This window comes from Flavobacterium sp. HJSW_4, assembly GCF_042436695.1.
In the GTDB taxonomy this organism is placed as follows: Bacteria; Bacteroidota; Bacteroidia; order Flavobacteriales; family Flavobacteriaceae; genus Flavobacterium.
Genome location: NZ_JBHNPP010000010.1, coordinates 57,672 through 173,014, shown reverse-complemented (window position 1 = coordinate 173,014; position 115,343 = coordinate 57,672). Strand labels below are relative to the sequence as shown.

Genomic DNA, 115,343 nt, shown 5'->3' with positions numbered 1-115,343 from the left:
TTCTTTAATCAAAGGAGTATTAATCAGATAGTAAGGCTGTCCTGCATTTGGATACAATCCCATCATGTGGAAAGCAAGCCAAGAAGACATAGCACCTGAATCGTCATTTCCTGGAAGCCCTTTTCTAGAAGTATTAAAACTGCTTTTGATGATCTCTCTAATTCTGTCGCTACTTAAATACGGCTTTCCTATCCAGTGATACAGACATGGTGTTAAAAAAGAGGGCTCATTGGCTACATTATACAATTTGGAATCAAATAAAGTATTCAGTCTGCTCTCAAAGGCTTTTTCTCCACCAGATTTTTTAACTAATTCTGGAACATCATGAGGAATACTTAATGAATATTCCCATGAATTTCCTTCATAAAAGAAAACGCACCAATGACATACATACCAAGGCGATTCGATAATTACTGGCGTATATTTAAATGTCGGTTTCTGAATTTTAGATTCGCCAAAAACAACATCATCCAACCAGTTTCCGTCTTTATCTTTTGGCATGATAAATCCTTTCGCTCCGTTATTTTCATAATCAGAACGCCATAAATTCTGCCAGCTGTCGGCTTGTTTAATATACTGATTGTATAATTCTGTCTTTCCTAAACCTTTTGCAACTGTAGCAATATTATAATCATTGTATGAATAATCGATTGTTCGGTTTCCTGCGCGATCAGTACCGTATGGAACATATCCTAATTTAAGATAATCGATCAAACCGCCTCTTCCTTCTTTTTCCTCATTTCCTCCCGGCGGAACTGTTGCATCTTTCAGCATAGCCTTAAGCGCCAATTCGTAATCTATTCCTTTAAGATTCTTCACAAAAGCGTCGGCCAAAACTACCTCAGCGTTAGAACCTCCTTGAGTTCTTCCGTTATCATTACCGCTTCTTCCCTCTGGCAGATAGCCTTCACGCTTATAAATATTAAGCATGGCATTTATAATTTCTACTTTTCGTTTAGAATCGATTAGTGTGATTAATGGACTTGAAGTTCTAAACGTATCCCAAATAGTATAAAAATCATCGTAATACGGTTCGTCGTTTGTCCATAACGGATTTTCTCCTGTTCGGTCCACCGGCATAATCATGGTATGATACAAACCTGTGTAGAACATTTTTTTATATTCTTCTGAAGTGTCATTAGAAAGCTGGATTCGGTTTAATAAATTTTCCCATTTATTTTCTAATGAAGTCAAAACTTTATTAAAATCCCAATACGGAATTTCTACTTCAATATTATTTTTTGCTTTTAATTCACTTAAAAACGAAATTCCGATTTTTACATTTAGTTCCTCTTTTCCTTTATTTCCAAAAGAAAGCAACGCTGCTGTTTTCTTTCCAGAATCAAACTGCGCTTTTTGATTATTATAAAATTTTCCTTCTTTAAACGTTACATATTTTGCAATTGGCTGATCAAAAACTGCCCAGAAATAAACGGTATAAGCTCGTCCGTTATTCCATCCGCCGCGAATTCTGCTGTAACCTCGAACTTCTGTATCTGAAACAATTTCTATTTGAGAACCCACAAACTGCTGTGCTTCTCTTCCGTCTGGAATTTTTTCTTCGCCCAGAAAAAATCCGGGATCGATTTTTAATTCTTTAGAAGTATTTTTTGGATAAGTAAATCGGTAAAAAGAAACTTTTTCTCCCGTCGTTATTTCAGTTTTGATTTTGTTTTCTTTGAAAACCGTTTCGTAATAACCCAGTTTTACATTTTCTTCTGTTCTGTAAGAAGTCTGATTCATTTTATCCAAAGAACCCGAAAAAGGCATAATCTGAATATTTCCATATTTTGGACCTCCGCCCGTTCCGCTCACATGCACTTGGCTGAAACCTGTAACTTCTTTCGGCATCGGAAGCCAGCCGCTGTTTGGACTTGAAGTACAATCTGGACTAGGTTTTACCATTCCGTAAGGGCATGAAGGACCAATAAAAACCCTTCCCACTCCTTCTGAACCAATCATCGGATCGACGTATTGATGAACCGTTTGCTGGGCACTGGTTTTTATGGAAAATAGAAAACTTACTGCTAAAAAAAGGATCGATTTAACTGGTATTTTCATTCTGTATTATTTTTTTTATTTGGAATTATCCAATTTACTTCAACAACGAAAGTATTTTATTGTACACTTCATTATTCTCATAAACTCCTTGAAAATCTTGCGAATGAGGTCCGTATGAAAATATAGGAACCATTGTTCCGGTGTGGTCGTTGGTTATAAAATCACCTTCAATCTTATGCTTTTTTACATTTCCTTGAGGAATTGCAAATCCTGATGTTTCGTGATCTGCGGTTACAATAACTAGCGTTCCTTCATTTTTATCGGCAAAAATCAGGGCTTGTGTGATTGCGGTATCAAAATCGATTGTTTCCGCTACAATGCCACCCGCATTATTAACGTGTCCAAAACTATCAATCTGTGCTCCTTCGATCATTAAGAAAAAAGGCTTTTTCTTCTTGCTCAAAAATTCAAGACTGTATTTGGTCGCATCTGCTAATGCTTCTTTTCTTCCTTCTAAAACAGAAGGAACTCTTCCTTCAGAAATAAAAACACCCGCTGTGTCTGTCGTTACAGTTTCTAATTCTTTTACAGAATTCAATAATTTGAATTTAGTGTTTAAAGAAGTGTTTTTAAAAGTAGTACCGCCACCGCCAACAAATAAGTTTAATTTACTTTTTACTAAATCTTGGGCAATTTGTGCTGTATTAGATCTTTCAGTCGTATGCGCATAAAAAGAAGCCGGAGTTGCACCTGTAACTTCATCGGTTGTGATGATTCCCGTGCTGTATTTTTTCTTTTGTAAAACTTCCATAATATTTACAATTGGTTTTCCTAAAGTATCTGTTCCAATTGCTCTATTATTTGTTTTTTGTCCGGTTGCCAATGCTGTTCCGGCTGCAGCCGAATCGGTTGTAAAATCATCTGCCGATTGTGTTTTTATAAAACCAATACTTTTTAATTGGGTTACAGACAATGCGCCATTATTGGCCAAAACCGCAGACGAGATTTGCGATAAACCGTTTCCGTCTCCAATTAAAAGAATGACATTTTTAACAGGCTGATTTTTTTGATCTGTTTTAAAAGTAGGCGTATAAACTTTTGAAGAAGTACTTGCTGTTACCAATCTTTTAGGAAGATTTGCAATATATTGAACGCAATTATAAGGAGAGTCTGTATTAATAAGATCTACTCCCATTTCTAAAAATGCTTTCCAAGCGCTTTTGGTATCTGGAGCTCCCCAAAAACGAAAGGGTTTATTGGTTTCTTTTGCTTTAGCAATTATAGCACTTACGTTTTTATAATCTTGTTCGGTCAGTCTTCCTAATCCGTTCCAAACAGAATATTTTTTGAAGTCGGCGCTAACCATAGCAACTTTCGACCAATTTTCTTTTGAAATTGATTTTCCTAATTCTTGAAAATCAAAATAGATGAAACTTGGATATTTTGCATACGTTTCTGGATCTGGTCTATTTCCTGATACGATGATTTTAATATTCTTGTTTGTTGTAATCGATTCATATTTATTTAAAACAGTAATCAATTTAGTAAGAGTGGGTTCGGCTTCGGTTTTAATGTCTATCAGTAAAAACAATTGATTTTCTTTTTTGAAATTCATTTTTAAAGCACTTTCTAAAGGCTTCAAATACAAATCTTCTAAAGTTCTCGAAGCGACAATACCTTGCGGATCGTGAGAAACATATAAATTATTTTCTTTCAAAAAAATATCGGCTTCTATAGATGCTGCGCCATTTGCGAAAGCATTCCAAAAAGGAATTGTTTGATTGTAGTCATTATGCGAATGTATTTTAACCTGCTCCTGCGCATGTAGTAGATTTCCTGTTCCAAAAAAAGATAGGAATAAACTAATGAATAAAATTGATGTTTTCATTTTGAAATAAATTGATGAATTCTGAGTAAAAAAATGCAGTAGGTTTTGGGGGGCAAAAAAGGTGAAATAGTGTAAAAAAGAATTCTTTATTCTGTAGGGCAACAGATTAAATGAAATCTTTTTTTTATGAATCGAAGAATTTAATAAATTAAAAAACAGGGGATTTTATATGTTTTAAAACCTCCCTGTTTTTAACAACTAACTGTTAGAAAACTGCCTTTTAAAAAGGCAGTCTTCTTAAAAAACACAATAAAAACACGTACTTAATATCCTTCGTTTTGAACTAGATATCCTGGTGTATTTGAAGCTCCATCAATTGCTTTTTGAGGAATTGGGAACAATCTTTTTCTTACATCAGTATCTGTTTTTTCTGTCCATTTATCTTCAAAATGGCTGAAACGAATCTGAGTATTTCTTCTCAAACCTTCCCAGTAAAATTCAAAACCATATTCTCTATACAAAATATCTAAGTTGATTGCAGGAAGTGCAGCTGGAATTGGAGCACGAGCCGTTCTTGACGTTCTAACTGTATTCATGTCTGCTAATGCACCTGCGCTATCTCCTTTTCTAAGTTTAGCTTCAGCACGCATCATCAAGATTTCAGCATATCTTAGCAAAACCATATCTACACTACTAAAGTTGTTTCCGTCTGGAGACGTGTGGCTAAATTGGTATTTAGATACTCTATAACCAGAATAGTGCATACTTCCTTCTTTTGTAAAATCTACTTTTAGTGTCAAGTTTACATAACCAACATTTTTGTCAGGTCCGTTTCCTTTAATTTGTTTAACTGGGTAGATTCTGTAACCTGTATCACATTTGTAAAATGCTCCGTTGGCATCTTTTCTAGCAGCCCAAGGAATACCTCTCATAATTCCTCTGTCGATTTCAAAGTCTTCTGCTTTTACACAGTAGTAATGATTTTCATCATTTAAAGGACTGAATCCAGTAAGATCTTTTAAGTTGTCAGGCACTTTTGCATTGTTTTTATAAAATCTAGAATCGGCATCAGCAGGATCTACAGATCCGTAAGCATCAACCCAAGTTTGATAAAAATCAGATGTAATAGCTGGTCCGTCAGTTCCGTCAGCATCAATAGATTCTGGTCTTGGAAACATTGATCCAGGAATTGACCAATAAGCCCAACGGTTATGTTCTTCTTTAATAACACCTCTCTGATCTAATGCGAAAATTACTTCTTTGTTAGAATTGTTATTATCATCAAATAAATCAAAATATTCAGGAGATAAACTGAATTTACCTGAGTTAACAATATTATCTGTGTATTTGATTACTTTATCCATATCTGCTGGAGCAAATGATGGCGTTCCATAAGGATCACGGTAAACTGCTGCATTCAAATACAATCTAGAAAGAAGTCCCCAAACTGCAGCTTGTGTCATTCTTCCTGGTCCTTTATCTTTGTTGATTACATCAGCAACAGCTAATAAATCACTTTCGATATAATCAACGGCATCTGCACCACGAATTATTTCTGAGTTTACTTTAGATGATTCTTTTTTAAATACAATTCCCCAGCTATCCAAGGTCATCATGTTTAAGTAAGCTCTTAAAGCCTTCATTTCATAAAGAGCTCCTTGCGCTTCTGTATTTCCATCTGCAGCTAGAGGAGTTAATACTTCAATTGCTGTTAATGTTCTAGAAAGGTTTATTGTAAGTTCATTCCAAGTACTAGAAACCAAATCATTTGTAGGAGTCGTTGTATGTGCGTGAACTGCTAAATATTTACCACCATCATACCAGTCTGTACCACCTCTGTAAGGTAAAATACCTTCGTCACTAGCAATTAACTGTAAACCAAAATTGTTAGTATGTATCCAAGTTGATTTTAACTGTCCGTAGGCTGGAGCGATTGCTCCGTTAACTGCCTCTGCTTGTCCAATTCCGTTTAAAGATTCATCTAATACTTTTTCTTCTAAGTCTGTACAACTCCAAGTAAATAATAAACTGAATGCAATGGCTCCTACTATTATTTTATTTTTCATGTTATATTATTTTTTTATTAAAATGCCACATTTAAGCCAAATACAATCGTTCTGCTTCTTGGATAACTGAAATAGTCAATACCGAAAGACTGAATTTCTCCAACAGAAGTACCTGTGTTTAATTCTGGATCATAACCGCTGTATCTTGTAATTACAAATAGGTTTTGTCCTGTTACTGAAAGACGAATATTATCCATTACAGGATCTAATCCGATCAATTTAGGGCTTAAGTTATATCCTAGTGTAGCATTGTTTAATCTTAAGAAACTTCCATCTTCTAAATATCTTGTAGAAACAGTATTAGAGTTTGTAGATGCTTCGTTTAAATATTGGGTAGCTCTGTCTGTAGTGTTGAAAGAGTTAGCCAAATTTCCTCTGTTGAATGAACTCATGGCAACGTGGTTGTAAATTTTATTACCTCCTACACCATTAAAATTAGCTCCGAAATCAAAGTTTTTATATCTTAAATTCAAATAGAAAGCATAGATATAATCTGGTAAAGCGCTTCCTGCAACGATACGATCATCATCAAGAATTTGTCCGTCTCCATTTGTATCAGCAAACTGGTTTAAACCGTCAGGACCAATTCCAGTAAAGTCTAGCATATAAAATGAACCAATTGGCTGATTGTTAATAATACCATTAATAGTTGCTCCAGATTGTCCGCCTCCTTGCGCTCCTCCAGTTGTCAATATTTTATAAGCAGAATTTTCTACTCTGTTTTTAGTAAAAGAGATATTTCCTCCAATGCTGTATGAGAAATCACGGCTTCTATCACTGCTGTAATCTAAAGCTACCTCAACACCATTGTTTTTAATTTCCATATTTGGAATATTAGTATAATACATTGGTACAGGCTGAATAGGATCTGTTGGTGCAATTTGAAGCAATAGTTTGCTTGAAACTTTGTTAAAATAATCTACAGTACCTGATAATCTATTATTGAATAAACTAAAATCAAGACCTACGTTTGTTTGTGTTGAAACCTCCCACTGAATATCTGGATTAGCCAAACGTGTAAAGATTGTACCGTATGGATAACTTGCTAAATCTACAGCAGATGGATCAAGAGGATAAGTGTTGTTTCCTGAATTACTTTCTGTATAACTTGCTTTTGTAATCTTAGAAGGAATTTCCTGAGAACCAGTTTGTCCCCAGCTCGCTCTTAACTTAAGATTATTTAATGTTTCAGAATCTTTTAAGAATTCTTCTCTTGTAATATTCCATCCTAAAGCAACAGATGGGAAGTATCCGTATCTGTTGTTTTCTCCAAATTTAGAAGAACCGTCAGCACGCATTGTAGCAGTAAGAAGATATTTATTGTCATATCCGTAGTTTAATCTTCCGAAGAAAGATTGCAACTCATTTTCTACTGCAGAAGAAGATTTGCTCACAAGCTCGCTAGCTGCTCCAATTTGATTTTTTGGCTCAACTCCATTATTAGGGAAACCTCTAAAATTGTAATTCTTTTGGTTTACCTGGATTTTCTGATAAGACTGACCTGCAAGAACTGTAAAGCTGTGCGCTTTTTTATTAAAATTATACGTTAATGTATTTTCGTATAAAACGTTATTGTTATTAGTAGCAATATTATTTACAGTACCCAAAGTTGTATTAGTAGCAGATGCATACGGTAAAACTTGAATATCTCTTTCTGACATTGAGTAATCTACACCAAGATTGAATTTATAAGTTAATCCTTTTACAAATTCGAATGATGGAGAAATATTTGCCAAAATACGATTGTTAGTTGTTTCATCAGAATATAAACTCTGGCTGATCATCGGATTTAAAATGTCATTACTTAAATTAGTATTTGGCTGTCCGTTAACATACACTGCATCCGTAGGATTCATTGTCAACATATTTCCAACAACACTTCTAGCATCTGGTCTTGAATTATCAAGTTTAGTAGCCGTCATGTTAAAAGCAATATTAAATTTATCATTAAGTGCTTTTTGATTTAAGTTTAAACGTCCTGTGTAACGTTTTAAATCACTATTATTCAAAACACCTTGCTGGCTGTCTGTACCTAATGAAGCAGCGTAAGTAGATTTGTCTGTTCCTCCGCTCATAGATAAATTAAGATTTTGAGAAATTCCAGTTCTAGTCAATTGATCTTGCCAGTCTGTATTTGCTCCACCATCAATTAAAGTTCCGTTTACAGCTGCAACGCTTTTTCTAAATTCGTCAGCACTAAAAACATCTACTTTATTTGCTAAAGTCGAAATTCCTGTAGTCATAGAAAGATCAATTTTAGTCTGTCCTTTTGATCCTTTTTTAGTTGTAATTACAATTACCCCATTTGCAGCTCTCGAACCGTAAATTGCAGATGCAGATGCATCTTTAAGAACTTCGATACTTTCGATATCCTGCGGATTAATAAAGTTCATTGGGTTTGAAGCTACACCAGTTCCAGAATTGTCTAAAGCAAATCCGTCAACTACATAAAGAGGTGTTGTTCCTGCACGCAAACTTCCAGCTCCACGAATAATAATATCCTGATTCGCTCCTGGCTCACCACTTGCAGCCACAACGTTAACTCCGGCTACTTTACCCTGAATCAATTGTCCTGCATTGGCAACAACTCCTTTGTTAAAATTTTCGCTTTTAACAGAACCAATAGCTCCAGTTACATCAGATCTTTTTTGAGAACCGTAACCTACAACTACAACTTCATTCAAAGTACTCACCTCTTCTGCAAGACCTACAGTTAATTTTTGAGTACCTGAGAAAGAAACTTCTTTAGTTTTAAATCCAACATAAGAAAAAACCAATGTACCGTTCTCTTGCTGCGCTTTAATTTTAAAATTTCCATCAAAATCTGTTGTTACTGCTCCTTTAGGTTCTCCTTTAATATAAACCGAAACTCCTGGAACAGGCACTTTTTCAACATCAGAAACTACAATTCCTGATACATTGATCTGCCCGTAGGAGTATGACATACATCCAAAGGCAAGAAGTAATAATGCATAAAATTTTTTCATTTAAAATACTTTTTTTGTTTTGTCAAAAGTATTTTAACGATACCTCCAAAGGGAGGATTTTTGTTTTCTAAAAGAGGACTTTTAATTCAATTTAGGACAAAATTAACGACGAAAAAGGGGAATTTCGCACATTAACATTGCCCTAACTTTCTAAAAATACAGGGCTAACAAAAACGCTAAACTGTGTACTCTTTGTGCTCTTTGAATTCTTTAGGAGTTTTCCCATAATACTTTTTAAAGGAACGCCCGAAGTATTTTGGATCATTATAACCGCATTCAAAACTAATTTCTGAAATGTTTAATCTTTTTGTTTTTAATAAAACCTCAGCCTTTTGCAAACGCAGCGACATCAAGATATCTGAAGGAGATTGATGCAAACTTTCCTTAAACAAACGATAACATTTTACTCTAGAGATTCCCAATTCTTCGCCAAGCATTTCTACATTAAAAGACGGATTGTGCAATTGTTCTTTAATAATCTCTAAAGCTCTTTTCAAAAGCCTATCATTTGCAGTAACATGTTCGTTATCCTCTGTCAGTATTTCAAATATTTTTTCCTGAATTTTATGTTCTCTCAAAGGTTCAATATTCTGATTAATCAAACTATTGACTTTTTTTCTGACGAAAGATGCACTGGCTGGAAGCTGTATGTGCGTTTCGATTCCAATTTCTAACAACTGCTCATTCAATTCGTAATTGATATCTTCTGAGATATAAATCATCGGTATTTTGATATTCGAATTTTCATTGGTTTGTTTTAAGAAATCAATCAGCTTTTTAGAAAATTCTGTCTGATACAAAACCAATGCTGAAATATCAATTTGTTTCATAACCGAATTCAAATTGAAAACAGAACTTTCAAAAATCAGATTGAAATTTTCGCTTTCTAAAACCTGACTCGCTGCAGGATTATTGTAAGCATCTCCAAAAACCAACAGACATTTTTTATCCGCAGAAAATTCATCTGAGTAATTAAAATTTTTCCAAGAAATAGTTTCCTTAAAATTACTATCCTGATCGGCTGTTTCTATCGGAATGCGCAATGTGATCTGAAAATCATTTTCTGAAGCTGGTATCAATTCTCCTTGCAAATCGCCCAATAAAACTTGCAACGCTTTAAAATACGGACTGTAATGCGAAATATTATACCAGTTCTCTCTTAAAATATCACTATCAGAAACGGCTTTAATCGTAATAGCATTTTCTTCGTATGCAATCTCAATATCAAGCGTGCTGTCTTTATCTGAATATTTACTCAAATCATTAAAAAAATACTGCATGGCCAGTTTTAAACGTAAAATATCGACGGCAACAAAACATTCTGCAGTATCAATTTCACAATTAAAATTAACTTCATTACGCTGTAAATCCTTTTTAAGTTTTTCTACATTATTTTTAAAAACAGGAAACAAACTTGCAACTGATTTTTTTATTGGGCCAAGATCTTTTACATGTTCCAAATAATTCCACTCTGAAATTAGCGCCACCAGTTTACCCGATTGCGCTATTAAGTCACGATGCGTTTCTGTATCTTTTTTAAACGCTCCCGAAATTTTAATAATTTTTGAAATTGGCTCTTGAAACTCTGCCAGCATAAAACTCTTAAACTTTTCTATTTCAAAATTTTCCTTTTTCAAATTGCTGTGCAGAATAAGCAGTTTTTCTTTTTGTTCTAAAATTTTCTTGTTTTTTTCATCCAATTCTTCATTTACAGCTTCCATTTCTTTTTTCTGGTTTTCAATAACAGCCGTTCGTGCCGCAACCAATTCTTCCATATATTTTTGCTGTACCAGAGACGCTTTATTTTTAACATAAATCACCGCGATACAAATGAGCAGAATAACTCCCGATAAAAGAATATAAAACAAAATTGATTCGTAAAATGCTTTACCAATTTGGAGTGTAAAAAGTGCCGGTTCTGGTTTTCCGTCCTTTCCTTGTTTTATTACGAAATCATATTGGCCAGAAGAAAGGTCGGCATATTCAATTTTATTATTTGAAGGAAGTGGAATCCAATTTTCATCTCGGCCTTCCAACTTATAATAAATGTCATTTTTTTTATTTCGTGGAAAGACAATCGGTATTACTTCAATTTCTAATCCATTTTTACTAAAACTTTTTTCAATTGATGTCAGAGTATTTTCAGTACCATCAATTTTCAGTTTTATTTTTGCTTTCCCTTTTGATGCATTACTGTAAATAGTGCCCGGATTAAAATAATTAAGTCCCTCTACACCTCCAAAAAACAAATTGCCTTTTGAATCCTGATAAAATGCTCCTTCAGAAAACTCGGTAGCCTGCCAACCATGATCTGGATTATAAGCCGTAACAGTATATTTTTTCTTATCAATAGAAGCGATTCCTTTTGTGGTACTGATCCAGACTTTCTCTCCATTATCTATAAGTCCGTAAACCATATGACTTGGCAATCCATCAGACTCCGTAATGTTTTTGACTAAACCCGTTTTTTTATTAAAAACAGAAACCCCGCCAAGAGAAGCAATCCAGTAATTATCTGATTCATTGTCTACAAAAACAGAATAAACGCTATTTCCTAAAATGCCTTCCTTAGTTGTAATTTTTTTTATGGAATGATTCGTTAAGTTAAATACAATTACCCCGCTATGTTCGGTAGAAATAATAAGATTCTGATTGTTTTTTTTGACGTTTCTAATATGATATTTACGCAATAATTCTTGTCCTTCAAAAGCTTCAAATTTTCCAGTTATCAGATTAAATTTAGCCAAACCTCCCCAGCCTCCTATCCAGAGCTGTTTATTATGATCTTCAATTATAGAATAACATCTGTTTATAGCTGCTCCTTCTGTATTATTTGTTTCATAACTGGTGCATGTATTGTTAGCAATGCGAAGAATTCCTTTGTATGTTCCTGCCCAAATACTTCCGTCACTCGAAGTAAACAAACTCCTAATTCGTTCCCAATCTGCATGAGAACCAGCTTTATCAATTTTAAATTTCTCAAAAACATGACTTCTGTCGTTATAATAATAAAGTCCTCTAGTGTAATAGCCCAGCCAGATTCTTCCTTTATTATCTTTAGTAACTGCTCGAATAGTTTCGTCAGGAAGATTAGGTTCTTTTAAAGGATGCGGCACAATCCAATTTATTTTTTCAGAACCTGTAAAAGCCATACTTAAACCACCGTCTTTTTGTCCTAACCAAATATTTCCGAAATCATCAAGGTGAAGGGTTTCTATTTCATTGTTTTTAAAAGAATAAGATGTATATAAATCTGCGGTAAGATGTTCGATTTTATTTTCATTGGTGATAATGAACAATCCATTTTCACGGGTGGCAAACCAAATATTTCCGGCTTTATCTTTCAGAACATCATTAATGGTCAATTTAGGATATTTTTCCAGCAGCATTTTTTTGAGATTGCCGACATCTATTTTCCTTACATTATTTTGAGCCGTTTCTACAAATGATTTGTTTTTGTATTCGTAGTAAGCCGAAGTAGTTTCTACAATAATATTTCCCTTCTGAGATAAATAAATATCTTTTGGCGTAGTTTTAAACTTAAATTCTTTAAACTCTTCATTTCCAAGATAACAGTTCACATGACCTTCTTTTGTCATAATCCAGATTTTCCCAGCAGTATCTTTTTTAAGTTTTGTAACATAATTGCTTGAAATGGTTTTCGGATTATTAAAATCATTTTTAAAAATTTTAAAATTATATCCGTCAAAATAATTTAGTCCGTCCCAAGTAGCAATCCATAAACCTCCATCAGAGTCGCTTTCTATATCGCCAACAGAATTATTAGATAATCCTTGATTTGTGGTGAAATTCTCAAATTTTATATGCTGGCCAAATGAATTTACTGCAAAAAGTAAAAAAATTGTAAGTATTCTATTCATTGTTTGTTTTTTAACTCGCAAGTATACCATCTTGAGTTTATTCAAACATAAACTGTACGTTAACTAAAAAAACAAACTGAAAGCATCTAAACAAAGAATTTTAAAAAATTTCGTCTTTTTCATTAAAAAAAGTGGAAACCAAATCTATTTTTTCACTTTATAAAATGACAATTTCTGCCAAACGAAAACTCCTATTTGACAAAAAATAATATATTCAAAAACCTAATAAAAAAGGCTGTTTCATCATTTATGAAACAGCCTTTCCTATTTTGCAAAAGTCCCTAATTTAGTTTTTAGTATAGATAATTAAGAGCTGTAACATCATTAGCGTTGAAAGCTCCAGTCTCATTAGACCCGAAACATGCCCTCATATATGAGGTGGCATCATATCCTGAAGGCGTTCCCGGAATAAGAATGGCTCCTACACCAGCTGTTCCTTCGTTAGAATTTTGTCCACAGCTTTGACGGCTGAACCAGTCTGTATGACGTAAACCGATACAGTGTCCTATTTCATGTGCCGCCACGTGTGCATTCACATTTGTTGAATAAGAATCCAATCCAGAATATAATGTAACTGAATTATAAGGATTTCCTCCAGAAGGGAAACCTGCTACTCCTCCAGCAGATCCTGTTTGTCTCCGCACCACAATGTTTGCACCTGAAGTACTTGAACTGAAAGTCAGCGTAAAGTTGATAGATAGTCCTAAATTATTGTATCTGTTTATAGCAGCCTGCAATCCATTTCTCATATTTGTAGTCAAGGCTGTAGTACCAGTGCCTGTCAAGCCAACTACTCTAATAGTTCTTGGAGCTGACACTAAATTGGTAGTACGGTATTGTTCTGTAGTAATACCTCCGTGAAGATCCATTTTGTCTAATTGATCTTGCGTAATGATAATATCGCCTTCAACCAAAAATGCATCCTCAGTTACACCCTCTAAATTGGTATTCTGAATCACCTGAACATCTGAAGCGTTTAAAGAAAGTGATCTCAGTTTGTTTAACACTTCTGGTGTTACTTTAAGAGACTCTTGACCAGACGATGCAGCCTGCTCATCTTTACTACAAGAAAACAGCACTAAAGCTGCAAATGGCAAAATCAGAATTGATTTAATTTTTTTCATAATAATTCGATTAATTTGTTAAATAAATTGATAGATAGGGGATCTTTTACAAAAATTTGTAATACTTATTTCCAAATTTATATAAATTTTAATCTTAAAATACTTATAAAAACAATATTTAACAAAATTAACACTTTTTGTTAAATTATTGTAATTTATATTTTTAATCATAATTATCTTATATTACAGGCCAGCCCGCAGATTCAGTAGAAATAAGTAAATCAAAGTATTAAGAATTCGCTAAGTTTTTAAAATCATATTTAGTTCAACAGATTTAAAAAACTGTCTTGTAATTTTCAGTAAGACTTAAAAAGTAATTACAATTACCAAATAGACTTTTACTAAAAACAGATTTGTAAGATTCTGTAGGAAATAAAAAATAATAAAATTTTTACAAATATTTTAATAACTTTGAGTTATTCGCAACGGATGTTATCTGTAAAGCTTCATTTTGTTTGACTAAAACGAAGAGGCGCTAAATGTCTCCAACTGCCTTAAAACCTGCTGTACATGAAGGTAAAAATCACTTTTTTGATTATTATGACGACCACTATCTGCCTATCACAGAGCTCTGATAGATGGAAACATTACATAAAAAAAGAAAATGAAATAAAATCTGAAAAACATTATTTAACCACCTTAGAAAATGCGCAGCGAAGCGGTTACAAAATAGTAAAGAAACTCGACAGTGTTTTTTGCATTATTGAAAACCAAAGCACGGAAACAAGCAGACAAGTACAAAATATGCTTCCTACAAATAACTTATGGAAGCTACCCTCCCATTTTTCAGAGCATAAAGAAAACAGAACGTATATAATTGCCACTGATTCTCTTGAAGTATTAATTGCGGACTTGAAATCACTATACATTTCTGATATCAAAATACTTGATAAAAATCTTGTAATGATAAAGAGTGATTCCAAAAAAATTATGGAACAGGTTATAGTTCTTAACAGTGTAGCCTCGATTTCTCAGGAATCGCTGTTGCCAAAATCGGAATCTAAAATAGTAGACCAAAATTTCAGCATTAATCTTATCAATAAAGCCCATGTAGATTTTCCTTTTTTAAACGGTGAGGATCAGACTGTGGTAATCAAAGATGATTTTTTTGATGTAAATGATATTGATCTTTTAAATAAACACATTCCCTCTGTATTGCAGTCTGCTACGGTATCGAACCATGCAACGGCAATGGCGACTATAGTTGGTGGCTTAGGAAACAGTTCTACTTTAGGAAAAGGTGTCGCTGCAAAAGCGAAACTTCTATCCTCTGATTTTTTGAACATTTTTCCTGATGATATAGCAGCTTTACAAGGAGCCACCACTGTAAATCATTCTTACGGAACAGAAATAGAAAATTTTTACGGTTCACTTGCCAATGCATATGACAATCAATTATTTCTAAATACAGATTTAACTCATTGCTTTTCTTCTGGAAACGTAGGGCTTCAGGGCTTTAAATCTATTACTGGCAATTTCAAACAATCTAAAAATACTATCGCTTTGGGCTGTATTGACCAAAACGAAATCATTATGCCTTTTTCTTCAAAAGGTCCAGCTTATGATGGTCGAATAAAGCCTGAGCTGGTAGCTTTTAGCACGCAAGGAACTTCAAATTCTACAGCAATGGCTACAGGAATTATTACCCTAATGAAACAGCATTATAAAAACATAAACAACAACTCCCTGAGTAATGCCGCAACAAAAGCAATTTTGATTAACAGTGCTAAAGATTTAGGGCTTAAAGGACCAGACTTCACTTATGGTTACGGAAGTATAAATGCAGATAAATGTCTGAAAACCATAAGCGAAAACAGAATCATATCCAGCAGCCTAATCTCTGGCCAAACCCAAATGCATACCATCAGTATTCCTGAAAATGCGAAAAACTTAAAAATTACATTAGTCTGGAACGATCCGCCTGCAGCTATTAATAGCAATATAAGTCTAGTAAACGATTTAGATCTAGAAGTCATTACCGCTGACAGCGTCGCTTTTTTTCCTTGGATTCTTGATTCCAATGCTCCTGAAGAACAAGCACAGAGAGGAAAAGACAAACTTAACAATATAGAGCAGGTTACCGTTGAGAATCCTGTATCTGGAGCTTGTACCATCAATATCAACGGTGCGTACATTTCAAATACTTCCCAGTCGTACAGCATCGCTTATGAATATGAATTGAAAAATCAATTTCAATGGAACTATCCCGTTGCAAATGATAATTTTCCTTTTGATGGCAAAACGGTTTCGCCTTTTAAATGGGATTCTTCTTTTTCCGGCTCATCTGGAAAATTATCGATAAGCTATAATAATGGGCAAACCTGGGAAATTATCACAGATGGCATCAATCTGGATTCTGGGCAATTTACCTATTCTCCTACTGAAAAAAGATTTTCAAAAGCAAAATTAAAAATGACCATCGATGGCACCGATTATATTTCTGATAGTTTTATTATTTCTTATGATTTAAATATCCGCACCAGCTTAGTTTGTGACGGTACAACAGAAATTAATTGGGATAAACCCGAAGGCGTAGCTGCTTTTAATATTTTTCAGCTCACAGGAGATTACTTTGAATTTAAAACACAGATAACAACCTCTGATTATGCTTATACAGATGGAAAGATTTACACGGTTACTCCTATATTTGAAGAAAATGAAGGAATAAAAAGCGAGTCTGCATTGCAGTATCCCCAAAACTCGAATTGTTACTTTGAGTTAGCTTTTGCAGAAGTCTACGAAAGAAATAAAGTAAAAATTGACGCCAGCCTTTTCAGCTTATACAATATCAAGAGCATTGAGCTGGTAAAAATAGTCCACAACACACAAAATGTGATTGGCTCAATAAACAATATCCATTCAAAAACATTCTCTTTTTTAGATATTAAGCCAACTGACGGCAGCAATAAATACAAAATAAATTTAATTTTAGAAAACGATAAGGTAGTCAGTTCTTCTATTTTAGATACTAATTATTTAGGCAGCGACTTGTTCTTTATCTATCCTACGCTGTTAGGCAAAAATGATGAATTGTTTATTGAAGGACAAAAAGAGGAAAAAGCTGTTTTCTATCTTTACGCTATTGGTGGACAAAAGATCATTACATATCCTTTAGTTTCCTCAACTAATAGCGTCAGTCTAAAAAATACTGCCTCAGGAATTTACATCTATAAAATAGTTACGGGTTCAGGCGAAGTTCAAACAGGAAAAATAGCCATTTTTTAAATAGTTTGCCTCAAAATCCGATGTTTAAATATTCAGATTGCTAAAAAGTTTAAAAAATACTGTTAAATTATATAAAACCATTGCTGAATTCTATAATTAAAAAGATTGTTGATCATTATATTTTTGAATAAAGATTATAAATGCAAACTCAGCAAACAAATTAAATTATGAAACCACAGACAGCTACTTACACGACCAATACCAATTTTATTGATGCAGAATTTCATTCTGAAAAAAAATATTCATCTCAATTAGTCAACTTATACCAAAAACAAGAAGATGAACCAGATTTTGACTGTGAATTTTTACAGGGAATAAGTTATGATTATAGCGAAAATACTATTGATCTAGAATTTGAAGAAGAAAACACAGATGATTATAGAGACAATCTGTGGGAAGCAGATATCTACGACCCTTATTCGGAATCAACTTATTATTAAGAAGAAATTTTAATTGACAGCAGCCTTACGTATTCTAATATCCTAAAATGGACAATAGTCTTAGGATTTAAGAGGACTGGATGAAAAATCTGAAAATTTTGTAATCAATGATGAGGGCTCTATATAATGTGGATTTTTGCTGATTTTTCCATCCTTAATGACATAAGGATGTGTAAACAGTATGTCAGTAAGCGTGTTTTGACTGAAGCTATTGATGTCGTACATACAGATAAGTGAAACGGAATGCTTTGGCGTGAGCAGATTAAGGCTGTTCTCATACTCCAAAAGTTCATCAGTTCCTGGCAGATTCTTAAGAGCCCATACCATATCTCCGCAAGCTCTAACACTTTCATATCCAGCCCTTGAAGCTGATATTAAAGTCTGCTCAAGCGTCTTATACATTTTTTCTGCAACAAATTCACCACCGTTAATATAGGTGTTTTCAGAAGCAAGCACTTCCAATTGGCCGCTTGAGAGTTTTTCAGTAATGGAAACTCCATTCTCAGCCAGACATCTGCAATGTTCGCCGTGACGGCTTCCTTCGAGAATATTTATGACTTTTTCATTTGCTTCTAAACCTTCTAATATGTAAGGAATAATTACCTCATACTGCTGCTCTTTGGAATCGAAAAACCCGCAAATATGCATTGGAGAAGACAATGATTCTCCACATACCGAAAAAGACGTTTGTTTGTTCATGTCTCAAATATACGCAATTAATCTCTTGGGCATGATCAATGATCAATTTAAATAATAGAAGCAAAATAAAAAACGAAATATGCCAGTAAATTAGCGTAACTTAGTCGTTCCTTTTTATCTGCTTATCACGACATTGCAAACTATGCATCATCAATTTGCAGATCTGTTAGAAAATCATATCCGCATGAAGAATAACCCTAAATTAATTAGCAATTATGAGTACAAGAAGTTCTTTCTTCCAGATATAACCACTCACAATCTCTTTAATAATTCTAATATTCAACTGTATCGAATTGAAAATTATTTAAAGAAAATTGTAATCCCCGTTAATCCGTATCAAACGACTTTTAACTTTCTAATTTTTGTAACAAAAGGGTATTTAAAACAGCAACTGGAAACAGATGTTTTTAAAATTAACGCCAATCAAGCGTTAAGCATTAAACAAGGAAATTTTACAGCCACATTAGAATTATCAGAAGATGTTGAAGGTTTTTTTGTTATCTACGAAAACGAAGTTATCACTGAAATTGCATTAAGTACAAGCGATTTAAATTTCTTTTACACCTCTCCTTTCTCCATTTTAGATCATAATAAAATCAATTGGCTGATTCGTTTATTTGAATTGTTGGAAGAAGAATTAAACGAAGCCGAACATATTAATGCCATCAGTATTGCACTTCTTCAATCTGCCTTATTAAAAATCATACGAACTGAAAATACCGATAACAAATCGCTCAATCGAACGAGTTTTATTTCTTTTCATTTTAGGGAATTGGTGCAGAAGAATCATATTCAGCATAAAAACATAGATTTTTACTCCAACTTATTAAAAATATCAGATAATTATTTGAACAAATGCGTCAAAGAAACCACTGGAAAAGCGCCAAAACAATGGATAAATGAAATTACGATTCAGCACAGCCAGATTCTTTTGCAGGATAATTCGAAAGAAATAGCAGAAATAGCTTTTGAATTGCATTTTCAATCGCCTTCTTATTTTTCGCGCATGTTTAAAAAAGTGACGGGACAATCTCCTTCTGATTATCGAGCAAAGTTTTTAAAACTGTGATTTTTTAATTTAAACACATAGAAACATAGTTTTTTGTGCTTGTGTTTAAGATTAAAGAAAAAGCTAGCTTTAACACATAGCGCTATGTGTTTTATTCTAAGTGAAACGCCTTTTTTAAAGTTAAAAAAAGCTATGTTTCTATGTGTTTAAATTATATTTCGCCCAGAACGCGGATGAAACGGATTCGCTTTGCGAAAACGCGGATTAATGCAGATTTCTTCCTGTTGAAAATTACTTTTTATTTCTAAAAAACAAAAACGCTTATACAGAATCTTTAAAATCCTGTGATAAGCGCTTTTTGTCTAAAAAGACTCTACTTAAAAAATATTGTTTTCAGTTATAAGTTAAGCTGGTGTACCTTCACTATTTGAAACAACAGCATCAATTTGCACTAAAGCATTCGAAGGAATCGCTGAAACTCCAATTACAGTTCTTGCTGGCAAGTCACCACTGAAAAATGACGTATAGATTTCGTTTACAGCCGTAATATCTGCCACATTTTTAAGCTGAATGTTTATTTTAACAATATCATCCATTTTGTGATCGATGCTTTCTACAATTGCTTTAATATTGTTTAAACACTGTGTCGCTTGCTCTTTAACTCCACCGCTCACTATTTGATTGTTTTCTGCAACTAAAGGCAATTGACCCGAAATATGATTGTAATGAGAATAAGCAACAGTATGCGAATACGGAACTTTTGGTGCGTTTTCTGTATTATTAGCTTCAATTACCAAAAAGCGTGTGTCTTCAGGAAGTTGCGGAGGTGTTCCGTCACCATGAGAAACTGCAACATCAATCTGTACTAAAGCATCTAATGGTAAAGCTGAAGCGCTAACAATTGTTCTCGCCGGAACATAGTTTGGGAAGAATTTTGCTAAAACTTCTCTTACAACATCAGCATCAGCAATATCTTTAAGAAAAATAGTAGTTTTAACCACATCATTCATCACGTGATCAATGCTTTCTAAAATGGCTTGAATGTTTTTTAAACATTGCTCTGCTTGCTCTTTTACTCCACCAGATACAATTTCGCCAGACTTTGGATCAATTGGCAATTGAGCAGAAAGATTGTTATAATGAGAAAATGCCACAGAATGTGCGTGAATGCTTTTTGGAGCATTTTCTGTGTTTCTTGTTACTTTTACAAGATCTAAAGCTTTTTGAGGCGTTGTTCCTTCTCCGTTTGAAATAAGAGCATCAATCTGAATTAAAGCGCCTTCTAATGGTAAAGCTGCTACTTGAACTGTTGTGCGTGTTGGAAGTTCTTTTTTGAAGAATGTTTTGTAAACTTCGTCAACTGCCTCGATGTCTGAAATATTTTTTAGGAAAACAGTCAATTTTACAGCATCATCCATAACGTGACCAATGCTTTCTACAATTGCTTGAATATTTGTCAAACATTGTTTGGCTTGTTCTTTAATTTCGTTGCTTACAATTTCTCCCGTTTTTGGATCTACAGGCAATTGTGCCGAAAAATTGTTGTAGTGAGAAAATGCTACTGTTTGCGTTGAAACTGGGCTCTTTGGCGCGTTTCCTGTGTTCCTCGAATTCTTTTTAATTTCGCTCATAATTTGTTTGTTTTTCTGTTTTAATTATTACTTTTTTATATTCTATGAGTGTATTATTTCCCAAAAGGATTTTTCCAAATTATGTCCACGGCTAAATAATTCACGTCTGAAATATCAGTCCCTTTTCCAATTAAATTATACATATAGCCGACATCGAAAATAAATGGAATTTCATGCGGACTAAGCGAATAGTAAAGCGTTAGCCTGCTTTCTTTGTAATCAAATTTTGACCATTGTTTTTCTGGCTCGTTTTCTTTACTGATGGCAAAAAGCATCTCGGCACCACCTATGATATGATGCGTTTTGGTCGTTCCTAAATCGACACTTAACTGTGTTTTTAATCTTGTTCTCAACTGAAAATTCTCTTCGGCATTGCTAAAATCAGGATTGAAAAATTTCCTAAATTCTTGTCTTACCGTATTTTTCCATTTGAATCCATTGCCTTGCGTGATGTACGAATAACGGCCGTATACTCTAAATTCCTGTTCAATTGCAGGATCTAACGACTCGTATGGAGATGCCGAATCATAATTGTTAGATCGTCTGTAGCTTAGCGCATAGGAGTATTCCCAGTTCTTTTTGTAACGATTTGAAATTTCTTCATTGATTACCAGAATAGCCATTTTTGAAAATGGATTATTCTCATCTGGACTGCTCTTTAGCCCAACGCCTACATAAGTGGTCGATTCTTTTTGTTTAAGTGAATCCAAAGATTGCCTGACTCCAAAGGCAAACCAAGAAGCATTTTTTGCTTCTCCCAAGCCTGGAGGACTTAACTGTGCGTACGAATTACTGATTGTGACCACGAAAATAAGCGCTGACAAGAGCAATTTGCTTCTTGCAGACACTTTTTTCATATTTTCTAAAGTTTAAAATTTATAACTAACTCCTGTTTTTACAGCGAAAGGAGTTCCTGGTGTAAAATTCAATTCTGATACTGATGCTGTCTCATTTCTAAGTCTGCTCTCGGTTTCAAATTGTGCTTCGTTCCATTTGGTGTTAAAGATGTTTTGAAATTGCAGATTTACTTCCCATTTTCTTTTGCCATAAGCCAGCACAAGATCATTAACAAAATAACCTCGTGTTCTTACCGAATTGTCTTCGATGGCAGGACGTGAATCCATGTAGCGATATCTCAGATTTGCTGAGAAACCAGAAGGAAGTTTTACTGCTACACCTCCAGTACTCGTAAATGTTGGAACTAACGGAATATAATCTTGTCCTTTTGGTTCATCAATAAAACGGGCATGAGCGTAATTAAGATCTCCGTCTAGATACAACCATGAAATAGGCTGGTATCTCAAACTCAAATCAAATCCTAAACGGCGTGATTTTCCTGATGGCTCTACAACGGCTTCATCTCCAACATATACAAATTCTTGTTGCAAATACATGTGCCAAATCGCCGGCTGAATAATCATATTGGCTGTTGGACGAAGAATAACTCCGAAATCACTTCCAAAAGAATACGGAAGAATGTCTTTTCCATCTTGTGCCACTACAACTCTGACGTCATTGGAATGAAAACCAAAACCAGATTTAATATACCATTGCACATTGCTGTTCTGCGTATACGAAATATTCAATTTTGGACTTATTCTAGCTGCCGAAGCCTCTTTCGCCGCAGGCAAACTAACAAGACGATCGTGAAGACTAAAAGTAAAATAATCTAACCTCGCAGATGGATTAATAAGCCATTTCCCAACTCTATAATCAAGTGAAGTATAACCGTGAACATTGACTTCTGTCGCAGATCCATCAGACATTCTATCTAATAATAAATCGCGCTGATAAACATGGCTCAATTGTAAATCCTTGATGTCATCAAAACGGAAACCAGCTCCTGAAGTCCATGTTAAGTTGCTATTTTCAAATGCAAATCTTCGGATATATTTGTTTTCTAAACCATAAATAGAACGATTATCAGTTTGTTCAATTTCATCTCCATACACTGGATCATTCAGGAAAAAAGTAAAATTTGAAAACAGATTAAAATTATATTTAGAATAGAATAAATTGCTCGAAAACTCTTCATTCTCATTGGCCAAATATCTATAATTTACGGCAAAATTTGTTCTCGAAGTACTTCCGCCTTCCGTTGGATCTATTGATCCCCATCTGCTTATAATTCCTTGTTCTACTGCTCTTTCTGGAATCTGCCCTGAAGCATTCCAGTTTGAAGAAAAAGTAGATCCTAAAATAGAGATATATTGTTTTTCATCAATCCATTGGCTGTACTTCGCTAAAAAATTAACGCGTGTAAAATCCTGTTTGACATCAAACGGTCCATCTGTATAATTGAATTCACCCGCTACATAGAAACTCTTGTCATTGTTGTTTTTATCTAAAAGATTAAGCATCGTCACTGCTCGCATCGTATTAAAAGAACCTCCTTCGATTTTGAAAAGATTATTATCCAATCTATCAAAAGTGCTAAAATTCACATAGCCTGAAGTATTAAAATCTCCTTTATCGGCGTAATAAGCTCCTTTTCCAAAATCAATATCTTTGATCGTTTCCGGAATCAGAAAATGCAGATCGGCATAGCCTTGTCCGTGCGCATGTGAAACTATATTAACTGGCATTCCATCAGCCATAACGCTGATATCGGTTCCATGATCATTATCAAAACCTCGTAAAAATATTTGCTCTGCTTTACCACCACCAGCATGTTGAGCAATAAAAAGTCCAGGGACTTTACGCAATAAATCTTGCGCAGAATTTACGGGTGACATTTTTAAATCGACCTTCATTATCTTTTTTCTGAAGTCGACGTGATTTATAACTATTTTGCTCAGATGCATGGTATCTGCTTCTGATTTGTTTGTTTCTGGCTTCTTTGCTTCTTGGGCAAATCCATTTTGCACTACTAACAATACTATTACAATCGCTGTAAAAAGTTTGTTTCTCATTTTTTCTTTATTTTATTCTACAATTGCTATTTTATTATCAAAACGGCTCACTAGTTTTTTTATAGACACGATTATCCACATCGATAAAACGAATGGAAAAGTAAGCGTAATCCAACCATTATGCATCATAAAAATATCAAAATATGTTGCTATGACTGCCGACAGCAATACATACAATCCATCTCTTGGTTTCGTTCCGCTACAGGCAATTCCACACAAAACAGCATTGAAACTAAACATTCCATCTTCGATTAATTTTACAGAATCCTGATTGAAATGTGCAATAGCCCCTGCAATTACTGCTGCAACGAATCCATATAATGCTGCTGTTGGATTGTTAAGGAAAACACCAATAAAAAACAGCAAACCTGCGGCAATAGTTCCTTGAAAAATCACTTCGCTATAAGCATGGGCTGCCACCTCAAAAACCTGAAGTTCATCCATTTCTACATTTATTGCAGGTATTCTTGCAACTGCTAATCCAAAATGTTGAATACTTAAAACAGCAGCTACAGTAATTACAATAAAGGGAAAGGTGAAAAAGGGTATTTTTTTTCGAATGGAAAATTCCATTAGCAGCGTGCTCAAAATTGATCCTAAAACAATTAAAAACCAAATTAATGGACTTGTTTCGAAGAAGAAAACCAATCCTACCCCAATTAATGTTGCATTAAATCCGTACAAACCTGCTTTTATGTTTTCGTCACTGAACTTGCAAATTTTCGCTGTTGCTGTTGCCACTATGCAACTGATCAAAGCGCCTGCTCCCATGAGCAGCGAATCGTAGCATATCGCTATTAAAAATAACAAACCTGTCCAAGCGCTTTCTTGAAGCATGATCTGCCCGATTCCTTTAAGCACCGTTTCTACTGTTGTTTTTATTTCTTTCATTTATATTTTTCTAAAAGTGAAAATTTATTTGATTTACCAGCCTAAAAAGACCATTCCGAATCCACAAGCTAGAACTACTGCTCCACTAATTGCGGGAGTATAACGCTCCAGTTTTTCTGTTTTGAAAAATGAATATCCAAAAACTCCCAAAAGCACCATTCCAAGCATTGTTAAAACTGTACTTAATGTGAAAACGCCAATGATTGTGGAAATTTCAACAACAGAACGATTCAAACCTGAATAGAACAGTAACGGAATTAACGGTTCGCTTGGTCCCATCACAAAAATGGCAAATAAAACCAAAGGCGTTACTTTTACTCGATTGGTTGGCATAACCACTTCACCATGCCTGTGAGAATACACAAATACATCTTCTCCCATTACATCAAAGTGTTTGTGCGCTTTGTTCTTGTACGCAGCCCAAAGTCCGTAAATAAGGTAAATTGCACCAAACAACAGCAAAGCCCAACTTGCAATATTACCTCGAAAATCTTGGAAAAAAGTTATTTTATTAATCTGCCATCCTAAGAAAACACCAATAATTCCTAAAATCACAGAACTTAAAATATGTCCTAAACCGCAAACTATCGTTAGCATAATAGTTTTAGACAGACTCCATTTGCGAGATCTGGACAAAACTATAAACGGCAGATAATGATCTGGTCCAGAAGCCGTATGAAAAAAGCTAATGCTAATTGCTGTTATTGATAATGCTATTAAATTTGAATCCATAAACTGTTTAAATTTGTAATGCTACTTTTTGTTCCCAAAGCGCGTCCTGTACTTTTCTAAAGAAATCAAACATTTGCTCTCCTCCATTTCCTAGAATTCTAATGACAAAACCATCAGATTCTAGTTCACTAATTCCAAATGCTACATTTTCTAATTCTTCCAATTCTTTAAAAAAGAATTCGATTTGCTCTTTCACGTCCTCATTTCTTGTGTTGAGATACACAAAAGTTCCTTGATGTGTAAAGCCTTCCAATAAACCCATAGCCGATAATGGCATAATATCGGGTCTCAACAGAACATTGTCCTTCAAAATAAGCCTATCATGATGATAAACTTCCAAAAGATTCTGAAAATGAGCATATTTGAAAGTTTCTCCGTGGTGTTTACGACCACAAGTAATAATTTCGCTTATCGTTAAATCACAATCATCCTCGAGGTTAATCTTATTATGACTTTTAAAAGTAGAATCTTCATGAGGCACCACGGGATGAGGCACATACGAGAACGAAGTCCCTTTTTCCATTTTTACATTCATGATCTGCGAAGCGCTCCCATCCATATTAAACAATCGCTGGTAAGATTGTGACTGCAATTGCAAACGAGCATTTTCTTTTACATTCACCTGAATATCGTAAATGTCGCCACTTAAAATTCCAGGTGATGAACTCATGATCATTAAATAGGAAGCTCCATCGGATTTGTATTGCCCGACAGGCATAATCCTAAAGGGCTGTGTTACGTATGCATCTCTTAAAAATGATTCCCCTTCCCTTTCTTCTATTTCTATTTTTAGGGTACTTACCATTTGATTAACGAACTAAATTTGGTTCTTCGATATCTTCTAGCAATGCATATTTCTTGATCCAACCTATAACTTCGTCAATTCCTTCTGTAGATCTAAGGTTTGAAAACACAAATGGAGCACCTTTTCTCATTCTTCTTGCGTCATTTTCCATCACTTCTAAACTTGCTCCAACATAAGGCGCTAAGTCAATTTTATTAATCAAAAGCAAATCTGATCTTGTGATTCCAGGTCCACCTTTACGAGGGATTTTCTCTCCTTCGGCAACGTCAATTACGAAAATAGTTACATCGGCTAAGTCTGGCGAAAAAGTTGCAGAAAGATTATCTCCACCGCTTTCAATTAGAATTAATTCGATATCTGGAAAACGTGAAACCAATTCGTCAACGGCTTCCAAATTCATACTTGCATCTTCACGAATTGCAGTGTGAGGACATCCTCCAGTTTCTACTCCAATGATTTTTTCTTTTGGTAAAAGACTGTTTTTTACCATAAATTCGGCATCTTCTTTTGTATAAATATCATTGGTGATTACGCCTAAATTATAATCGTTTAGCATTTTTCTGCTCAAACGTTCTAACAATGCAGTTTTTCCTGATCCTACAGGACCTGCAACTCCTACTTTTACATATTTTCTAGTTTCCATTTCTTTATCTTTTTTCTTTCTTCTTTGTTCTTTTTACGACATATATAATCTTGAATAAAGTCTCTCATGCTGCATGCATCGAATATCAAAAGCGATGCTGCAAAGACCAACCAATTCTCTGTCTATTGTTAAAGTTTCTTTTGCTAATTTTTTAATCAGCGGTTGTAATTCGAATAAAACATCTTGCCCATCTAATTGTCCGAGAGGCACAAGCTTAACCGAATTGGTAATCATTCCGATTGTGGCATTGTAATAGAATGCAAACAAAGCTTCGTCTAGCGGAATTTCCAATAATTGCGCATACAATCCGAAAGCGATGCAATAGTGTGCAGTTGCTTCTTTATTGGAAATTGCTTGTTCATAACCATTTATAAGATCAAAAGCTTTTTGCCTTCTAAAAATCTTGATTAATCGAATTCCTAACTTCTGACTTGCTTCTCGAATCTCCCGCGGACTTTTTAAAGCGCTGCATTCCTGATCTAATTTAATTATGGTTTCTAAATCATTATTTGCAGCCGCTACATAAGCTAATTTTAAAAAAGAAGCATCATTGTACTTAATGTTATACATCAACATATTTGACACAAACTCTTTTGCTGAAGCTACTGAATTTACTGCTTCATCCTGAACATAAGTCTCCAATCCGTTAGAGTGCGTATAGCCTCCAATCGGCAAAGTGGGATCTGCCAAATGCAGAAGACTTCCTAAATAAGTATTTTCGATATTAGTCATTTGAAGAAGCCATATTTAGGATTTTTGTAAAAAGGGATGAACTTCCATGACCGTGAGGCGCTACATTTGATTTTAGCAAATGCAAAAGCTTTATCTCCTGTTTTTCTGGTTTGTAACCACTCGCTTCCAACCATCTAAACATTGGCATTTCAAAAGGCATCATGATCTGATCATTCTGAATAAACAATGGAAGATGTTTGTTTCCAATTTCATAGCAAATTGTTCCCATTTCTAATAGAGATAATGGTGTCATCACAATCGCTTCACATGGTTTAATATTCACTACGATCACTTTTTTATCATCTTGATACAAAATATCATCCTGATTCAATCGCTGTCCTTCTTGAATAAACTTAATCGCAACTTCTACACCTGAATTTGTTCGCTTTCGCTGAATTCTCTTAGTAGTTTCAAACCATTCAATTTCTAGCAGATCAATTTCCAATCCTTCAATTGACTGCGTTTTCGTATTGCCTATTGTCTGTTGTATAATCATTATTTCGTTCTTTTAAGAGAGATGTTTTTTGAAACTCCTAATCCGAATGTTGATCCATTTATTCCTGCAATAAATGTTTTGTTACTCGTTTTATTGAGGTCGTCTCCCGTAGTTTTTTCATAGGATAATTCAAAGAATTTAGCTTTTAACGCCCATCCGTGGCCAAGAAATACGGCAACAATTGGATAAATTCTTCCAAGATAACCGTCGTAGTTATAAGATCCTGAAGTATTCATTAGCGTAGTTCCCCATACGTAATGCGCATCAACCTGTGCAATGATGCCAAAATGGTCTCCAATATTCCAAGAATCACTGTAAAACGGGCCAATTTCGCGTTTAGAATCTGTCAGATTTCCTAATGCATTTTTCTCTTGGTCAAAGGCAAAATTCATCCCGGCAACAACATGATCATTAAAGAAATATCCCACTCCGATTGGGTTTGCTGCAAAAGTGCTCCCAGTATTATTATTGTCTTTATAAGTCAAAGAACCGTAAAGCATTAAAGATCCTTTCTGCGCATGAACCGTTGTTAAAGAGGCACATATTAAGAGAAGAATTAAACCCAAATTAATTTTCCAAGTATTCATAAAATTCTTTTAGATATTTTTATTCTCATCTCACTGTAATAGAATAAATTACTACAGTGAGAAGAAGAATATTTATTAATTAAAATAGATAGTATAATTGTGCTAATGGAAGTTTATCCACAGGTTCGCAAGTGATTTTTTCTCCATCAATGGTCACGGTATAATTTTCAGCATTTACCATAATTTCTGGAGTTGCATTATTGTGAATCATATCTGCTTTTCCAATGTTTCGGCAATTTGAAACCGCTAATAATGTTTTTTCTAAACCATATTCTTCAGCAATATTATTATCGATACCTGCCTGAGAAACAAAAGTGAACACTGTTTTTGTCAATGCTTTTCCATAAGTTCCAAACATATTGCGCAGGATAATAGGCTGTGGTGTTGGAATAGAAGCATTTGCATCACCCATTTTACTTGCCGCAATAAAACCACCTTTTACGATAATTTCTGGTTTTACTCCAAATAAAGCTGGTTTCCAGATCACCAAATCAGCAATTTTTCCTGCTTCAATAGATCCAACGTAATTAGAAATTCCGTGTGCAATTGCAGGGTTAATTGTGTATTTAGAAACATATCTTTTTGCACGGTAGTTATCATTTTTGTTTTCTGCATCTTCAGCCAAATAACCTTTCTGTTTCTTCATCTTATCTGCCGTCTGCCAAGTACGCGTAATTACTTCTCCTACACGTCCCATAGCCTGAGAATCTGAACTCATAATACTGAAAACTCCCATATCTTGAAGCACATCTTCTGCCGCAATAGTTTCTGGACGAATACGTGAATCGGCGAAAGCCACATCTTCTGGAATTTTCGGACTTAAATGATGGCAAACCATCAACATATCTAAATGCTCATCAATCGTATTTGTTGTAAAAGGTCTTGTTGGGTTTGTAGACGCTGGCAACACATTTGGATACATCGCCGCTTTGATAATATCTGGCGCGTGACCTCCACCTGCTCCTTCGGTGTGGAAAGTATGAATAACACGTCCAGCAATAGCATTCATGGTATCTTCCAAAAATCCTCCTTCGTTAAGCGTATCGGTGTGAATAGCCACTTGTACATCGTATTTATCTGCCACTTTTAGAGAAGCGTCAATTACGGCAGCAGTTGCTCCCCAATCTTCATGGATTTTTACTCCCAATGCTCCTGCTTCAATTTGTTCTTCAATTGGAGCTTCTGTAGCAACATTCCCTTTTCCGAAAAAACCAACATTTACTGGAAATGCTTCGGCAGCTTGCAACATTCTCTTGATGTTGTGTTTTCCTGGTGTAACGGTTGTAGCGTTTGTTCCATCGGCAGGTCCAGTTCCACCACCAATCATGGTTGTAACGCCACTATACAAAGCTGTTTCTAATTGCGTAGGACTGATAAAGTGAATGTGCGTATCAATTCCTCCAGCTGTAACAATATAACCGTGACCTCCATGAACTTCTGTTGAAGCTCCGATAATCATATTTGGCGTGATATTGTCCATAGTATCTGGATTTCCTGCTCTACCAACACCTACAATTTTTCCGTCTTTGATACCAATGTCTCCTTTTACAATTCCCCAATGGTCAATAATTGTCGCACCAGTGATCACAAAATCAAGAACCCCACCATCACGCAAAGCTGTTGAAGATTGGCACATTCCGTCTCTAACTGTTTTTCCTCCACCAAATTTTGCTTCATCTCCGTAAGAGCAGAAATCTTTTTCAATTTCAATAATAATATCTGTATCTCCTAAACGTATTTGATCTCCTACAGTTGGACCAAAAATACTTGTATAATTTTTTCTAGTTACTTCTAAACTCATGATTTCACATTTTTAAATTTCCCTTCTTCTAAGCGTTCTAATGCGAGAGCTTTATTATGCGGAGATAAATCTCCATCTACTAAATTGTTGTGGCCATAGATTTTCTGATTTCCTCCAAATTGAGTCAATTCAACTTCTTTCTCTTCTCCTGGCTCGAATCTTACTGCAGTGCTGGCAATAATGTTTAATCGCATTCCGAATGCTTTTTCTCTGTCAAAAGTCATCATTCTGTTCACTTCAAAAAAATGAAAATGGGAACCAACTTGGATCGGTCTGTCTCCTGTATTAGTAACTTTTATGGTTAACGTTTCACGGCTATCATTACATATAATAACACTATCTTTTAATATAATCTCTCCTGGAATCATTGCTGTATTTTTTTAGATTTATCGCACAGGATTGTGCACAGTTACAAGTTTGGTTCCGTCTGGAAACGTAGCTTCAATTTGGATATCATGAATCATTTCTGGAACACCTTCCATTACATCTTCTCTACGAAGCAGCGTCGCTCCATATTGCATTAATTCGGCTACTGATTTACCATCTCTTGCGCGTTCCATCAACTCACTACTGATAAGAGCAATGGTTTCAGGATAATTTAGTTTTAAGCCACGGGCTTTTCTCTTTTGAGCTAGTTCGCCAGCTGTATGCAGCATTAGCTTCTCAATTTCTCTTGGTGTTAAATGCATAATAAAATATTTTAGTTAAAAAATAACGTGTAGAAAGCCGCACAACTAATCTCTTTTAGATCAATCATGATTTTTCGGATGTAATGAAAATGGGTTGAGATATGGCAATATTTGCCCTTTCCAAATAGAATTCTACTCGGATAAATTACTGATGCATACTTATATAAAAACCTGCACCAGAATCACTTACTGCAAAATGAATAAATATTTAATAGATGGAAAGTGTTTATAACTTTCTACTAAAATAAGACACGATGCTTCAATCAGGATAAAAAACAACATTTTACCATGAACACAATGTGCTAAACTTCAATTAAGCAGTTTTAAAGAAAAATTAAATGTGGATTTTTAAACTGTGAAATAGGATATTTCTTGACATGTTTCGAAAAGGAGCAATGTTTTTTTCCAACAATCCTTGATTGTTCAATTTTACACTTTCTGTGTAAACAAAACAGTTGTCTCTTAAACTATTACCATTTAAATGAAGTGGAGATGCAGGTAAAGAACTGCTGCATTTTTCCGTTTCAGAAGTATTCTCTAATAAAACACATTTTAATGGGTCAGACTCTGAAAGTGCTTTTTCAAATATCGCTTTACTTGGAGTTGAAATCTCAAAAAACGATTCCGTTACGGCATTACTATTTACCTTATTTACAATACTATTGCTATAACTATTTGGGATAGTTAAAAGGCAAATTTGTAAAAAAAGAATGTAAGCTAACTTCATCGGGAAGACTTCAATTATTAGAGGATTGTTCCTTTATAATTGCAAATTTAGCAGGGTTGAAATACAATTGAGTAGCACAAATCTTGACTTTTCTTTTCCAAATTTATAAATATTAGAATTTTAACATGATTTTGTCAAATTAACTGAGCTTGTTTTATTCCATGTTTGTACCGTTGTAAAAAGTATTCGAATGTAGTTAGGTTACATTAGTTATTATCTGAAGCAAAAATAGCTAGTATATCTTCTAGCTTAGTTTTTAAAAGATCTACACTTTGATGTCCAAAATAAACCGCCAAGATATTATGATTGTTATCGAAAATAATAAATGACGGAGTGCCTTGCAATTGATTAAGGGTAAAAGTTTCTGCTAATAGAGGAATCTGAGAGTAGTACGATTTTACTTTTGTTATTAAAATCTCTTTCTCAATCTCAGAAAAATTTGTGAAATTTGGAATGGCTTCACAAATTAATTCAATTTTATTTGAACCGATAAACTGCTCAGAAGTTGTCATAGAGTCAAAAGCAACTGGAAAATCGGGAATTTCTGAATACTGAGAAGTTCCATATTTTGCTGCATAGTACTTTTTGGTTTCACCAACCAATGTGCCATCATGCAACAAAATTTTTAGGTTTGCTTCATTATTAAATTCAAAATCTTCAAAAGCAGTAGCTACTCCAATAAAGCCAACTTTTTCATTAAATGCTTGATAAAGATCGTTCATAATAGGAAAACCATATATAAAACATCCAGGGCAATTAACTTGAAATACAAACGCTACATTTAGCTTTTTAGGAGTAAATTCTCCTTGAACTAATTCTTGTGTATTGAGATGAAATTTTGACATCGATGAAAATTAATTATTATACATTTTTTATTGCCTGACAAACATTGCAATTACAGTACAAAAGTAGTTTAGGACTATTAACAAGTTAATAGTCCAGTTTTTACAATAATTAAATTTTTCTGGTTTTAATTATTTTCTACAGCTTTTAAACATCATTTATTTATGACAGCACTTCGCTCATTTCTATTCCTAAAGCTTTCGCAACGCCTTCTCCATAAGCTGGATCAGCTTTATAGCAATTTTGAATGTGTCTTATCTGAATAAATTTCTGAGCTCCTCCTACTTGTTGGGCAGTATTTTTAAAGAGCAACTGTTTTTTCTCTTCTGTAAGCAAACGGAAAAGTAAACCAGGCTGCGTAAAATAATCACTATCATCTTCTCTGAAATTATATGCATAAGCATCTCCATTAAGTGTTAATGGTGGTTCTTTAAATTCTAGCTGTTCTTGCCATTCGCCAAAACTATTCGGTTCGTAATGTTTTCTTCCGCCATAATTTCCGTCTACACGCATTGCGCCATCTCTGTGAAAGCTATTATAAGGGCATTTTGATGCATTTACCGGAATCTGGTAATTATTAACCCCTAAACGGTAACGTTGTGCGTCTCCGTAAGAAAACAAACGCCCTTGAAGCATTTTATCTGGAGAAAAACCAATTCCTGGAACTACGTTTGCTGGATTAAAAGCGGCTTGCTCTACTTCTGCAAAATAGTTCTCTGGGTTTTTATTCAATTCAAATTCTCCAACTGGAATTAACGGAAAATCGCCTTTTAACCAAACTTTCGTTAAATCAAAAGGATGGAAACGATAGGTTTTTGCCTGCTCTTCTGACATGATTTGAACAAACATTTTCCATTTTGGGAAGTTTCCTTCTTCAATAGCATTAAATAAATCTCTCTGATGGCTTTCTCTGTCTCCTCCAACTAATTTAGCTGCTTCTTCGTCAGAAAGATTTTCAATTCCTTGTTGTGAAACTAAATGGAATTTCACCCAATGTCTTTCGTTTTGAGCATTTATAAAACTAAAAGTATGGCTTCCAAAACCATGCATTTCTCTGTAAGATCTTGGAATTCCTCTATCACTCATTACAATGGTAACCTGATGTAAAGCTTCTGGTAGTAATGTCCAAAAATCCCAATTGTTATCGGCACTTCTCAAATTAGTTTTTGGATCGCGTTTCACCGCATGGTTCAAGTCAGGAAATTTCATCGGATCGCGGAAAAAGAATACTGGCGTATTATTTCCTACCAGATCCCAATTACCTTCACTCGTATAAAATTTCATGGCAAAACCACGAATATCTCTTTCAGCATCAGCAGCACCTCTTTCTCCTGCAACAGTCGAAAAGCGTACAAACATTTCTGTTTTTTTACCAATCTCAGAAAACAAGTCCGCTTTTGAATATTGGGTAATATCATGAGTTACGGTAAAAGTTCCGTATGCACCAGAACCTTTTGCATGCATCCTTCTCTCGGGAATTACTTCGCGGTCAAAATGCGCCATTTTTTCAAGAAACCAAAAATCTTGCAGTAAAACAGGTCCGCGAGGCCCAGCAGTTTGAATGTTTTGATTGTCTGGAACCGGAGTTCCTGTAGCGGTAGTAAGCTTTTTATTTTCCATTGGTTTAGTAATTAAGTTATTCAACATTAATCGTAGTGATATATAATAAATAGATTTTTCAACTACAATACCAAATATACAAAACATTAATTATCAACAACTTAAAATACAAAATCAAATTTTTAGTTTTTATATTTCGCTAATTTATGCTAGAAAATTATGAAATATAATAAATAGCGTAGAGCAAAAACATATAGAAACAATTGCCTATTTGGAATAAAAAAAGCAGCCTTGTGGCTGCTTTTTTGTAAAATTGATGAATTAAACCTTTTTTGAACTTTCGCAATTGAATTACATTTCTTTTAAGTTCACTTCCTTTTTATCGCCATCTTTATCTATGGTTACCCTTTTCTCAATATTAGCTTTATCATTATAGGATTGTGACGCTGTGCCATAATTTGTTGTAGAACCTTGATAACCAAAATAATTGTAATAATTTGTGTATCCAGATACATATGAATAATTATATGAGTTGGTAAAATCAAAACTAACCATAACAACATAAGTGCCAGGCATAAGATCTACAAATTCGAAATGTCCTTGATCGTCATAAACCTTGGCTTTTTTTATACCATAACCAAAATCAGTATTCAAAGGCACTTCTGGCATTTTTTTCTGTTTACGAATTTTCTTGTTGACCTCTACCCATTCTTCATAATAAGCTGAACTTGGAAAAAGAGTAATTTCTGTGCCTCTTGGTGCAAATTGTTTCTTAGCAGTATTCACTAAACCTCCCAATTTCTTACCAGAGTCTGATCTTGCATAGGCTGTACCAATTATTACACTATTACCATTGGAAATTTGCTGTGCAACCTCTTCTTTATTAAATTTGTTTTTAATAGGCTGATAATCTAGCTCTTCGTTAACTGTAATTTCCCACATTCCATTAGCCATAGACATTTCGCGCTGCCATAAACGATGATCTTTTTTGTCAATAGCATAATTATAAGTCGCGTTGGTACTTTCTTCCAAAACTGTGACAAGCCATGTTTCGTGCTTACCTGTTCTCGGAGAATTGTAGACATAACTTTTTACCTCTTTAATAGTGTAATATTCAACTAGTATATTTGACTCATCATTATAGTAGAATTGCGGAAAACGAGCTTTGTAACCTACATCCAAAGGCAATGTTCCAATCATATGATCGGCCAAATTGAAGTCAAAATATTCTACCTTAGGCTGAAGCTTTAGTTTTTTATCTTTTTTAGTTTTCTTAGAATAGAAATTACCCGTAATGATTTCAGCAAAGTTGAGATTTAACTTTGCATTTTTAGTTTCATCAGAATAACTTATAGCTCTAAGGGTTTGAGCGTCTGCTGTACTAATACGTGTGGTAGGTATTCCGTTATCTTTTGGAGTAAAAGTATTATTTAACGTCAATTGATTATTAGCCAAAGTTATATCATACGTCAATGATCCCATGTTCTTCCACTCCGAACCTTTGACATAATAGACTGTGTAAAGTGATTTTTCTGGTTTAATAAACTTTGTATTGATATCCTTGCTTCCTGGGACAATTGCTTTTTGTCCGAATGTCATAAATGGAAGCAAAATGAATACATAAAAAAGTTGCTTTACCAAATTAGGCGTTCCGCTTTTTAAAAATCCTAATCTTATTAAGAAAAAACTATCTGTAATGTTACCTTTCATCATAATTATTTTGATTGACGACAAATTTACGGACATCAAACACAAAAAAAAATACCTGATTTCATGGTAGTTTAACTATTTTAGTATCGTTTAGTAGAAATTTAAAAAGCCAGAACTTAATTGTCTGGCTTTTTAAAACTTTCAAAACAAATCAAAAGTTATTCTTTTTGATCTACAAAAACATACAGTTTCTGAACTTTTCCATTTTCAATTACAAACAAATCCATACCACTTACAACAGCTGGTTTTGCTTTTGAACCAAATTGCCAATACAATCTTGCAATATTATGATTGATTTCAACAGATTTTGCAGTGAATTTAAATTCAGGATTTTTAGTTTGAAGTTCTACAATAAACTTGCTGATATCATCAATTCCTTCAGCGATAAAATGACGATCTACCATTTCTACATTAGAAGCGTAAACTTGATTCAATAAAACTTTGCGTTTTGCTTCATCTTTTTCATTCCAAATTTTAAGATGATTTTCGACAATTGCTGTATTTTTTTTAGCATCTAAATCAGCTTCAGAAACTTTTTTCACAGCAGCATTTTTCGGAGACCATAAAATTGTTTTGGGATTCGTTTTTTCATACCCTTTTCCATTTGGATAAGAAACCAATTCCATTTTAGAACCCCAAGGCGTTTCAAAATAAACCCAAGTTTCTCCAGCTGTATCACCAGAAGGCATTGTAAAAGGTTCTCCTAAAATTTTTACACCTTTACTTTTTAAATATTGCACTGATGCATTAATATCGTTTACATAAAAAGCGATGTGAGAAGCTCCGATATCATCTGTATTTGGGTGCGTTTTGCTTCCTTTGTTATCTGCATATTCAAACACTTCAATGCTTGCTCCATTTCCTGCATTGATCATTTTAATGGTGACAGCACCAGTATTTGGATTGATGTTATTTAATTTTTTCCAATCAGCGTCAAGCGGAATTGGCCCTAATTGAGTAACAGGTTTGAATCCAAGAACATCGTCAAAAAAGGTAACGGCTTTATTAAGATCAGGAACATTGATCCCAACATGATCGATTCCGACGATTCCTGCGTTGGTTTGCGCCACTGTTTTTTCTGAAGCAGAAAATAATACTAGTAAATTAAGCATTGCTGCTGCTGAAGTTTGTACTTTTTTATTTGATTTTTTATGAGTTGTTTTCATGATATTTTATTTATTAATGATGTTGTTATTTTTATTGATATTGTTTTTAAGTATAAATTAATTAGTATAAGCTGCTACCCATTTTGCTTTAATATTAGCACGAGCTTCAATAAATTCTTTGTCAGTCCCTTGTGCAATAGCATCTAGTGGAAAACGAAGTGGTCTCTCCCCTTTTTTCATGCTTACCAATTCTAGAATTCCATCAGCAATAGTTTGCGGATTCATATCGAATTGCGCCATTTTACCAAATAATGCAGTTCCTAAAGCGTTGAATTTTTCTGTCGCTGCTTCCCCGTATTCTTCGATAATTTCAGTTTTATCGGCATGAATTCCGGCTTTAGAACCGTTGTTCATTTCTGTTGGATAAACGCCTGGCTGAATGCTCACGTTTTCGATTCCGTAATCTGCTAGTTCGTCTTGTAAGCCTTCTGTAAAACTTTCTACCACCAATTTTGATGCGATATACGGAACCATAAAAGGAAGTGTATGTCCGCTTGCTCCTGTTGTAATGTTAATTACGAGTCCGTTTCTTTCTTTTCTCATTGAAGGAAGAACCGCTTGATACATACGAAGTACGCTATAAACGTTTACATCGAACATTTTACGAACCTGATCAATTGAATATCCTTCTAAAAGACCAAAACCGCTTACTGCTGCGTTATTGATTAGGACATCAATTTTTCCGTATTTAGTGATTACTTTTTCGATTGCTTTGCTAACTGATGCGTCATCTGTAACATCGATATCTACTACTTCAATGTTTTCTATTGCTCCTAGTTCTTTCGCAGCAGCGGCATTTTTATCATTTGTGTTGCGCATTCCTGCAATTACTGAATGACCTGCGTTAGCTAATGTTACGGCTGTTAATTTTCCAAAGCCTGTACTTGTTCCTGTAATAAAAATTGTTTTTGACATGATTTCTAATATTTAAATGTTTATAATGTTTGTTTCTTTTGAACATTACAAAGTTGCGACGAATGCAAAACGTACACATTGATTAGAAATAAGTAAAAACTTGATATAGATCAAGAGTTGGAAGAAGGCATAAAAAAAGGAGCTTTAAAAGCTCCTTATCTGTTTATTTCTTTGCCGTTTGTTTTCGAATACGGCTGAGTGTTTCTGGTGTCATGCCCAAGTATGAGGCAATCATGGTTTGCGGAATTCTGGAAGCAAAACCTGGATATTTATTTACGAAGTTTAAATACTTTTCTTCTGCTGTTAAAGTCAACGAAGCCTGAATTCTGTTTTGGGCGGCGATAAAACTTCTTTGCAAAATAGCATTGACCATATTATTAAAGGCTGGAATTTCTCTGCACAGTAATTCAAAGTTCTCATGAGTAAAAAGAACCAATTCTGTGTCTTCGATAGCATCGATATTAAAACGAGAAGGTTGTTGCATCATTAAACTCTCGCGATCTCCTGTCCACCAGTTTTCAATACTGAAACTGTTTACATGTTCACTTCCTTTGTCATCAACAGTATACGTTCGAACACAGCCTTGCGTGATAAAAGCATCGTATTTCCAAACATCTCCTTCTTGAAGCAGATATTGTCTTTTTCTAAGCTTTTTAATAATAGCAAATGATTGAATACGTTCTGATTCTGCTTGAGTCAGTTCGGTTTTATCTTCTAGATACTTTTGGAATATTTCATACATAGGATGTAAAATTATGCAAAAGGCAACTGAAGAGCAAATTTTTAAAGTGATCGAATTTCAATTTCTAAATCTCTACTTGCTTTTCAATTAGATTTACATATTCTGTTGGAGTATGCGAAGTAATTTTTACACCTTATTTTTCTTAAGGAAAACAATTGGTTCAGCATCAAAAATAAATTCTTCTATAGGTTTTCGTTCTTCCCAAATCTCTTCTATTTCATTCTCTTGAATCTCATACATGGGGTCATAACCGTGTTTAGGAAAATCCTTAAAATAGCTCATTGCTTCTTCCAGTGGACGCAAAGTATATTTTCTATTAGAAGTATTTTCGACAAAAAACTTTAATCCTTTGTATGTACAAAAAGTGCTTACATCTGCAGCACTTTCAATAGCGTCAAAAGTAACTTCTTTATATACTTTATCTTTTAGATTTATCTCATCATATCTTTTGAAACCTTTGTCTAATAATTCTATATGATAGTCTGTTTGCAAAACATAGAATTTATCTGTTTTCCAAAACCTACAATCTACCTCCATATGCTTCGCAAATAAATCATTTCTTACCATTGCTTTTTTATTTTACTTATATTAATTCAAAAAACAACTTGAATTAGAAGTTTACTTTAAATTTTCATCATCAAAATCTAAGCGTAAAAACTCATTCATAAGTGCTGATGGAAAGGCATAATTTGTTTTTAATTCCCATTCTTCCGTGAATTCTAATTTTTCAAAAAATCTCTCCATAAGAAATTCTCTATTTCCTTTTATGGTTATAAGAATCCATGTAGAACTATTATACCCTTTATTTTTAGGTATGATGAATCTTTTGATTACATTGTTGTCTTGTTTGTTTACGTAAACCTCAAACATCTTTTCTACAAATTTTAATACTATATTCTGAGCTATGAAAATTAGTAAAAAACTAGCAGAGTATTAAGGAAAGATGATTATATTAAAATTAAAAACCCGTTTGAGAATTCTCAAACGGATTTTTAAATTTTTTATAGTTCTTTCTAGAAATTACCTAAAGTTATTATTATTTCTATACTTATAAACAAACTCATTTGCCTGCTTATTCCCCGGCAAATTATACTTCAATACTATTTCATAATTTCCGTATCTCATGAATTGGAAAGTACTACTATTAAATTTCTGAACAAGTGCCATAGCACCTGGTTCTCCATTAACGTGTGAATTAACTATTTGGTTATTCAAATCTACCCAATCCTCTTTGTAAAGTAACGGCATATTGTATTTGAAAGGAAAATTACTTCTCATCCAAGGCTGATTAGTATCGTTTTCTAAACTAGTCATGTAATAAGCATTTAACGGGATTGCCTTTGCGGGAATAACTCCTAATTCGTTAGTATCTCTATTTATTATAGAGAAAGTACCGTTTAAAGGATAATCTTTGTATAAATAAGGATAGATGTCTGTTCCATAATATTGGTCGTTTAATTTAGATTCTGCTATTATTACAGGCTTATTATCACTGTAAGTTACCCCTCTAAGCTCAACTAGATCAAAAGCTTCTTGACTTGAAATTGTATTGGTCAAATAAATAACATCTGAATACAAAACTCCAAAATTATAGTTTTGAGTACTAATTGCATTCATCTTAGAAGCAAAAGTCTTGTATTTACTTGTATTGAATGAATAATTTAAACGATCAATACTTCCTTCTGCTTTTGATAAAGCATCTGCTTGATTTTCTTTTATTTGTATATTGTTACCCTCATTATCAATCGTATTTGTTTTAGTACTTGAAGCTGTGTCTCTCGATCCATTCTGTTTCAAATTACTTACGATTGATAAATTGTATTTCTTCTCCTGATCGATATTTGGCAGGTTATAATATACTTCATTTGAAGTCGTATCATAATTAAATGCTATAGCCTTTGAGTTCGAATTTCCATCTTGATCTACCTTAATACTAGTCTCCCAACTTGCATCTTCAAACAGATAATCCTGACCACGTTTAAGCTGAATATATCCTTTTGGATATTCTTCTTCAAGGAAATACTTTTGATCTACAATTGGATATGAATATTTAATATTAGTAAGCGGAATATGGTTTGGTGCGCCTCCTGTTGTAAATATTCTTTCTTCGTATTCTGTAGCTACTTTTCCGTCTACTTTTACAGGTTGAAATGCGCCATTGACCATTTTTTGGAAACTAACCTCAACTTGAACTTTTAATTCTTTATGAGGAGGAAGAATATCTGTCGAAACAAAATTAACTCTGTCTTTCAAACTACCCCATTCAAAAACTCCTGGAATTTCTTTTGTTCCATCAAATACTTTGAACTTTTCTAATATTATTTTATAAGTCACATCGCCCGAGTCTTCAGGAACTACAAAAGCTTCATTAACTTTCATTGAAAACGCGGCTTGTGGCACAGCAAAAACATCTATATCGGTCGAGCTTTGTTTTGGAGTTACATCGGTTATCAATTTAATTCCTCCAAGCGGTGATCCATTTTCAAATTGACATTCTTCGCCAATTTCAAATTTAAACCTGAATTTTCCTTTTATTAATCCGCCCAATATATTCATATTTCCGGCCATATATCCTCTCATCCAAACTGGATTTGGCAATTTGGCCTGTAATAAAACTGCAGCTCCACCAGAAATAATTGGCACTTTTAATTTTAAGAATGACAATTTAACTCTAATTCCAAGCTCTCCCTGTAGGTAAGCATAAGATTGTCCATTAGCGTACCAGCCATTTATTCCTACTTTTTTTCCTGTATTAGAACATCTTGCTTCTTGATAATCTTTAAGCATAATATCGAATCCCATTCCTGCTTGAAAACGAGCGTAAAAAAGCAAGAAACTTAAATCTCCAGTATCAAAATCTAAACTTGCTCCAAAGGCCAAACCTCCTCCGTTTGCCAATGCGTTCTCATCACGCATATAGTCAAGTTCTTTTAAATCGACACCTAAAATATTTGCTACTTTTGCTGGCGGCGGCGGACTTCCCGGAAGTAATGTTCCCGCCATAAAATAACTGGTGGTTTTTAAAAACATACCAGCTATGCCTATTTTAATTCCGCATCGATCATCGGGTGTTCCCATGTACATATACCAATCTTTTGGATCTTTGTGAAAGACTCCCCAACCTGCTCTTCCCCCTTCTCCAATTCCAGAAAGAAAATTACCCGGCGTATTGATATATACATCCATTGTACCGTGCATAGAATGATTTTGAAAATCAAATTCTATAGCAGATGCCATTTTTATTCCTACTTCATCTGTCAAAGGATCTGGTATAGCTTCTTTAGCTTTCGGGAGAAAGGTATTAACAAAAGATCCTATCATTTCTCCTGTGCTCATGTTAAAAAGATTTTTCCTAGCAGTCAGATTAGATTTAACTTTTTGCACTAAAGAAACCATGTCTCCCAATCCTTCAATTTCGGCCATGACTTTTGCTTTGCCAAAAATTGCTAACCTATTTACTCCTCCTTTTGAGTTAAAGGCTATTTCAAATCCAGCTTCACCATTACAAACCTTCTCAGAGCCAACATAAAAATAAATTAAAGCTTTAACCCCTAAATTTATTTTTTCGTCTGGTCGATAACTTAGTCCTGAAGGAGAAAATTCACTAATGGCTACATCTTCATTTCGACGCATTTTATAGTAGGCGCCCCCCGCAAAACCATTAATCATAAAAGGCGCAGGTGTGGCATGAATTTTTACAGATGCATCAAAATACCAGTATCTAAAAGTTGTGCGTCCAAAAATAGCTTTTGCCTTTACATTAACTACCTCTGCAACATCAACTTCTAGATCTGCATTGAATCCGTTACCATATACAGGATCTTTCTCCATGAGGATTAGACTTCCGTTAATTGTAAGTCCACTGAACTTACAATTAACGCTTATAGCCGAAACATCCAATCCGTTATACCTGCTACGCTGCCTATACCCATCATCAACCATTTTGCCTAAGATCCCAATTCGTGCTGTAGCTCCTGCTCCGCTATTTTCATCCATCAAATTGATTCCTAGATCAAAATCGATTCTAGAATCATCTCCATTAATAGCTACATTTATATTACCAATCGAAACAGGGAAATTACCAAAGGAGACCATACCTTTATACCCCATATTTCGAACTGAAATAATTGGTGAAACAGTCTGTAATTGCAGATTTTCAAAAGAAATTCCTTTAAAATCGACTGTCTTTTTCCCTTCTACATCGCTGTCATCTGTCGCTCCTTTATTGGTTCCAAAAGAAACTGTTCCGTTCAAATTTGCTTTAGGCAAAAATTTCCCATTTAATAATTTCAATTCAATAGAACTGTTAGGCAGCAACAATGCTCTTGCTTTCCATATATCAAAAGCGATTGAATCTTTTGTAACTACGACCAGCTGCTGTTCTTGCATCGATATAAAACCATTATACTCCAATCCCGCTCTATTAGTTTCTGGGGCTTTTTCAGGTTTTGTAGCACTTGCAGAAGCCGCAGGCGCAGTGGTTACTGGTTTTTCTTTTTTCTCTTGCGCAACTTTACTAATTGGCAAAAGAATTTGACCTCTTAAATTGGCTTTTATAAAAGTATTGGCTGCAATCGTTACATCAATATGGTCTAAAGAGTATGCCCATGATTTTTCCTGACTGGTAATACCACGATCTAATGGAAAAACATTATTTGCATAAAAAGTTCCCGAAACTCCAAACTTATCAATAATAAGATTTTGGGCACCTACATGAATTCTTTCTTTACTTGAAGCTGTATCTGTAGTTTGAAATTCTTTTGGCAAACCTACATCAAAAGTCTGTATAAATACACCTTTCCATGCTTCTTGACTAGGCACTAACAGTGCATTTTTTGTATAATACTCTGGAAAAACTACAGTAGGATTATTTCTTAAATCACTTAAATCTAAAACCGCATTACTGACTAGAAACTGAAAATTACCTTCAAAATCTTTTCCATTACGCTTATCTTTCATAACGAAAGGCTGCAGCGTAACATTAACCAAAATATCATTCCAACTACCTGCCAAGAAATTAAACTCACCTCTAACACGATTAGGAATCTGAGCTGTTTTTCCGTTATAATAAGTTTTAGGAACTGTTGTTTTTTTCTCATCGACCGTTTTGGTTGTCGGATCAATTGGAAGTATCAAATCTCTCGAAAACTCAACTGCTCCTGAAATTTTCATTTCTTTAAAACCATCGCAGTCAATTGTAACATAAGTTAAGTCATCTTTTACATTACCGGTTGCCATATCAAAACCTCCATACAAAGATACCTGCCACTTATTGTCGCTAAAAGGAATATCAACATTGCCTAACAATACTAATTTCGCTTCGCCTATAATACCTCCTTGATGCGATAATTTAACATTATTTGCACCAAAGAAAAGCTGCATCGGCTGTCCGTTTTTATCTTTCTGCGGAATATCTACTCGACAGAAAACAGTCAAAGTGGTGTACTCTGGCGTAAAAGTAGCTTTTGTAACTCCAATAGAATACTGAACATTACTTATGGTTTTTCTAATACCAATTGGCAACTCCACCAAATCTTCATTCGAAAATTTATCTACCCAACGGTCAGCGGCTTCAATCTTTTGGATCGAACTCGAAGCTGCACTTAATTCTTTTGGAGGCGCAATATCCTGTCCATAAGAAAAGACAACTGAAAGCATAATAAGCAGTGCCGCAAAATGTATTTTGTAATTTTTTTTCATAAGCAAATCATTCTGTTTTTTTGAAAAATAAAGCATACCGACTTCTTTTATATTTTACCCTCTTTTAAACTGTAAAAGAGTTTTTTTTGACTATTAATTATTCTTTAAAAACTTAAAATCAACCTCTTCACCATTAACATTTTTAAGTGCTAAATCATGATAGAATGGAATTAATTTGATTTTTATTTCTTCAATTACAGCTGCATCTGTTTTTTTATCTTTCATCATTTTAAAGAAATCTCCCAGTTCTTCTTTATTAAAAGCAGAAAGATTTTCATTTTCATGAATCTGATCTACAGGTGTATTTGAAAGTATCGTAATCTCATTAAGCATCCATCGATGCACTAATAGAGGTTGCAACTTTTTATTTTTTCGGTCTACGAGTTTTAAATAAGAATTATAGCTCACTCTATCTGTCACATCTTTTTCATCTACACCGTGCATTTTATGTTTATTAACTCTTCCTAAAGCCATAACATAATCATTCTCATAGCCTTCATCTTTACGAGTCATTTCTTCTCTTAAACTTTTTACCGTTTCATGAATATAATTGTCATACTTGTTTAAGATGTCATTATTTAAATCATACGCTTTTAAATAATTCAAAGCTTTTTCTTTGAAGCTGTCATCGTCAGGAGTCAAAGTTGTAAGGGTAAGCAGGTGCTGCAACTCTTCCGAATCTTCTTTAGGCATCGGACGAAGCGCTGACTGCATATCCTGAAGCTGTTTTATAATCTCATCTGTCGTTCCTTCGTAAGTCTTGTCTTTATGATTGATTTTCAGGACAGGATTTGAAACTGTTTCTTTCTCTTTTTTAGGCTCTTTTTTCGCTGGCAATTTGATTTTATCAAGCGAACAAGTGTAATTTAAAGTAGCCGTTAAATCGTTAAATTTATTCGTGTTAGTACTGCTTCTAAACATTGAAATAACATTTAAACCAAAATTATGTCGTTGAAACATGACATAGCTATTGTTAAATTTAACTCCAAATACAGAACTCGAATTCATATTTCCTTGCGAATTATTATAGAGAAAACCAAGATTTGTATTTAGCTTGTCTTTGAATAGCTTTTTTGAAGCTCCAACTGAAGCTCCCATAGAAGAATTATTGTTTCTGCTTACTTCGTTTTTGGTATAATTTAATGAACTGTTTAAAGAAACTTTCGTTGCAAGAAAACTTACCGTATGTGCCAAATTATAATTTTGAACCATACTCGCTTGACCTTTCCTAATTACGCCTCCTTGCTCATTAGCTTGCCCCGCAATACTATAATTGAAATTTAAATTTTGATTTCTTTTTTTCCCGAAAGCATAAGACATGTTTACATTGGCATTTTGAGACAATTGTCTATAATCTAAAGTATCGGCCTGCACCACATTCGGATTATTTATAAGCTCAAACTGATCTAATTTCTTATTTGTATAAGTAGAAAAATTAGAATAACTACCCGTAATGTTTAGTTGATCTGTTACTCTATAATTCATGTTAATAGAACCAACGACACGTTTTGTATCTTGCTTTTTAACTTTATCCAAATCGTCTTTTTGAAATCCTAAACTGGTTGAAACCGTAATTTTATCATGGTAAAAAGGTCTCGCAAAACGCAATGCGATGTTTTCTAAATCATTATTAAAATATAAAGCTCCAAGAGTATTATAATTTGGGTCAATACGTTCGTAGGTTAATCCGACTGTACTTTTCTGAATATTATAATCGAAATTAACATTGAAGGCATTCATATAACTTGTACTTTCTTTACTAGAAAATATTTTATCTCTAAAACCTCCGCCAGAAAGTCTTTCGCTTCTCGTATCATCTGTTAGCACAGACAAAGCATACTCCACATTTAAATTTAAGTTCTTAACAACCGAAGTGCTAAAAATCAAACTGTTTACAAAGTTTTCTTTTGGCGTAACTCCTTTATCAGTAACCATATTTAATGAGTTCGCATCATCTTTTGCATAAAAGCCAATCCAACCTAATTTATACTGCGATTTCTCGAAACCTACTTTCGCTCCATAACCAAAACGCTGATATACTGGAATTCCGCCCATAGCATTTTCTTCAGAAACTGCTTTAAGCAATTGCCCGCCCATTAAGGCTACTTTAAATGGTCCGTTTGGAGTAAGTTCTAATCCCACACCTTTAAACGGATAACCGCTTAATGTGTACGGCGAAAATGTCATGCTTACATTCCCAATATAAGCTTTTACCCATTTATATTTGGGCATAATGCTTAATCTATTAAAATCAAATGGAGCGGTATAACCTAAGTTTTCTCCCTGATTAGTAAAACTATAAAATAACGGAACGCTAAAATTAAAAGCACTGATGTTCAAACTCCCAGAAAAAAGATACGTGAATGGCTCACGCGAATTTTCCATATTAGAATTATAATACATCATATTGGCATTAATATTACCCGTTACCTTAAAATTAGGTTTATAAAAAGTCTCCAAATCTACATCCTGTGCATATCCTTTCCTGCAAAAACAACAGGCAAAAACAATACATAACCAAAACAAGATTTTATTATTTTTTATCTTCATTTATTGGTTATTGTTTTTGAACTTTGATATCACATAAAATGTAAGAACTTGAACCATTCTTCACCATTTCTTTGATTTTGATGGCTCCTTTTCTGCCATCTTGTGTTTTAAATAAAATGATTCTCGGATAGGTAAAACCAAATTCCTGTGCTCCTCCGGCGGTATAACTTATGTTTAGTGATTTTATTGGCGTATCATTTACCATACTGTCAAATTGTGTTTCAGTAAAGTTTAAACCGCAATTGCACAAATTTTGAGAGTTTACAAAAATGGTACTCTGCGCATTCTTTAATGCTAAAAATCCATAATTATTTACCTGATCTGGAGAAATGAATCTGTTGTATGTAAAATTGCTGTTTAGCCCTTGAAATACAATATCTATTAAACTGCTATTCTGATCGTTAATTTCGTTTGCTTTATAAACTTCGCGCGTAACCGTGGAGAACGTTGCACCAATATTATTCCCATTATGCGCTGTGTTTATTCCTAATTTGACATTTGCGAATGTTCTCAGATTTGTATCAGGAAGAACCGTGATTGTCGACTTGAAAACTTGACTTGTTTTATCATTAAAAGCCTCCAAAGTAACTTCATGAGTTCCTGCGCTTGTAAAAACAACTGTAGGATTCTCTTCTGTCGAAACAGCTGGATTTCCTCCTTCAAATGTCCATTTATAACTTGTTGCACTTACTGATTTGTTTGCAAAATCGATTGTTACAGGAGCTTCATAATCATCATCTTCAAATTTTGGCTCGTAAGTAAACAAACTCACCAAATATGGATTAACTGTAATAGTCTTAGTCTGTTTTTCAGATTCAAAACCATTTGAAACAGTCAAAGTTATGTTGTGTTCTCCTGGAGTTGTAAAGACAACATTTGGCGGTGTTTTTCCGGTAAAAGAAGCTGGTGAACCATCTTGAAATTCCCACTTAAAAGTTAAACCTTCTCCAATCGTTGAATTCTTTAATACTACCTCAACAGGAGAATAATTACTTTTTACGATTTCATGAGAAAACTCAATATTGATTCCGTCTTTTATTTCGACCGTCTTAGTGAATTCTCTGCTCTCTCCATCTACATTTTTTGCTATTAATTTAATGGTATAAGTTCCCTGCTTACTGAATAAAATCTCGCCAGGATTTTTAGAATTAGAAACAGACGGATTTCCTCCTTCAAATGTCCATTCATACGTATCTGCACCCGTTATTTTATTATCAATTTTAATAATAACGGGTATTGATTCATCCTGATCGACATACGAAGTGGTAAATTCACCTTCTATGGCTATAGCAGTTTCCTGATAACAAGAAGTAATAGTAAAAAGTAAAAATAAGAGTAAAGTTTTTTTCATTCAGTGCATTTTAAAACACTGCAGTTATTAAAAAACTGCAGTGTTTTTTTATTGTATTATTTTTCAGCAGCAGCAAATTTTGTTTGGAAATCAGAAATTTTGATTACGTTACCAGACTCTAACAGATAAATATCATTTCCTTTAAACTTAAGCATTTGAACATATTTGAAAGAAGAGAAAACTCCTTTACCTGATCCTCTTACTTTTAAGTCTCCATCTTTAAAAAGAGAAAGACTATTATCCTGAAGATTTAACTTAAAGATTCCTTTTCCCACATTCACTACATACAAGTCGTTTTTTGTATCAAAAGTAATATCAGAAAAATGATCACCATTTGTTACCGAAACTAGAGTTTTTACATTCCACTCATTGTTCACATATTCTAATTTTCTAATTGCAGAGTTTTTATAAGTTCCTGTACTTGAATCATAAAGATCATCGATTAAATACAAAACACTATTCAAACTAATTATTTTGGTTACAGTAGCAAAACTCGCGTCTAACCCTGCACCATCTTTTATTTCATTTTTACCTGAACCTGCAACAAAAACATCTCCTTTTAATTCTGGTAAAACTCGTTTTATATTTCTTGCATTTATGTCGAAAACAAAATAAGTATTATCATTATTATTACAAATAGTGAAAAGATTGATCTTACTAGCAAATGGAGAACTTATTGGTTTCATTGCATAAAATGCATTTAACTCAGAAAAGTTATTTTCGAAACGCATTATTTTATCCTGATCTGGGCTGTCATTACCTTTTGATACCATCAGAATATCACCGTTATCTGCCAAAGCAAGTTTTGCAAGGTTATAAGTTCCCAAATCAAGGTTTTTAAGTGTAGCCTCTTTACCATCAAGATCAGTCTTTTTTAAACTTATATAAATTGCTCCCTTTTCATCTTGATTTTGTCCTATCGAATAGAGCTTATTATCGCTTCCAATAACAAAATCATTTATAGAAAAACTTGTAATATAGTCTGCTTTTATTTCTCCTTTTTCTTCGGGTAAAATTGCTGGTTTACTATCTGGTCCTGAACAACTATTTAATACTAAAAAAAATTGCAATAGTGCGATTGCTAAAATTCTCCTTTTCATTCTATTAATATTAATCTTAAAAAATTACAAATAACGTTTGATGATTTTATCCGTAGAAATAGCCCACAGGATATTATTTTTATAACCAATTGATTTTATATTTTGATTGTTTGTGTAATCAAGAGTCCATGTTACTCCACCATCAATTGTTTTATAAATTTTATTTTCTAAAATTGCCCAACCTGCATTAGCATCTTTAAAAGTAAATTTTGTAAACTTTTCCCCCGTGTAAACTTTAGTCCAAGTATCACCACCATTTACCGTTTTATATATGGTAGCATTATTCAATAAGACAAAACCATTTGAGACATCTGCAAAAGATACTTCTGAAACTCTTGCATTGGCTTCGTTTTGCAAATAGTGTTCTTTCCAACCGTCCGTTTCATTATTTTTAAACAAAATAAATGGGTAATTTATTGATTTTATCGTTTTTTGTCCAGCTACCCAAATATGATTATTATCAATCTCCGCAGATTTATTAATGAATCCTCCATCATAATTTGCATCATTTAAATTTGCATCATAAACTTGAGTAAAGTCTGCTCCATTAGAAGTTACATAAACATCTCCTCGTTGAGAAACTATAGTTCCTTTTTGCAAATTATCATCAACATAGACACTGCTAATTCCTGGAGATCCTGAATTAATTTCTTTCCAAACATAAGCGTTTGGTGTTCCATAAGCTTTTCCTCCAGCAGGAATTTTGTTTAACCCACCTCCTGACGATTGATCCCCATAAAGAGTGTAACATAATCCCTCATCATTTTTTGTAACATAAAAGCCAAAATTATATTGACTAGTTGCCCATAATGACCAAGATATTCCACCATCTAAAGTTCTATAAACCCCTTCAGAAATATCTTGACCTATAGAATAGTACATAACCTTATCGCTTATCATTTGAGTACGACCAATTTCTAAACTGCTTTTCTTTGTATTCTCTATTGTAAACCAAGCATCAGCGGCTGGTTTTGGCAAAATTCCAATATTACCATTGTAACTGTTTTTAACCTCATTTGATATCTGTTTATCAGCCATTGTTATTGCCATTTTAGGCAATACTTTTTCTGTTTGAGGCAAAACCACTTTAATTTCAGTAGCAGTAGCATAAACAATCGTAGCATTCACCCCATCAAATGTAATTTTGATGTCACTTACTTTCTCTGAAAAATTCTCTCCAGTTATACTAATTGTTTCTCCGGTTTCTCCAGCATTTTTAGAATACGAACTTATTTTTGCCGTTTTTACCACTATAACTGGTGGTTCTGGTGTTGGAGTTGGACTATCTCCAGAATCTGAACTACAAGCGTTTAATGCAAATAAAAATTGCAATAATGCAATTGCTAAAATTTTGTTTTTCATTTCTTTTATCTATTTCTATAATTATTTTCCTGAATTATATTTACTTCCTAAAGTATAACCGTTACCAACCAATACCCTTAGAATATTCATTGCTGTAATATCTTGGCTCATTTTGTAACCAATTGGATTCCCTCTATTTTCGAAAGTTGCTTTGAATACATTTCCATTGAATGTAATTACTTCTTGATTTAATAATTTTTCATATCCTGAAACCATACCACCTCTGGCAAACCAAGTTCCTACTAAATTATTATCAAGATCTAAAACCTCATATTTTAAATCTCCATTTGAAGAAGGCGAAGTCATTTTGATGTAGCCAATTCTCTTGTCATTTATATCTATATTTTGTGCCTTAACGCTAAAAATAGTCCCATAATCATCAATCGCTAATTGATAGGTGTCTGCAATTTTATTCGCATTATCCACTTCGCCTTGAATCCCTAAACGCTTTGCAGCTATACCTGCTAAAGCGCCAGAAACAAAACTATCTATCGCTTCTTTATTTAGACCTTCCGTTCCGATCATATTTCTGTCCATTAGTTCATAGACAATACTACGGTCATAATTGAAAGCACTGAATTTTCTGCTTTTGTTCTTAAATTCTAACTCGTTGGTCTTTCCTGTAGCGAGATCTTTGATTTCAATCCATGGCAAAACTAAAGACTCCTCATTTTGTGCTTTTTTTAACTCTGCTGTAATCGCATACGTTTTATCTAAACTCAAAATTGTAAAAACTGGTTTTTTACCCTCTACAAAACCAATTGTTTTTTCGTCTAGTTTTATTTCTCCCTTGTCAATTTTTATTTTTTGTGCAAAACTGCAAATGCTTATTAGCGTTATTATTAGGGTTAAAATGTTTTTTTTCATGTTTAAATTTTTATTTTTTTTTTGTTTTTTAATCGATATGCACTTTCAATCTGATAGTTCACAATAGAGAATATCATACTTTATTTATTTTTCTAAACTAATCTCTACTTTAGAAATATAATCTTCGTTTATATTTAAAATGTTATCTTTTAAATTTAAAACCTCTTCTAAATAAGCTTCAGATAAATCAATATAAAATTTTATAACATTACTAACTTTTGTATTATTCAGTAACTTCAAAACATCAAGTTTAACGATGTTCTTTTTAAAATTTCCTATAATAATCTCTTTCTCATACAAGCACTTATTCAAAATTTCTTCCAAATTAAGCTCTTCTAGACTACTACTCTTAAAAAAAATAGGCCCTGATAATTCATTTCTATTATTATAATCTATTTTCATAAAAAAATTAAAATCTACTCTCATGACAAAAATGTCCTTATTCAAATAACTATGCTTTGAAATTAGATTGAGATTACTATAATTAGAAACCTCTTTCTTATCTACAATATAAATCGCATACAAATCGCGCAAATCGAAGTTTTTGAAAAAAAAAAAAGAAATGTAATCTGTATCAAATACTTCTATATGCACATCATATTTTAAACGACTTTCAAAGTGCGATTTAACAAAAGGAATATCATTATATTCCGTAATGAATCTCTGAGAAATTACATTATACTTTCTTGATTGGTTCATATGGTTAATAGTCCACTTTATAGATATCTATTTTTTTCTTCTATATATTTATTCTGTTCAATATTGATATGTACATTTTCACTAATACTAATTCGCTACTTCTTAGTTTATTCTTTTTAAATCGACATTAGACTATTGTCTTGATATTCTTTTACCAATTAAATTCTTTATCAGCATGATGCCAATTTATTTCATAAATAAAACCTTTTCTAAGAGTGCCATTCAAAGACTCTACGCATTGACCATAAAACTGTATTTATTTTATTTCAATGAACGTTTTTAAATTTTAAATATCACTTTGCGTTCACGAGCAACATGCTTGCAATAGCAGAATAATTACTATAAATTCTTAAAAATTACCATTTTCTTCTTTTATATATTTTCTATAATATTTCAAAATATATAATGGAAAAAAGGCCAAAGTGATAGGCAAAAACATAGAAAAAAAGCCTACATTAAATCTTAATATCTCTGGTTCAATAAATATAATTATACAATAAACAATAACTGGAATTAGATAAGAATGTTTATTTTTATTTTCTTTATCGAAATAGATAAATAATGATGATATAAATAAAACTGTATAAAAAAACAAATTCAAGAAAAATATTAGTATTTCAGCTTGATTTCTACCTCCTGCTTGAAAGTAAAAATTAGTCAAAAATAATAACAAAAAAACTCCTGTTATATAATTGTATATCATCAGAAAATTTGATCTATATGATAAATAAATTAAAAAAAAAGACAGACTAATTTGAAAAAAGTTATTTAGCATATTTTTAATTGTTTATTGTTATTACAAAAGCTTCTGTTGTTGTAGATAAATTAGGTGTAGAAATCCCTTCAGCAGGCGAACCTAATTGATTAACGACCAATTTATCGGTTTTTGTTACTTTTATTCTATTTGCTGGAATTCCTTGTTCAATCAAATATTTTATAGTATACTCGGAAGCATACACAGCAATTTTTTGATAATCCGAAACCAAAACCTCATCAATTGAGGCAGCAATTCTGCCATTGGCATAAAACACAGGAATATAAAACTTCTTTTTTCCCATTTTTTTTGCTATCTCATAATCAATAATTCCTTTTAATGTACATCGATTTTTAACCGCAAAAGCTGTCATTTTTTCAAATATTCCGATATCAAATTTTGAATGGCTCAATCCATATTTTAAAGACAATAACCAAACTAAATTTTTCACATAATCCAAATACCAATTTGGTCTCATATATATTTTATCTGGAAATGACGCATCTGAAAATGCATGATCAGTAGTTGTACCCAATACTTTATCTCCACCATACATAATATATTTATCAGTATCATTAATTAAATAAATATCATTTAAAGCTTCTTTTAAAGTTTTTCCTTTAAATATCTCTCTCTGTTTTGTATAACTTGTAAAAAATCCCATTCCATTCTTTTTGAGATAGTAATTAAAAAATAAAATCCACGGCTCAATTTTATCTTTCAATGCAGCTCCTCCTTGTCCTTTCCATGATTTAATTGCTAATTCTTCATTTTTAGTATTTTCATACAGGTTGTAGTCACTTAAATTCTTAGGAGTTAAATTATTTAATTTAGTGTGGGCATAAGTATCTCCAAAACGATGTAAAAGTTCTCCTAATTTAGAGATGTTTTCCTTAGGAGTATAAATAAATTGTATTGCCGTCAAAAATTCTTCCGTGCCATGAAAACCACCTGTTAAACTATGAATAGTTTCCTGATAGTCTCCATCGGCCCAAGTATCGTTCAATTCAAATTTTGTTTCACTGTGAATTGTTGTGTCAGGAGCTTCAGTAGCTTCTGCCAATTGTTTTGCTTTAGCAGGATCCATTCCTAACATTAAAGAAACTAAATAAACTGTAGAATAATGCCCATCTGTTTCATATTCGCCATCACTCTGACTCTGAAACGTATACAATTTAAGCGCAGGGTCATTGATCTGTTTCCAATCCATGTGGTTTAAAACATCACCCGAACTATAATCCATTAAGAAATCAGTACTCGACTTTGTTGTCTTGTACTGCTCAAACGGATGCTCCAATCTAAAGATTCCGTGACCTAATTCATGCGCGGGTGTTTTATCATCAGCTGAACTAAATACATAGCCAAACTGGCCATTAAGGCGCATATAGCCCTTCTGTCCTGTATTGGATTTTTTATCAGTAACAAACAGCACATAACTAAAAGCTGAACCATTATACAATGCATTTATCCTTTGTTGTTCTGAACTGTATGTTGATGTTAATGTGCTTTCATCAGTTTTAATTTCATTTACATTATCTGGAACTACGCTGCTAATTTTTAATACACTTTCTTTAGTAAAATTAATTTTTACTCCAATTTTATCGTAAATTGCCTGGGTGCGTGAGATAATTGCATCAGCTTTAATTTTTGAAATATCGTACGTAGGCACTAAGGCAACATTAACATTTTTTGGTGAAATATGCACCAGCATAAAAGCACCAATTACCTTCCACTTCTTGTCTTGTTTTATTGTAGCTAATACCTGTTCTTCTGCATAGCTTTGATTTCCTTTTACGGTTAGCACAAAAATGTTATCATTTCTTTTAAAGTCAATTTTTGCACCATTTTGGGTTTTAAAAACAATGCTATCCAAATTTATTTTACCATCTGTAAGGGCTACTGTAGCCAACATAGTATCGGAATCACCGTTTAAAACTGCTTTATACGGCAAAGCAACATTACTAACTTGTTTGTATAACTTTTTTAAAGCAGTAGAAGCTCCTTCTGGCATAACATCAAAAGCGTACTTACTTTTAGCTCCTTTACTTGGGTCTTCATTATTTGAAAAAGCTATAGTAACTCCTTTTGCTGTAAGTTCTGTGGCTTGGCCATTTTTATCTACGCCATCGGTATTTTCAGGAGTAGGTTTTCCTCCTTCGGCAAATGAAGTACCTTCATTACTGCCGTTTCCTTCGCGGTCTACATTATACACTTTGGGCTCAACAATAACATTTCCCTCAGCATCTTTAACTCCACTGTCTGTAATAACGGTATCTTTCCCTCCCGGAATAGTTACCTGCTCACCGTCCACACCATTTACAAGTATATCACCATTAGGGTTAATTACAATATCTTTAATTACAAACGGAACAGTTTCTTCAATCTGTCCTCCCTCACCTTCACCCGTGAAATCTTCTGTGTCAGTAATATTTTTCCAATCAGGATTATAGCTCGTTTCTACAATACCACTTATCAATTGATAGTCGGTATTAATTACGATGCTATTAAATTCAACGGCAATTTTAGTATCTCCCAAATAAGGCACAACAATGTAGCCTCGACCTGAATACGGGCTGTTTTCGCCTTGCAATTCTAAAATAGTTACAGGGAAATCACCAGCCTTAAATGTCTCACTTTGAATTAGATTGGTAAGTGGCTTTTGGTTCTGGATATTGATTTGTGGTACAATACCACAATTGTAAGCAGGAACACTGCTAGTTTCTGTTGGCGTAGTAAAAGTACTTACATTGGAATAGGTAAATGACTGAATGCCATCTTCGGCTGGATCACAGCTTGATCCAACTCTAAATTCGTAGGTTACTCCTGGCTCTAAATTGGTTAGTAAACTTTGTCTGTTTAAACTATTTGACGAAAACCATTGTGCATTACGAACACCCTGTTTTTTATACTGTACTTGGTAACGTGTATGTTCTGGCACACCTTCCCAAGTAATTTTTACGCTTTTTGAATTTTGAGATTCACTTAATAAAAACGTTGGTGCAGCACAAGAAGCAGTGTATTTAAATGAATATATTTCGCTATAGCCGTCATTTTTGAAAACAGAATTTTCCGAAAGTCCTGTTGTCGAAATCGCTCGTACTCGCCACGCATAACGCAAACCTGGAGTAAGTATAGGCATACTCAAATTGTACAAAACTGCTGTACCAAACAAAGTTTCTTCGTATAAAGTCGGCGACATTTGAAACCCGATTTGAGGATCTAATGTTGGATCTAGAAGTTGTTTTAGCTCAAATTTATATGATATGTTTGTTGCGTTGATCTGACGCGGAGTCCAAGTAAATAAAATATTAGGAAACTCTGTCGAAGCAATTTGTTCATTTTTCTGTGGCGTATTTAATAACGGCGGATCATTTAATATCAGATATAAATTGGCACAGCTCTTTTGAGATATTTTTTGATTCGTTACAAAATCATACATCTCAAAGCAAAAATTGTACATTCCCTCTGGCAGCGGATTTGCATATTGTGCCGGAGTGATTCCTTGCAGGTTTTCTAACCTAAAAAGCGATGCAATATCGACATTGGTTAAGGTTTGAAGTTCACCTCCATTTATATATATCGGTCTTTGTTCCTGTGCATAATCAGAAGTTTGGATATTTAGTCCGTTACCTTGAATATACATTTTTAAGCGTACTCTTCTTTGCGATATCGAAATATCCGTTGGATTAATCAGCAATTGCATCTTCGTATCCATGCTTGTCGCATAATCGGATATTTTGACGCTGTATGGACTATTAAAAACTGGCGTTAATTGAACTGGATATAATTGTGCATATCCAACTGCATTAAAAAACAGAAATAGAACAAAGAAATATATGTTATTGAAAAGGTTCTTCATTTTTTAATTGATGATAATTTTTTTAACCAATGTTTGTTGTCCCGTCTCTAATACGACTATGTATATTCCAGATTGTAATGAAGTATTAAAATCTACTTCGTACTTTTTCTTTCCTGATTCTTGTTTTTGAATCATCGTATTTTGTCCAGAAGAGGAGAACAATCTTAAATTTATCGCACTGATGTTTTCTAAATTTACAATTGCTTTAAAATTACCATTGCTCGGATTTGGGGTTACAATAAAATCTGTAATAAATTGCGATGTCATTTCTGTATTTGGCAATGTACCGCGTTTTTCTACCATAATATTTTTGGTAAAAACAGCATAACATTCTCCTTGTGTCTGCTTCAAACCAATTGAATAAACTCCAGTTTCATCAAACTTTAAGGTGATATATTTTTCTTTTTGCTCTACAACTTTTACTCCGTTTGGAATAACCCAGTCTGTACTTTCTCCAAAAGGATTACTTGTATTAACCAAAATTACTTCCTCGTCTGAGTAAGCTTGAGAACTCAATAAAAACTCTGCGCTAATAGCCATCTGGCTTGTTTTTATTACAATTTCGTCTTCGCCAATACATCCTAAAGCTGTAGTCACTTTTACATGATAAGTTCCTGCTTTTGACACATTGATTTTTGCTTCATTTGAAGTGAATCCGTTTGTAGATGTCCAACTGTATTTTGCTTGAGGGTCTTTATTTGTAGCATCTATATCTAGGCTTTGGTCAATACATAAAGTTCTGTCTGGACCAACGTTAACAATAACAGGCTCCGGATCTTTTAAAACAAATCTCTTTTTGTAAACACAACAATCTGGACAAGTGATTGTAACTTCATAATTTCCAGCAGAAAGATTATCCAAATCTTTGGTAACTGCTCCTGTATTCCATAAAAAAGAGTATGGCAAATTACCGCCTGTAACATTAAGTTCAATCGATCCGTCGTTTCCTTGATAACAAATAGGATTTTTGACAGTTTCAGTAGTTAATATTCCGTTAGGATCTCCCACAAAAATACTTCCCTGCACCGTACAGCCTTTTGCATCTGTTACTTTTACAAAATAATTATTTGTTGTAATATTTTCTATTTTAGGAGTTGTTTCTCCGTTTGTCCACTCATAAGCATAAGGTGCTGTTCCTCCTGTTACATGTGCTTCTGCCCAACCATCATCACCAGTTGTACAGCCCACATCGAACTTAGTAAAAGTCAATTTCAACTGATCCGGCTGCGGAATATACTTCTCAACATCAACCTCTTTAACTAAAACATTATTTACATAAGTTCCTAGTTTTATTCCATTGGCATCTTCAATGTTTAAAGCGTAAGTTCCCTCTGAAAGATATTCAGCCGTATCACCCGTATTGTTCCAAAGAGTCCAAGTACCGTTGGCTTGTTTTTTCTTCCAAGTATAGAAATAAGGTAATCGGTTATTTTTTTCTGCTGGAAGCTGAATTCCTCCTGTTACATGCGCTTTTAAAATTCCGTCTTGCGATTCATCTCTTTGATTATCTAAAGGATTAGCATCTGTCTCATTTCCAAATTCATTGCTTACATTACAAGAAATACCGCGAATTATTTCGAAAGTAACTTCAAGCGGATCTGGATCATCTAATTCTGTAACTGAATTTGCAACCGTACAGCTTGTTTTATATGTTGCTGCGTTGTAATTAACATCACGAACTGTTAAACTATAAGTTTCTTCTGGAAGTCCGTTTAAGGTTATTGTATAAACACCATTGTTAAAACTTGTTGTGGTTGTAGTTTGCAATACTCCTTTGCTATTTTTCCATTCAAACCAATAGGTATTGTCTGCAGCAATTGTTCCGCCCGTTACTTCAACAACGATTTTTCCATTTGTTGCTTTATAGAAACTCGGATTTAAAACCTCAGTATATTTAATCGAAAGCGGTGCATCAGGTCCATCAATAAAAACCTCGGCATAAGCAGAACAACCTTTTTTATCTGTTGCTATCACCCAATAATTTCCTTTCTTTAAAATAGTATTCTGATCTATGTCCACTCCATTAGACCATTTATAATCGTAATCTCCGCTTCCTCCTTCTACAATTGCAGTTGCCCATCCATCGTTACCATCATAACAAAAAACATCTCCTTTATCAATTCTCACAGATAATACTGGAGGCTGATCCATTAACTGAATAGAATCTTTTGCAATCCAACTTCCATTTGTATAAGTGCCTAAAATAACATCATTTCTATCTTTGACATTAAGAGCATAATTTCCATAAGAAAGATTTGAGATAGTAAAACCTTGTACAGCTAAATCTTCCCAAGTTCCATCGTCTTTCTGTTTTTTCCAAGAAAAATAATATGGAAGTCCATTATTTTTATCTAACTCAAGTATTGTTCCTCCAGTAACGTATGCCTTTAAAATTCCGTCCTGTGATTCATCACGCTGATTATCTTTTGGATTCACATCTGTCTTATCTCCATATTCATTTTTGGCGTTACATGAAATAGTCTGAACAACTTCAAAAACGACTTTTAAAGGATCTGGTTCAGTCAACTTCATTTCAGATTCTACCACAGAACAATTAACTATCTGACCAGCCGCTTCGTTATAATTTGCATCTTTAATCGTTAAGAAATAAGTGTCTGCTGGCACATTATCTAAGGTGATAATATATACTCCATTTTCTATTACAGCATTTACATTTTGCACTGCTCCAGCCAAATTTTTCCATTCGTAATTATATAATCTGCCTTGATTTTTTGCTGGATCAAATGCTGTTCCACCTGTAATCTTTGCTACTAGTTTTCCATCAGTTGCGCCTGAAAAAGTAGGTTTTTTTATTGTTGAATAATCAATCATTACCTGCTTAAGAGGTTCCCATATTTTAACGCTGTCTCTTACAAAACAGCCTTTTACATTATCAACAACATCAACATAGTAAGTTCCGACAGTCAAATTTTTTATCTCATCTCCCACTACGCCATTATGATCTGGCCCATACCAGGTGTAAGTATAAGTAGATTTTCCATTTTTGATAGAGGCTTTAGCTCGTCCATTTGTACCTTCAAAACAAGAAACATCTGTTGAGTCGATTACAACTTCCATGGCATCAGGCTCTACAATTGTAATATCAACCGCTATTGGAGTCTGCTCTGTTAAGGTATAAGTCCCATGCATTATACCATTGGCATCTTGTACATTTATAGAATAAGTTCCTTTAGGAAGGTTATTTATTATTGAATCATTTACCTTCAAATCTTCCCAAACATCTTTAGAAACCAATTTTTTCCAATGAAAAATGTATGGTAATCCCCCTTTATCTATTATTTTTCCTCCTTTTACTAAAGCAACTAAACTACCATCTGAAGCTAGTTCATCCCTTTTAACTCCTTCTTCACCAAGATTTGCTGAATTACAAGAAATATCACGTCTAACTTTTACCTTTATTTCAATTGGTTCTGGATCATCTAAAACAGCAACATCTTTTAATGTTAATTCACAATTAAATGTATCTGTAACTTTCAAAGAATATGTACCTTCAGGAATATTGCTTAATGTAATGGTATAAATACCATCAAAAAAACTCCCCTTTGACTTACTTGCATCTATTAAATCACCTTTTTCATTCCTCCATTCATAAGTATACTTATTCGCGTTAATTGGACTGCCGCCTTTTACTGAAGCTATAATACTTCCATCGTGAGCTCCAAAAAAAGTAGGGTCCTTAATAGTAACATTACCTGACAATGCTAGCGGACTACTAGGCTGGTCAATTACTATAGGCAATACCTTTACTTTCTCATCAGAGGTTAAAGCCGTACATCCAAGAGCGTCATTTTGATTCTTCAATTTTCTTACTCTTATACTATATGTCGCTTTTACAAGACCTCCGATAATTGTCTCTTTTCCATTAGCGAAAGTAGTCCAAGTCGTTCCTCCATTTGTCGAATATTGATAAATACCATTATCAACACCTCCTGAAGCACTAACATTAATGGTTCCATCGTTTCCTCCAAAACAATTAACATCATTTCCCTTAGTAGCCGAAAAATCAACTGGAGTTGGTGAAGTTATCGTAAAACCTCTATTATGCTCTGGATCCATCACATAAGTATTTGCTCCAGGCTTATTTGGCTCTTTATACCAGCCTAATAAACTTACACTGTATTTCCCTTTTGGGAAATCATACGGAATTTCATATGTTAAATCATCACCATAAGTAATGGACTGTCCATCGGGAGTAGAATAATATACTTCTTGGAATTCTCCTGTTGTTGCATCATAGCTGTCAACTGAACATGTTAAAGTTTCACCTGGAACTAACTTATCGCTAAATTTTAATACTACTCTACCGTCAGCAGTATTAAAGCATCTTGTTTGGACGGGTGTAGCCAAATCAATGTGTGGTGCTGATTTAGCATAAAGCAATTCAACACCTGTACTATAACCATTTGCTTTTAGAGTGATTTTTTTACCAACTGCTTCAATAGGTAAAAAATCTTTACACTTAATGTCTAAGAAATTTTTCCCTAGATAGCTTGTTGGCAAACTTCTCCATGTATCAATGTATATATATCTAGTACCAACTCGAATTCGTGTTTGCTCTCCTTCGATATGATACATCCAATTAAAAAATTCTTCCCTTACGTTATTGGTAGCAGGCACTTTAATTGAACTTTCAGTACCTATTATATTATTATTAGTATCTGGATTTATTAAATTGATAATTGGTCTAGATGTTATGGTAACTTCACCTTCAATTTGCCGATCGCCAGCATCAATATTTTCAAATTCTGTAAAGTTATAAACCCTTGAAAAATCTCTTGTAACCACCGGATTACCAGAATTATAATATGTAGAGCAATTTGAATTACCTCTTCTATTTACTGTTCCGAAATGCAGTTTTACAATTGGATCATTTTCATAATAAAGTATATCATCATAATTTATTGCTTGGTTTACATAATTCTGATTATTAACATTATAAGTCCCAAAATGATTTAATATTCTTGCATTTATCTGAAACTCCGAAGAAATCCATTGCAATCCTCTAAAATTACCACAACTACCCGCTCCACCAGCTCCTACTTCACCAATAATAGATAATTTATAATAAGATTGAGCAGTCAAATTTACCTGAGCATACCCTAATCCGCAAACCAATAAAATAACAAATAAGTAAAATTTCTTCATAGGCTTAATAAATAACCGTTAAGGTCTCTGCTTTAGCAGGACTATCGTTTTCTAGATTTGGAACCAGATGGTATTCGTATTCCTTATTAATTTTTAAATTTTTATCTTCTAAAGTGAAAACAGTTCCGTTTAATTCTTTCCATAAAGTTGGCGGCAACCCCTTTTCATTTTTATAAATGCTAACACCTAAAACTTTGCCTTTATTTTTTGCATAATCCCAAGAAAGCAGAATTTTTTTGTTTTCTCTGTCTGCTGTTCCTTGCAAAAATGTAATCACTTTTACTGGTGTAAAGTCTAATACGCTAACTGTTACAGTAGAATGGTCTAATGAAGACCAAAGATTACTCTTGTCCTTCGCCAGAATAGCATATTGATAAGTCTTCTTATTCTCGACTCTATCGTCTGTAAATTCTTGAATAGTGTCGTTTATCTGTTTTATTTCCAGCCATTTTTCCTGTCCTTTTTCTCTTCTTCTCAAACTGTGAGCGACAACATCTTCACTATAGCTTCGTATCCATTTTAAGTGCACTTTGCCATCTTTATTATCGTAATCTTTGAAAATAGGCGCTGCTGGTGGAATTTTATCTGGTTTGTCTAACACTAGAATGTCAGAAGGATCGGAGATATTATAACGCATATCTTCAGCAGCAATTCTATAATAAACTTTGCTGTTCGTCATTTTTAAACTCACGCTGTCCTTATACTCGGTACCGATATAAGATTGATGATAAATATCTACAAATTCCTCACCTGCCGTATTGGCTTTTAATATTCTGTATCCGCGTAAATCTTTTTCCGTATTAGGCTTCCATTTTAGCCTAACCGTTCCAAGACTATCAATAACACCCTCAAGACCAATTGGTTTAGCTGGAGGTATAGAATCGACTGGCTGAACCAGCATACTTTGAGAAGTCAATCTTTGATTGTTTTTTCCAACAACTGAAATTGTAAAATAGTTAGATGGATAAAGGTTATCTTTGAATTTGAGTTTTCTCTCAGATGGCGGAATAAGTTTAGAAACAACCTTGTATGGTCCTTTATCAGTATTCGCTAAATTAATTTCATAACCTTGAATAAAACCTTCAGATTCTTTTGGATAATCCCATTCAAGATTAACTTCATTTGAGTTTATAATAGCATAATCAACCAATCTTGCTGGAGTCACTATAGCAGCAACACCTGTCGCTGTAATAGGTTTTGTAAATTCTCCTTTTTCTCCAAACGAAGTTATTCCGTGTAATCTATAATGATAAACTTTGTCATTTACACTCAGCGTATCAACATAATACATGTTCTTGGCCGGATTTTCGTCTTTATCATTTAAGTTAACGAGCGCTGTACCTGATATTGGTGTATAATTGATTCCATCCGAAGATTTCTCCACCATATAAGATGTATAAATCTTTTTGAACGTTTGATAATCCCAAGAAAGTAGTACTTTTCGATCATCTGGAACTGCAATAAAATCTGTTGGAGCAGGAAGAACTGTATAGTCTCTCAGCCCAATCATATAAGACGATTCTTTTACTTGCGGACTTTCAAAAACACTAATTTGGTAAGCATATACTTCATTTGCTTTTACATTCGTATCAACGTAACCCCAACCTGCTTTTACAGCACCTTCGAAGCTCATATCTGCAGCATACAAAGCAAAAGTATAACGCTGATCCAGTTCGTCAGCCATATTTACAATTTTGGCCAAATCACCTTCTTTTGCACCCGTTACTTCAAAACTTTCACCATAGATAGATTGAGCAATAATAGCGGCATTATTGTCTTTCTGAACAAAATCAATCCAAGAATCTAATGGTTCGGGAGTTAATGGTTTAGCAGTAAGAAGCGTTTTTTCTGGTTTAGGCAAAACTACACCGTCTCGTAAAACAGTAGATCTAGTAATTATAAATCCTTTTTTATTTGCTTTCTGCCATTCGACTGGAGAATTAATCGCCCAGCGAACTAAAATTTTATCCTTTTGCGCTCTCGCATTGACCATAACCGTGGGACGTTTTTTGGTCTGAGAATAGGATACCGATATAAATAATAAAAAGAAAAAAATAAACTTATTTGGGGACATAAGATGTATTTCCATGTTAAAAAAAAACAAAAATAGTATTTTTAATTATGATTAAAATACGGTTTCCCGTACTGGAATGTACCAACACTCAAATAAAAAAAATAACACACTCATATACAGCAATATACATTATAATTTTATTCTTTTTTTCTTATAAATTAAAATCAAAAAATATCATCTTCAATATTTTTCTATCATAAGATTATTGTACTTTTGATAATACACTAAATACCAATGCCTTATATTTTTTAAATTTTTAAAGACATAAAACACCAAAGTATAATATTGTGGGATATAAACTTTCTAATACAGTTTATTTAAAATTTACAATAGGCAGAAAAGCCGTTTTATTTCTACTATTTTGCGGATTAAATATATACTCTCAGTATAATAAATCTGGATACACCGATTTAGCCAAGCAAAGATTATTAATTCATTTAACTTCCGATTATCTTCATACCATCAGTCAAGGACAAATTGATAAGGACAGTGCTGTGAGAGCCTCATGCCGACTTTATAATTTGAGTATTTTAATTCCTAATAATGAGAGTTATAATAACGGAACAAAAACTCCCGCAATTAAACTTCTGGAAGAAGATAAAGTCAATCAAGCAAAAAAAATACTTCCAAACTTGAAAGGAGAAAATCGATTTTTGCTTCTTCTTGAACTGAGCAATTATTTCATTTTTAAAACTGGAGCAGAAAAATCAGATCTCAATGAAGCAGAAAAATATTTGAACAAAGTTTTACTACAAAAAAATACAACAAAATGGAAAATTGGAGCCATGATGTTAAAAGCCAATCTCCTATACCAGAAAGGGAATGCCGCTGAAAGTCAAAAATTATATACTGAAATTGAAAAACTTTGTAAACAATCTGGAAATAATCTCGATCTAGCCAGAGCACTTTTAGAATCGGGGAAAGTTTTACAATATGGTGACCCAAAAAGATTGGTTTATTTTCAAAAAGCCCTTTCTATATTTCAAACTTTAAAACAAAAAGAAAAGGAAATCGAAACCTTATCTCAAATAAATATCGAATATTTTATTGCCCGACGTTTTGATGATTCGCAGAAACTGACAAATAAAATATTACAGCTTCAAAAAGAAATCAAATACTATCATAATCAATATGCTTTTGATGTTCTCTCTTTTTTATCTTATCGAAAAGGAGATTTGGTTAAAGCTTTATATTATTCGAATAAAAGCATTGAAAGCATGCGTTCTAAAGAAGATTCGATCTTTAAAGCCTTATTTTTTGTAAGAAGAGGAGGTTTATATAAATATTCGAACAAAAATCAAGAAGCATTGCTTTGGTACACAAAAGCTTTAGAAAATAATACGCATGAAACTATACTTTATTGGTATAAAGCATTTCTTTCTAAAATTTGGATTCTGAACAAACTGAACCGCCACAATGAAGCTTTAGCTCTGCTGAAAAAAACAGAAAATGAATTCCCTCCTAATACGGATTTTGAAAAAATGCATTTTGCATTATTGCTTGGAGAAACTTATGAAAATTTAAAAAAGACCGATTTAGCAGAAAAAAACTATTCTGTTTTTCAAAATATTGCGAAGAATTATCCTCTTGAACATTTGCATGACGAATTTCCATCAGCATTTTTTCAGATTTCTTCTTTTTATCGAAAAATAGGTAAAACTGACAAAGCTCGAAAACTGCTTAACAATTGGATTTCGCATACTTTTGAAATAGGCGTTTCAGAAAAAAGTCAGTACTATTATAACTTATTCAAAATTGATTCCACCGAAAAGAAATACGACGATGCAGTTAAAAATCTGCTTTTAAGTCAGAAATTTAAAGACTCCGCTTTTAATGAAGATCAGCAAAAAAAGTTTGCCGAATTATTAATTAAATATGAAACCGACGAGAAAGATAAAAACATCAAATTATTGCATACGCAAAACCAGCTGCAACTCGCACAATCTCGCGAAACAGAAAGAGAAAAGAACATTCTTTTGGTCGGCGCTTTGTTATTGCTTGTCATTGTATTTCTATTGCTAAATCGTTACATCATCAAACAAAAAAACAATCAAAAACTTGAAGCCAATCAGCGTGAATTAGATCAAAAAAATAACTTTTTAGAAAGTTTAAATAACGAACAGCAAAAGTTATTAAAAGAAAAAGAATGGCTGATTAAAGAAGTGCATCACAGAGTGAAAAATAATCTGCAAATGGTTACAAGTCTGCTGAATTCGCAATCTGCATATCTTCGCGATAGCGACGCTAAAATGGCTGTGAAAGATAGCCTTCGTAGAATGCAAGCCGTATCAATGATTCATCAGAAATTGTATCATGATGACAATATTTCGACCATTGCAATGCCACAATATATTGATGAATTGGTTCATTATTTACATGAAAGTTTTGACAATGAAAATCAAATCACTTTTAAAAAGAACATTGACCCCATAAATCTTCACGTTTCTCAGGCAATTCCATTGGGATTGATTATTACTGAAAGTGTCGTAAATGCCATAAAATATGCCTTTTTAGAAAAACAAAACGGAATTATAGAAATTAGTCTCTCTTACCAAGAAATTGATTCTGTTGGTGGAAATACAGCCCGAAAAGTGGATATACGAATAGTAGCCGCAACAAACCGAAATCTCGAAAAAGAAGTTGCTCAAGGCAATTTCAGAATGGATCTTTATTATCGTCTTAATGTATTTCCGATTACGATGCCTGTGTTACGAGAACGTAAAACCGATATTCCAGAATTAGCTGATTATTTTGCGAAGAAATTCTGCGGAGAATTCAACAAGAAATTCAATGGCATTCATGCGAAAATGTTGCAGCAAATGAATGAATATGATTGGCCTGGAAATATTCGTGAATTAGAAAATTTTATCGAAAGAGCAGTAATTCTAAATAACAGAAAATCAGAACTAGATTTTAACCTGAATTCATCTTCACAATCAGAAACCTTCAAAACAGAACAAGTTCAAAATTTAGAAGATGTAAAAAATGCACAGCAGCAAATAGAACGCGACTACATTATTGCTATTCTAAAAAAAGCAAACGGCAAAATCCGAGGAACATCGGGCGCAGCTTCAATTTTAAACATAAAACCTACAACTTTAGAGTCTAAAATGAGTAAACTCGCTATTAAAAAAGACGATTACGCAAATTAGAATTACTCCACTTTTTTCGGAACTATTTTATATTTCTCCGAAATTTTCGTAGAAACATAAAAAACTGATTTTCTATTATTTAAAAATATAAAAGTTTAAAAACAGCAACAGTCGCAGTTACGATTCGTTTCTGCTCTTTTTTCCGTTTCAGAAAATAATTGGCATGTTCTTAGTCTCTTCTCGCATTTTATTGGCATACAAATACTTATTCACCAAAAATGATGTATTGTCTATGGATCAGCTGCGAAATCATATTGAAGAAATTACTCCTATAAGCGATGAAGAATTTGCTTATATCAAAACGTTCTTTACTAAAAAGAAAATAAAAAAACACCAATACTTAATTCAAAGCGGAGACAAAGTGCAATGCGAATATTGGATTATAAAAGGTACACTTCGAGCCTTTTACATCAATAAAGACGGCAAAGAACATATTCTTCAATTTGCTATAAAAAACTGGTGGATTTCAGATTACAACGCTTACTTCAATCAATCAGAATCGACCATCAATATTGTTTGCATGGAAGATGCCGAAATATTATGTCTGACACTTTACGCAAGAGAAAAACTGGCTTCTGAACTTCATAAAATGGAGCACTTTTTTAGAATGAAGCTAACTCTGCTTTATTCTTCACAACAAAAAAGAATTATTTCTCTATTATCAGACAATCCAAAAGAGCGTTATGAAAAATTTGCAAGTTATTATCCAAGCATCTTGCAGAAAATTCCAAAAAAATATATCGCAGAATATCTCGGAGTTTGCCGCGAAACGCTTAGCAGACTTTACTTGAATAATTAATAATACTTAGCAACCATTGGGACGCAACGATAATCGATTCTCTTTGTGTACCCAAGGTTGAAACCTTGGGCTATGTTGAATAAAATGAATAGAAGTTAATCAAACTCATAATTCATAATTCATAATTCATAATTCATAATTCATAATTCATAATTCATAATTCATAATTAAAAAAATTCATTCTTAACCAAAGTCAATGATTTGGAAAGAATGGCGAATATACTTTTGCCTTGTTTTAAAACACAAAGTGATCGTAATCACACTTTTAAAGTGATTTGAATCAACTTGTAACGAATAAGTAAAATGGAAATTTGTTTATGAAACAACCAAAAAACGCAAAAAAAATGAAAACAGTACAATATAATTCAATCACCCAAAAAGTCTTGATAGTCGCGCTCTGTGTGTTTACGACTATTACAGCCAGTGTTAAAGTTCAAAATTCTGACAGCATGAAAAAGAAAATTTTATTCGTGGTAACCAATCACGTTAAAAAGGGAAATACGGGAGAGAAGACAGGTTTTTATCTTTCTGAAGTGACACATCCTTGGGATATACTTGTAAACGCCGGATACGAAGTTGATTTTGTCAGTCCGAAAGGCGGCAAAGCGCCTGTAGAAGGATTCAATTTGAGTGATTCTACGAACAAAAAATTTTGGTTGGATACCGAATATCGGCAAAAAATAGAAAACACAATGAAACCTGAAAACATCAATTCAGAAGATTATGTTGCCATACATTTTGCAGGTGGTCACGGCGCAATGTGGGACTTGCCAAACAATAAACAACTGACTGCAATAGCATCAAAAATTTATGAAAATAACGGAATCATTAGTGCGGTTTCTCATGGTTCAGCAGGTCTCCTAAATATTAAATTGACTAATGATAAATTTCTTGTAGACGGTAAAAAAATCAATGCTTTTACAAATGAAGAAGAAACTGCAGTAAAACTGGATAAAGCTGCACCTTTTTTATTAGAATCTAAATTAATAGAAAAAGGAGCCATTTTTGAAAAATCAGGATTATGGCAGACACATGTTACAGTTGATGAACGCATCATTACAGGTCAGAATCCACAATCGGCAAGAGCGGTTGGTGAAGCACTTTTAGAGCAATTAACAGCTTCAAAAACTATTTCGAAACTAACGATGTATGAAGTAAAAGAAAATGCTTCAGAAGAATTTCGTAAAGCATTGAAAGATTACGTAACAGCTTCTCTTTCAGCCAAAGAAAATATTATGGCGGAAGCTTTTTACGAACAAGAAAAACCCAACATTTTATGGCTAATTGAAAGATGGAACGGAAAAAGCCAATTGGAGAATTTCAACAAAAATAAACAAGCAAAAACATTGCAATCTTTAGCTGAAAAATCATTAAAAACTTCGCCTAAAATCTATTTCGTAAAAGATCTTGAACCTTTAACAAAAGAACAATGGAGAAAAACTTCAAGAAAAGAAGACAATCAGCTTGTTATAATGCTGTTTGTTGATGGAAAAAAAGGTACCGAACAGCATTTTAAAGACACATATCATATTGCAATGCCTCAATTCCGTAGCGAACCTGGCGTAGTAACGTATCAGCTTTCAGAAATTAAAGGAGATGAAACGCAGTTTGTAACCTATGAGAAATTCAGAAGCAATGATGCCTTTCAATATCATCTCAACTTTCCTCCTATTAAACCCGTAATCGAATATTTGGAAACCAGTATCAAGAAACCTCCTTTTCAAAACGGATTGCATAATCTTATCGAATTTGCTCCGATGACAAGAGAATAAAACGAAAATCAGTAGTAATAGTTAAAATAAAAAATCATGAAAAAATTAAGACAAATTATGACAGCAAGTTTATTAAGCGCAGCGGCATTAACAGATGCGCAAGCCCAAGATATCGATCATAAATTAGAGGTGATCAACCAATTAGGAACAGCGTCTCATGTTTCTGTAATGCCTGTTTCGGCGTTACTAAATGCCCCAGGAAACGAGGCTATGAGAGACTTCTTTTTTACTCCTGTAAAAGACAAAACCGTTTTAAAAGGAAAAAAAATCGCAGTTCTTGTAGCAGACGGTTTTGAAGAAATAGAATTGACAGGGCCAGTATGGTATTTTAAAGAATTGGGCGCACAGGTTGATATTGTGTCGCCAAAATACAATCCAGCTCCTGCAAGATACGGATTGAGCAGTCCTGAAATGGCAAAAACACATGTAATGTCCATTCAATATTTGCAGCCTGTTGGTTGGATAAAATTTGACCGAACAGCAGATCAAATTAAAGTAAGTGATTACGATGCGGTATTTATTCCTGGTGGCGCGTGGAATCCAGACAATCTTCGTTACGACAAAGACGTTATAAAATTCATTCAGGATTTTAATAAATCTGGAAAATTGATCGCAGCTATTTGTCATGCTCCAGTTGTGTTGGCTTCGGCTGATATTTTAAAAGGAAGAAAACTAACAGGATATTGGAATATTCAAGTTGATCTTAAAAATGCAGGCGGAATTGTTTCTGATCAGCCTGTAGTAGTTGACGCTAACATTATAACAAGCAGACATCCAATTGATGTAGCTGATTTTTCGAAAGCAGTTGAAAGCTGGTTAGTTAAGAAAAAGTAATTCAATACATTACTGCTGAATTATAATAACGGAAGATGATTTTTTATCTTCCGTTATACTTTATTAATCACTTCCCAATCATTCGTTTACGAAGTCGGCTAAGCGATTCTGGTTTTATGCCGATGTATGACGAAAGCTGATTTTGTGAGACCATTTGAAAAAGATAAGGTTCTTTTTTTAGAATGGTTTTGTAACGTTCTTCGGGAGTTTGAAAATGAAGCATTTCTTCTCTTTCGATAATGATTAAATAAGCATATTCGGCTATTAATCTTCCAAATTTTGACCAACTAGGACAACTATGATACAACTTTTCAACTTGTTCGTATTCTAAAGCAATTACCTTGGAATCTTCCATCGCTCTGCAATAGTACTGAGCTGTTCTTTGCGTAATAAAACTAGCGAAATCTACCAAAAAATCATTTGGTTTTGCAAACCGACAGTTGATTTCGTTTCCTCTATAATCGACGTAAAACATTCTGAAAAAACCACTTTCAATAAAATAAATATGACGACAGATTTCTCCCTGCTGTAAAAGGTCGGTATCTTTTGGCACTTCCCTTCTTTCGATAATAGGAAGCATCAAATTATACTCTTCATCAGACATGGGAACAAATGATGTTATAACGGTTTTAAGTGCATCCATTGCAATAAGTTAAGAGAAATAACTTCTCTAAAATTAGATTTTATTCTGCTAAATACAAAATGGTTTCTTTTTTAAATATCAAAGATTCGTTCTTAACCAAAGTCAATGATGTTACTCACCTACCCACTCTACCTTTGTCATGTAAATAAATTGAAAATCAAATAATTAAAAACATTCATTAAAAACATTCATTAAAAAAATAACCTATTACTAATCATTAAAAAACTTAATCATGAAAACTAAATTTAACATCGACACAAAAGCACACAATCCAAAATTAGGATTCAAAATTCACTTTCTTGCTTTCCTATTGGCAACTCCAATAATCTTCCTTATTTGGTATTTGACAGACACTACTTATCCTTGGCCGCTTTGGTCTACATCTGCTTGGGCAGTTGGAGTTCTTTTTCACTATTTAGGTGTATTCGTATTCAGAAAAAACAAAATCTAAATCTCGACAATCATGGAAACAAACAACACATTCAGACGCATTGTAACAGGACATAATACACAAGGAAAAGCAATTATTGTTTCTGACGAAGTTCCAACCAGAACGTATAGTATTGGCGGACCAAATGGAGCTAAATTTCATGAGGTTTGGAATACGAAACAAACTCCTGCAATAATAGACAGCATTTCTAAAGATCCAGAAGAAAACGGGCTTATTCTAGGGCCTCCAAAACAAGGGACAAGAATACGAGTGATCGATTTTCCACCAGAAGGAGATGAAATTCGAAATCTTACCAAAGAACAAGCTTTTGAACATTTTAAAACGATGAGCGGCGAAAACGCTTCAAAAGCAGGCGAAAATGCACCTCATCCTTTAATGCATAAAACTGAAACTATTGATTACGGAATTGTTCTCGAAGGCGAATTGACTTTAATCGTTGACGAAGGTGAAACAACTGCAAAAGCAGGAGATATTATTGTACAACGCGGAACCAATCACGCATGGAGCAATCGATCTGGAAAAATATGTCGAGTTGTTTTCATTTTAATTGATGGACAATTTGAAGAAAATCTTCGCTAAATCTAACAAAAACTATCATGCGAGTAAATCCTATACATCCAGAAACCATGAACACCGAAGTGCGATATGTTCATGACGAAGTTGTAAAACTCATTACGACAAGTCAAGGGCCAGTTTCAATGCTGAATAATGAAGGTGCCTTAACAGGTCCGTTTCCACCAATTCTTGGTTTTCCTCAATTCGGAATTCCTGCTTTAAGCTTTGTGCGTTCTTTAGACAATCATGCAACACTTCCTAAAAAAGTACGAGAAGTGGCGATTCTAACTGTTGGCGCAGCATTTGGTGCTCGCTTCGAACTTTATGCGCACGAAATCATGGCCAAACATCTTGGTTTTTCTAATCAAGCTGTGGCATCATTGGCATCGGGAATTCGTCCAGCTGAACTAAATCAAGAAGAATCTATTACTTATGAAATTGCTTCAATATTAGCCAAAGGCAGAATTGTTCCAGACTCGGCTTATAATCTTGCCAAAGAAATTTTAGGACAAAACGAAGTTGCCGAACTTATCTTTTTGGTTGGTGCTTACACACTTCTTGCAACTGTTTTAAATGGTTTTGATGTTCTTTCCTAAATAAAAAGACATCCTTTTTAATAAAGAATACTCTATTGTGATAAATCTTTTAACACATAGAAACATAGAAATTCATGTCTAAAAAGATATCGGAAGAGAAACAAATTTCTTTCACATAGCATACTATGTGCATTTAGACTAGTAAAACGCCTTTTTAAAGTTTGCTAAAATCTATGATTCTATGTGTTTAAAAAAAACGACAAACGAATAAAAAAATAATACAATGAAAATTTTAAAAACAATGAAAAAATCAAAAATGAATTCTCACCCCTTCAAAACAATATCTAAACTTTTTCTGCTGTTGTTTACTACAATCTCAAGCGCTTCATGTACAAATGATGATAATGCAAGTGCTAAAAAATCTCCCGTTGTCTTAGTACACGGCGCATGGCAGGCATCGTACGTTTGGGATCAAACCGAAAAAGATTTAAAAGCGGCTGGCTATAATGTTACTGTTGTGAAATTGCCAGGTCACGGAGACGATACTACTCCTGCTTATCAAGTTTCCTTTAAAGCTTATGTAGACGAAGTTAAAAAAGCAATTAATACTTATAACGAACCTGTAATTTTAATTGGCCATAGTTTAGGAGGAGCTGTAATTACACAAACGGCTGCCGAAGTTCCTCAAAAAATCAAAAAATTGATTTATGTGGCTGGTTTTATTCCGCAAAGCGGAAAAAGTGTTTTAGATTATTCACAAATAGATACCGCTTCACTTTTGCCTCCTTCTTTACAATTATCGGAGGATCAAACTTTAGCCGGAATTGTAAATCCTGAAGTTAATCTGCCAAAAATATTTGCTCAGGATGCAACAGATTCGCAAAAACAGTTTCTTGTTTCAAAATACAAAGCAGAACCTACAATTCCGCTTGGAACACCTTTGACTTATAAAACAGAAGATTATAATTTGGGAGGAAAAAAATATTACATCTTCACAACCGCTGACAATACCATAACCTACAATTTTCAACAGAAAATGGCAAAAGATGCTGGAATTTCAGATACTTACACAATCAATTCAGGGCATAGTCCGTTTATCTCAAAATCTGATGAGCTTACGAAATTGATAAAAAGTATTTTATTAAAATAACTTTTGACACATAAGAAAGATTCCTAAAATAATTTTTGGGAATCTTTTTTTATCACAGACCTACAAAAACACTTTCAATCATCTGATATAAAACAAATTAAACTTAAATTTTGCATCATAAATTCTCACTAAAAAAGAATATCTTTACGCTACATTTTTTTCATATTTGCCTTTTTCGATTCTAAAAGAAATTTACTTAACTAATTTCTATTCTACTTAATATGAAAAACAATTTTATCGGAATTCTTCTTTTCGTGTTTCCTTTGATAGTATTTGGGCAAGCTGATCAAAAAAAAGAAATCAACCATCAGCTTCAGACTTGGGTTTCTATAAATACAGTTACCAAATTTGCAGATCATTGGGGTGTAATTGGAGACTTTCATATTAGACGAAATGACTTTGTATCCGATCCGAGTTTTTATTTTATACGAGGCGGTATCAGCTATATTCCAAATTCAAATGTTTCTATAAATGCGGGATATGCTCATATGTGGCTGGCTCCTTCCAATCCGGACTGGAGCACTTTTGCAGATGAAAACAGGATTTACCAACAAGCACAATTAAACTCAAAAGTTGGAAATGTGAGCATTTTGCAACGTCTGCGAAATGAACAGCGCTGGCAAGAAAAAATGATAGATGACAAACCTAGCGGAGATTGGCGTTTTACGAATAGAATTCGCTATTTGGTGAGTTTTACTTTCCGAATTTCAGATAAAAAATCTTGGCCATCAATGGTTCTTTCAGATGAAATTCTTTTGCATTTTGGAGAAGAAGTGGTTTATAACACAATGGATCAAAACCGCTTTTTTATCGGAATTAAAAAAAATATCAATCCTAAATGGAGCTATGATTTTGGTTATATGAATGTTTATCAGCAAAAATATTCAGGTTACCAATATGATATGAATCACACCATTAGATTGTTTTTTTATCTCAGCACAAGCATTAGAAAAAAAGCCCCTTCAGAAATTGAAAACTCTGGAGACGAATAAAATACAAGTCATTAATTAAGATTTTCCGATATTCAATGTATCGTTAAACTTAAAAGATTCAAAAAATTCAAAAGCTCTTTTCTCTGCATAAGAATACATGGAATCGCGAAGCGGAAAAGCGCAATGTCCGCCATATTTTGGAGTTTCCAAATAAACAAATGCACTGTCTTTGGCAATAGTCCTCGGATAGCATCTTTCTCCTAAAAATGGGTCGTCAAGCGAATTAATGATTAAAACGGGAGTTGTAATATCTTTAAGAGAAAACTCTGGAGAAACACGATGATAATAATCGTCTTTACTTGCAAAACCATGCAACGGCGCTGTAAAATACTGATCTACTTCATCAAAAGAAGTGATTTTATCAATCTGATCGCTATTTATAAAATCAGGAAATTGAGCTGCTTTGTATTTCAATTTCTTTTTAATATCAATGGTAAAATTCTTTAGATAAACTCTATTAAAACCTTGTTTCAGTACTTCTGCACTTGTTGCAATGTGTGTTGGTACCGAAATAGAAACGGCAGCTTTTATGCGTTTATCTATTTTTGTCCAGCCTAAATAATTCAAAAGCTGAACGCCTCCCATCGAATATCCGATCAAATAAATATCTTCAAATCCTTTTTGCAAAACAAACTGAACCACTTCATCCAAATCATCAACTGCACCATGATGGTACAATCTCGGAAGACGATTCATTTCTCCGCCACAAGTCCGATTATTCCAAGCAAAAACAGAAAAGCCTTTCTCCTGAAAATAAGTTGCACAGCTATTATTGTAAGTTCTTCTCGAATCGCCTTCTAAACCGTGACATAAAATAACAGCTTTCTTCGGGTCATTTACAACATAATCAATATTGATAAAATCGCCGTCGTTTAGTTCCTTCTTCTCCCTTGTATATTCTGGAACTTCAAACTTTTTTATCAATGCGGCATAAATGGTAGAAATATGCCTATTCCGATGAATAATAGAAGGAGAATTATATTCTGATTGTTCAATTAGTGGCATAACAAAGAGTTTTGTGGTACTTTATACAAATCTAAGAAATCATTCAACATGTAATTTAATTCTTTCTTTTTATTTTATTTTTTTTATAATTTTAAAAAGAAATTACAGTTAAAAATATATCCAGTTAATTTAAACATAAACTGTAGTTAATTTTAAAAAACAGATTAATGTTGGAACACATTTCAAAGAAAACAAATTGTTAAATGTGCCAGAACACCTGTATTGTCGCGCCATCACTGACTTTAATGTTTCCTTTATTTGTATATTTGTAAAATCGATTTTTAAAAAACAAAATCACTGTAAATGTTCGAACTCTTACCGGTAGATCCAAAAACTATATTCCTACTTTACTTTTGGGGCAATTTATTTACCTGCGTACTTATTTTTAGTTTCTCCTTCTCGTATGCTACTAGCGACAACAGAAAAACTTTAAAATGGTTTGGTTTGGGCAAATTGATTCTTACTGTGGCTTGGGTATTGGCTCTTATGCGAAATATTATTCCCGATTTTGCTTCTATTAACATCGCTAATTCTATGATTTTGGGTGCTTGCTGCTTTGAAACGATGGCAATGTTATCTCTTATTGTAACGCACGCAAAAAAGCATTATCGGTTTCAAATAGCCATAACTGCGGCGGCAATATTATTTTTTAATATTTCGACATTTTTTGATGCAACAATGAATACCCGTGTTATCATTGGCGGCATCGGCATATTTATCATTTATCTGCTTCCAACGATAACTTATTTTACAGAAAAAGAAAAAAGCTTTTTCAAGACTTTTTATGTTTTGTGTTATATGGCATTCGAAATTCTAATTGCCATACGAATAGTTCACAGATATCGATATCCACAAGATTTAATTATTTCTAATGACACTTTTGATAGCTTATACAGTATTTGTCTTTTTCTTTTGACTTTAATTGGCATTGTAGGCTTTTTACTTTTGGTGAAAGAAAAACAGGATCATAAAATCAAGAAGTTATTAAATGATAAAAACCAGTTCTTTTCTATTATTTCTCATGATTTAAGAGGTCCATTAGGATCTTCTGTTTCGCTTTCTGAGATTTTACTTGAAAATATAGAACAATACAGCCGAGAAGAAATTAAAGAGATTTCAGAACTTCTGCATGATTCAAATAAGAATATTTACAAATTGCTTGAGAACCTTTTAGATTGGTCTAGAGTACAAACTGGAATGATTGCCTTCAACCCTAAAAATATACTTTTAAATGCCTTAATTGAGGAAAATATCGAATTGAGCAAAAATGTCGCTTTAAATAAAAATATAAATATCACCTTTGAGGCGGCTTATCTTGTTGAGGCAGAAGCAGACAAAAATATGATTAGCACTATCTTGCGAAATTTACTTAGCAATGCGATTAAATTTACTGACAAGAACGGCGATATTAAAGTCAAACTGATTAAGACAAACCAAAAAATAGAAATTTCGATTGCAGATAACGGAATCGGAGTTCCTGATTATATAAAAGAAAAGTTATTTAAAATCAACGGAAAAGTTCTCCAAAAAGGAACAGAAAATGAACTCGGCAGCGGACTCGGATTGTTGCTTTGTAAAGAGTTTATAAACATTCATCACGGAAAAATTTGGGTAGAAAGCGAAGAAGGCAAAGGAAGTACTTTTAAATTTACGCTTCCTATTATAAAATCCCAATACTGAAAATCCAAATTCCAATAAACTGGAATTTGGATTTTTTTTATTTTACTTAACCACAGTTGCCTCCAACTCTACTTTTAGGGTCTCAAAAAGGCTTTTTACTTCTAAAACTGTACTAGATTGCTTGATTTCATTCTTTTGAATCCAGTTTTGCAGCACATCAAAATTCTCAAACAAAGAAGCAGAATCAGTTGCATAAATATTGAGTCTAACTATATTTTTCAATTCATAATCAGCATCATGAATTACTTTTTCAACGTTTTCAAGAGTTTTTATTAACTGGGTTCTCATATCTGCATTACTTGATATTCCGTCATCGTCAATGGCAGTTTGTCCAGAAACATAAAGTGTTCCTTTTGCGTTACTTACGTCTACCGCTTGAACATAATTTCTTGCGTCTTGCCATTTCCACGGATTAATTACTCGTTTTTCCATCTTTGCATATTTTAAATTAGTAGATGCAAAAATCAGCAGACCTATTATTTTTTGGGCGTGACAAATATCACTATTTTAAATTCGTATTATAAAAGACGACTCAATGTCTCACGAGAAACTCCAAGATAAGAAGCCAAAGAAGCTTTAGGAACTCGTTGTAATAATGAAGGATTTTTAAGAAGCAACTGCTCGTATCTTTCTTTTGCATTTGAAGTTAAAAAAGATAATATTCGTGTCTGAGATCCAATATGACCAGCAATTGATTTTCTAAGAAAAAAACGTTCCATTTTCTGTAAATCAGAACAAAGTTTTTCAAAATTTTCTAATGAAAGACTATAAGCAACCGTATCTTGAATACACTCTAAAGTTAGTAAGGATTTACTTTTTGTATAAAAAGCCTGAAAATCTGTTTCCCACCAATCTTCCATAGCAAAAGAAACAATGTGTTTTTTCGCATCTTTATCTTCGTAAACTAATTTCACAAGTCCAGATAACACAAAATAAACTTCATTTACATCATTTCCTACTTCAATGATAAATTCACCTTTACGAAACCTCTTTAATTCAAAATGAGAAATAATAAATCCTGCTTCTTCATCTGTTAAAGGGACTATTTTATCAATATGAGTTCTTAAAAATTGTTCAGGATTATTCATAAAGTGCTTTTAAAGTAAATTTAAATATTAATTAGGCCAATGGAAAAATCTCCGTAAAATAAAAAATCCAAACTCCAGTTTTAATTGGAATTTGGATTTTTAAATATTGGAATCTTAGAAAAGTTTAGTCTAATACAAAACTTACACTAACATTTGCTGTAATTTCGATTTCGCCAATTGCTAATGTTTCGTTTGCAGCTCCTCCCATAGAATCTGCTTCTTTCATTCTCATTGCAGCATACATTGGCTGTGGGTGATAAACCTGAGAATTATCAGAAATTGTAAATGCTTTACCAACTTTCTGTCCTAAAACAGACACGTATTCTTCAGCTTTTACTTTAGCATCTTTCATCGCTAATTTTCTAGCTTCAGATTGGTATTGTGCTAATTTAGATGATTCGAAAGAAACTCTGTCAATTCGGTTAATTCCTTGTTGAACTAGACCTTCCATTAATTCATCATACTTCGCTAAATCTTTCACTACAATTTCTACAGTTTGTGTAGCGTTATAAGAAGTTTTCTTTTTCTCATAATCGTACTGCGGATTAAGCGCTACTTGTTTTGTTTTAAAATCTGCTGTTGGGATATTCATTTTTTTGATGAATTTTAAAACAGCGTCCATCTTTTCGTCGTTTTGTTTTTTAACGTCTTTAGCATTATTCCCTTTTGTTTCAACAGAAGCTGAAATACAAACTTGATCAGGTGCTACTTTTACTTTTCCTTCTCCATTAACATTAATTAGAGGTACTTGTTTGATTTCTTGGCCGTAAGACATAGTCATAAACATGATTGTTAAAAATAATACTAGTTTTTTCATTTTTGTTAAATTTTAATATTTTAAAAAGACATTTCAAAAGTTGTGCCATCATTACAATTTTCCCAATTTCGCCATTCCAAAAAGTATCAAAATCGGAATTGCGAGAAGGATTACCATCATTGTATGCTCTGTAAGCAATGAAGGCATTTTGATCAAAGTAATCAAATATCCTCCTATAGCACCTCCAAAGTGTGCTGTGTGTCCAATATTGTCATTTTTAGCTTTCATTCCATAAATTGAGTATAATAAATACAAAATTCCAAAAATATAAGCTGGCATCGGAATCACAAAAAATATTCCAAGCATCATGTCAGGCTGTAGTAATATTGCCGAGTACAAAACTCCAGTTACAGCGCCAGAAGCTCCAACCGCACGATAACTATAATCGTTTTTATGGAATAACATGGTAAGAAGGCTTCCGAAAATTAAACTTCCAAAATATACTAAGACGAAAGAAAAATTGCCAAGCCAACCTAAAACTACTGGAGCAAAAATCCAAAGTGTATACATATTAAACACTAAATGAATAATATCTACATGCAAAAAACCCGAAGATAACATTCTGATTTGCTCTCCAGAACGAATGCTTCCAACATGAAATTCGTATTTTCTAAAAAAATAAAGATCGTTAAAACCTTTGTAACTAATAACAACGTTCGCAATGATAATCGCTATTAAAATAAAACTCATAAGTACTAATTATTGTGAATTGTAAATATAATCATTCTTAAAGATAAGTTAGCAAGAAAGCAAAATATCAATCATTAATCATTTTTAATTTATCTTTGTAAAAAAATTTTACATGCAATTTCTTGTTTATATTTTAGCCTACCCATTACTTTGGCTTATCTCTATACTTCCTTTTCCAGTATTTTATCTATTCTCAGATTTTGTCTACTTTTTGATATACAGAGTAATAGGATATCGTAAAAAAGTAGTTCGAGCGAATCTTGCGCTTACTTTGCCTCATTTGAGCGATGCAGAACGAAAAGTAATAGAAAAGAAATTCTACAAACATATGTGCGACATGTTTTTGGAAATGGTGAAAACAATGAGCATGTCTCCAGCAGAAATGGAAAGAAGATTCCATGTAACCAATATTGATCTTGTTCTTGATTATGCTAAAAGAGGTAAAAGCGTAATTCTTGTGGCTTCTCATTATGCAAGTTACGAATGGCTTTTAACTATTAATCCAAAACTTGGCTTTCAGGGAGTTGCTGTTTATAAAAAACTGGCTAATCCTTATTTTGATAAATTAGTTCGAAAAATCCGTACGAAATACAATACCGAAATGATCGAAACTAGAAAAGCAATTCCAACAATGGCACAGCATCAGCGTGATGGAGTTTTAAGTTTGTATGGTTTGGCAAGCGATCAATCTCCTAAATTAGATAGAATTTTTCACTCGATGAAATTTATGGGAATTGAAGTTCCCGTACATACAGGAGCCGAAATGCTAGCCAAAAAATACAATCTGGCGGTTATTATGGTTAAAGTAAAAAAGGTAAAAAGAGGATTTTACGAAGCTACATTTCTTTCACTTGCTGATAATCCGAAAGAATATCCAAATTTTGAAATTACAGAAATGTATTTAAAAGAAGTTGAAAAACAGATTCTAGAAGCTCCAGAATTTTATTTGTGGACGCACAAAAGATGGAAACATCGCATTGAATAATCCAAAATAGAAAAAGCCTCTTTAGAAATTTAAAGAGGCTTTTTTATTTCAAAAACTGAAATTTTTAGATTCCAGCAATTACTTTAATTTCATCAATAATTCTTAGTGCTAATTTATCTGCAGCATCCTGAGAAGGCGCTTCAGTATAAATACGAATAATTGGTTCTGTGTTTGATTTTCTTAAATGAACCCATTCTGTAGCAAAATCAATTTTTACACCGTCAACTGTCGAGATATCTTCGTTTTTATATTTCTCTGTCATTTGAGTTAAAATGGCATCAACATCAATTTGCGGTGTTAATTCAATTTTGTTTTTGCTCATGTAATATTCTGGATAAGAAGCTCTCAAAGCAGAAACTGGCATTTTTTTGTTTGCTAAATGCGTTAAGAATAAAGCAACTCCAACCAAACTGTCTCTTCCGTAGTGCAATTCTGGATAGATAATTCCACCATTTCCTTCACCACCAATAACAGCGTTGTTTTTCTTCATTAATTCAACCACATTCACCTCTCCTACAGCACTTGCTTCGTAGCTTCCGCCGTGCGCGTTTGTAACATCTCTTAATGCACGAGAAGACGACATATTAGAAACTGTATTCCCTGGAGTTTTGCTCAAAACGTAATCTGCGCAAGCCACCAAAGTATATTCTTCACCAAACATTTCTCCATCTTCGCTAATGAAAGCCAAACGATCTACATCTGGATCAACTACGATTCCAAAATCAGCTTTTTCTTTTACAACAAGCTCAGAAATATCGGTTAAATGTTCTTTTAAAGGTTCTGGATTATGAGGGAAATGTCCGTTTGGTTCGCAGTATAATTCTACCACTTCAACTCCCATTATTTTTAGCAATCTCGGAATTATGATTCCTCCAGATGAATTTACTCCATCAACAACTACTTTAAATTTAGCTTCTTTAACCGCTTCGATATCAACTAATGGTAAGTTTAAAACTTCATCAATATGAATATCCATATAAGCGTCATTAGAAATAACTTCGCCTAAACTATCCACATCAGAAAAATCAAAAGCTTCTGCTTCAGCGATTTCAAGGATTTTTGCTCCGTCAGCTCCACTTAAGAATTCACCTTTTGCATTTAATAATTTTAAAGCATTCCATTGTTTTGGATTGTGAGATGCTGTTAAAATAATTCCACCATCCGCTTTTTCTAACGGAACAGCCACTTCAACAGTTGGCGTAGTAGAAAGTCCAAGATCGATAACATCGATTCCTAAACCAATTAAAGTATTCACTACTAAATTATGAATCATTGGTCCAGAAATTCTTGCATCACGGCCAATTACAACAGTCAATTTATCTTTAGCAATATTATTTTTTAAGAAAGTTCCGTACGCCGACGCAAATTTCACTGCATCAACAGGAGTTAGATTATCTCCCACTTTTCCTCCGATCGTCCCACGGATTCCAGAAATAGATTTTATTAGAGTCATTTTTGTGAGTTAGGGTTATTTTTTTTACAAATATAAAAAAGTTACCGAGTTACTAAGGCGCTAAGTATCTAAGATTTTAAATTTAACCTATAAGAAACTACTTATTTCTCGTTATTTTTATAACAAAATCATTTGAAAAAGTTTTTATACATTTACTAAAATAACTCGAAATCTTAGGTTCTAAGGTTTTCGATAACTTTAAAAAAAATGAATTTCTTAGCCCACATATACCTTTCTGGAGAAAATGATTTAATTAAAATCGGGAATTTTATGGCTGACGGAATTCGCGGAAAGCAGTTTGAACATTTCCCCGAAGATGTTCAAAAAGGAATTTTACTGCATCGATTCATAGACACTTATACCGATTCTCACGATATTTTTAGAACGAGCACCAAACGCCTTCATGATAGATACCATCATTATGCAGGAGTTATTGTAGACATTGTTTACGATCATTTTCTGGCCAAAAACTGGGAAAAATATTCGGATGAAAAATTGGAACTTTTTGTAAAAAGGTTTTATCATTCTCTGCACGATAATTATGAGATTTTAACTGAAAAAACACAAGGTTTAATGCCTTATATGATTGAAAGAAACTGGCTTGTAAGTTATCGCACAACCGAAGGAATTCAGCATATTTTGACACAAATGGACAGAAGATCGAAAAATATTTCTCAAATGCAATTTGCCGTTGAAGAACTTATTGAGTTTTATGATGAATTTGAAGAAGAATTTACTCTTTTCTTCGAAGAAATGAGAGCGCAAGCCAAAGAAAAACTGCTTTCTCTCTAAAACAATTTAATTTTATTGACATGAAAAAAATTACACTTTTAATAGCCCTTTTATATCTAAATAGCAGCAATGCACAACAAGCCGTTTCTAAACCAACCGGATTGGTGGTGACAAAAGCAATGGTAGTTTCTGCCCGCGAAGAAGCTTCAAAAATTGGTTCTGATATTATGAAAAATGGAGGAAATGCTTTTGATGCTATGGTCGGAACCGAATTAGCGCTTGCAGTTGCTTTTCCTTTTGCTGGAAATATTGGCGGCGGCGGATTTATGGTTTACCGAAAAGCAAATGGCGAAGTTGGTTCTTTAGACTATCGTGAAAAAGCTCCATTAGCAGCCACAAAAGATATGTTTTTAGATAGCGAAGGCAATGTTATAAAAGGTAAAAGCACCGAAACTGCACTTGCAATAGGAATACCTGGAACAATTGCCGGAGTTTTTGCGGTTCATAAAAAGTATGGTACAATGCCTATTGCTAAAATTTTAGAGCCTGTAATTGCATTGGCCGAAAGAGGTGTTATTGTTACCAAAAAACAGGAAAAAAGTTTAAGTGATTATCACGATAAAATTGTAAAAATAAACGGAGAAAATTCTCCAGCATCGAAAGTTTACAAAGAAAACGATACTATAAAATATCCAGCGCTAGCGAAAACTTTAAGAAGAATTCAGAAAAAAGGAAGAAACGAGTTTTATAAAGGTGAAACTGCCAAAATTTTAGTTGAATATCTTAAAGGAAAAGGCGGTATTATTACCATGCAAGATTTGGCAAAATACGAAGCTAAATGGAGAAAACCGCTTCAGTTTACGTATAAAGATTTAAAAATAACTTCTATGTCTCCGCCAAGCAGCGGCGGAATTTGTTTGGCACAAATCTTAAAAATGCTTGAACCTTACGATTTAGCCAAAATGGGACACAATACTCCAGATGCAATTCAGGTTATTGTCGAAGCAGAAAGAAGAGCTTATGCTGACAGAAGCTACTTTTTGGGCGATCCTGATTTTGTAAAAATTCCAATAAAAGAATTATTGGATGCAAATTATCTGCGCGAAAGAATGGCAAGTTTTAATCCTGAAAAAGCAACCCTATCTACAGAAATTAAAGAAGGAAAAGTGAATTATGCAGAAAGCACAGAAACTACACATTACTCCATTGTAGACCAATTTGGAAACGCAATTGCGGCTACAACAACTTTAAATGACGGTTACGGTTCTAAATATTATTGCGACGAATTAGGTTTCTTTTTGAACAATGAAATGGATGATTTCAGTGCTAAACCTGGATCTCCAAATATGTTTGGTTTGGTTGGAAATGAAGCCAACAGTATTGCACCACAAAAACGTATGTTAAGTTCAATGACACCTACAATTGTAGAAAAAGACGGAAAACTTTTTATGGTGGTTGGAACGCCAGGAGGTTCAACAATTATTACGTCTGTTTTGCAAACGATTTTAAATGTTTACGAATACAAATTAAGTATGCAAGAAGCTGTAAATGCGCCACGTTTTCATCATCAATGGCTTCCTGATTTAATTACTTTTGAACCAAATACTTTTGAAACTAAAACCATAGATGCCTTAAAAGCGAAACACTATATTATCAACGAAAAACCAACTCCAATTATCGGAAAAGTAGATGCTATTTTGGTTTTGCCTGACAATAAATTAGAAGGAGGAGCAGATTTTAGAGGCGATGATGCAGCATCTGGGTTTTAATTGTTTCTTGATTTTATTTTTTTAAAACAAGATTATAATCTAATTTTGTAAGTCAGATAATTTTAAAACAGAATGATAAAAAAATATTTCAGACGACTTGAAAGTATAATTGCTTTGGCTCAATCTTTAATGACTCCAAAACAGTTTCTTTTTTTATCTAGTGTTTTAACAGGAATATCGTGTGCGTTTGCGGTAATTGTTCTTAAAACATTCGCCCACAGCGTTTTTTCTTTTGCAACTTATATAAACGGAATCCTTAAATTAAGTTTCATTAATAGTATTTTGCCTATTATTGGTATTTTACTGACTGTTTTCGTAGTAAAAAAAGTTCTTAACGGAAGTATTCAAAAAGGAACTTCGCAAATTCTTTATGCTGTTGCTAAAAAGGCAAGTATAATTCCGAAAAAGCAAATGTACGCACAAATTGTAACCAGTTCGTTAACAGTTGGTTTAGGAGGTTCTGCAGGTTTAGAGAGTCCGATTGTGATTACAGGAGCTGCTTTTGGATCTAATTTCGCTCAAAATTATAAACTGCAATACAAAGACAGAACTTTATTAATTGGTTGTGGCGTTGCCGCCGGAATCGCGGCCGCGTTTAACGCGCCAATTGCGGGAGTACTTTTTGCTGTTGAAGTTTTATTGGTAGATGTTAGTATTTCTGCTTTCACTCCTATTATGATCTCTGCTGCGACGGGCGCTTTAGTTTCTGCGATTGTTTTAGACGAAACCATTCTTTTGAGCTTTAAACAACAGGAAACTTTCAATTTTCATAACATTCCTTTTTACATCATTTTGGGAGTTTTGACTGGGCTAGTTGCTATTTATTATTCGAGAAACTTTCAAAGAGTCGAGCATTATTTTGCGAGACAAAAGATTAATCCATACAAAAAAGCATTAATAGGTTCTTCTCTTTTAGCATTATTAATATTTATTTTCCCAACTTTATTTGGTGAGGGTTACGAAAGCATTAGAACACTTGCAGAAACAGATCCTGGAAAACTTTTAGACAACACTTTGTTTGCTGATTTTAGAAACAACCAATGGGTCTTACTACTTTTTGTTGGTGCAACAATGATGATGAAAGTTTTCGCTTCTGGATTAACAATAGGAAGTGGTGGAAATGGAGGAAACTTTGCTCCTTCCCTATTTTTAGGTTCTTATTTGGGTTATTTCTTTGCTAAACTTATAACGCTAATCGGTTTATCTAAACTTCCAATTACCAATTTTACAATGGTCGGAATGGCCGGAATTTTGAGCGGTTTGTTTCATGCGCCTCTTACTGCTATTTTCTTAATCGCAGAAATTACAGGAGGTTACGGACTAATGATTCCGCTTATGATTGTTTCTTCCATTAGTTTTGCTATTTCTAAACGTTACGAAAAGTATTCGCTTGACGTAAAAGGTTTGGTTAAAAAAGGACATGCTTTTACCAGCAATAAAGATTCTAATATTCTATCCACTTTAGAAATTGACACTATCATTCAATGCGATTATTTAACCGTTCATCCAGATGAAAATCTAAGCAAATTGGTTGATCTTATTTCGCATTCCAATCAAGTTGTTTTTGCGGTTGTAAATCATGAAAAAGATTTAATTGGTGTCGTTCATTTCAATGATATTCGTGAAATAATCTTCAATGCTTATCGTGTGAAATACACCAGCATTAGAGATGTAATGAAAGCGCCATTGGCTACAATTTCTACTCTAGACAGCATGGAAATCGTAATGAAGAAATTTGAAACTTCAAAATCTGCTTTTCTTCCTGTTTTAAGAGATGGAAAATATTATGGCTTTATTTCTAAATCAATAGCACTTGAAGCTTATAGAACAAAACTTCGTTCTATGACGATTGAATAATTTTAAAAACAACGATTTAAAAAGCGTTTTTTGTTACTATTTGTAACATAAACTTTTGCTATCGAGCACTAAAAGAACAAATCAAAGTGGTAACTTTGCGTTTTTGCTCAAAATTATGTTAGATAAAGACAATACTATTGAAGTTCTTGGTGCAAGAGTTCATAATCTAAAAAATATCGATATCTCAATTCCGCGTGAAAAACTGGTTGTAATTACTGGTTTATCAGGTTCGGGAAAATCTTCTTTGGCATTTGACACGATTTATGCTGAAGGTCAGCGTCGTTATGTTGAAACGTTTTCAGCTTATGCGAGGCAATTTCTTGGCGGTTTAGAGCGTCCTGATGTTGATAAAATCGACGGACTTTCGCCAGTTATTGCAATTGAACAAAAAACAACCAGTAAAAGTCCGCGTTCTACAGTTGGTACGATTACTGAAATTTACGATTTCCTAAGGCTATTATATGCTCGTGGCGCAGATGCTTACAGTTACAACACTGGCGAAAAAATGGTTTCGTATTCTGATGAACAAATCAAAGATTTGATTATTCAAGATTATAACGGAAAACGTATCAATATTTTGGCTCCAGTTATTAAAGCAAGAAAAGGTCATTATGCTGAATTATTCCAACAAATTACCAAACAAGGATTTTTGAAAGTTCGCGTAAACGGAGAAGTTCAAGATCTTGTTGCAGGAATGAAATTGGATCGTTATAAAACACACGATATCGAGATTGTTGTCGATAGAATGGTGATTGAAGATAATCCTGACACTCAAAAAAGATTATCTGAAAGCATCAATACTGCGATGCATCATGGTGAAGATGTTTTAATGATTTTAGATCAGGATTCTAATGAAGTGCGTTATTTCAGTAGAAATTTAATGTGTCCTTCAACAGGAATATCATACCAGAATCCAGAACCGAATTTGTTTTCATTCAACTCTCCAAAAGGAGCTTGTCCGCATTGTAACGGATTGGGAACTGTTCACGAAATCAATGCTAAAAAGATTATTCCAAATCCAAAATTATCTATAAAAGCGGGTGGTTTTGCGCCTCTTGGCGAATATAAATCTTCTTGGATTTTCAAGCAATTGGAAACCATTGGAGAAAAATTCGGATTTAAAATTACGGATCCGATCGAGAAAATTCCTGAAGAAGCCATGACTATGATTTTATATGGTGGAAAAGATAAGTTTTCTATCAATTCTAAAGATCTTGGCGTAACGAGAGAATACAAAATTGATTTTGAAGGAATTTCTAATTTCATCAAAAATCAATATGACGAAAGCGCCACAACGAGTATAAAACGTTGGGCAAAAGATTTTATGGACGAAATTAATTGTCCTGTTTGCGATGGTTCTCGTCTTAAAAAAGAGGCTTTATTTTTTAGAGTAAATGGAAAAAATATCACCGAATTGTGTGATATGGATATTTCCGATTTAACAGCTTGGTTTTTAGATTTAAATAATCATTTGACTGACAAACAACTTTTAATTGCTTCTGAAGTGGTTAAAGAAATTAAAGATCGTTTGAACTTCTTAATGAATGTTGGTTTGAATTATTTGGCTTTAAGCCGAAGTTCAAAATCGCTTTCTGGTGGTGAGGCACAGCGTATTCGTTTGGCAACACAGATTGGCTCGCAATTGGTTGGCGTTTTATATATTCTAGATGAGCCTAGTATTGGTTTACACCAAAGAGATAACGAAAAATTGATTCAGTCTCTAGAGCAATTACGTGACATTGGAAACTCTGTTATTGTCGTTGAACACGACAAAGACATGATTGAAACTGCCGATTATGTAATTGACATTGGACCAAAAGCTGGAAAATACGGTGGAGAAATAATCAGTATTGGAACGCCAAAAGAAACTCTTAAATCAAATACGATTACCGCTCAATATTTGAATGGTAAAATGAAATTTGACATTCCGAAAGAGAGAAGAAAAGGAAATGGCAAATTCTTGAAGTTAACTGGAGCAACAGGAAATAATCTTAAAAACGTTTCGATTGAAATTCCGTTAGGTCAGATGACTTGCGTTACAGGAGTTTCTGGAAGTGGAAAATCGACTTTGATTAATGAAACGCTTTATCCGATTCTGAATGCGTATTATTTCAATGGAGTAAAAAAACCACAACCTTATAAAAAGATTGAAGGTTTAGAACATATTGACAAAGTAATAGATATTGACCAAAGTCCGATTGGTAGAACGCCACGTTCGAATCCGGCGACTTATACAGAGGTTTTTACCGAAATTAGAAATCTGTTTACGATGACTTCTGAAAGTATGATTCGCGGTTATAAAGCGGGTCGTTTCAGTTTTAACGTAAAAGGTGGACGTTGCGAAACCTGTGAAGGTTCTGGTGTAAGAACGATCGAAATGAACTTTTTACCAGACGTTTATGTAGAATGCGAGACTTGCCAAGGAAAACGTTTCAACAGAGAAACTTTAGAAATTCGATACAAAGGAAAATCTATTTCAGATGTTTTGGATATGACGGTTGATGAAGCGGTTCCTTTCTTTGAAAATATTCCTAAGATTTATAGAAAAATCAAAACAATTCAAGATGTTGGTTTGGGTTATATTACGCTTGGACAGCAAAGTACAACACTTTCTGGTGGTGAAGCGCAACGTATTAAACTTGCTGGAGAATTGTCTAAAAAAGATACTGGAAATACATTTTATATCTTGGACGAACCTACAACAGGATTACATTTTGAAGACATTCGTGTTTTAATGGAAGTAATCAATAAATTGGTGGATAAAGGAAATACTATTCTAGTTATCGAGCATAATATGGACGTTATCAAACTTGCCGATTACATTATCGATATTGGCCCTGAAGGCGGAAAAGGCGGCGGACAATTGGTTGCCAAAGGAACTCCTGAGGAAGTGGCCAAAAGTAAAAAAAGTTATACAGCTAAGTTTTTGAAAAAAGAATTAGAGTAAAATTTTCGCTTTGTCAAGGTTTAAAACTTTGACAAAGCTTTTTATTATTTAATAGTAATTATTTCATATTTTAGCTTAAAAAAGACAAAATATGAAGCAAATCCTACTATTCATTGCAATAATATTACTTCATTTCACTACGGTTGCACAATCGCAAAAAGACAGTCTTAATAAAGTAGTTCACGAACGAATTAAGGATATTAAAGAAAGTCAATCTGACAATCCTTATTATACCAAAGAAGAAAAGAGAGAGGTGTATACTAAAGAAGTTAATACATTTCAAGATTTGGCTCAACCAAGTGAGGATAGTGATCTAGCCAATTATTTCAAGATATATCTGGAGAAAAAACTTTTACAAAAAATTGATTTTTCGACTATTAAATGGTCTTCTTTTTATAAACATTCCTCAAACAACGCGTATAGTTTTACTATTCGTATGACCTTTGAAATAAGTAAAACAAACAAAGTAACTAATTGCCGCATCAATACAGGAAACAAAGAAAGAGACAAAAAAATAATTGAAATTTTTAAAAAATATCCTTTAGAAAAATTAGGACTAAAAGAAAGTGATAAACTTGGAAAAATCAGTGTGCAGTTGTTTGCTAAAGAGGGCAAAAACGTAATCATAAAAGCCAGCAAATTTGCTGTAGTAGACACGCCTGCTACTATACAAGGTTGCGAAAATGCCGAACTGTATTGGCAAATAAACAAATGTCTTTACGACAAATTATATGAACATATACTTAAAAACCTTTCGCTAAAAACACTTAACAACCAAGAGTTACGAGGTGAAGTTATTTTTAATCCGCGTTTTACAATTAATGAGGAAGGAAAAATAGTTCATGTAAATTCTATAGCTCCAAATGAAACTATAAAAAATGAAATTGATCGCGTAATTCAATCGTTTGATCAAGTAGTGATTCCTGGAAAAAGGAACGGAAAACCTCAGAATACCTATTGCGAGACCTTTCGATCCCTGACAATTGAAAATATAAAATAGTTTTCTAAATATATTTTTTAATTTTAATCAACTGATAATGAATCGAAAATCTCAATTTGATTATTATCGCAAGATTACTTTTGGATTATAATTTGTGTTTTCTGTAACAATTCTAGAAAAAAGCGTTAATTTAGTGTCCGCTTTTTTGAAATATTCAAAGTTTTGAAGAAAGATCTTTCAATTAAAACAATTGTTTATTTGAAATCAATTGCCCTAGCCCTGATGGGAGCGGCATCCTTTTGTGGATGGTCCCGATAGCTATCGGGAATCAAAAGATACAGCGGACAGCAGGAATCAGCTCCTCCTTCTGCAACTTTAAATGACATTTAAGAATAACAAAATAATAAATTAAAATACCTAAAATGAGATTAGAAGATTTTGATAATGATGAAGATAAAGTAATTCAGGATCGTTTGAAACAAAAAACGTGGAATGAAGTTAAAACCAATGACAGCTGGGCAATTTTTAAAATTATGTCTGAGTTTGTAAATGGTTATGAAAGTATGGGACGTATTGGCCCGTGCGTTTCGATTTTTGGATCTGCGAGAACAAAACCAGATGACAAGTACTATTTATTGGCTGAAAAAATCGCTTACAAAATTAGTAAAGCGGGTTACGGTGTGATTACAGGAGGTGGTCCCGGAATTATGGAAGCTGGAAATAAAGGTGCGCATTTAGGTGGCGGAACTTCGGTTGGTTTGAATATTGAGCTTCCGTTTGAGCAGCATTTCAACCCGTATATTGATCACGATAAAAACTTGAATTTCGATTATTTCTTTGTGAGAAAAGTAATGTTTGTAAAGTACTCACAAGGTTTTGTGGTTATGCCAGGAGGTTTTGGAACTTTGGACGAAATGTTTGAAGCGATCACTTTGATTCAGACTAAGAAAATTGGAAAATTCCCAATTATTTTGGTTGGAGTTGAATTCTGGTCTGGATTAATCGAATGGGTTAAAACTGTTTTGGTTGAAAAAATGCATACGGTAAGTCCAGAAGATTTGAACTTGTTTAAAATCGTAGATACAGAAGACGAAGTTGTAGATGTTTTGGATAAATTCTATAAAAAGTACGATTTAAGTCCGAATTTCTAAATTTAATTATCACAGGCGAGATTGAATTTCGCTAAGAACTTCATACTATTTATCGTTAAATTACGTAAAGTATCGTAAAAATTGAAAGCTGTTTTTTTAAACAGCTTTTTTTATACTATTTTTACAAAAATCCGAAATCGTAATATGTACGTAACTTAAGTATATCTGATAATTTTTTAAGCCATTATTTGAAAGCACTTTATAAAATTATTTGCCTCTTTTTAGCTTTATCTTTTTCGATAAAACTAAGCGCACAACATCTCTCGAAGATGGAAGTGGCGGTAAATCTTGAGCTTAAAACACTAAATATTAAACAGGATATTACGTATCATAATGCCACTAATGACACTTTGGCTACGATTGTTTTGAATGATTGGAACAATGCTTTTGCAGACAAAAACACGCCACTGGCCAAACGTTTTTCTGATGAATTTTACAGAGGCTTCCATTTGGCAAAGGCTGCCGATAGAGGAAAAACTACAATCATAAACTTAACGGAAACCAATTTTTCTGCTCTTGAATGGGAAAGAAGTGATCTGGATCCCGATTATATTATCGTTAAATTGAATCGTAAACTTCTTCCAAACGAAAAAATCGATTTACATCTTAACTACATTGTAAAAATTCCAAACGACAAATTCACTCATTTTGGCTTTACTCAAAATGGCGGTATGGCGTTAAAAAACTGGTTTTTAACTCCTGCCCGTTTTGAAAATGGTCTTTTTGTAAAATACAACAATTTCAATCTAGACGATATTGCCAATGCTGTGAGTGATTATGAAGTTGAAATTAAAATTCCAAATCAATATTCTATTGCTACCGATTTAAATTCGGTTTCAACAGATGTCACTAATCAGAACTACAGCATTTACTCTTTTTCAGGAAGAAACAGAACCGATTTTAGTCTTTACATCGAAAAAGAAAATAGTTTTAGAACGTACGACAATGGCTCTTTGCAGGTTCTAACGAATTTGAAAAATAAAAAAATAGACGAAATTCAGAAAGCCATTATTATTAATCGTGTGGTTTCTTATGCCGAGAAATTTATTGGCCAATATCCGCATGAAAAAATAACTATTTCTCAGGCAGATTATGATCGAAATCCTTTTTATGGCTTAAATCAGTTGCCTTCATTTATTAGTCCGTTTCAGGATGATTTTATGTTTGAGATTCAATTTTTAAAGACTTTTTTAAACAATTATCTTAAAAACAGCCTTCGTTTAGACCCTAGAAAAGATAATTGGGTTTATGATGCAATCCAGATTTATACCATGATGAAGTATATGGAAGAGCATCATCAGAACGAAAAAATGCTGGGGAAACTTTCAGACATGAAACTCTTTAAAAGTTATAATATCACCAATTTGACTTTTAATGAGCAATACAGCTATTACTATATGCTAATGGCTCGTAAAAACTTAGATCAGCCTCTAGGTGACCCGAAAAACACGCTAATCAAATTTAACGAACAAATTGCCAGTAAATATCGTGCTGGTTTAAGTTTGAGTTATTTAGACGATTATCTGAATCATGATATTGTTCCAAATAGTGTAAAAGAATTCTACAACCTAAATCAATTTGGGCAATCGAATCGTTATGATTTTGAAAAAATCTTAACCCAAAAAAGTCCAAAAAACATCGATTGGTTCTTTAAAACTATTATCGATTCGAGAGATATTATTGATTACAAGTTTTCTCATGTTTCAAGAACAGCAGACAGCATTACGTTTTCTGTTAAAAACAAAACTGGAATCTATGCCCCTATTCCGATTTACGGAATTAAAAAGAAAGAAGTTGTATTTAAAGAATGGATTGAACCTAAAACTAAAGATTCTGTTTACGAATTCAGTCGTAAAAACGCAGACAAAATTGTAATTAATTATGACAATGAAGTTCCAGAATACAATCAAAGAAACAATTGGAGGTCTTTAAAACATGTTGCGCTGAATCGTCCGTTAAAATTTAATTTTGCTAAAGATTTAGAAGATCCAGACTATAACCAGATTTTATACATTCCGACATTAAACTACAATTATTATGATGGTTTTACACCTGGAATTCGTTTTAATAATAAAACCATCTTAGACAAACCTTTTAATTTTGACATTAATCCGGCCTATTCTATAAAAGCAGGAACACTTTCTGGATCGTCAGCCTTTTCATGGAATCAATATTATAGAAACAGCACTTTGTTCAATGTCCGTTATTCTATCAGTCAGAACTATTTTCATTATGCTCCAGATGCAACTTATTTGAGACTAAATCCGATGGTTGTGTTTCGCATTCGCGAAAAAGATTTCAGAGACAATAGAAAACAAGCGTTTTTATTCCGTCAAGTAATCGTAAATCGTGAAGCGAGCGAATATATAACTGATAATTCAACGCCTAATTATTCTATTTTTAATGCTCGTTATTCTAACACAAAGACAGAGTTAATTGATCATTTTAATTTCATGACCGATTTGCAATTTTCTAGCGGTTTCGGAAAAGTTGCTGGAGAAGTAGAATACAGAAGGTTATTTGAAAACAACAAAAAGTTAAATTTAAGATTGTATGCTGGAACTTTCTTATACAATACAACAAACTCCGATTATTTTAGTTTTGGTTTAGACCGTCCGACAGATTATTTATTTGATTATAATCTATTTGGAAGATCTGAAAGCACAGGCTTTTTTAGCCAACAATATGTTATCGCAGAAGGAGGTTTTAAATCGCAATTACAACCTGCATTTGCTAATCAATGGATGACGACTTTAAATGCGAGTTACGCAATTTGGAATTGGGTAGAACTTTACGGAGACATTGGTTTCTTGAAAAACAAACATCAAAGTGAGTTCTTTGCCTACGATTCTGGAGTGCGTTTAAACTTGGTTCCTGATTACTTTGAACTCTATTTTCCTGTTTATTCGAATAATGGATGGGAAATATCACAACCTAAATACAATGAAAAAATTCGATTTATAATCACTTTTTCACCAAAAACATTAGTTACTCTTTTCACCCGAAAATGGTTTTAATCAAATAAATTTTAAACAAAAACTTGCGAAATTATCAATAAAATTAAATTTTACATAAAAATAAAATAAATAAAATACGTAGTTTACGATTTTGAATACAAATAATTAAATTATATTTAGTTCAAAGAATTATGATTATTGATTGTTTTTAAGTAATTTCGCGACATAATAACATGACCCTACAAGATTATGATAAAAGAAAAAAACAATACTACACTGACATTTGAAGATTTCAAAACTGAGGTATTGAATGACTATAGGATAGCTGTTACAAGCCGTGAATGTAGTCTTTTAGGTCGAAAAGAAGTATTAACAGGAAAGGCTAAATTTGGAATTTTTGGCGACGGAAAAGAAGTTCCGCAGCTGGCAATGGCCAAAGCTTTTAAAAACGGAGACTTTCGTTCTGGATACTATCGCGATCAAACTTTTATGATGGCTATTGGCGAATTGAATGCCAGACAATTTTTTGCCGGTTTATATGGTCATACTGATTTAGCTTTTGATCCGATGTCTGCGGGAAGGCAAATGGGCGGACACTTTGTAACGCACAGCTTAAACGAAGACGGTTCTTGGAAAGACTTAACTAAACAAAAAAACTCAAGCTCAGATATATCTCCAACTGCAGGTCAAATGCCAAGATTACTTGGTTTGGCTCAGGCTTCAAAAATTTACAGAGAGGTTGACGGAATCACAATTAAAGATAAATTTTCTGTTAACGGAAATGAAGTAGCTTGGGGAACTATTGGTAACGCTAGTACTTCTGAAGGTTTATTTTTTGAAACTATAAATGCTGCAGGAGTTCTTCAAGTTCCTATGGTAATGAGTGTTTGGGATGATGAATACGGAATTTCTGTTCACGCTAAACACCAGACTACAAAAGAAAATATCTCTGAGATTTTAAAAGGATATCAGCGTGATGAAGATTCTAAAGGTTATGAAATCTTTAGAGTAAAAGGCTGGGATTATGCGGAATTGGTTTCGACTTACGAAAGAGCTGGAGCAATTGCACGCGAAGAACATATACCTGTTTTAATTCACGTAAACGAATTAACACAGCCTCAAGGTCACTCTACTTCTGGTTCTCACGAACGTTACAAAAGTGCAGAGAGATTGGCTTGGGAAAGAGATTTTGACTGTATTCGTCAAATGCGTCTTTGGATGATTGCAATTAATATTGCTTCTCCAGAGGAATTGGCAGAACTTGATTTCGAATTAAAAAAAGAAGTTCTAGAAGCTAAAAAAGACGCTTGGAATGCTTTTATTAATCCGATTATTGAAGACCAGAAAAATCTTCTAGCTTTATTGGAGCAAATTGCTGAAGCAAGCATCAATCATAAAGATAGAATCAAAAAATTAATTTCTGAATTAGCCGCGATAAAAGCGCCTTTAAAAAAGGAATTATTGGTTTATGCTAGAAAGATTCTTCGTTTTATCGAAGTTCCAAATAGCAAGCTTATTTTATCAAATTGGATTACACAATTCTTGAGCGAAACTCAAGAAAAATTCAGTAGCAATCAGCATTCTGAGTCTGCTCAAAATATATTTTCAGTAGAAAAAGTTCTTCCTAAATATGCAGAAAATGCAAAACCAGATTTGGATGGAAGAATGATTTTACGTGATAATTTTGATGCCTTATTTGCGAAATATCCTGAAACTTTAATTTTCGGTGAAGATGTCGGAAACATCGGAGACGTAAATCAAGGTCTGGAAGGCATGCAGGAAAAATACGGAGAACTTCGTGTTGCCGATGTCGGAATTCGTGAAGCGACTATTATTGGTCAAGGAATCGGAATGGCTTTGAGAGGCTTACGTCCGATTGCTGAAATTCAGTATTTAGATTATTTATTGTACGCTATTCAGATCATGAGTGATGATTTAGCTACTTTACAATATAGAACGGTTGGAAAACAAAAAGCGCCGTTAATCATTAGAACTCGTGGACACCGTTTGGAAGGAATCTGGCATTCTGGTTCTCCAATGGGAATGATTATCAACGCGATTCGCGGAATTCACGTTCTGGTTCCAAGAGATATGACACAAGCTGCTGGTTTTTATAACACTTTGTTAGAATGTGATGAACCTGCTTTGGTTATCGAATGTTTAAACGGTTACCGCTTAAAAGAAAAAACTCCGCTTAACTTTGGTGAATTTAAAACTCCAATTGGAGTGGTTGAAACTTTAAGAGAAGGTTCTGATATTACTTTAGTTTCTTACGGATCAACTTTAAGATTGGTGATGCAAGCAGCTAATGAATTAGCAGAAAAAGGAATTGAGTGTGAAGTTATTGATATTCAATCTTTACTTCCGTTTGACGTTAGCAAAGACATTGTAAAAAGTATCGCTAAAACAAACCGTCTTTTAGTAATTGATGAAGATGTTCCTGGTGGAGCTTCAGCATTCATTTTACAGCAAGTTTTAGAAGAGCAAGACGCTTACAAATATTTAGACAGCAAACCGCAGACTTTGGCAGCAAAAGCACACAGACCTGCTTACGGAACTGACGGTGACTATTTCTCTAAACCTTCTGCAGAAGACATCTACGAGAAAATTTACGACATGATGCATGAAGTGAATCCTTCTAAATATCCTGCTTTGTATACAAGATTTTAATTCCGAAACCTCGGAATAGATAATAAAAAAAGCTCCAAATTTTGGAGCTTTTTTTATTTTTTTTACATAAAGCTTGTCATTGCGAGGAACGAAGCAACCGCACTAGCAATCATCGATTCCGTAAATGAGATTGCTTCGTTCCTCGCAATGACTAAAAACTAAAGATCTTTCAACATAGTTTTCGCTCTTTCCAAATCTTCAGCCGTATCAATTCCGATTCCGACGTGAGTTGTTTCGACCATTTTAATGCGTTTTCCGAATTCTAAATAACGTAATTGCTCTAACTTCTCAGAAGCTTCTAAAGATTTCATTGGAAGGCTGTAAAAGTCTAATAATGCTTGTTTTCTGAAAGCGTAAATTCCGATGTGCTGAAAATATCTCACTCCAACGTTTATCTCTCTTGGATACGGAATTACAGAACGAGAAAAATACAAAGCAAACTGCGATTGATCTACCACAACTTTCACATTATTCGGGTTGTTAATTTCTTCTTCATCTGTGATTTCTCTCATTAGCGAAGCCAAATCAATCTTTTTATCTGCATCGTTTTTAAAAACTGATAAAACCTGTTCTAAAGGTCCAGCTTCTGTAAAAGGTTCGTCACCTTGCACATTTACCACAATATCAACATCAAGATCAGCGACTGCTTCTGCAATTCGGTCGCTTCCAGATTCGTGTTCTTTGATGCTCATAATTGCTTTTCCTCCGTTAGAAACAATTTCATCAAAAATTAAATCAGAATCAGTAACTACAAAAACATCGTCGAACAATTTTGTCGAAACTGCTGCTTCATAAGTTCTAAGAATTATTGTTTTCCCTCCTAAATCCTGCATTAGTTTTGCTGGAAAACGTGTTGAAGCGTATCTTGCTGGAATTACTGCTATTATTTTCATTTTATTATTTTGAAATTTTAAAATCAAACAAATATACTATTCAGAGAGAGCTTTTTAAAATATATTTTAAGATATCATTTTGATAAGATTGGGATAAAGTTTCCTTGTCTTTTCTTTCTTTGTTTTAATTGCAAAAAATATAGGCAAAACTATATTCAAAATATATAATGCAATAAAAAAATAAAACAAAACGGAGAGTTGACCGTAATGCAAAATCTTAGAAAGAGCAAAAACAGTAAAACAAATAAAAGTAAAAATTGTCCAAACTATTTGAAAATTAAGCAGATTCACTCCGATTTCTTTCAGTCCGACGATTTTATCTTTTTTGTTTACCCATAAAATAAGAGGCAAAATAATATTTCCGAGAGGAATTGCGAGAAATACTATTACTGAAAGATGAAAAACAATCAGATAGCTTTTGTCTTCATATTTTCCGTAATCTAGAATATCTTCCGTATTAATATCTAAAACTTCACAAATTAAACTCAACGTTTTTCCTCGTGGCTCATTTTCGTCATTTTCAATTCGCTGAATTGTTCTTAAATTTACTTTTGAAAACTCTGCCAATTCTTCCTGAGAAAGGCCTTTTTTCTTTCTAACTTCTTTAATTTTCTTTCCAATTTCGTTCATGATCAGTTTTGATTTATTGTTTCGACAAAACTACTTTTGAAAAGCTCATTTTGATAACGGTTTATTTGTGACATTTTAACGACATTTGTGTCAAAGTCTTGATTTTAAACAACAAAGCAATTCACAAATTACTTCATCTATTCACTATCGCTCAAGTAGTAGCTAATAAACTATTCCTCAAAACTTTCATCTTTAAATCCTATCAAATATAACTTATTTTTAGCACGTGTCATCGCGGTATAAAGCCATCTAATATAATCTGTATCAATGCCGTTTGGCAGAAATGGCTGTTCGATAAAAACAGTATTCCACTGCCCTCCTTGCGATTTATGACAGGTAATTGCGTAAGAGAATTTCACCTGTAACCCGTTGAAATATTCGTTTTCTTTTACCTTCTGAAATCTTTTGTATTTAGTCGATTCATCTTCATAATCTTTCATCACTTCCTCATACAAACGATTCGATTCTTCATACGTTAAAGAAGGCGATTCGCTTGTCAAAGTATCTAGAATCAAAACCGTTTCAAAAGGCTTTTGCTCTGGATAATCGACCATTCTGATTTTTACTTTCGCAAACTTAAATCCGTACAATTCTTTGATTCCGAAGAGTTCTAAAACTTCGATAATATCTCCGTTGGCAATAAATCCAGCTTCGTCCGTTTCTTTCAGCCAGAAATAATTGTTTTTCACAACCATTAAGAAATCTCCAACCGAAAGTTCGCTTTCTTTAAACAAAATTCGACTTCTAATCTGCTCATTGTATTGATTGGCACGTTTATTAGAACGAACAATAAAAGCAGTATCTTCAATACTGTAATTGCTGTACGCCGTATTAATGGCATCTTGAATATCGTAACCATCAGTCAGTCGAACGATGTCTTTAAACTTTTTTACATTGAATCTAAATTCAGTTATAAAACTCTCTTTCAACAATTCACGTAATTCTGTCGCATTATATAAAATTCCTGAACTTTCTTCCTGACGCATTACTTCGTCCAATTCGATATGTTCGATTTCTTTGTCGTAATGAATTCCCAAAGTCTGAATATCAAGTGCGGGACTAATATCTAAATTTACGGGAGGCAACTGCGCGGTATCTCCCAAAAGAATCATTTTGCAATTATTTCCAGAATATACATAATTGATCAAATCGTCTAAAAGCGAACCGCTGTCTAATGTGCTGTCTGAAATCATCGAAGCCTCATCGACGATAAAAATGGTGTTTTTATGTTTGTTAACTTGCTTCGTAAAAGCCACTCCGCCGCCAGAAGATTTCTTTGGAAAATAGATTTTTTTATGAATTGTAAATGCTGGATTATTTGAATAATTGGCAATTACTTTTGCCGCACGTCCTGTTGGAGCCAGCAAAACATATTTCTTATTGATATCGCCAAGATTATTTACAATGGTAGAAATAACGGTAGTTTTTCCCGTTCCGGCATATCCTTTCAAAACAAAAATCGTATCATTTTGAGGTTCGGTTAGGAAGATTGCTATTTTTTGAAAAAAAATATCCTGTTTGTAAGTTGGAGCAAAAGGAAATCGTTTTTGTAAAGTACCGTAAAACTGTGCAGAATTCATAAAGTAATATTGAAAGACAAAGTTCGGCTTTTTTAATTTTAAATTCCAAAAATCAAATTCCAAATTCCAAACTTTAAATTCGAAGTTTAAAAACACTTAAAGGACAAAATCATAAAATACCGTAACTAATTATATTTCAATAAAATAAACTTTTTCTTAACGTTGTTTTAAACTTAGAATGAAATTGTTTTTTGAAATTGCAATTATAATTGTTCCTTTTTAATTTGTAAGTTTGTGGTCGCTTAAATTCTTTCTTGATTTAAAACAGGTAACGAATTGTAAATCAACTATGTCATTACAAAATACTAACATTACTTCAAAAAATTACAGAAAACTTTCTATTCAGGTTTCACTGACTGGATTTTCATATTGCTGTTTTGATACTTTAAACAATATCATCACATCTTTTAAAGAAATAAAGTTTGATACTTCTAGCAAAACATCTCGAATTGAAGATTTATTCAACGATGCTTTCAAAAATAATCCTGAATTAAAAAACACTTACGATGAAGTAATGGTTATTCACAACAATAACCTTTCGACTTTTGTTCCGACTGCTTTGTTTGATGAAAATTACTTAGGAAGTTATCTGCAATACACTACAAAAGTCTTTGAAACAGACCATTTTACTTTTGATCAAATTCCTAATTATCAGATGAATTCGGTTTATATTCCGTTTGTGAATATCAACAATTTCCTAATCGATAATGTAGGTTCTTTTGATTACAAACATGCTAACAGTATTTTGGTTGAGAAACTTTTGGACAGTTCAAGAAACAATGACGACAAGAAAATGATCGTCAATTTTAATCCAGGAAATTTCGAAATTATTGTAGTTCAGAATCAAAAACTTTTGCTGTTTAATTCGTTTGAATACAATACACCAGAAGATTTTATCTACTATATTTTATTTACAGCAGAGCAAATGAGCATGAATCCTGAAAGTTTCAAATTAGAATTATTAGGGACAATTTCAGAAAATGATCCGTTTTATGCTATTGCTTACAAATACGTGCGCCATATTTCTTTCTTAGACGTTTCAAAACTGCAAGAAAGAAACAGCTTTACAGCATCTCAAAATCAAAAACATTATATCTTATTTCAATCATGAGAATCATTTCAGGAAAATACAAAGGACGCAGAATTTTTCCGCCAAAAAATCTACCTGTAAGACCAACGACTGATATGAGTAAAGAAGCATTGTTTAATGTTTTGAATAATCATTTTAGTTTTGACAGTTTAAAGGTTTTAGATCTTTTCTCGGGAACTGGTAATATCAGTTATGAATTCGCTTCACGCGGAAGTGCTCCAATTACATCTGTAGATGGCGATTTCGGATGCGTAAAATTCATCAAACAAGTTTCATCAGAATATGATTTTGATATTGCGGCAACTAAAAGCGACGTTTTTAAATTCTTAGAAAATTCTAAAACGACTTACGATATTATCTTCGCAGATCCTCCTTACGGATTGGATCAAGCTACTTTTGAGAAAATTGTTTTAACGGTTTTTGAAAGAGATTTATTGGAAGATGACGGAATGATGATTATTGAGCATTCAAAATATACCAAATTGGATCATATGAGTAATTTTTCGTTTCAGAAAAGTTACGGCGGTTCTTATTTTAGTTTCTTCGAACTAAATTCTACCGACGACGATGAAGAATTACCTCATGATGACATTTCCAAAAAAGAAACTGAAGAAGACGAAGGATAACAATCTTTCTGAAACATAAAAAATCCCTTGACTCACAAGGGATTTTTTATTTTATCTTATTCTGTTTTCACTTTCATTTACGCTCTTTTGTTTGAATTCAGAATCTTTCACTTTCCCGAAAGAATAGCGAACGGCAATAGAAATTTCGTTAGCATCAACCAAATACCGCGCTCTTGAATTAATAGCATTGATTGTAAATCTTTCAGTGTAAATTGTATTTTTAAAAATGTCATTATAATTCAAAGTACAATTCCAATTTTTACTAAGTTTTTTTGCCAAAGAAAGATCAAAAATCAGCATTGCGCCGCGTTCAAAAACACCTTCTTTTTGCTTCGTCGATCCCCAAAAAGAAAGAACAAAGGTGAAATCTTTTGGAAGGTTAAAAGTATTATTTGAATAATAATACAAATACGTTTTGGAAGAATTGAACAAAGCCGAATCGTCTTCAACCTTATTGGTTGCAAAAATTAAAGAATTGGTGTTTTCCCAAAATTTATATTTAAATGGCAATGTAAACTCAATATTATAACCTGATTCTTTTTTAAAGTTTTTTGATGTAAAAGTCATCACATTTGTCCCTTTGTCAAATATAAATTCCTGATAAATCGGATTTTTATTCTCATAAAAAGTCAGCTTTACAGATTTGTCCTGATATTGAAAAGTCGTCGAAATCACATCCATAAACGTTGGACCTAAATTGATATTATTTCCATAAATAAAATACGGATTTATGTACGTCGCAATCATACTTAATGAAGAATAATTAGGTCTAGAAATGCTTTTAGAATAATCAACATTTATACTTTTTGTACTGTCAAGCGAAAATGAAAATTGCGCTTTCGGAAAAAGATTGGTGTAATTTTTATCTACCAAATTATCGCTTTCATTACTATACTTTCCGCTTACATTGGTATTTTCAACTCTTAATCCAACTGAAAAATTGACTTTTTTAATTTTTCCCGAAAACTGAGAATATGCTGCAGTGTTTGCTTCTTTAAAATAATATTCAAAAATTGCATTTTGATTTTCTTCATAGTCAAAAACATCATAATCTGATTTGGATTTCGCTGCCGAATAAAGTGCGCCGTATTCCCAATTTAAGTCGTTTTTAAACTTTTTTTCTAAATCTATTCTTCCAGAAAAAACATCAACATTAAACTTCTGATCGCGATTCTGAGACAATTCAAAATCTGTTTCATTAAAATTATTTTGCACCAAACTCAACAAATGCTGATTGTAATTGGAGCCCTGAAAGCCCATAAAAAGCTTGGTGTCAATAGCTTTAATTTTCTTTGAATAATTGATAAATGAATTAATGAAATTCTTTGAACTCGAATTTTCGCTAAACGTAAAAACATTATTTATTTCATTCTGATTTTGGTTAAAAGTAAACGTATTGATATCAAAAGTATCGTTTCGCATTTTACCATTTATATTAAGCGACAAATAATCGTCTTCATTAATTTTATAAAATAAACTTGCACCAAAAATATAATCCTTAACTTTTGAAACTGCCGTAACATCATAATCTGAAACAATATTTGCCTGAGGAATTTTATATTCTATACTATGATTTTCCCATGGATTTCGTCGATTGTAATTGAAATTGGCTTTCCATTCTAATTTGTCTTTTTTGAAGCTAGAATTAAAACCTAAATAATTATTGTAGTTCTTTTTGAAAGAAGCAACTTCAGAAATTTCAGTTTTAAAACTGTCTTTTTTACTCCATTTTCTTGTAATTAAAATCACAGCGCGGCCTTCTGCTTCGTATTTAGAAGACGGATTTTTAATAATTTCTATTGTTTTAATATCAGCAACAGATAAAGCATTTAAATCGTTTATGGATACTTTTTGACCGTCGATATAAATTAGAGGATTTCCTTTTCCAACAATCGAAATGCTTTCACGATCGCTGCTTATTTGAACCGTCGGAAGTTTTGAAAGCAGATCGATAGGGTTTGGAATGGTATTGTAAACCGAATTGGCAACGTCAACTTTTATGTTTCCGTTTGAGTTCGTAATCGTTTTTTTCTCCTGACTGATTACAACTTCGTGTAATTCATTTGAAATTGAATCTTTTGGAGATTCATTCTGAGCATTCGCAAAAAATGAAAGGCAAAAAAGTAAAATGGTAATAAGCAGTTTTAATGGCAGATAATTCATTTAAAAATTAAAATTGGTTAGCATTGTTGCAAAAATGCTTTGAAAACACAGTTCTGAAAGTTAATCGTAGGTTAATGCAAGGTTAATCTGCTATTTGTTTCTTAAAAGCTGTATTTTTGAAACAGCATTTCAAACCAATATGAAACAAAGAATCAATTTATTAATCGCATTTTCTGTCGTAGCCCTAATTGTACTTATGACGGTGCAATGCTATTTGGTAAAGACCGCTTACGAATATAAAGTGGCGCAGTTTCATACGCAGATTAAAAACGAAATTGGCGCGATTACCAATAATTACAGCGATATCGATTCGGCTTTGGTTTCTAGAAAAGAAATGCTTTACAAAAGCCTTTCAGAAAAATACATGAAAGGAAAAAAGAGCAAATTGGATATTAAAAATGGAGTTTTGAAAACAGAATTTCAGAGCGCGATTACACAGAAAATCCAAAGAAAATTTGAAAGAGATTTACCCGATTTTAAAATCGATTTTGCCATTGTTCTAAATAAATTTATTCTTTACAACGAACAAGAAACAGATACTATTTTCTCTGAAAAGCCTTTTATCCAAAACAAATTATACGGAAATCTTGCTTCATTAAATCATGCTTTTTTAGTACGAAGTTATGTCGGAACCACAAACGGAACTTTTGAAAATGAGGAATATAAATTATTGACCGAAGATTCAATGTACGTTTCTGTTATTGATTGGGAAATGATTATTCTAAGACGAATGACTTTTATTCTGATTCTTTCCTTCTTCTCGATTGCAACCTTAATTAGCCTTTTTGTAATTGCGATTAAAGCCTTAATAAAACAGAAAAAAGTAAGCGACGTTAAAACAGATTTCATCAATAATATTACGCACGAACTAAAAACGCCTTTGGCAACTTTAGGAATCTCAACAAAGATTTTAGCGCAGAAAAACATTCGTGACAACGATGAAAATTTCAATTCGATTGTAAACACTATTTCACGCCAAAATAATCGTCTTCAGAATCTGATTGATCAGGTTATGGCAAATTCATTGGCTGAAAACGAAATTGAATTACAGAAAGAAAAAATAGAAGCCGAAGATTTTCTGCTTTCTATTGTGAATGATTTTAAAATTACTTTTCCAAAAATCACTCTTAAAACCGATTTTCAGACAGAGAAAACTATTTTGGTTTTAGATAAATTTCATTTGACAACTGCTTTTTTAAATGTTTTGGAAAATGCTGTAAAATATGGTTCAAACACGATTACAGTAAAAACAAAAATTGTCGAGAAACAATTCTCAATCAGTTTTGAAGATGACGGAATTGGTATCGCCAAAAACAAACAAGCCTTTCTTTTTGAGAAGTTTTATCGTGTCGAGCAAGGAAACCTGCACAATACAAAAGGTTTAGGTTTAGGATTGTATTATGTTGACCAAATCGTAAAAGCACATCAGGGTTCTGTAAACGTGATTAGCGATTTAGGAAAAGGAACTCAGTTTACTATTTTATTAAAAGTTTAATTCCCTTATTTTGAAAAGATTACTTTTAGCCGAAGACGATTTTGACTTTGCGGCGATTTTAAAACAATATCTAGAATTGCATCAATTTGAAGTAATCTGGGCAGAAAACGGCGAAATAGCTTTGGACTATTTTAAAAACCAAACTTTTGACATTTGCATTTTTGATGTGATGATGCCAAAAATGGACGGATTTTCATTGGCTGAAAAAATAATTAATATCAATCCTGAAATTCCATTTATTTTTCTAACAGCAAGAAAGCTAAAAGAAGATAAAATAATTGGCTTAAAATTGGGTGCAGACGACTATATCGCAAAACCTTTTGAAGTTGACGAATTGGTGCTGCGTTTACAAAATATCCTAAAAAGAATTGAACAAAAGAGAAGTCTTGAAGGAAATAACATAATCGAAATTGGTTCGTATATTTTTGATAACGAACGTTTAACGCTTAACAATAAAAACCACGTTCAGCAGCTCACAGAAATGGAAGCTTCTCTTATCGAATATTTATATCTCAATCATAATCAGCTATTAAAAAGAGATCAAATTTTGATGTCAGTTTGGAAAAAAGACGATTATTTCTCTGGAAGAAGTATGGATGTTTTTATCAGCAGATTGAGAAAATATTTCAACTCAGATCCGAAAATCAAAATTGAAAGTGTTCGAAATATTGGATTAGAATTTAAAATAGAAAAATAGTTCCTGCAAATCATATAATTTCATCAAACAATTGTATAACAGCAATTAACCTTTCAGAATTTAAATTTGTTAGAGAACTTTTAAATCTAACAATCATGAACCTAAAAAGATTTTTCGGTGGGTTACTTACAATCCTCGGAATTATAGGACTTATTTATACAGCCGTTATTTTTGCTGGCACATCTGGAGGAACAAGAGATATTAAATCGCTTATTATTTATGGAATATTAGGAATTGTCTTTTTTATGTCAGGCATTGGTCTAGTAAAAACTACAAAAGACGAAAGCTAAAGCACTTGCCACAAAGGCACTAAGTCGCAAAGGCATTTTAACTTATTTGTGTCAAAGCAAAATTTAAAAAAACTTTGCGACTTAGCGTCTTTGCAGCAAAATCACTCCACGACTGGATCAAGATTCAACTCAGTAAAATCTCTTTCTGTTTTCGAAATTATAATTGTTGCGACTGTGTTTCCTATTAAATTGGTGATCGCTCTGGCTTCACTCATAAATTTATCTACGCCCAATAAAAATGCTAAACCTTCAACAGGAATCTTATGCAAAGCGGTTAAAGTTGATGCTAAAACAATAAATCCGCTTCCTGTTACGCCAGCTGCGCCTTTCGAAGTAATCATCAAAATTCCGATAACGGTCATGATCTCGAAGAAAGTCAAATGCACGTCGTACAATTGCGCGATAAACAGCACAGACATAGAAAGATAAATTGAAGTTCCATCCAAATTAAATGAATAACCCGTCGGAATCACCAATCCCACAACCGATTTACTGCACCCCATTCTTTCCAATTTAACCATAATACTTGGCAAAGCAGCTTCCGATGAAGAAGTTCCTAGAACCAATAAAAGTTCTTCTTTAATGTATTTTAAAATCGAAAGAATACTTATTTTATAATATCTCAAAATGCTTCCTAAAATAAAAAAGACAAAAAGCACCATAGTCAAATAAACGCAAAGCATCAATTTTCCTAGCGGAATCAAAGTTGCTAAACCGAATTTACCTATTGTGTACGCCATTCCGCCAAAAGCACCAATTGGAGCAAGATACATAACGTACTTTAAACCAAAGAAAACTACTTTTGAAAATCTCTCCAGAACCAAAATAGTCTGCTCTCTTTTCTGATAAAAATTCAATGCGATTCCGCAAATAATTGCTGCCAATAAAACCTGAAGCGTAAAATTGGATAAGAAAAACTGCAACCAAGAAAAATCCTTTGCTGCGCCATTTGTATACTGACTCGCATCACCAAAAGTCAAACCCGATTTATCAATTTTTCCAGGCTTAAATATATAAGCGACAGTCACACCAATTGCCAATGCAACGGTCGAAACCACTTCAAAATAAGTTAAAGCTTTTACGCCAATACGTCCTACTTTCTTTAGATTTCCCATTCCAGAAATCCCTAAAACGATTGTCAAGAAAATAATCGGACCTATAAAAAGAGAAATAAGCTGAATAAATTTCTTTCCAAGAAACTCCATTTTCACACCATTTTCGGGAGAAAAATGTCCGACCAAAACGCCAGCAATAATGGCTATTAAAACCCAAAAAGTAAGATTGGTTACAACTGTTCTAAAAAGACTCTTTTTAAGTTTTGAAGAAGAATTAGGAGTGGTAATATTCATGAAATGGTTAGTTAGTTTCACAAATATATAAAAAATGCAGACCTGTAAGCCGGATTCTGTTCTTGTCTTATTTTACAACAAAACAATACCTTATCATTTATCTAGATCCAGCATTGCTACTGGACTCAATCTACCTACCCTTCGGCAACGAACGAGAAGCCCTTAAATGCCGATATACTTGGTATTTCACCGCATAGAGTTTACCTGGTTTCACTACAGCATTACCTGTACATACTTTCTGCTGCACTTGTCCTAACTCCGATAAATCGGAGCCGACGGGCGTTACCCGCTATGCTTCTCTATGGTGTCCGGACTTTCCTCCCTCCGCCGAGGCGGACGACGATAAGGCGGTCTGCGCTGCAAAAGTAGCGATTTAAGAACTAACAATAATGATTTTAAATTTCCGATTTTATGAATTTTATCATAACTTTTTAATTCTAAAATAGTTATCTTTAGAAATCTATAATTTAAATTCAGTTTAACATGAAAAGAATGTATCATTACGCAACTGTTTCAAAGGCTTTAGATCAATTGAATGAAAAAGGATTTACGTGCGATTTTAATCGAAATTCAGACGCGATTAAAAAGAATCCTGAGAAATTTGAAATTGTTCATGTGTATCGATACGAGGGTAATTCAGACCCAGCGGATGAGGCAGTTGTATACGGAATTAAATCGACTTCGGGTAAAAAAGGAGTCTATGTCGCTGGCTTTTCTGCAGATTCAGATCAGGAAACAGCAAAATTTTTATTTGATTTAAGCATTAGAGGAAGGTAGTTTTTCTGAAGAAATATCTTTTTTAAATCAAACAAAAAACAAATGAGAACAAAAAACGATTCAATAATCTATGTCATTCTGAGAAACTAAAATTACTTCGTTGCTCAGAATGGCATAAAATAAAAAGTCCATCATAAAGACGGACTTTTTAACAAACAGCATAAACTAAAATTACGTTGTTGGTATTTTCAATTTCCAACCTGGCTGAATTAAATCAGGATTAGAAATAATATCTTTATTGGCTTCGAAAATATCTTGCCATGTAACTCCATAAGCTTTTGCAATCTTCGAAAGAGAATCGCCTCTTTCAACTGTATATTCTCTCGAAACACCTTCTTCAACTTCGATATTCATAACAACATCTGCAGATCTGTAATCTGGATCTATTTTTTCGTAAGCCTTCCAAAGTTTGTCTTTATCGGCTGCAGTTTTTGCTTTTCCATCAATGTATAAGACATTATCCTGCTCTCGTATCTGCAGATTTTCAATTCCTAATTGAGAGGCTAAATCGGCTACTTCTTTATATTTATCTTGTAAACTCATAACAACTTATTTTATGATTAATTTGTTATCGACTTTTTTAGGTTTCAATTCCTGAATGCTTTGCATAAGAGGCTGCAGTTTATCTCTCTTAATTTCTCCCGAAAGCGTAACAACGCCGCCAACAACAGTTGCGCTAACACCATCGTAAGCATCTACTACTTTGTGAATTGATTTATCTAATTCAGCATCCGAATTAATCACCACAGTTGCTGCGGCAGGTTCCTGATTGGCTCTAGCAAGTTCACAAGTATTCACAACAGATTTCACACCTTTTGTTGATCGGACACTTTTTTCAATATTTTTCTTGAAAATTTCATCTTCGCAAGTTCCCGTTATCGTTGCGACACCATCTTGTACAGTAACCTGTATAGATGTTTCATCGCCAAGTTTTTCTTGTATTGCTTTTTCAATATCTGCATCGTTAGGCTTACATGATACCAAAGCAATGCTAAGGCACATTCCTAATAAAATGGATCTCATTTTCATAATACTTTCTTTTAATAATTAACTTTTTTAAAATTAAAAAGATTAACTATCAAAAGATTATATGATATTATGGTGAGTTTTATAAGTTTTTCAGCTTCCTAATTTACCATATCGCTGTTGTTCAGAGAAATATATTATGATTGTTTTTCCATTTTTTCTGTACGGATAAAACAACTCATAATTCCCATCACTTGAGCTATATCTTATTTCATCATTATTTTTATTAAAGACTTCATTCAGATAAACTCTTTCTTCTTTAGTAGTTTGATAAATATAATTTACTTTCTGAGGCTGTATCGTATCACTATCTAAACTTTCATTATAATAAGCGCTAAATCCAAGAAAAACAGACGAACCATTAATTGAATCTTTTACAATTAAGGTTACACTCGGAAAGTTTTTATCTGTATCAGACAAAACTCTTAAAATTCCAGTTGTTTCTTTAATGTACGCTTTAGAAAAAGTATAATTTAAAAGTTTATCGCTATTTGGTTTATTCGATTCTACAACTGACTTGGCAGAACTAATTAACATTTTTTCTTTTTTTTCTGAAGTCAAATAATCACCACCAAAAAGTATAATTAAGATTATTGGAAAAATTAAAAGTAACGTAAGGAACTTGCGCCTGTTTGATTTTGCATTTGTTTCGTCTTCATTTTTTCTTTCAGCAATTCTTGTCAAATTAAACATCATATTAACGATTAGAGATCCGGCCATAAGAGCAAGAATTCCGAGGATGCTCAGATAAAAACTTTCTGTCATGTTTTCTCTAAACACTTTTAGTCCAAAAACCTGAATTACAATAAATGTAAACACCCAATAAACTAATAAAAGTATAGATGCGATTCCAATGATATTACTTAATCTGACAATTTGTTTTGCGTTCATTTTTCCTAATTAATAATAAATAAGCTATTAATATTTTGCAATAAAACTATTACTTTTTTTTCAAATCTAAGAGAAAATATTTTTTTCTTTCTCCTATTCAACCAGTTAAAAATCTTTCAATTTTTAAATTTTTAAATCATTAAATTATAGCCTATATTTGCTATCGAATAAAAAAGAATATGGAACAATTTGTAGTATCGGCACGTAAATATCGCCCGCAGACCTTTAAGGATGTTGTGGGGCAAAAAGCCATTACCAACACTTTGTTGAATGCTATAGAAACCAACCACTTGGCTTCTGCTCTTTTATTTACAGGACCGCGTGGAGTTGGTAAAACGACTTGCGCTCGTATTTTGGCTCGAAAAATAAATCAGCCTGGATATGACGATCCTACTGAAGATTTTGCATTTAACGTTTTTGAGTTAGATGCTGCTTCAAACAACTCGGTTGATGATATTCGTAGCCTTATCGATCAGGTTCGAATCCCGCCACAAACTGGACAATACAAAGTATATATCATTGACGAGGTCCACATGTTGTCTTCGGCCGCTTTTAATGCTTTTCTTAAAACATTAGAAGAACCGCCAAAACATGCAATTTTCATTTTAGCAACAACAGAAAAACACAAAATTCTTCCAACGATTTTATCTCGTTGCCAAATTTTTGATTTCAAAAGAATTACAGTAAAAGATGCTAAAGAACATTTGGCAGATGTTGCTGAAAGTCAAGGAATCGTCTTTGAAGATGATGCACTGCACATTATTGCTCAAAAAGCAGATGGCGCAATGCGTGATGCTTTGTCTATTTTTGACCGTGTAGTTTCGTACTGCGGAACCAACTTAACACGTCAAGCCGTAACTGAAAATCTAAACGTATTAGATTACGAAACTTACATTTCGATTACCGATTTACTTTTAGAAAATGAAATTCCGAAGCTTTTATTAGCTTATAACGACATTCTTGCTAAAGGTTTTGACGGACATCATTTTATTGCTGGTCTTGCTTCGCATTTCAGAGATTTATTAGTGAGTAAAACACCTTCAACAATTGCTTTGTTAGAAGTTGGAGAGCAAGCGCAGCAAATGTATGCAGCTCAATCACAAAAATGTTCTCAGGAATTTTTATTGAAGGGAATTGATATTGCAAACGACTGCGATTTAAAATACAAATTAAGTCAGAATCAACGACTTTTAGTTGAATTATGCTTGATGCAATTAGCCTCTATCAACTTTGATGGAGAAAAAAAAAAGCTGAGCAATTCATAATTCCGCCCGTTTACTTTAAAAACGGAGGCTATTCTATTGTAGAAGTTCAAAGCCCAAAGCCGAAAGTTGAAAATTCTGTTGCAACTGAGAATCAAGTTTCTCCAGCTACAACTGAAAATAAAACAGCCGTTTCTCAACCACAACAAGTTACTGAAGCTCCAAAAGTTCAAGCTCAAGAACCGCCAAAAACAGAAACAGACGGTAAACCAAAGGTTTCCGCTTTTTCTCTTGCAAGTATTCGCAAGAAAAAAGAAATGGAAGCTAGCGGCAAAACTTACGTTAAACCTACTTCTGTTTTACTAACTGAAGAATTTAACGAAACCGATATGCGCCTTCATTGGAACAAGTATGCGGAACGTTTAGGTCAAAAAGGTTTTAAGATTATGGAATCGATTCTATTAATTAGTGATCCGGTTCTAAAAGGCACTACAATTTATTATGAGCTACCAAATGAAGGCTCAAAACTAGACTTTGAAGGTCAAATAAATGGATTATTAGGACACTTGAAAGGCCATTTACATAATCACGATATTACGATTGAAGTAGTTGTAAACGAAGAGATTAAAACACAAAGAGCCTTGAATGATCAAGATCGATACAATCGTTTCTTAGAAATCAATCCAAACATTGAACTTTTACGTTCTACATTTGGATTGGATATAAATCTATAATTTCTTATTTCGGTCACTAATTTCAATAATTTGTGACAAATTTTTATTTGTTTTTGAAACCAAATTGATAGACTTTTTCAAGCCAATTTTTTCTTTGCTCTTCTTTAGAACCTTTTACAATTCCGATATAACTCACTTTTACAGGCTTTATACCGCAGAATTCTAAAGTCGATTTCTTTAACTGATTAACACTTGGTCTAGCATAAAAAAATCTATAATACCAACTTGGCTGATCTAGTGTTGTGATGATGTGAGCTGTTTTTCCTTTAAGCAGTTTATCCCACCAAACAGAATTTTCGCGGTATTGAAAAGCCATTCCGGGCAGAAATAATCGATCAATAAAACCTTTTGTAATAGCTGGAAGTCCGCCCCACCAAACAGGGTGAATCCAAACTAAATGATTTGCGCTTTTTATTTTTTCCCAAGATTCTAATAAATCTGGTTCTAAATCTGTTCGTTTTTGGTAACCAAACTGCAGATTAGGATTGAAATTTAAATTGGCAATTGTTATCGTTTCTACTTGTGCGCCAGAAGCGATAGCTCCATTTTTATAAGCTTCAGCAATTCCAAAATTAAAGCTTTTAGCATTTGGATGTCCGTTTATAATCAGTATTTTTTTCATATCAATGTTTTTCCAAAAATACTTTTCGTACATTTTCTTTTACTAGACAAATGTCCTATAAAACAGCTTTTCTAATTCGGCTTAAATGTCTTGGTGTAATTCCTAAATAAGAAGCTAAATATTGCAAAGGAATTAACTGTATGTATTTTTGATGATTCTGATACAATTCTTGATAACGCTCTGCACCAGACAATTTCTGAAAAGAAACCATTCTTTTATGCAGATTTACAAATTCTAATTCGGTCAATTTTCTACCAGTTTCCTGCCAATTGAATCCTGATTGATACAACTTCTCCAGACCTTTTCTATCAAGAATTTGAAGTTGCGTGTCGGTTAGCGCCTGAATGTTTTCTTCTGCTTTTTCTTCTGTAATAAAACTGGCAAAAGAGGCCATAAATTCATTTTCAAAAGCAAAACAATTCGTGATTTCGTCACCTTTGTGATTAACAAAAAAGGAACGGAGGATTCCTTTTTCGATAAAAACTATTTCGTTGCAAACCTGATTTTCAGTCAATAAAAGTTCTCCTTTTTTTAAAGTGCGAAATGTAATTAAATCATCTAAAAGACTTAATTCGTCAGTAGAGAAATTTTGAATGGACTGAAAAACAGATTTCATAAACTATTCATTTGAAGCAAAAATTCTCCCAATTCTTTTGTCTGGAATAAGCCATAACATTGCAACTGTAAAATAAGCTGCTCCAGAAACCCACTGGTTAAAGAATGCCGTAACGATTCCGATTACATACAAAACTAAAGATATTTTACCTTTATAATCTTTTTTAAGCGCTCCTCTCAAAGCAGAATTAACACCTTCACTGCACATAATTGTATATTGCAAGATGATATAAGAGATTGCAGAAAGAAGCAGCACAACTCCATACATTGTCATTGCAGCCTTTTCAAAATTATGTTCTCCCATCCAAGCTGTAGATACAGGAATCAAAGAAAGCCAAAACAAAAAGTGCAAATTACTCCACAAAATTTTTCCGTTTACTCTTGATAAACTATGAAGCAAATAATGGTGGTTATTCCAATATATCCCAACGTAAATAAAACTTAAAATATAGCTTAAAAACTTAGGAATAAGCGGTTTTAAATCTGCAAATTGATGTCCTTCTGGCGCTTTGATTTCCAAAATCATAATGGTAATAATGATTGCCAAAACGCCATCACTAAAAGCTTCTAGTCTGCCTTTATTCATTAAAAAAATATATTATTATTAAATTTTACCGTAGTACATTGCTTTTACAATACCATCTGAAAGTCCGATTTTAGGAACATAAATCTGGCGCGCACCACTCCATTTCATTGCATTCAAATAAATACGAG

General features: G+C 33.4%; 88 protein-coding genes and 1 other RNA gene (2 of these 89 cut by a window edge). 30 read left to right on the top strand and 59 right to left on the bottom strand.

Features of this window, described 5'->3' with window-relative positions:
• The 6 genes from ACE01P_RS11960 to ACE01P_RS11935 form a co-directional block, all read right to left on the bottom strand.
• Nucleotides 1–2,061, bottom strand: the 5' portion of a protein-coding gene (locus ACE01P_RS11960; RefSeq protein WP_379697908.1) for a GH92 family glycosyl hydrolase. The gene continues 216 nt to the left of window position 1, outside the view; only the first 2,061 of its 2,277 coding nucleotides appear in the window; the start codon lies at nt 2,059–2,061; the stop codon falls past the left edge of the window.
• 34 nt (nt 2,062–2,095) lie between these two features.
• On the bottom strand, nt 2,096–3,889 hold the full coding sequence (locus tag ACE01P_RS11955; protein WP_379697905.1) for an alkaline phosphatase: 1,794 nt from the start codon (nt 3,887–3,889) through the stop codon (nt 2,096–2,098).
• A gap of 263 nt (nt 3,890–4,152) precedes the next feature.
• Nucleotides 4,153–5,895, bottom strand: a complete 1,743-nt coding sequence (locus ACE01P_RS11950; RefSeq protein WP_379697902.1) for a RagB/SusD family nutrient uptake outer membrane protein — start codon at nt 5,893–5,895, stop codon at nt 4,153–4,155.
• 17 nt (nt 5,896–5,912) lie between these two features.
• Nucleotides 5,913–8,882 (bottom strand): SusC/RagA family TonB-linked outer membrane protein, encoded by a 2,970-nt coding sequence (locus ACE01P_RS11945; RefSeq protein ID WP_379697900.1) that lies wholly within the window; start codon nt 8,880–8,882, stop codon nt 5,913–5,915.
• A gap of 176 nt (nt 8,883–9,058) precedes the next feature.
• Nucleotides 9,059–12,763, bottom strand: coding sequence for a two-component regulator propeller domain-containing protein (locus tag ACE01P_RS11940; protein WP_379697897.1), 3,705 nt, complete (start codon nt 12,761–12,763; stop codon nt 9,059–9,061).
• A 293-nt stretch (nt 12,764–13,056) separates the two neighbouring features.
• Entirely contained in the window at nt 13,057–13,887 is an 831-nt protein-coding gene (locus ACE01P_RS11935; RefSeq protein WP_379697896.1) for a M57 family metalloprotease, read from the bottom strand.
• Nucleotides 13,888–14,397: 510 nt separating this feature from the next.
• Here ACE01P_RS11935 and ACE01P_RS11930 point away from each other — a divergent pair.
• Together ACE01P_RS11930 and ACE01P_RS11925 are read left to right on the top strand one after the other, a co-directional pair.
• Nucleotides 14,398–17,112, top strand: a complete 2,715-nt coding sequence (locus ACE01P_RS11930; protein ID WP_379697893.1) for a S8 family serine peptidase — start codon at nt 14,398–14,400, stop codon at nt 17,110–17,112.
• Between the two features lie 167 nt (nt 17,113–17,279).
• The gene (locus ACE01P_RS11925; RefSeq protein WP_379697890.1) at nt 17,280–17,552 is read left to right on the top strand and encodes a hypothetical protein; all 273 of its coding nucleotides are present in this window, start codon (nt 17,280–17,282) and stop codon (nt 17,550–17,552) included.
• 60 nt (nt 17,553–17,612) lie between these two features.
• Here ACE01P_RS11925 and ACE01P_RS11920 read toward each other — a convergent pair whose 3' ends face one another.
• Entirely contained in the window at nt 17,613–18,251 is a 639-nt protein-coding gene (locus tag ACE01P_RS11920; RefSeq protein ID WP_379697888.1) for an MEDS domain-containing protein, read from the bottom strand.
• Nucleotides 18,252–18,435: 184 nt separating this feature from the next.
• Here ACE01P_RS11920 and ACE01P_RS11915 point away from each other — a divergent pair, with 184 nt between their 5' ends.
• Nucleotides 18,436–19,320: a helix-turn-helix domain-containing protein gene (locus ACE01P_RS11915; RefSeq protein ID WP_379697885.1), complete on the top strand. Its 885-nt coding sequence runs from the start codon at nt 18,436–18,438 to the stop codon at nt 19,318–19,320.
• Nucleotides 19,321–19,664: 344 nt separating this feature from the next.
• Here ACE01P_RS11915 and ACE01P_RS11910 read toward each other — a convergent pair whose 3' ends face one another.
• The 32 genes from ACE01P_RS11910 to ACE01P_RS11755 all read right to left on the bottom strand — a co-directional run bounded on the left by ACE01P_RS11910 (nt 19,665) and on the right by ACE01P_RS11755 (nt 64,243).
• A complete protein-coding gene (locus tag ACE01P_RS11910) occupies nt 19,665–20,891 on the bottom strand; it encodes a RidA family protein (RefSeq protein ID WP_379697883.1) in 1,227 nt (408 codons plus the stop codon).
• Nucleotides 20,892–20,944: 53 nt separating this feature from the next.
• Complete coding sequence (locus tag ACE01P_RS11905; protein ID WP_379697880.1) at nt 20,945–21,748, bottom strand: DUF2490 domain-containing protein; 804 nt, start codon at nt 21,746–21,748, stop codon at nt 20,945–20,947.
• Nucleotides 21,749–21,760: 12 nt separating this feature from the next.
• The gene (locus tag ACE01P_RS11900) at nt 21,761–23,803 is read right to left on the bottom strand and encodes a TonB-dependent receptor (RefSeq protein WP_379697878.1); all 2,043 of its coding nucleotides are present in this window, start codon (nt 23,801–23,803) and stop codon (nt 21,761–21,763) included.
• Between the two features lie 12 nt (nt 23,804–23,815).
• The gene (locus tag ACE01P_RS11895; RefSeq protein ID WP_379697875.1) at nt 23,816–24,694 is read right to left on the bottom strand and encodes an urea transporter; all 879 of its coding nucleotides are present in this window, start codon (nt 24,692–24,694) and stop codon (nt 23,816–23,818) included.
• A gap of 33 nt (nt 24,695–24,727) precedes the next feature.
• Entirely contained in the window at nt 24,728–25,426 is a 699-nt protein-coding gene (locus ACE01P_RS11890) for a hypothetical protein (protein ID WP_379697873.1), read from the bottom strand.
• Nucleotides 25,427–25,433: 7 nt separating this feature from the next.
• Nucleotides 25,434–26,231 (bottom strand): urease accessory protein UreD, encoded by a 798-nt coding sequence (locus tag ACE01P_RS11885; protein ID WP_379697871.1) that lies wholly within the window; start codon nt 26,229–26,231, stop codon nt 25,434–25,436.
• A gap of 4 nt (nt 26,232–26,235) precedes the next feature.
• A complete protein-coding gene (gene ureG, locus ACE01P_RS11880; protein WP_144213159.1) occupies nt 26,236–26,874 on the bottom strand; it encodes an urease accessory protein UreG in 639 nt (212 codons plus the stop codon).
• Nucleotides 26,875–26,907: 33 nt separating this feature from the next.
• Entirely contained in the window at nt 26,908–27,597 is a 690-nt protein-coding gene (locus tag ACE01P_RS11875; RefSeq protein ID WP_379697947.1) for an urease accessory protein UreF, read from the bottom strand.
• 1 nt (nt 27,598) lies between these two features.
• On the bottom strand, nt 27,599–28,102 hold the full coding sequence (ureE, locus tag ACE01P_RS11870; RefSeq protein WP_379697868.1) for an urease accessory protein UreE: 504 nt from the start codon (nt 28,100–28,102) through the stop codon (nt 27,599–27,601).
• Nucleotides 28,102–28,689: a hypothetical protein gene (locus ACE01P_RS11865; protein ID WP_379697866.1), complete on the bottom strand. Its 588-nt coding sequence runs from the start codon at nt 28,687–28,689 to the stop codon at nt 28,102–28,104. The genes ureE and ACE01P_RS11865 overlap by 1 nt, the downstream gene beginning before the upstream one ends.
• 79 nt (nt 28,690–28,768) lie before the next feature.
• Nucleotides 28,769–30,490 (bottom strand): urease subunit alpha, encoded by a 1,722-nt coding sequence (gene ureC / locus ACE01P_RS11860; RefSeq protein WP_379697864.1) that lies wholly within the window; start codon nt 30,488–30,490, stop codon nt 28,769–28,771.
• Nucleotides 30,487–30,858, bottom strand: a complete 372-nt coding sequence (gene ureB / locus ACE01P_RS11855; protein WP_379697861.1) for an urease subunit beta — start codon at nt 30,856–30,858, stop codon at nt 30,487–30,489. Before ureB ends, ureC begins: the two co-directional genes overlap by 4 nt.
• An 18-nt stretch (nt 30,859–30,876) precedes the next feature.
• Entirely contained in the window at nt 30,877–31,179 is a 303-nt protein-coding gene (gene ureA, locus ACE01P_RS11850) for an urease subunit gamma (protein WP_072945076.1), read from the bottom strand.
• A gap of 334 nt (nt 31,180–31,513) precedes the next feature.
• Nucleotides 31,514–31,906 carry a hypothetical protein gene (locus ACE01P_RS11845; RefSeq protein WP_379697858.1) on the bottom strand — a complete coding sequence of 131 codons (393 nt, stop codon included), beginning with the start codon at nt 31,904–31,906 and terminating at the stop codon, nt 31,514–31,516.
• A 206-nt stretch (nt 31,907–32,112) separates the two neighbouring features.
• Nucleotides 32,113–32,751: a hypothetical protein gene (locus ACE01P_RS11840; RefSeq protein ID WP_379697856.1), complete on the bottom strand. Its 639-nt coding sequence runs from the start codon at nt 32,749–32,751 to the stop codon at nt 32,113–32,115.
• Between the two features lie 160 nt (nt 32,752–32,911).
• Nucleotides 32,912–34,369: a catalase gene (locus tag ACE01P_RS11835; RefSeq protein ID WP_379697853.1), complete on the bottom strand. Its 1,458-nt coding sequence runs from the start codon at nt 34,367–34,369 to the stop codon at nt 32,912–32,914.
• A 291-nt stretch (nt 34,370–34,660) separates the two neighbouring features.
• Nucleotides 34,661–36,022: a hypothetical protein gene (locus ACE01P_RS11830; protein WP_379697851.1), complete on the bottom strand. Its 1,362-nt coding sequence runs from the start codon at nt 36,020–36,022 to the stop codon at nt 34,661–34,663.
• A gap of 155 nt (nt 36,023–36,177) precedes the next feature.
• Complete coding sequence (locus ACE01P_RS11825; RefSeq protein ID WP_379697849.1) at nt 36,178–37,185, bottom strand: VOC family protein; 1,008 nt, start codon at nt 37,183–37,185, stop codon at nt 36,178–36,180.
• Between the two features lie 57 nt (nt 37,186–37,242).
• A complete protein-coding gene (locus ACE01P_RS11820) occupies nt 37,243–38,100 on the bottom strand; it encodes an SDR family oxidoreductase (protein WP_379697847.1) in 858 nt (285 codons plus the stop codon).
• A gap of 163 nt (nt 38,101–38,263) precedes the next feature.
• Nucleotides 38,264–38,842 carry a Crp/Fnr family transcriptional regulator gene (locus tag ACE01P_RS11815; RefSeq protein WP_379697845.1) on the bottom strand — a complete coding sequence of 193 codons (579 nt, stop codon included), beginning with the start codon at nt 38,840–38,842 and terminating at the stop codon, nt 38,264–38,266.
• Nucleotides 38,843–38,968: 126 nt separating this feature from the next.
• Entirely contained in the window at nt 38,969–39,409 is a 441-nt protein-coding gene (locus ACE01P_RS11810) for a guanylate kinase (RefSeq protein ID WP_379697843.1), read from the bottom strand.
• Between the two features lie 51 nt (nt 39,410–39,460).
• Nucleotides 39,461–39,712, bottom strand: a complete 252-nt coding sequence (locus tag ACE01P_RS11805; protein ID WP_379697840.1) for a hypothetical protein — start codon at nt 39,710–39,712, stop codon at nt 39,461–39,463.
• A gap of 150 nt (nt 39,713–39,862) precedes the next feature.
• Nucleotides 39,863–44,542 (bottom strand): hypothetical protein, encoded by a 4,680-nt coding sequence (locus tag ACE01P_RS11800; protein WP_379697837.1) that lies wholly within the window; start codon nt 44,540–44,542, stop codon nt 39,863–39,865.
• A gap of 93 nt (nt 44,543–44,635) precedes the next feature.
• A complete protein-coding gene (locus tag ACE01P_RS11795; RefSeq protein ID WP_379697835.1) occupies nt 44,636–47,092 on the bottom strand; it encodes a hypothetical protein in 2,457 nt (818 codons plus the stop codon).
• Between the two features lie 7 nt (nt 47,093–47,099).
• Entirely contained in the window at nt 47,100–48,443 is a 1,344-nt protein-coding gene (locus ACE01P_RS11790) for a PKD domain-containing protein (protein WP_379697832.1), read from the bottom strand.
• A gap of 56 nt (nt 48,444–48,499) precedes the next feature.
• Nucleotides 48,500–49,543: a hypothetical protein gene (locus ACE01P_RS11785; protein ID WP_379697829.1), complete on the bottom strand. Its 1,044-nt coding sequence runs from the start codon at nt 49,541–49,543 to the stop codon at nt 48,500–48,502.
• A gap of 24 nt (nt 49,544–49,567) precedes the next feature.
• The gene (locus ACE01P_RS11780) at nt 49,568–50,905 is read right to left on the bottom strand and encodes an IPT/TIG domain-containing protein (protein ID WP_379697826.1); all 1,338 of its coding nucleotides are present in this window, start codon (nt 50,903–50,905) and stop codon (nt 49,568–49,570) included.
• A gap of 21 nt (nt 50,906–50,926) precedes the next feature.
• On the bottom strand, nt 50,927–51,772 hold the full coding sequence (locus ACE01P_RS11775; RefSeq protein WP_379697823.1) for a hypothetical protein: 846 nt from the start codon (nt 51,770–51,772) through the stop codon (nt 50,927–50,929).
• 84 nt (nt 51,773–51,856) lie between these two features.
• Nucleotides 51,857–52,471, bottom strand: coding sequence for a hypothetical protein (locus ACE01P_RS11770; RefSeq protein ID WP_379697820.1), 615 nt, complete (start codon nt 52,469–52,471; stop codon nt 51,857–51,859).
• 779 nt (nt 52,472–53,250) lie between these two features.
• Nucleotides 53,251–57,084: a fibronectin type III domain-containing protein gene (locus tag ACE01P_RS11765; protein WP_379697817.1), complete on the bottom strand. Its 3,834-nt coding sequence runs from the start codon at nt 57,082–57,084 to the stop codon at nt 53,251–53,253.
• Nucleotides 57,085–57,087: 3 nt separating this feature from the next.
• On the bottom strand, nt 57,088–62,250 hold the full coding sequence (locus ACE01P_RS11760; protein ID WP_379697815.1) for a T9SS type A sorting domain-containing protein: 5,163 nt from the start codon (nt 62,248–62,250) through the stop codon (nt 57,088–57,090).
• Between the two features lie 4 nt (nt 62,251–62,254).
• Entirely contained in the window at nt 62,255–64,243 is a 1,989-nt protein-coding gene (locus ACE01P_RS11755; protein ID WP_379697812.1) for a fibronectin type III domain-containing protein, read from the bottom strand.
• Nucleotides 64,244–64,611: 368 nt separating this feature from the next.
• On the opposite strand from ACE01P_RS11755, the gene ACE01P_RS11750 reads away from it, so the two are divergent.
• The 4 genes from ACE01P_RS11750 to ACE01P_RS11735 all read left to right on the top strand — a co-directional run bounded on the left by ACE01P_RS11750 (nt 64,612) and on the right by ACE01P_RS11735 (nt 70,881).
• The gene (locus ACE01P_RS11750; protein WP_379697809.1) at nt 64,612–67,476 is read left to right on the top strand and encodes a histidine kinase dimerization/phosphoacceptor domain -containing protein; all 2,865 of its coding nucleotides are present in this window, start codon (nt 64,612–64,614) and stop codon (nt 67,474–67,476) included.
• A gap of 163 nt (nt 67,477–67,639) precedes the next feature.
• Nucleotides 67,640–68,275: a Crp/Fnr family transcriptional regulator gene (locus ACE01P_RS11745; RefSeq protein ID WP_379697806.1), complete on the top strand. Its 636-nt coding sequence runs from the start codon at nt 67,640–67,642 to the stop codon at nt 68,273–68,275.
• Between the two features lie 449 nt (nt 68,276–68,724).
• The gene (locus ACE01P_RS11740; RefSeq protein WP_379697804.1) at nt 68,725–70,047 is read left to right on the top strand and encodes an antibiotic biosynthesis monooxygenase; all 1,323 of its coding nucleotides are present in this window, start codon (nt 68,725–68,727) and stop codon (nt 70,045–70,047) included.
• 36 nt (nt 70,048–70,083) lie between these two features.
• Complete coding sequence (locus ACE01P_RS11735) at nt 70,084–70,881, top strand: DJ-1/PfpI/YhbO family deglycase/protease (protein ID WP_379697802.1); 798 nt, start codon at nt 70,084–70,086, stop codon at nt 70,879–70,881.
• 67 nt (nt 70,882–70,948) lie between these two features.
• Here the strand turns inward: ACE01P_RS11735 and ACE01P_RS11730 are convergent, their stop codons facing one another.
• Nucleotides 70,949–71,524 (bottom strand): Crp/Fnr family transcriptional regulator, encoded by a 576-nt coding sequence (locus tag ACE01P_RS11730; protein WP_379697799.1) that lies wholly within the window; start codon nt 71,522–71,524, stop codon nt 70,949–70,951.
• Nucleotides 71,525–71,756: 232 nt separating this feature from the next.
• Here ACE01P_RS11730 and ACE01P_RS11725 point away from each other — a divergent pair, with 232 nt between their 5' ends.
• The 5 genes from ACE01P_RS11725 to ACE01P_RS11705 all read left to right on the top strand — a co-directional run bounded on the left by ACE01P_RS11725 (nt 71,757) and on the right by ACE01P_RS11705 (nt 75,208).
• Nucleotides 71,757–71,975 carry a 2TM domain-containing protein gene (locus tag ACE01P_RS11725; protein ID WP_379697796.1) on the top strand — a complete coding sequence of 73 codons (219 nt, stop codon included), beginning with the start codon at nt 71,757–71,759 and terminating at the stop codon, nt 71,973–71,975.
• Between the two features lie 12 nt (nt 71,976–71,987).
• Nucleotides 71,988–72,554, top strand: a complete 567-nt coding sequence (locus ACE01P_RS11720) for a cupin domain-containing protein (RefSeq protein ID WP_379697793.1) — start codon at nt 71,988–71,990, stop codon at nt 72,552–72,554.
• 17 nt (nt 72,555–72,571) lie between these two features.
• Complete coding sequence (locus ACE01P_RS11715; protein WP_379697790.1) at nt 72,572–73,126, top strand: carboxymuconolactone decarboxylase family protein; 555 nt, start codon at nt 72,572–72,574, stop codon at nt 73,124–73,126.
• A gap of 241 nt (nt 73,127–73,367) precedes the next feature.
• Nucleotides 73,368–74,216 carry an alpha/beta hydrolase gene (locus tag ACE01P_RS11710; RefSeq protein WP_379697787.1) on the top strand — a complete coding sequence of 283 codons (849 nt, stop codon included), beginning with the start codon at nt 73,368–73,370 and terminating at the stop codon, nt 74,214–74,216.
• A gap of 221 nt (nt 74,217–74,437) precedes the next feature.
• Nucleotides 74,438–75,208 carry a DUF2490 domain-containing protein gene (locus tag ACE01P_RS11705; RefSeq protein ID WP_379697785.1) on the top strand — a complete coding sequence of 257 codons (771 nt, stop codon included), beginning with the start codon at nt 74,438–74,440 and terminating at the stop codon, nt 75,206–75,208.
• 15 nt (nt 75,209–75,223) lie between these two features.
• Here the strand turns inward: ACE01P_RS11705 and ACE01P_RS11700 are convergent, their stop codons facing one another.
• Nucleotides 75,224–76,213 (bottom strand): YheT family hydrolase, encoded by a 990-nt coding sequence (locus ACE01P_RS11700; protein WP_379697782.1) that lies wholly within the window; start codon nt 76,211–76,213, stop codon nt 75,224–75,226.
• Between the two features lie 303 nt (nt 76,214–76,516).
• Here ACE01P_RS11700 and ACE01P_RS11695 point away from each other — a divergent pair, with 303 nt between their 5' ends.
• Nucleotides 76,517–77,893 carry an ATP-binding protein gene (locus ACE01P_RS11695; protein WP_379697779.1) on the top strand — a complete coding sequence of 459 codons (1,377 nt, stop codon included), beginning with the start codon at nt 76,517–76,519 and terminating at the stop codon, nt 77,891–77,893.
• A gap of 42 nt (nt 77,894–77,935) precedes the next feature.
• Here the strand turns inward: ACE01P_RS11695 and ACE01P_RS11690 are convergent, their stop codons facing one another.
• The 4 genes from ACE01P_RS11690 to ACE01P_RS11675 all read right to left on the bottom strand — a co-directional run bounded on the left by ACE01P_RS11690 (nt 77,936) and on the right by ACE01P_RS11675 (nt 80,488).
• Nucleotides 77,936–78,325, bottom strand: a complete 390-nt coding sequence (locus tag ACE01P_RS11690) for a RidA family protein (protein WP_379697777.1) — start codon at nt 78,323–78,325, stop codon at nt 77,936–77,938.
• Between the two features lie 86 nt (nt 78,326–78,411).
• Nucleotides 78,412–78,981, bottom strand: coding sequence for a Crp/Fnr family transcriptional regulator (locus ACE01P_RS11685; protein WP_379697775.1), 570 nt, complete (start codon nt 78,979–78,981; stop codon nt 78,412–78,414).
• Between the two features lie 124 nt (nt 78,982–79,105).
• A complete protein-coding gene (locus tag ACE01P_RS11680) occupies nt 79,106–79,798 on the bottom strand; it encodes an SIMPL domain-containing protein (RefSeq protein ID WP_379697773.1) in 693 nt (230 codons plus the stop codon).
• A 51-nt stretch (nt 79,799–79,849) separates the two neighbouring features.
• Nucleotides 79,850–80,488: a rhomboid family intramembrane serine protease gene (locus ACE01P_RS11675; protein ID WP_379697770.1), complete on the bottom strand. Its 639-nt coding sequence runs from the start codon at nt 80,486–80,488 to the stop codon at nt 79,850–79,852.
• A 112-nt stretch (nt 80,489–80,600) separates the two neighbouring features.
• Between ACE01P_RS11675 and ACE01P_RS11670 the strand changes: the two genes are divergently transcribed.
• Nucleotides 80,601–81,473, top strand: coding sequence for a lysophospholipid acyltransferase family protein (locus ACE01P_RS11670; protein ID WP_379697767.1), 873 nt, complete (start codon nt 80,601–80,603; stop codon nt 81,471–81,473).
• A 64-nt stretch (nt 81,474–81,537) separates the two neighbouring features.
• On the opposite strand, the gene glmM is transcribed toward ACE01P_RS11670, so the two are convergent.
• Entirely contained in the window at nt 81,538–82,926 is a 1,389-nt protein-coding gene (glmM, locus tag ACE01P_RS11665) for a phosphoglucosamine mutase (protein WP_379697764.1), read from the bottom strand.
• A gap of 207 nt (nt 82,927–83,133) precedes the next feature.
• On the opposite strand from glmM, the gene ACE01P_RS11660 reads away from it, so the two are divergent.
• The 8 genes from ACE01P_RS11660 to ACE01P_RS11625 all read left to right on the top strand — a co-directional run bounded on the left by ACE01P_RS11660 (nt 83,134) and on the right by ACE01P_RS11625 (nt 97,949).
• On the top strand, nt 83,134–83,718 hold the full coding sequence (locus ACE01P_RS11660; RefSeq protein WP_379697762.1) for an ACP phosphodiesterase: 585 nt from the start codon (nt 83,134–83,136) through the stop codon (nt 83,716–83,718).
• 20 nt (nt 83,719–83,738) lie between these two features.
• Nucleotides 83,739–85,427 (top strand): gamma-glutamyltransferase, encoded by a 1,689-nt coding sequence (ggt, locus tag ACE01P_RS11655; RefSeq protein WP_379697759.1) that lies wholly within the window; start codon nt 83,739–83,741, stop codon nt 85,425–85,427.
• 72 nt (nt 85,428–85,499) lie between these two features.
• A complete protein-coding gene (locus ACE01P_RS11650; protein ID WP_379697756.1) occupies nt 85,500–87,284 on the top strand; it encodes a chloride channel protein in 1,785 nt (594 codons plus the stop codon).
• A gap of 115 nt (nt 87,285–87,399) precedes the next feature.
• The gene (uvrA, locus tag ACE01P_RS11645) at nt 87,400–90,231 is read left to right on the top strand and encodes an excinuclease ABC subunit UvrA (RefSeq protein ID WP_379697755.1); all 2,832 of its coding nucleotides are present in this window, start codon (nt 87,400–87,402) and stop codon (nt 90,229–90,231) included.
• A 91-nt stretch (nt 90,232–90,322) separates the two neighbouring features.
• On the top strand, nt 90,323–91,231 hold the full coding sequence (locus tag ACE01P_RS11640; RefSeq protein ID WP_379697753.1) for a hypothetical protein: 909 nt from the start codon (nt 90,323–90,325) through the stop codon (nt 91,229–91,231).
• 362 nt (nt 91,232–91,593) lie between these two features.
• Nucleotides 91,594–92,322, top strand: a complete 729-nt coding sequence (locus ACE01P_RS11635; RefSeq protein WP_379697750.1) for a TIGR00730 family Rossman fold protein — start codon at nt 91,594–91,596, stop codon at nt 92,320–92,322.
• Nucleotides 92,323–92,591: 269 nt separating this feature from the next.
• Nucleotides 92,592–95,339 carry an aminopeptidase gene (locus ACE01P_RS11630; protein ID WP_379697748.1) on the top strand — a complete coding sequence of 916 codons (2,748 nt, stop codon included), beginning with the start codon at nt 92,592–92,594 and terminating at the stop codon, nt 95,337–95,339.
• A 189-nt stretch (nt 95,340–95,528) separates the two neighbouring features.
• Complete coding sequence (locus ACE01P_RS11625; protein WP_379697745.1) at nt 95,529–97,949, top strand: thiamine pyrophosphate-dependent enzyme; 2,421 nt, start codon at nt 95,529–95,531, stop codon at nt 97,947–97,949.
• 158 nt (nt 97,950–98,107) lie between these two features.
• Here ACE01P_RS11625 and kdsB read toward each other — a convergent pair whose 3' ends face one another.
• The 3 genes from kdsB to ACE01P_RS11610 all read right to left on the bottom strand — a co-directional run bounded on the left by kdsB (nt 98,108) and on the right by ACE01P_RS11610 (nt 101,052).
• Nucleotides 98,108–98,842 (bottom strand): 3-deoxy-manno-octulosonate cytidylyltransferase, encoded by a 735-nt coding sequence (gene kdsB / locus ACE01P_RS11620; RefSeq protein ID WP_379697742.1) that lies wholly within the window; start codon nt 98,840–98,842, stop codon nt 98,108–98,110.
• A gap of 66 nt (nt 98,843–98,908) precedes the next feature.
• Entirely contained in the window at nt 98,909–99,472 is a 564-nt protein-coding gene (locus ACE01P_RS11615; protein WP_379697739.1) for a DUF4870 domain-containing protein, read from the bottom strand.
• A gap of 170 nt (nt 99,473–99,642) precedes the next feature.
• Complete coding sequence (locus tag ACE01P_RS11610; protein WP_379697737.1) at nt 99,643–101,052, bottom strand: ATP-dependent RecD-like DNA helicase; 1,410 nt, start codon at nt 101,050–101,052, stop codon at nt 99,643–99,645.
• A gap of 289 nt (nt 101,053–101,341) precedes the next feature.
• On the opposite strand from ACE01P_RS11610, the gene ACE01P_RS11605 reads away from it, so the two are divergent.
• Both ACE01P_RS11605 and ACE01P_RS11600 read left to right on the top strand, forming a co-directional pair.
• Nucleotides 101,342–102,163, top strand: a complete 822-nt coding sequence (locus ACE01P_RS11605) for a DUF3822 family protein (protein ID WP_379697735.1) — start codon at nt 101,342–101,344, stop codon at nt 102,161–102,163.
• A complete protein-coding gene (locus ACE01P_RS11600) occupies nt 102,160–102,768 on the top strand; it encodes an RsmD family RNA methyltransferase (protein ID WP_379697734.1) in 609 nt (202 codons plus the stop codon). Before ACE01P_RS11605 ends, ACE01P_RS11600 begins: the two co-directional genes overlap by 4 nt.
• A gap of 51 nt (nt 102,769–102,819) precedes the next feature.
• On the opposite strand, the gene ACE01P_RS11595 is transcribed toward ACE01P_RS11600, so the two are convergent.
• Nucleotides 102,820–104,931 carry a TonB-dependent receptor domain-containing protein gene (locus ACE01P_RS11595; RefSeq protein WP_379697733.1) on the bottom strand — a complete coding sequence of 704 codons (2,112 nt, stop codon included), beginning with the start codon at nt 104,929–104,931 and terminating at the stop codon, nt 102,820–102,822.
• Nucleotides 104,932–105,070: 139 nt separating this feature from the next.
• On the opposite strand from ACE01P_RS11595, the gene ACE01P_RS11590 reads away from it, so the two are divergent.
• The 3 genes from ACE01P_RS11590 to ACE01P_RS11580 all read left to right on the top strand — a co-directional run bounded on the left by ACE01P_RS11590 (nt 105,071) and on the right by ACE01P_RS11580 (nt 107,413).
• The gene (locus tag ACE01P_RS11590) at nt 105,071–106,426 is read left to right on the top strand and encodes a sensor histidine kinase (protein ID WP_379697730.1); all 1,356 of its coding nucleotides are present in this window, start codon (nt 105,071–105,073) and stop codon (nt 106,424–106,426) included.
• A gap of 10 nt (nt 106,427–106,436) precedes the next feature.
• The gene (locus ACE01P_RS11585) at nt 106,437–107,123 is read left to right on the top strand and encodes a response regulator transcription factor (RefSeq protein WP_379697727.1); all 687 of its coding nucleotides are present in this window, start codon (nt 106,437–106,439) and stop codon (nt 107,121–107,123) included.
• Nucleotides 107,124–107,218: 95 nt separating this feature from the next.
• Nucleotides 107,219–107,413 (top strand): hypothetical protein, encoded by a 195-nt coding sequence (locus ACE01P_RS11580; protein WP_379697724.1) that lies wholly within the window; start codon nt 107,219–107,221, stop codon nt 107,411–107,413.
• Nucleotides 107,414–107,514: 101 nt separating this feature from the next.
• On the opposite strand, the gene ACE01P_RS11575 is transcribed toward ACE01P_RS11580, so the two are convergent.
• Entirely contained in the window at nt 107,515–108,762 is a 1,248-nt protein-coding gene (locus tag ACE01P_RS11575) for a cation:dicarboxylate symporter family transporter (RefSeq protein ID WP_379697722.1), read from the bottom strand.
• A gap of 29 nt (nt 108,763–108,791) precedes the next feature.
• An RNA gene (rnpB, locus tag ACE01P_RS11570) (RNase P RNA component class A) lies at nt 108,792–109,121 on the bottom strand.
• A gap of 124 nt (nt 109,122–109,245) precedes the next feature.
• Here rnpB and ACE01P_RS11565 point away from each other — a divergent pair.
• Nucleotides 109,246–109,539: a hypothetical protein gene (locus ACE01P_RS11565; RefSeq protein WP_379697720.1), complete on the top strand. Its 294-nt coding sequence runs from the start codon at nt 109,246–109,248 to the stop codon at nt 109,537–109,539.
• Between the two features lie 171 nt (nt 109,540–109,710).
• Here the strand turns inward: ACE01P_RS11565 and ACE01P_RS11560 are convergent, their stop codons facing one another.
• The 3 genes from ACE01P_RS11560 to ACE01P_RS11550 all read right to left on the bottom strand — a co-directional run bounded on the left by ACE01P_RS11560 (nt 109,711) and on the right by ACE01P_RS11550 (nt 111,456).
• Nucleotides 109,711–110,082 (bottom strand): LysM peptidoglycan-binding domain-containing protein, encoded by a 372-nt coding sequence (locus ACE01P_RS11560; protein ID WP_379697717.1) that lies wholly within the window; start codon nt 110,080–110,082, stop codon nt 109,711–109,713.
• 6 nt (nt 110,083–110,088) lie between these two features.
• Entirely contained in the window at nt 110,089–110,568 is a 480-nt protein-coding gene (locus ACE01P_RS11555; protein WP_379697714.1) for a BON domain-containing protein, read from the bottom strand.
• Nucleotides 110,569–110,658: 90 nt separating this feature from the next.
• The gene (locus tag ACE01P_RS11550) at nt 110,659–111,456 is read right to left on the bottom strand and encodes a hypothetical protein (RefSeq protein ID WP_379697711.1); all 798 of its coding nucleotides are present in this window, start codon (nt 111,454–111,456) and stop codon (nt 110,659–110,661) included.
• Between the two features lie 179 nt (nt 111,457–111,635).
• Between ACE01P_RS11550 and dnaX the strand changes: the two genes are divergently transcribed.
• Both dnaX and ACE01P_RS11540 read left to right on the top strand, forming a co-directional pair.
• Nucleotides 111,636–112,721: a DNA polymerase III subunit gamma/tau gene (gene dnaX / locus ACE01P_RS11545; protein ID WP_379697708.1), complete on the top strand. Its 1,086-nt coding sequence runs from the start codon at nt 111,636–111,638 to the stop codon at nt 112,719–112,721.
• A gap of 254 nt (nt 112,722–112,975) precedes the next feature.
• Nucleotides 112,976–113,392, top strand: coding sequence for a DNA polymerase III subunit gamma/tau (locus tag ACE01P_RS11540; RefSeq protein WP_379697705.1), 417 nt, complete (start codon nt 112,976–112,978; stop codon nt 113,390–113,392).
• A gap of 43 nt (nt 113,393–113,435) precedes the next feature.
• Here the strand turns inward: ACE01P_RS11540 and ACE01P_RS11535 are convergent, their stop codons facing one another.
• The 4 genes in view from ACE01P_RS11535 to ACE01P_RS11520 are tightly spaced (at most 55 nt apart) and all read right to left on the bottom strand, a layout consistent with a single transcriptional unit that may run on beyond the window.
• Nucleotides 113,436–114,014, bottom strand: coding sequence for an NAD(P)H-dependent oxidoreductase (locus ACE01P_RS11535; RefSeq protein WP_379697701.1), 579 nt, complete (start codon nt 114,012–114,014; stop codon nt 113,436–113,438).
• A 55-nt stretch (nt 114,015–114,069) separates the two neighbouring features.
• Complete coding sequence (locus ACE01P_RS11530) at nt 114,070–114,630, bottom strand: Crp/Fnr family transcriptional regulator (RefSeq protein ID WP_379697699.1); 561 nt, start codon at nt 114,628–114,630, stop codon at nt 114,070–114,072.
• 3 nt (nt 114,631–114,633) lie between these two features.
• On the bottom strand, nt 114,634–115,215 hold the full coding sequence (locus ACE01P_RS11525) for a TMEM175 family protein (RefSeq protein WP_379697697.1): 582 nt from the start codon (nt 115,213–115,215) through the stop codon (nt 114,634–114,636).
• Nucleotides 115,216–115,233: 18 nt separating this feature from the next.
• A protein-coding gene (locus ACE01P_RS11520) for a Ppx/GppA phosphatase family protein (protein WP_379697694.1) crosses the window boundary here: on the bottom strand, nt 115,234–115,343 show its final stretch. 781 nt of this gene lie beyond the right edge of the window; 110 of the gene's 891 nt are visible here — the last part of the coding sequence; the start codon falls outside the window, past its right edge; the stop codon is at nt 115,234–115,236.

Excerpts from the sequence above, each read along its gene's own strand:
- ureG (WP_144213159.1), bottom strand. The coding sequence starts at position 26,874 with ATGGAAACTAGAAAATATGTAAAAGTAGGAGTTGCAGGTCCTGTAGGA.
- ACE01P_RS11915 (WP_379697885.1), top strand. The coding sequence starts at position 18,436 with ATGAAGAATAACCCTAAATTAATTAGCAATTATGAGTACAAGAAGTTC.
- ACE01P_RS11955 (WP_379697905.1), bottom strand. The coding sequence starts at position 3,889 with ATGAAAACATCAATTTTATTCATTAGTTTATTCCTATCTTTTTTTGGA.
- ACE01P_RS11895 (WP_379697875.1), bottom strand. The coding sequence starts at position 24,694 with ATGAAAGAAATAAAAACAACAGTAGAAACGGTGCTTAAAGGAATCGGG.
- ACE01P_RS11825 (WP_379697849.1), bottom strand. The coding sequence starts at position 37,185 with ATGAAAACAACTCATAAAAAATCAAATAAAAAAGTACAAACTTCAGCA.
- ureA (WP_072945076.1), bottom strand. The coding sequence starts at position 31,179 with ATGCATTTAACACCAAGAGAAATTGAGAAGCTAATGCTGCATACAGCT.
- ACE01P_RS11680 (WP_379697773.1), bottom strand. The coding sequence starts at position 79,798 with ATGAAAAAACTAGTATTATTTTTAACAATCATGTTTATGACTATGTCT.
- ACE01P_RS11840 (WP_379697856.1), bottom strand. The coding sequence starts at position 32,751 with ATGTCAAAATTTCATCTCAATACACAAGAATTAGTTCAAGGAGAATTT.
- ACE01P_RS11705 (WP_379697785.1), top strand. The coding sequence starts at position 74,438 with ATGAAAAACAATTTTATCGGAATTCTTCTTTTCGTGTTTCCTTTGATA.
- ACE01P_RS11795 (WP_379697835.1), bottom strand. The coding sequence starts at position 47,092 with ATGAAGATAAAAAATAATAAAATCTTGTTTTGGTTATGTATTGTTTTT.
- ACE01P_RS11940 (WP_379697897.1), bottom strand. The coding sequence starts at position 12,763 with ATGAATAGAATACTTACAATTTTTTTACTTTTTGCAGTAAATTCATTT.
- ACE01P_RS11805 (WP_379697840.1), bottom strand. The coding sequence starts at position 39,712 with ATGTTTGAGGTTTACGTAAACAAACAAGACAACAATGTAATCAAAAGA.
- ACE01P_RS11910 (WP_379697883.1), bottom strand. The coding sequence starts at position 20,891 with ATGAGCGAAATTAAAAAGAATTCGAGGAACACAGGAAACGCGCCAAAG.
- ACE01P_RS11660 (WP_379697762.1), top strand. The coding sequence starts at position 83,134 with ATGAATTTCTTAGCCCACATATACCTTTCTGGAGAAAATGATTTAATT.
- ACE01P_RS11740 (WP_379697804.1), top strand. The coding sequence starts at position 68,725 with ATGAAAAAGAAAATTTTATTCGTGGTAACCAATCACGTTAAAAAGGGA.
- ureC (WP_379697864.1), bottom strand. The coding sequence starts at position 30,490 with ATGAGTTTAGAAGTAACTAGAAAAAATTATACAAGTATTTTTGGTCCA.
- ACE01P_RS11725 (WP_379697796.1), top strand. The coding sequence starts at position 71,757 with ATGAAAACTAAATTTAACATCGACACAAAAGCACACAATCCAAAATTA.
- ACE01P_RS11560 (WP_379697717.1), bottom strand. The coding sequence starts at position 110,082 with ATGAGTTTACAAGATAAATATAAAGAAGTAGCCGATTTAGCCTCTCAA.
- ACE01P_RS11800 (WP_379697837.1), bottom strand. The coding sequence starts at position 44,542 with ATGAAAAAAAATTACAAAATACATTTTGCGGCACTGCTTATTATGCTT.
- ACE01P_RS11640 (WP_379697753.1), top strand. The coding sequence starts at position 90,323 with ATGAAGCAAATCCTACTATTCATTGCAATAATATTACTTCATTTCACT.
- ACE01P_RS11730 (WP_379697799.1), bottom strand. The coding sequence starts at position 71,524 with ATGGATGCACTTAAAACCGTTATAACATCATTTGTTCCCATGTCTGAT.
- ACE01P_RS11905 (WP_379697880.1), bottom strand. The coding sequence starts at position 21,748 with ATGAAAAAAGTGTCTGCAAGAAGCAAATTGCTCTTGTCAGCGCTTATT.
- ACE01P_RS11775 (WP_379697823.1), bottom strand. The coding sequence starts at position 51,772 with ATGAAAAAAAACATTTTAACCCTAATAATAACGCTAATAAGCATTTGC.
- ACE01P_RS11590 (WP_379697730.1), top strand. The coding sequence starts at position 105,071 with ATGAAACAAAGAATCAATTTATTAATCGCATTTTCTGTCGTAGCCCTA.
- ACE01P_RS11745 (WP_379697806.1), top strand. The coding sequence starts at position 67,640 with ATGTTCTTAGTCTCTTCTCGCATTTTATTGGCATACAAATACTTATTC.
- ACE01P_RS11710 (WP_379697787.1), top strand. The coding sequence starts at position 73,368 with ATGAAAAAATCAAAAATGAATTCTCACCCCTTCAAAACAATATCTAAA.
- ACE01P_RS11865 (WP_379697866.1), bottom strand. The coding sequence starts at position 28,689 with ATGAATACTTGGAAAATTAATTTGGGTTTAATTCTTCTCTTAATATGT.
- ACE01P_RS11635 (WP_379697750.1), top strand. The coding sequence starts at position 91,594 with ATGAGATTAGAAGATTTTGATAATGATGAAGATAAAGTAATTCAGGAT.
- ACE01P_RS11550 (WP_379697711.1), bottom strand. The coding sequence starts at position 111,456 with ATGAACGCAAAACAAATTGTCAGATTAAGTAATATCATTGGAATCGCA.
- uvrA (WP_379697755.1), top strand. The coding sequence starts at position 87,400 with ATGTTAGATAAAGACAATACTATTGAAGTTCTTGGTGCAAGAGTTCAT.
- ACE01P_RS11780 (WP_379697826.1), bottom strand. The coding sequence starts at position 50,905 with ATGAAAAACAAAATTTTAGCAATTGCATTATTGCAATTTTTATTTGCA.
- ACE01P_RS11525 (WP_379697697.1), bottom strand. The coding sequence starts at position 115,215 with ATGAATAAAGGCAGACTAGAAGCTTTTAGTGATGGCGTTTTGGCAATC.
- ACE01P_RS11735 (WP_379697802.1), top strand. The coding sequence starts at position 70,084 with ATGAAAAAATTAAGACAAATTATGACAGCAAGTTTATTAAGCGCAGCG.
- ACE01P_RS11685 (WP_379697775.1), bottom strand. The coding sequence starts at position 78,981 with ATGAATAATCCTGAACAATTTTTAAGAACTCATATTGATAAAATAGTC.
- ACE01P_RS11610 (WP_379697737.1), bottom strand. The coding sequence starts at position 101,052 with ATGAATTCTGCACAGTTTTACGGTACTTTACAAAAACGATTTCCTTTT.
- ureB (WP_379697861.1), bottom strand. The coding sequence starts at position 30,858 with ATGATTCCAGGAGAGATTATATTAAAAGATAGTGTTATTATATGTAAT.
- ACE01P_RS11605 (WP_379697735.1), top strand. The coding sequence starts at position 101,342 with ATGTCATTACAAAATACTAACATTACTTCAAAAAATTACAGAAAACTT.
- ureE (WP_379697868.1), bottom strand. The coding sequence starts at position 28,102 with ATGATTATACAACAGACAATAGGCAATACGAAAACGCAGTCAATTGAA.
- ACE01P_RS11700 (WP_379697782.1), bottom strand. The coding sequence starts at position 76,213 with ATGCCACTAATTGAACAATCAGAATATAATTCTCCTTCTATTATTCAT.
- ACE01P_RS11830 (WP_379697851.1), bottom strand. The coding sequence starts at position 36,022 with ATGATGAAAGGTAACATTACAGATAGTTTTTTCTTAATAAGATTAGGA.
- ACE01P_RS11810 (WP_379697843.1), bottom strand. The coding sequence starts at position 39,409 with ATGGTAAGAAATGATTTATTTGCGAAGCATATGGAGGTAGATTGTAGG.
- ACE01P_RS11530 (WP_379697699.1), bottom strand. The coding sequence starts at position 114,630 with ATGAAATCTGTTTTTCAGTCCATTCAAAATTTCTCTACTGACGAATTA.
- ACE01P_RS11945 (WP_379697900.1), bottom strand. The coding sequence starts at position 8,882 with ATGAAAAAATTTTATGCATTATTACTTCTTGCCTTTGGATGTATGTCA.
- ACE01P_RS11770 (WP_379697820.1), bottom strand. The coding sequence starts at position 52,471 with ATGAACCAATCAAGAAAGTATAATGTAATTTCTCAGAGATTCATTACG.
- ACE01P_RS11565 (WP_379697720.1), top strand. The coding sequence starts at position 109,246 with ATGAAAAGAATGTATCATTACGCAACTGTTTCAAAGGCTTTAGATCAA.
- ACE01P_RS11890 (WP_379697873.1), bottom strand. The coding sequence starts at position 25,426 with ATGGATTCAAATTTAATAGCATTATCAATAACAGCAATTAGCATTAGC.
- ACE01P_RS11600 (WP_379697734.1), top strand. The coding sequence starts at position 102,160 with ATGAGAATCATTTCAGGAAAATACAAAGGACGCAGAATTTTTCCGCCA.
- ACE01P_RS11885 (WP_379697871.1), bottom strand. The coding sequence starts at position 26,231 with ATGGTAAGTACCCTAAAAATAGAAATAGAAGAAAGGGAAGGGGAATCA.
- ACE01P_RS11820 (WP_379697847.1), bottom strand. The coding sequence starts at position 38,100 with ATGTCAAAAACAATTTTTATTACAGGAACAAGTACAGGCTTTGGAAAA.
- ACE01P_RS11675 (WP_379697770.1), bottom strand. The coding sequence starts at position 80,488 with ATGAGTTTTATTTTAATAGCGATTATCATTGCGAACGTTGTTATTAGT.
- ACE01P_RS11930 (WP_379697893.1), top strand. The coding sequence starts at position 14,398 with ATGAAGGTAAAAATCACTTTTTTGATTATTATGACGACCACTATCTGC.
- ACE01P_RS11920 (WP_379697888.1), bottom strand. The coding sequence starts at position 18,251 with ATGAACAAACAAACGTCTTTTTCGGTATGTGGAGAATCATTGTCTTCT.
- glmM (WP_379697764.1), bottom strand. The coding sequence starts at position 82,926 with ATGACTCTAATAAAATCTATTTCTGGAATCCGTGGGACGATCGGAGGA.
- ACE01P_RS11695 (WP_379697779.1), top strand. The coding sequence starts at position 76,517 with ATGTTCGAACTCTTACCGGTAGATCCAAAAACTATATTCCTACTTTAC.
- kdsB (WP_379697742.1), bottom strand. The coding sequence starts at position 98,842 with ATGAAAATAATAGCAGTAATTCCAGCAAGATACGCTTCAACACGTTTT.
- ACE01P_RS11755 (WP_379697812.1), bottom strand. The coding sequence starts at position 64,243 with ATGGTCAATGCGAGAGCGCAAAAGGATAAAATTTTAGTTCGCTGGGCG.
- ACE01P_RS11765 (WP_379697817.1), bottom strand. The coding sequence starts at position 57,084 with ATGAAGAACCTTTTCAATAACATATATTTCTTTGTTCTATTTCTGTTT.
- ACE01P_RS11815 (WP_379697845.1), bottom strand. The coding sequence starts at position 38,842 with ATGTATGAAATATTCCAAAAGTATCTAGAAGATAAAACCGAACTGACT.
- ACE01P_RS11650 (WP_379697756.1), top strand. The coding sequence starts at position 85,500 with ATGATAAAAAAATATTTCAGACGACTTGAAAGTATAATTGCTTTGGCT.
- ACE01P_RS11580 (WP_379697724.1), top strand. The coding sequence starts at position 107,219 with ATGAACCTAAAAAGATTTTTCGGTGGGTTACTTACAATCCTCGGAATT.
- ACE01P_RS11900 (WP_379697878.1), bottom strand. The coding sequence starts at position 23,803 with ATGAGAAACAAACTTTTTACAGCGATTGTAATAGTATTGTTAGTAGTG.
- ACE01P_RS11690 (WP_379697777.1), bottom strand. The coding sequence starts at position 78,325 with ATGGAAAAACGAGTAATTAATCCGTGGAAATGGCAAGACGCAAGAAAT.
- ACE01P_RS11760 (WP_379697815.1), bottom strand. The coding sequence starts at position 62,250 with ATGAAGAAATTTTACTTATTTGTTATTTTATTGGTTTGCGGATTAGGG.
- ACE01P_RS11950 (WP_379697902.1), bottom strand. The coding sequence starts at position 5,895 with ATGAAAAATAAAATAATAGTAGGAGCCATTGCATTCAGTTTATTATTT.
- ACE01P_RS11615 (WP_379697739.1), bottom strand. The coding sequence starts at position 99,472 with ATGAACGAAATTGGAAAGAAAATTAAAGAAGTTAGAAAGAAAAAAGGC.
- ACE01P_RS11670 (WP_379697767.1), top strand. The coding sequence starts at position 80,601 with ATGCAATTTCTTGTTTATATTTTAGCCTACCCATTACTTTGGCTTATC.
- ggt (WP_379697759.1), top strand. The coding sequence starts at position 83,739 with ATGAAAAAAATTACACTTTTAATAGCCCTTTTATATCTAAATAGCAGC.
- ACE01P_RS11835 (WP_379697853.1), bottom strand. The coding sequence starts at position 34,369 with ATGGAAAATAAAAAGCTTACTACCGCTACAGGAACTCCGGTTCCAGAC.
- ACE01P_RS11595 (WP_379697733.1), bottom strand. The coding sequence starts at position 104,931 with ATGAATTATCTGCCATTAAAACTGCTTATTACCATTTTACTTTTTTGC.
- ACE01P_RS11625 (WP_379697745.1), top strand. The coding sequence starts at position 95,529 with ATGATAAAAGAAAAAAACAATACTACACTGACATTTGAAGATTTCAAA.
- ACE01P_RS11575 (WP_379697722.1), bottom strand. The coding sequence starts at position 108,762 with ATGAATATTACCACTCCTAATTCTTCTTCAAAACTTAAAAAGAGTCTT.
- ACE01P_RS11785 (WP_379697829.1), bottom strand. The coding sequence starts at position 49,543 with ATGAAAAGGAGAATTTTAGCAATCGCACTATTGCAATTTTTTTTAGTA.
- ACE01P_RS11845 (WP_379697858.1), bottom strand. The coding sequence starts at position 31,906 with ATGAAGTTAGCTTACATTCTTTTTTTACAAATTTGCCTTTTAACTATC.
- dnaX (WP_379697708.1), top strand. The coding sequence starts at position 111,636 with ATGGAACAATTTGTAGTATCGGCACGTAAATATCGCCCGCAGACCTTT.
- ACE01P_RS11715 (WP_379697790.1), top strand. The coding sequence starts at position 72,572 with ATGCGAGTAAATCCTATACATCCAGAAACCATGAACACCGAAGTGCGA.
- ACE01P_RS11540 (WP_379697705.1), top strand. The coding sequence starts at position 112,976 with ATGGAAGCTAGCGGCAAAACTTACGTTAAACCTACTTCTGTTTTACTA.
- ACE01P_RS11630 (WP_379697748.1), top strand. The coding sequence starts at position 92,592 with ATGGAAGTGGCGGTAAATCTTGAGCTTAAAACACTAAATATTAAACAG.
- ACE01P_RS11720 (WP_379697793.1), top strand. The coding sequence starts at position 71,988 with ATGGAAACAAACAACACATTCAGACGCATTGTAACAGGACATAATACA.
- ACE01P_RS11555 (WP_379697714.1), bottom strand. The coding sequence starts at position 110,568 with ATGAAAATGAGATCCATTTTATTAGGAATGTGCCTTAGCATTGCTTTG.
- ACE01P_RS11790 (WP_379697832.1), bottom strand. The coding sequence starts at position 48,443 with ATGAAAAAAACTTTACTCTTATTTTTACTTTTTACTATTACTTCTTGT.
- ACE01P_RS11925 (WP_379697890.1), top strand. The coding sequence starts at position 17,280 with ATGAAACCACAGACAGCTACTTACACGACCAATACCAATTTTATTGAT.
- ACE01P_RS11935 (WP_379697896.1), bottom strand. The coding sequence starts at position 13,887 with ATGAAAAAAATTAAATCAATTCTGATTTTGCCATTTGCAGCTTTAGTG.
- ACE01P_RS11535 (WP_379697701.1), bottom strand. The coding sequence starts at position 114,014 with ATGAAAAAAATACTGATTATAAACGGACATCCAAATGCTAAAAGCTTT.